Raw genomic sequence first — 112,889 nt, 5'->3', positions numbered from 1 at the left:
GGGCTTCCGCCTCGCGACGGTCGGCGCGATCGTGGTCGTGGCCGTTGTGGTCGTGCCCGTTGCGACGCTCGTGCTGGTCGTGGTCCTGGTCCGGGCGCTGGTCGTCGTCGGCGCCGTCGGTCAGCAGGTCCTCGAAGACGGTGCGGTAGCGCACCATCGCGTCGCGAAGGTCCTCAGTGGACGCTCCGTCGCGCTTCTGCTGCGTGTCGTGCGCGGCGCGGTAGTTCTCCAAGGTCTTGGCGTGGCGCACGGAAAGGTCCGCCAGCTGCTGCTCGTACCCCTCGGTCGGGTACCCGCGTTCGCCCATCAGCGCCACGAGGAGCCGGTCCGCTTCGGAGACCGCGGTGGCGGGCTCGTCGACGAACTTTTCCTGTACCCGTGCCCATTCTCCGGTGTAGCGCTCACGCGCCGACGCCGACAGCGGGCGGATGTCGAGCTCCTTGTGCCGGCGCTCCCGCTCGGCGAGCTCACGCTGCGCGGCGCGCGGGTTGTCGCTCTCCTCGACCGTCCGGTCGTACTCCGGGCCGAACCGCTGCTGGAGCCGCTTTCGCTGCATTTCTTGTGTCACAAGCCAAATCACGGCGCCGAGCACCGCGACGGCCACGACGACGATCACGACGATCAGCCATGTGGGCATTGCACAAACTCCTTAACGGATGTCGCCCCCGACGGGTCCGGAGTTCCCGCGCACCGGGCCCGGAAACCGGGTTTGCCCGCGATTCGGCCGACCGGCGGCGCGGATGCGTCCGGATGCCGAGCCACCCGAACGGGTGTAACGATGGTAACAACCATGCACTAGCGTTGTTACCATCGAAGTGCTATCGTCGATAACAGAAAGACGGAAGCGGTGATACAGCCACCGCCCTGACCGGAAGAAGGACCCGATGAGCACTACCGGAACCCGCGTCGCGATCGTCACCGGCGGCTCCCGCGGCATCGGCCGCCAGGTCGCCGAACGCCTGGCCGCCGACGGCATGGCGGTCGTCGTCAACTACGCCGGCAACGAGAAGGAGGCCCAGGCCGCCGCCGACGCCATCACCGAGCGGGGCGGGCAGGCGATCGCCGTCCGCGCCGACGTGGGCGACCCCGCGGCCGTCGCGGAGCTGTTCGACACCGCGGAGGCCACGTTCGGCGGCGTCGACGTCGTCGCCCACCTGGCCGGCGTCATGAACGCGCCGACCCCGATCGCGGACACCGACTTCGACGTCCTCGACCGGGTGCACCGCACCAACATCCGCGGCACGTTCGCGGTGGCCCAGCAGGCCGCGAAGCGGGTGCGCGACGGCGGCGCCGTGATCACCACCTCGACGTCGGTGCTCGGGCTGAACCTGCCCGGCTACGGCATCTACAACGCCACCAAGGGCGCGGTCGAGGCGATCACCATGATCCTGGCGCGCGAGCTGCGCGGCCGCGACATCACGGTCAACACCGTCGCGCCGGGCCCGACGGCGACCGCGCTGTTCCTCGACGGCAAGGACGAGGAGACCATCGGCCGGATGGCCAAGCAGCCGCCGCTCGAGCGCCTCGGCAAGCCCGAGGACATCGCCGAGGTCGTCGCGTTCCTCGCCGGGCCGGCCCGCTGGGTCAACGGCCAGGTGCTGCGCGCCAACGGCGGAATCGTCTGAGCCGGTCAGGAGGACCTCCCATGTCGAAGATCATCGTCGTCACCGGCGCCTCCAGCGGGATCGGCGCCCTCTCCGCCCGGGCGCTCGCCCGCGCCGGCCACACGGTCTACGCGGGCATGCGCGACCCCGGCGGCCGCAACGCACCACAGGTCGAAGCGGCCGCGGCGTTCGCCCGTGAACACGGCGCCGACCTGCGCACGGTCGAGCTGGACGTCGCCAGCCAGAACTCGGCGGACGCGGCGGTCGGCTCGATCGTCGCCGCGCACGGCCGGCTGGACGTCGTCGTGCACAACGCCGGGCACATGGCACTCGGCCCGGCCGAGGCGTTCACGCCGGACCAGCTCGCGCAGCTGTACGACACGAACGCGATCGGCACCCAGCGCGTCAACCGCGCCGCCCTGCCGCACCTGCGCGCCCGGCGCGACGGGCTGCTGGTGTGGGTGTCGAGCAGCAGCGTCCGCGGCGGCACCCCGCCCTACCTCGCGCCGTACTTCGCGGCGAAGGCGGCGATGGACAGCCTCGCGGTCAGCTACGCCGCCGAAGTGGCCCGCTTCGGTATCGACACGGCGATCATCGTCCCGGGCGCGTTCACGTCGGGCACCAACCACTTTCCGCACTCCGGGCACCCGGCCGACGAGGCCGTCGCGGCCGCCTACGAGGAGCGGTACGCGGGCCTGACCGAGCACGTCGCGGGGAAGCTGGCCGAGATCACGCCGCCCGGCGCGGACGTCGCGAAGGTGGCCGAAGAGCTGGCGCGCGTGGTCGACCTGCCGAAGGGCGAGCGGCCGTTCCGGGTGCACATCGACCCGGCCGACGACGGCGGGTGGCTGGTCGCGGAGGTCGGCGACCGGATCCGGAGCGAGTTCCTGCGCCGGATCGACCTGGCCGACCTGCTCAGCCCGTCCGCGTGAACCGGGTGACGATCACGTGGTCCTTCGCCGGGCCGCGGACCGCCCACTCCTGCCGCCAGCGCCGCGCGTCGAGCACCCGGTGGCTCCCGCGGTAGAGGTCGTCGCGGCAGGGGTGGTCGGTCTGCCAGTGCCCGGCCCGCAGGTCGAGGTCGTGGAAGAACCCGCCGTGGTCGAAGTGCACGGCGGCGCGGCCGGGCGCGGTGGGCCGGTAGTGCAGCGTGCGCGTCACCGGGCCGCGGTACGTGCCGAGCCGCATCTCACCGGTTTCGCGGTAGACGAGGACGCCGTCCTCTTCGGTGAAGGTGGCGACGCCGGTCACCTCCCCCGCCGGATCGCCGTCGGTGGTGAGGATTTCGCGGTCGAGCCGCCATTCGCCGGCGAAATGCGCGGCCAGGTCGGGAACCGGGAAGTACTCGTCCATCCCGGCCAGTGTGACACCGGCGGCCCGGCGGCACGCCGGAGAGGGCGTCCGGAAGTTGTCGGACCCCGGCTCTAGACTCGGCCGGGTGGCAGACACCGAGTTCGCGACCGTGTCCGAGGCGCTGGAGACCCTTCAGCGCGTGTTCGGCTACGACAGCTTCCGCGGCGACCAGGCGGAGATCGTCGAGCACGTGATCGCCGGGGGCGACGCGCTCGTGCTGATGCCCACCGGTGGCGGGAAGTCGTTGTGCTACCAGATCCCCGCGCTGGTGCGGCCGGGTGTCGGTGTGGTCGTCTCGCCGCTCATCGCGCTGATGCAGGACCAGGTCGACGCCCTGCGCAACGCCGGGGTCCGCGCCGGTTTCCTCAATTCCACGCAGGACTACGCGGCTCGCCAGGAGGTCGAATCGGCGTTCCTGTCCGGCGAGCTCGATCTGCTCTACCTGGCCCCGGAACGGCTTTCGGTGGAATCCACCGTGCGGCTGCTCGACCGCGGCAAGATCTCGCTGTTCGCGATCGACGAGGCGCACTGCGTCGCCCAGTGGGGCCACGACTTCCGGCCCGACTACCTCCAGCTCTCCGCGCTGCACGAGCGCTGGCCGGACGTGCCGCGGATCGCGCTCACCGCGACCGCGACCGAGGCCACGCACAAGGAGATCGCGACCCGGCTGAACCTCGACGAAGCCCGCCACTTCGTCGCGAGCTTCGACCGGCCCAACATCCAGTACCGGATCGTCGGCAAGAACTCGCCGCAGCGGCAGCTGCTGGAGCTGCTGCGCACCGAGCACCAGGGCGACGCGGGGATCGTCTATTGCCTGTCCCGGAACTCGGTCGAGAAGACCGCGGAGTTCCTGGTGCAGAACGGGATCCCGGCGGTGCCCTACCACGCGGGGCTGGACGCGCGCGTCCGCGCGAGGCACCAGTCGCGGTTCCTGCGGGAAGACGGGCTGATCGTGGTCGCCACGATCGCGTTCGGCATGGGCATCGACAAGCCGGACGTGCGGTTCGTCGCGCACCTCGACCTGCCGAAGTCCGTCGAGGGCTACTACCAGGAGACCGGGCGTGCGGGCCGTGACGGCCTGCCGTCGACGGCCTGGCTCGCGTACGGGCTGCAGGACGTCGTGCAGCAGCGCAAGATGATCGACACGTCCGAGGGCGACGACGCGCACCGGCGCCGGCTGGGCGCGCACCTGAACGCGATGCTCGCGCTGTGCGAGACGGTGGAGTGCCGGCGCGTGCAGATCCTCAACTACTTCGGGCAGAAGGCCGAGCCGTGCGGCAACTGCGACACGTGCCTGAGCCCGCCGGAGAGGTTCGACGGCACGATCCCGGCGCAGAAGCTGCTCTCGACGATTGTGCGGCTGCGCAACGAACGGCGGCAGAAGTTCGGCGCCGGGCAGGCGATCGACATCCTGCTCGGCAAGTCCACGCCGAAGGTCACGCAGTTCCAGCACGACACGCTCAAGACGTTCGGCATCGGCACCGAGCTGCGCGAGCCGGAGTGGCGCGCGGTGGTGCGGCAGCTGCTGGCTCAGGGCCTGCTCGCGGTCGAAGGCGACTACGGCTCGCTGGTGCTCACCGAGGCCAGCGCCGAAGTGCTGGGCGGTGATCGCGAGGTGCTGCTGCGCCGCGAGCCCGAGCGTGCGGCGGCCGCGAAGGTCCGCGGCACGCGGAAGGCCGCCCCCGCGGTGGACATGCCCGCGGAGGCGGCCCCGCTGTTCGAACGCCTGCGTGCCTGGCGGGCCGGCGTCGCGAAGGAGCAGGGCGTGCCCGCGTACGTCATCTTCCACGACGCGACCCTGCGCCAGATCGCCACGCAACGGCCGGCTTCGCTGGCCGACCTCGGCACGGTCAGCGGTGTCGGCGAGAACAAGCTCGCCAAGTACGGCGAGGGTGTCCTCGAGGTGCTGACCGCCGAGTGAGCTAGCGGGCGGCCGGCCCGGGTCCCGGTCGCCCGTCCGGCCCGGTCACGGAGTTGACCTTGCGGACCGCGCCGGCGATCTGCTCGTGGTACTTGCCCTTGGTCTTGTCGTCGGCGAACTTCGCGGCCTTGCCGACGTACTGGTTCACCTTTTCCGGGTTCTTCTTGGCGTAGGCGCGGGCGGCGCCGGCGGCCCCGGCCAGCACGGTGAGCTTGCGCAGGAATGCCACGGTGGTCCTCCCTCATCGGGTTTCGGTCATCCTGACAACGCGGACGAACCACCCAGAGGTTCCCCGTGTGACCCAGGCCAAACCTGGCGGCCGCGGCCGCCAGCGAAAATCGCGCGCGCACCTGGGCGGGCGCACCTACGCTCACGATCATGCGCGACCTGGCCACCCTGCCGAAGGCCCACCTGCACGTCCACCTGGAGAGCACGATCCGGCCGGACACGCTCCGTGAGCTCGGCGAGACCAACGGCGTCGACGTCCCAGTCGAGCCCCCGGTGTTCGACGGCTTCCGCGCCTTCGCCGACTACAACGCGCTCGTCCGCGCGTGCCTGCAGCGTCCGGAGGACTTCGAGCGGATCGCCCGCGAGTACGGCGAAGACGAAACCGCTCAGGGGACGCGCTACGCCGAAGTCACGTTCACCGCGGCCTCGCACGGCGAACGGTTGGGCGACCTGGAGATGCCGCTCGAATCCGTCCTCAAAGGACTGAACGCGAGCACCTCCGGGCTCGGGTGGCGGCTGCTGCTGGACCACTCGCGCCGCCGCTCGGTCGAGCGGGCCGAGCGCACCCTCGACCTCGCGCTGAAGTACGACGAAGTCTTCGCGATCGGCATGGCCGGCGAGGAAAACCACTCGCTCCGTCCGTTCGCGACGGTCTTCGAGAAGGCCCGCGCGGCCGGCCTCCACCTGCTGCACCACACCGGGGAGGACGCCGGCCCGGACAGCATCCGCGAGGCCCTGGAAGTCGGCCGCACCGAACGGCTGGGCCACGGCATCCGCGTCCTCGACGACCCCGAGCTGGCCGCCGAGGTCCGCGACCGGGGTCTCGCGCTGGAGGTGTGCCCGTCATCGAATGTGACGCTCGGACTGGTGCCGTCACTGCCCGGGCACCCGCTCCCCCGGCTCCTCGACGCCGGGCTGACGGTCACGCTCAACACCGACGTCCCGTCGGTCACCGGCGCGAACCTGGCCGGGGAGTACGCCCGCGTCCGGGACGCCTTCGGCTACGACGACGCCGCGATGGCGGGCTTCGCACGGGCGAGCGTCACCGCGTCCTTCGCCCCCGAAGCGACCAAGACGCGAATGCTGCAGGACATCGACGCGTGGCTCACACCGGCAGCAGGCGGGTGACCAGCGTGCCGAGCTGGTGCACCGTGCGGCACTCGTGCATCTCCACGACGTCGGCGTACTCCAGCGCCGCCGAGTCGCCGGTCGACCACAGCGACCGCCGCTCCGGGTTCAGCCAGTAGACGTGCCGGGCGCGCGCCTTGATCTCGCGGACCGCGTCGAGGTTCGGGTCGCCGCCGTTGGTGCGGGCGTCGCCGAGGATCAGCACCGACGTGCGCGGGCCGACCGCGTCGAGCCAGTTCGCCGTGAACTGGCGCAGTGAGCCGCCGTAGTCGCTGTGGCCGTCCCAGCGCACCAGCGCCGCTTCGGACAGCATGCGCGCACCCAGGTGCTCGGGGTCGGCCGCGCCGCCGGTGACCAGGTGCGTGACCTCGTCGGCGCTGTCGACGAACGCGAAGACGCGGATCTTGCTGAACTGGTCGCGCAGGGCCTGGACCAGCAGCATGGTGAAGTTCGCGAAGCCCGCCACCGACCCGGAGAGGTCGCACAGCAGCACGATCTCGGGCCGGCCGGGCCGCCGGTGGCGGTAGGCCGGGCGCAGCGGCACCCCGCCGGTCGACAGGGACCGCCGCAGCGTGCGGCGCAGGTCGATCTGCCCGCGCGTCGTGCGCTTGCGGCGCGCGGCGAGGCGGGTCGCCAGCTTGCGGGACAGCGGCTGGATCGTGCGCCGCAGCTCGGCGAGCTGGTTCCGGCTGGCGATGAGGAAGTCGACGCGGTCGGGCGCGGGCGCGATGGCGTGCTTGGCGACGCGCTCCCGACCGCGGACCTCGGCCGCACGACGGCGCGCCTCGGTGCGGACCTGGCCGCGGAAGCCTTCGACGCGGCGGCGGATCTCGTCGCGGTCGAGCCGGTCGGTGAACTCGCCGGGCGCGCCGCCGCCGCGCACGGCGGCCAGCACCCGCGCGATGAGCGTCTGCGGCTGGAGCCGCTCCAGGGTCTGATGGGCCGAGAACCCGCCACCGGGGCCGGACGACGAGCCGTACTGGCCGAGCATCTCCACCGCGAGCCCGGCGAGCTGCCCGAGTGCCTGCTGGTCACCGTCGGCGAGCGCGGCGGCGAGCTCCTCGCGCAGCTCCTCCAGCGTCGACGGCTGATCTTCGCGGGCTCGTTCCGGCGCGCCGATCCCGGCCGGGAAGTACAGGTCGAACGCGGCGTCGAACACCGCGCGCTGCCCGCCGCGGCGGACCAGCGCCGCGGCCAGTCCTTCGCGGACCAGCGAGCGGTCGTCGAGGCCGAGCACCTCCAGCGCGGCCGCGGCGTCGACCGTCTCGGCGGGGCCGGCCGGGATGCCCTGGGCCCGCAGTGCCTTGACGAACGACGCGAGCCGCTCCGGCACGCCGCCGGTCACGACGCGTCCAGGACCTGTTCGAGTTTCAGGCCGGCGCCGGCCTTGGCGATGTCGTCCTGGTGCTTGAGGACGACGCCGAGGCTCTCCCGCACGACCCGCTCGTCCAACGTCGACGCGCCGAGCGCGAGGAGCGTGCGCGCCCAGTCGATGGTCTCGGCGACCGACGGCAGCTTGCGCAGGTCCATCGCGCGCAGGGCGGCGATCACCCGGACGATCGAATCCGCGAGCGCGTCGTCGATGCCGGGGACCTTGAGCCGGACGATGTCGCGTTCCAGCTCCTCGTCCGGGAAGTCGATGTGCAGGAACAGGCAGCGGCGGCGCAGTGCCTCGGACAGCTCGCGCGTCGCGTTCGACGTCAAGACGGCGAACGGCGCGCGCGTCGCGGTGATCGTGCCCAGCTCCGGCACGGTCACCTGGAAGTCGCCGAGCACCTCCAGCAGCAAGCCCTCGACCTCCATGTCGGCCTTGTCGGTCTCGTCGATGAGCAGCACGGTCGGCTCGTCGGAGGAGATCGCGGTGAGCAGCGGGCGGCGCAGCAGGAACTCTTCGCCGAAGATGTCGGTGCGGGCGTCCTCCCACGTCTCGTCGCGGCCGGCGGTGATCCGCAGCAGCTGCTTCGCGTGGTTCCACTCGTACAGCGCGCGAGCCTCGTCGATGCCCTCGTAGCACTGCAGGCGCACCAGCCGCGAGCCGCTGACCTGCGCGACGGCCTTGGCGAGCTCGGTCTTGCCGACGCCGGCGGGGCCCTCGACCAGCAGCGGCTTGCCGAGCCGGTCGGCGAGGAACACCGTGGTCGCCACCGCCGTCGAGGCCAGGTAGCCGGCCTCGGCCAGCTTCGCCGACACGTCGTCGACGGAAGTGAAGAATCCGGTGCCCACCACTGGCCTCCTAAGCGCTCGCTCACCCCGGACTGTACCGGACCGCCGGGTGCGTCCGAGCGGGTTAGCATCGGCCGCGTGACCTACGTTGCGGCTTCCGGCCGATACGAATCGATCCCTTACCGGCGCACCGGGCGGTCCGGGCTCAAGCTGCCCGCGATCTCGCTCGGGCTGTGGCACAACTTCGGCCACGACAAGCCCCTGCAGAGCCAGCGCGACATCACCCGCCGCGCGTTCGACCTCGGCATCACGCACTTCGACCTGGCCAACAACTACGGCCCGCCGTACGGCTCGGCGGAGGAGAACTTCGGCAGGCTCCTGGCTGCCGACTTCAAGCCGTACCGCGACGAGCTGGTGATCTCCACCAAGGCGGGCTACGACATGTGGCCCGGCCCGTACGGCGAGTGGGGCTCCCGCAAGTACCTGCTGTCCTCACTGGACCAGTCGCTCGGCCGCCTGGGCCTGGACTACGTCGACATCTTCTACTCCCACCGGTTCGACCCCGAGACGCCGCTGGAGGAGACCGTCGGCGCGCTCGACTCCGCGGTCCGGGCCGGGAAAGCGCTTTACGTCGGGATTTCCTCGTACAACTCGGAGCGGACCGCGGAGGCCGCGCGGCTGCTGCGCGAGCTCGGCACGCCGCTGCTGATCCACCAGCCGTCGTACTCGATGCTGAACCGCTGGATCGAGGAGGACGGGCTCCTCGACACCCTGGAGGAGGCGGGCGCGGGCTGCATCGCGTTCTCGCCGCTCGCCCAGGGGCTGCTGACGGACAAGTACCTGAAGGGCGTCCCCTCGGACTCGCGGGCGGCGCAGGGCAAGTCGCTCGACCCGGACACCCTCGACGAGAACCGGCTGGGCCGGGTCCGCGCGCTCAACGAAATCGCCGGCCGCCGCGGGCAGTCGCTGGCGCAGCTGGCGCTCGCGTGGGCGTTGCGCGACAGCCGGGTGACGTCGGTGCTGATCGGCGCGAGCAGCGTCAAGCAGCTCGAGGACAACGTCGGCGCACTCGGCAACCTCGACTTCAGCTCCGAGGAGCTGACCGAGATCGACGGCCACGCCACCGACGCGGACATCAACCTCTGGAAGCGGTCCTCAGACGGCTGACGACGGACTTGCGGCGGGGCGCCCAGCGTCCCGCCGCTTTTTCGGCCTGACGTTTGACCAGATTTCGTATTTGGTCATACGATGGCCCCATGCCTCCTGCCGAAGACCGCGCCGAACGGGCCGAGCGGATCCTCGACGCGGCCGCCGAGCTGCTGCTGCGAGCGGGGTACCGGCGCACGACGATCGAGGACGTCGCCGAGCGCGCGGACGTCGGCAAGGGGACCGTCTACCTGCACTGGAAGAACCGTGAGGAGCTGTTCCTCGCGGTCCTGCTCCGGGAGTCCGTGCGCAGCCTCGAAGACCTCGTCGCGGCCCTCGAAGCCGACCCCCTCGCCGCGCGGCTGTCACGGCTGACCGAGATCCAGTACACCAACGTGCTCGGGCGCCCGCTGCTGCGCGCGGGGTACGCCGACGACGCGGGCACGCTCGGCAAGCTCCTGCCGAAACTGCACGCCAAGCTCGACCCGCGCCACGACGAGGCGTTCGTCGAATACCTCGAACTGCTGGCGGCGAACGACCTGCTGCGCGCCGACCGGCCGGCCCGGGAACTCGCCGTCGCCTACCAGGCCGTGCTGCACGGCTTCCTCGTCGGCGCTCCCCCGCCGGAGCCTGCGCTGATCGCCGACACCGTCGCGCACGCCTTCGAGCCGGCCGCCGTCTCGACGATGCGGCTGCGCGCGATCGCGCCGCGGGTCGGCCGGTTGTTCACCGAATCCGTCGCGCTCGACCGGAAGCAGCTCGAGCGGGCTTACTGAACTGGGAGAACTCATGCGCACCGGAATCCTGATCGACGAGCTCGACGTCGGCTTCGACGGCATGACCGCACAAGCACGCGAAGCGGCGAAGCTCGGCTACGGCACGCTGTGGCTGGCGCAGCGCGGCGGCTGGGACGCGCTCACGGCGTTGCCCGTGCTCGGCGCCGCGGCACCCGGCATCGAGCTGGGCACGTGCGTCGTGCCGACCTACCCGCGCCACCCGATCACCATGGCCGCGCAGGCGCTGACCGTCCAGGCGGCGACCGGCGTGCCGGTCCACCTCGGCGTCGGACTGAGCCACCGGTACATCGTCGAGCAGGAGTTCGGGTACTCCTACGATCGGCCGCTGCGGCACCTGCGCGAGTACCTCCAGGCGCTGAACCCGTTGCTGCGCGGGGAAAAGGCGGACGTCCACGGCGAGTCGCTCACCGCGGCGGGCGGCCTGCGCACGCCCGGCGCCACCCGGCCGGCGATCCTGGTGGGCTCGGTCAGCCCGGGTTCGACGCAGCTGGCGGGCGAACTGGCCGACGGCGTGATCACGACGTGGGCCGGCCCGCGGGCGATCGGCGAGTTCGTGGTGCCGACGCTGGGAGACGCGTCGCGCGTCGTTTCGGGCCAGCTGATCTGCGTGACGTCCGAAGTGGACGAACGCCGCGCATGGGTGGAAGAGACCTACGGCGCGGCGGCGAGCGTCCCCGCGTACCGGTCCATTTTGGACCGCGACGGCTACGCGCGCGCCTCGGACAGCGCGATCATCGGAGACGAGGAAACCGTGCGCCACCAAGTGAAGTCCCTCGAAGACGCGGGCGCGACCGAGCTCCTGGTGATGCCGTTCGGGTCGGCGGCGGACCAGGCCCGCACCCGTGAGTTGCTGGCCGCATGACCAGGCTCTGGGTGGCCGATGGCGAGTTCGCCGCGATCGACCACGACCACGACCTCGGCGACGACACGACCCGCCCGGTCGTGCGCTGGCTGTGCGAGAACGACCGATGGCCCGCGGAAGTGCGGGTCCACACGGCGAACCCGGTGGGCCGGGAGTGGCTCACCGGCATGGCGCGGCGGTACGGACCCGGCGTCCGCTAGCCGGCGCCGCGCGCCCGCCGGGCCTGGATCAGGTCCTCGCGGGCGCGGGCGACGCGGGAGCGGACGGTGCCGACCGGGCAGCCGCAGACGTCGGCGGCCTCGGCGTAGGACAGGCCGAGGACCTGGGTCAGCACGAGGACCTCGCGCCGCTCCGGGTCGAGGCCGTCGAGCAGCAGGCCCAGCTCGACGAGCTCCTCGAAGCCCGCCGCGGGGTCGCGGGTGCGCTCGGCGGCGGCTTCCCAGTCGGTGTCGGCGATCTTGGGACGGGCGCCGGCGGCGCGGATCTGGTCGACGACGACCCGCCGCGCGATCGACAGCAGCCACGTCCGCGACGACGAACGTCCGGCGAAGCGGCGAAGGCTGCCGAAGGCGCGAAGGTAGGTCTCCTGCGTCAGGTCGTCGGCCGAGGCGGCATCGGTGAGGTGCGCGAGGAAGCGCCAGACGTCGGCCTGCGTCGCGCGGACCCACTCCTCCAGTGCCCGCCGATCGCCGCGGCCCGCCGCCATCGCCAACGTCGTGACGCGCTCGTCGTCCTCACCGCGGGTCATGATCCGGAACTTATCAGTGAGAGGCGCCCTCCCGGATCCGCCGTCCGACTGCTGGGGAGGCGCTCGGTATAGGGCGTTATACGCGGGTCACTCGACCTGCTTGACCGCCCACTCCGCCCACTCCCGCTGCATCTCCGAGAACCGCTTGCCCCACTCCAGGACCAGCCGGCCGTACACCGAGGCGTCGTCGTCGCCCCAGTCGATCGAGTCCTCCAGGTCCGCCAGCCGTCCGGAGCGGCGCCGGCCCGTCTCGCCCAGGTGCTCGAGGTACTCCCGCGCTCGTTCAGGGCCGACCGCGCCGAGGAAGTAGACGCGCAGGAGCGACTCGTTGCGCGTCACGCGGTTCGGCTCGACCTCGACCAGCCAGTGGCGCAGCTCCGCCTGGCCGGCCTCGGTGATCGCGTACTCCTTGCGTCCGCGCGGGCCCTCCGCGTGGACGCGGATCTGCCCGGCCGCCTCGAGCTTGCCGAGCTCGCCGTAGAGCTGACTCTGCGTGGCCGCCCAGACGTTGGACATCGCCTGCTCGAAGCGTTTCAGCAGGTCGTAGCCGCTCATGGGGTGCTCTTCCAGCAGGCCGAGGACAGCGTGACGCAAGCTCATGCCCCCAGTCTGACATTCCACTCTTGACATGTCTACTCAGGAGGTTCTAGTTTCGACATGTCACAGTTGGAACGTCCGGGGGAGACCGGCATGAACTACCTGAAGAGCTTCCTTCCGTGGATCGCGTTCGCCGTGGTCGCGACGCAGTTCGACTGGCGCTGGTCCGGCCTGACCGGGCTCGTCCTCTCGGCCGCGCTCCTGCTGAACGCCCGCCGCGAAGGCCGCAAGTCGGACGCTCTCATCATCGAGTGGAGCGCGCTCGCCTTCTTCGCCCTGCTCACGGCCGTCGCGTTCACCTTCCCGGCGTCGCCGCTGAAGACCTACACCGGCGCCCTCACCGACGCCTGGCTGGCGCTGACCGCCTGGGGCTCGCTCGCCATCGGAAAGCCGTTCACCCTCGGCATCGCGCGGACGATGACGCCGCCGGAATTCTGGGACAACCCGGTCTTCAAGCGGGTCAACGTGCTCATCACGCTCGTGTGGGCCGCGAGCTTCACCGTCACCGGCCTCGCCGGCGTCGCGCTCCTGCACTTCGCGCCGCACGCGACCGCCGCCTTGATCACCCTCAAGGTCCTCGGGTTCGCCGTGCCCGTCGCGTTCACCATCCGCTACCCGCGCATCGTGCGCGCCCGAGCCGAAAAGGCCGCCTGACATGACCACCAGCGACTTCCACCTGAGCGGCGGCTACGCCCCCGTCCACGACGAGCTGACCGCGTTCGACCTCCCCGTCACCGGCGCGCTCCCGCCCGAGCTGACCGGCTGGTACCTGCGCAACGGCCCGAACCCGCGCGAGGACAGCCAGCACTGGTTCACCGGCGACGGCATGGTCCACGGCGTCCGGCTCGAACACGGCCGCGCCGCCTGGTACCGCAACCGGTGGGTGCGCACCGACAGCTTCGGCGACCCGGATCTCAAGCTGTACAACGAAGACGGCTCACGCAACCTGCATGCCAGCGTCGCCAACACGCACGTGGTGAACCACGCCGGGCGCACGCTCGCGCTCGTCGAATCCTCGCTGCCGTACGAGATCACGACCGACCTCGAAACCGTCGGCGCCTACGACTTCGGCGGCGAGCTGGCCGACTCGATGACCGCGCACCCGAAGATCTGCCCCACGACCGGTGAACTGCACTTCTTCGGCTACGGCAGCATCACCGCGCCGCACGTGAGCTACTACCGCGCCGACGCCGCCGGGAAGCTCGTCGTCAAGCAGCCCATCGACGTGCCGGGGCTGACGATGATGCACGACTTCGCGCTCACGGCGGAGCACGCCGTCTTCTACGACCTGCCGGTGGTGTTCGACCAGGCGTCGGTCGGCAAGGGCATGCCCTACCACTGGGACGCGGGCTACGGCGCCCGGCTCGGCGTGCTGCGCCGCGACCGGCCCGAAGCCGGCGTGCGCTGGCTGGAGATCGAGCCCTGCTACGTCTTCCACACGCTCAACGCGTTCGACACGCCGGACGGCCGGATCGTCGTGCACGTCCTGCGGTACGACCACCAGTGGCAGGCCGGCCACGACGACCCGCCGGCGTTCCTTTACCGGTGGACCATCGATCCCGTCGCGGGGACGGTGACCGAGGACCGGCTCGACGACCGCCCGGGCGAGTTCCCCCGCATCGACGACCGGCTCGCCGGCTCCGACGCGCGCTTCGGGCACGTCACCGGCCACGACGTCCTGCGCCGCCACGACCTGCACGCGGGGACCAGCACCGAGCACGTCTTCGCGCCCGGGCGCGTCCCCGGCGAAGCGGTGTTCGTCTCGGCGGAGCACGGCGAAGGCTGGCTGCTCACCTACGTCTACGACGCGGCGGAAGACCGCAGCGACCTCGTCGTGCTCGACGCCGGGAACGTCGCCGCGGCCCCGGTCGCCACGGTCCACCTCCCGCAGCGGGTTCCCGCGGGCTTCCACGGGAACTGGCTGCCGGACGCGTGAAGCGTCAGGCGAACTTGGTCTTCGGCCGCTCCTGCCGGACGTCGTCGACGTAGACGTCGACCTTCTCGTCGAGGAACGCCACCAGACCCGCGGCGCGTTCGCTCTCCGGCAGCGGCGTCGGGTAGCTCCAGGCGAGGTCCTCGTGCCCGGCCACGTCGAAGTGGTCGGCGGCGCCCTTGTACGGGCAGTGCGTCACGGTGTCGATCTGCTCGAGCAGATCCATCCGGACGTCGACGCGGGGCAGGTAGTAGCGGGTCGGCAGGCCGGTCTCGAACAGCAGGTGCGGCCGCACGGTGTCGGCGACGGTGACGCCGCCGACCTCGATCCGCACGTGCCGGGAGCTCGGCAGGATGTCGACCCGGACGCCGGGGTCGCGCGGGTGCGTGAAGATCTGCTCGTCCTCTTCGAACCAGTCGAAGGCGCCGAACTCGAAGCGGACGTGGTCCCGGAGCTCCTCGATCGGCGAATCCGGGTATTCCAGCGCGGCGTCCACCGCCTCGGCTCCGCCACCCTTTATCGTCGACAGAACGCCTTCTCCGCGGCTGGGCGAGTGCGACGTCCGGCCGGAGGGAGCGAGAACGCCGTCCACGACGTCCGCGCGCGGGAAGTAATACGTGGGGTAGTAGGGAACTTCCCACACCAGAAGGGGGTGCACCGTGTCCGCGACGACCTGCCCGCCGAGGAACACGCGTACCCGCTTCGTGCCTTGTGCCACGCGGACCCGGCCGCGTACCGGAGTGCTCATGCCCCGGTCAACGGGTCCCGAAGCGGGCGTATTCCGGCGAAACCGGGGTTCGGGCGGCTAGCGTGGCAGGAAGCACGAGGACGACAGGAAGCAGGCACGGGTGGCCGGCGTAGAAGCTCCAACGGTCGGGACCCCCGCCGGGATGCGCAAGATCAACCAGCGGGCGGTGCTCGACCTGCTGCGCCGCAGCGGACCGGCGACCCGGCCGCAGGTGGCGAAGGACACCGGGCTGTCGAAGCCGACGGTCAGCCAGGCGCTGCTGGCGCTGGAAGCCGCCGGGCTGGCGCGCCCGACCGGGCACACCTCCACCGGCACCGGGCGCTCGGCCGTGCTGTACGAGGCCGACCCGACCGCCGGGTACGTGCTGGGCGTCGACATCGGGCGCGAGCACCTCCGCGTCGCGGTGTCGGACCTCGGCCGCACGATCGTGGCGCGCCGCGACGAGCGAAACACGGCGCGTTCCGGGGCCGCGCTGGTCACGGCGGTCGGGAAGATCGCGGCTTCGGCCGTCGCGGAGGCCCGGTTGTCGCCGGCCGACATCGTTGTCCGCGTGGTCGGCTCCCCCGGCGTCGCCGATCCGGAGAAGCGCTGCTTCCGGCACGCGCCAAACCTGCCGGGCTGGGGCCGGGCCGGGCTGATCGACGACCTCGAGGCGGCGCTGGGCCCGGACCTGATGGTGGAGAACGACGCGAACCTGACAGCCGTCGGCGAGGGCGAAAGCGGCGCCGCGCGCGGGGCGTCGGTGTTCGGCTGCATCACGATCGGCACGGGCGTCGGCATGGGCATGATGGTCGACGGCCGGGTGTTCCGCGGCGCGACGGGCGCGGCGGGCGAGATCGGCTACCTCCCGTACGGCCGCACGCGCGCGGCCGATTCTCCCGGTTCCCCGCCCGCGCGCGGCCACCTCGAAGAGGCGACGGCGGCCCAGTCGGTGGTCCGCGGCGCCCGCGAACTCGGCCTGGGCACAGCGAAGTCGGCCCGCGAAGTGTTCCGCCTGGCCCGCGAAGGCGACGAGCTCGCCCGGCGGGCCCTGGAGGCGGAAGCGGACCGGCTGGCGTACACGGTGGCCTCGGTGGCGGCGGTGATCGACCCGGAGCTGATCGTCCTGGGCGGCGGCATGGGCGCGGCGGCGGACCTGCTGCTGGAGCCGTTGGACCGCGCGCTGCGGGCGTTCACGCCGCTGGTGACGAAGGTGGTCCAGGGCGAACTGGGCGAGGACGCGGTGCTGGCGGGGGCGATCAGTGTGGGGTTGCGGGCGGCCCAGGGCCTGGTCTTCGACCGCCGCGTCGGCGCTTAGGCCGCGCCGGCGCCGAGATCAGGCCGCGCGCCAGGCTTCGCCGCCCGTCGAGACTCGCCACGGGGTCAGCTTCAGCACCGTGATCTTCGGGTCCCGGTGGTCCTCGCCGCCCAGGATCTTCGGGTCGTAGCCCAGCGGCTCCGGCGTCGACGCGAACAGGTCCCACAGGTACCGGCGCGTCTCCTCGTCGTCCGTGAACTCCGCCCGGCACTCCGCCACCGCCACCTCGTGCTGCGGGTCCCAGTACGAGCACGACACGTACGGCGAGGCCTCCAGGTGGGCCACCTTCAGCGGTGTCGGGCGGGTGAACAGCCAGCCGGTGAGGCCGTCCGGGCCTTCTTCCCAGATCGGGTGGACCACCCGCGACCGCGGCCGGCCCCGGCGGTCGACGGTCACCAGCGTGCACCACACGATCCGGTGCGCCACGCGGACGAACGCTCCGGCCAGCTGGACCGGAAGTCTGCTAGATTCCACAACCATGGTTGTGCACCCTAGCACCCTCGACCTGTCTCTCACCGCCCTCTTCGCCGGCTGGGCGATGACCGACGAGGTCCAGCGGCGGCTCACCGGACAGGGCTTCGGCGACCTCCGGTTCAACGACGGCGTCGTGATCCAGCACGTCCTGGCCGCGCCGCTGTCCATCACCGCGCTGGCCGACCGGATGGGCGTGACGCAGCAGGCCGCGTCGAAGGCCGTCGCCGACCTCGAGCGCCGGGGGCTGCTGCAGCGCGCGCCCGATCCGGACGACGCGCGCACCAAGCTCCTGCACCTCACCGAGCACGCGCACGACGCCGTCGAAGCCACCCGGACCCTGAGAACAGGACTTCAGGACGAACTGGAGGCGGAGTTCGGCGCCGCCCGCGTCGAGGACGCCCGTGCCTTGCTGGCGGCGGTCATCGGCCGCTTCGGCGGCGACGACGCGATCCGCGCGAGAAGGGTTCGCCCGCCCCGATGATTACCTGACACGTAATCGACGGCGAAGCCCGCGCAGCCGACGATGAACGCATGAGCCGAACGAACCGCATGATCGTCGTCGACTGCCTGGAAAACCTGTTCGTGCACAAGGACTTCGACGCCGCAAAGGCCGCGCTGCACCCCGATTTCGTCACCCACAGCCCCGGTTTGCCGAACGGCCGCGACGCGTTCGCCGACGCCGTCAAGAACTCGCCGCTGGCCGGGGCGACCGCGGAGATCGAGCACATCGTCGCCGAGAACGACCTCGTCATGGTGCACCTGCACGTGGCCGGCACGGCCATCGTCGACATCCTGCGCGTCGAGGACGGCCTCCTCGTCGAGCACTGGGACGTCAAGCAGCCCGGGTGATCACGCAGGTCCCCGACGCCGTCGCCAGCAGCTTGCCTTCGGCGTCGCGGATCTCCCCTTCGGCGAACGCGATCCGCGAGCCCTCCTTCACCACCCGGCCGGTCGCGCGGATCTCGCCGCGGCCCGCGTGGATGGCGCGCAGGTAGCTCACCTTCAGCTCCACCGACGAGTAGCCGACGCCGGCCGGCAGCGTCGTGTGCACCGCGCAGCCGAGCACCGAGTCCAGCATCGTGGCCGCGACGCCGCCGTGGACCATCCCGATCGGGTTGTACAGCGACTCGTCGGGTTCGGCGACGGCGACCACCTCGCCGTGGCCGATGTGCTCCCAGCGCAGCCCGAAGTGCGCGGCGATCGGCGGCCCGGGCACGCGCCCCTCGGCGATGGCCGTCATGAACTCGAACCCGGTCATCGTGATACCGAGGCGGGCGGTCGGCAGCGGGTCCTGCCAGGTGATGGTCTTCGAACGGGTCTGCGCCCCGGCGGCCACGTCGGTCATCTCGGCTCCTCGGCTATGACGACTGTCTTAATCGCAGCCTCGCCCGCGCGCCCGCCGGCGTCAAGCGGGGCGTGACCCAGGCCACCGGCGGTCCCGGCCCGGGTGGAATCATCCGGGGGTGGACAACGACGCCGGCCGCAAGCTCATCGACCCCGAACGGGTGGCCGCCGCGGTCGACGGGCTGGGCGACCGGGCCGTCATCGACGAGTGGGCCCAGCGCTTCTCCGTGGTCGCCGACCCGTCCCGGCTGGCTCTGCTGGTCTCGATCCACTACGCCCGCGAAATCAGCGTCACCGATCTCGCCGCGGTCACCGGCATGACGGACACCGCGGTTTCCCAGGCCCTGCGGCTGCTGCGCGCGCACGGGCTGGTCACCACGCAGCGCACCGGGCGCGTCGTGCGCTACCGACTCGCGGACGCCACCGTGCACGAGCTCATCCATCGGGTACGGCCGCACCCGGCACAGCCCGTGACCGACGAGGACCGGTAGCGTGCGGGCATGACGGGACTGCCCGAGACCATCACCGCCTGCCTGTTCGACCTCGACGGAGTGTTGACCGGCACCGCGGTTCTCCACAGCCAAGCCTGGAAACGGACTTTCGACGAGTTTCTGCACGCCCGCGACGGTGCTGACTTCCGGGAGTTCACCGACCAGGACTACGCGACCTATGTGGACGGCCGCCCGCGCGCCGACGGAGTTCGCGAATTCCTGCGCTCGCGCGGGATCGAGCTGCCGGAAGGCACTCCCGACGACGCCCCGGACGCCCCGACCGTGAACGGCGTCGGCAACCGCAAGAACGAGCTGGTCCTGAAAATCATCGACGAACGTGGGGTCAACCCCTACCCCGGCTCGATCCGGTACCTCGAGGCGGCCAAGGCGGCCGGCCTGCGGATCGCCGTCGTGACGTCGTCGGCGAACGGCGCCAAGGTGCTCGACGCCGGTGACCTGACCAAGTACATCGAAGCCCGCGTCGATGGCCTCACCATCCGTGAGCGGAACCTCAAGGGCAAGCCCGCGCCGGACTCGTTCCTGGCCGGCGCCGAAGCACTCGGCGTCGAGCCCGCGCACGCGGCCGTGTTCGAGGACGCCCAGTCCGGCGTGCAGGCCGGGAAGGCCGGCAACTTCGGTTACGTCGTGGGCGTGAACCGCGCGAACCAGGCCGAGCAGCTCCGGGCCCACGGGGCCGACATCGTCGTCGACGACCTCGCCGACCTCCTGGAGGATTGATGACCGAAGAAGAACCCCGCGGCTACGAATGTTCGCCGTGGGAGCTGCGCTGGCGCGGCATGGACGTCGACGCCCTGCAGCGCACCGAGTCGGCGTTCGCCGTGTCGAACGGGCACATCGGGATGCGCGGCACGCTCGAGGAGGCCGAGCCGCGCGGGCTGCCCGGCACCTACCTCAACGGGTTCTACGAGCAGCACGAGCTCCCCTACGCCGAAGCGGGCTACGGCTACCCCGAAGAGGGCCAGACCGTCGTCAACGTGACCGACGGCAAGATCATCCGGCTGCTCGTCGAGGACGAGCCGCTCGACATGCGCTACGGCGCCGCCACCAAGCACGACCGGGTGCTCGACTTCCGCAAGGGCACGCTGTGCCGCAGCACCGAATGGTCGTCGCCGACCGGGCGGCGGGTCCGCGTGCGCACCGAGCGGCTGGTGTCGTTCACCCAGCGCGCGGTCGCCGCGATCCGGTACGAGGTCGAGCCGCTCGACGAGGACCTGCAGCTGGTCGTCCAGTCCGACCTGCTGGCCAACGAGCCGATCGAGTCCGACACCAGCGACCCGCGGGTGGCCGCCGCGCTGAACTCGCCGCTGGTCGGCGAGTTCCACCGCGCGTCCGACTACAACGCCGTGCTGGTGCACCAGACCCGCCGGTCCGGGCTGCGGATGGCCGCGGCGATGGACCACAAGATCGAGGTGGACGACGGGATCCGCGCCCGCATCCACTCCGAGGAGGACCTCGCGCGGCTCACCGTCGCGGTCGACGTGCCGAAGGGCGGGCGGCTGCGCATCACGAAGTTCCTCGCCTACGGCTGGTCGGCGCAGCGGTCGGTGCCCGCACTGCGGTCGCAGGTCGAGGCCGCGCTCGCGGGCGCGCGCCAGACCGGCTGGAAGGGCCTGGTCACCGAGCAGCGCCAGTTCCTCGACGACTTCTGGGCCACCTCGGACATCGAGATAGAGGGCGATCCCGAGCTGCAGCAAGCGGTTCGCTTCGCGCTGTTCCACCTCCTGCAGGCCGGGGCCCGCGGCGAAAGCCGCGCGATCGCCGGCAAGGGGCTGACCGGGCCGGGCTACGACGGGCACGCCTTCTGGGACACCGAGTCGTTCGTCCTGCCGGTGCTCACCTACACGATGCCGGACGCGGCGCGCGACGCCCTGCGCTGGCGGCACTCCACAATGGACAAGGCGCGGGAACGCGCGCACCAGCTGGGGTTGCGCGGCGCGGCGTTCCCGTGGCGGTCGATCAACGGCGCCGAGTGCTCGGCCTACTGGCCGGCGGGCACGGCGGCGTTCCACGTCAGCGCGGACATCGCCGACGCCGTGGTGCGCTACCTCAACGCGACCGGCGACGACGAGTTCGAGCGCGACTACGGCACCGAGCTGATGCTCGAAACCGCGCGGCTGTGGGCGTCGCTGGGCCACCACGACCGGCACGGCGCCTTCCGCATCGACGGCGTCACCGGGCCGGACGAGTATTCCGCGGTGGCGGACAACAACGTCTACACGAACCTGATGGCGAAGCGGAACCTGCTGGCGGCGGCGGAGTCGTGCGAACGCCAGCCGGACGTGGCGGCGCGGTTCGGCGTCGACACGGTCGAGCTGGACTCGTGGCGCGCGGCGGCCGCGGCGATGTTCCTGCCCTACGACGAAGAACTCGGTGTGCACCCGCAGTCGGAGGGCTTCCTCGACCACGACGAGTGGGACTACGAGCACACGGACATCGCGCACTACCCGCTGCTGCTGCACTTCCCGTACTTCGACCTGTACCGCAAGCAGGTCGTGAAGCAGGCGGACCTGGTGCTGGCGCTGTACCTGTGCGGCGACTCGTTCAGCCCGGAGGAGAAAGCCCGCAACTTCGCCTACTACGAAGCGAGGACCGTGCGCGACTCCTCGCTTTCGGCGGGCACGCAGGCGGTGGTCGCGGCCGAGGTCGGGCACCTCGAGCTGGCGTACGACTACCTCGCCGAAGCCGCGCTGACCGACCTGCACGACGTGCACAACAACGTGCGCAACGGCCTGCACATGGCGTCGCTGGCCGGGGCGTGGCAGGGTGCCGTGGCCGGGTTCGGCGGCCTGCGCGACCACGGCTCGACGCTGGCGTTCTCGCCGCGGCTGCCGCCGCAGCTGGACCGGATCACCTTTCGCCTGATGTTCCGCGGCACCCGGTTCCAGGTCGAGATCGACCGCGACCAGGCGACCTACCACGTGCTGGACGGCGAGCCGCTGGAAGTGCGGCACCACGGCGAGCGCGTCACGGTCACCGCCGAGCCGCAGCGGTTCGCGATCCCGAAGATCGACGCGGGCGACCCGCCGGGGCAGCCCCCGGGCCGGGCGCCGATGCGGCGTGACTCGGAAAAGGTGCGTCAGTACGCGGATCCGACCAACCCGGTCACCCTGGAAGGTCGCTGACGGCATCCCGCCCGGGTGGGACCGGCACATCTTCGGTCCCGCCCGGGTTCACGTCCGGGTCCGGCGCGGTCGGCACGTCGTGCGTCAGCGCGCCGGGAGTGGGGAGCTTCGGGAGCTCGTCGTCTTCGTCGTCACGGGCGTGGCTGTGCTGCTGTTGGCTCATTCTTCCGGAATACCCGGTTTTCCCGGCCACGACCAGGGGTCAGGCCGCCGCGACCTTGTTCCCGGCCTTTTCCCGGGCTTTGTCCTGCAGGGTCAGCAGCAGGCCGTCACGGGTCGACCAGGGGCAGATCGCGACCTTGCCGCCCGCGACCGTCAGCAGCGCTTCCGCCACGATCGCGCCCGCCAGAGCCTGGTGCGCGCGGCTGCGGGAGATGCCCGGCAGCTTCGCGCGCTTGGACGGCGGCAGCGCGGCGAGCCGCGGGATCCAGGCGCGCAGGTCGTCGAGCCGCAGCTCCCGGCACCGGCTCGGGCGGGCGCCCGCCAGCCGGGCGAGCTGCTGCAGCACCTTCGAACAGCCGACGACGCGCGGGTCGTCGACGTCCGCGGCCAGCAACGTGGTGGTCACGACGTCCAGCGCGTGCGCGCGAAGCGCCTTGACCTGCTTGGTCGACACGCGCTCGCCCGGCATCCAGTCGCGGGTCATCGACCGCGCGCCCAGCGGCAGCGACCGCGCGAACGTGGCCTGGTCGCCGCGGCCCGCGGCGAGCTCGACCGTGCCACCGCCGATGTCGAGCACCAGCAGCGGCCCGGCCTCGGCGCCGTACCAGCGGCGGGCGGCCAGATAGGTCAGTTCGGCTTCGCGGCGGCCCGAGAGGAACCGCAGCTCGACGCCGGTTTCGCCGGCGACGTGCCGGACGACGTCGGCCGCGTTGGCGGCGTCGCGGATGGAGGACGTCGCGAGCGGGTAGATGTGGCTCACGCCGTGGCGGTACGCGCTGGTCATGCCGGCGGCGACGGCGGCCGTGACGGCGGCGATGCCGCGGGCGGAAAGCCGGCCGCGGGTGTCGAGCTCGCGATCGAGGCGCAGCCGCGTCTGGTGGTTCAGCAGCGGCTCGCGAGGCGAACCGTCCACCGAGACCACCACCAAGCGGGCGCTGAACGATCCGACGTCCAGTACGCCCACCGCGGGCTCTTCGATTTTTCGCACGACTCGGCGCACCTCACTTCCGCCACGGGTGGATATCCCCAGTTCGACAGGTCGAAACACGCAATACTGCCCGAAATCGCCGAGATCTGCCGGTGATTGACGGTTTTACCCCCTCCGGTCGTGCCTTGTTGACGCGAAGGTCACAGTGGGATAACCCGATCGAGTGAACCGCACCACTGCTGGACACGATTCGGTAACGCCCGCTCCCCGCGTCCCGACTTACCGGCGTGCGGCAGGGGAACGTGGGTGAGCGGCACGCGACGCTCGTACGGCCGGCCGCCGCCGTGCTCGCGGTGGTGGCCGGGCTCGGTTGCGTCCTGCTCGGCGTCACGGCGGTGCTCACCCCGGGCGCCCCGGCCGGCCACGGTGCGGCCGTGGACCGGCCCGTGACCGTCGGCGCCGGCGTCCTGCCGGTCGCGCTGGTGATCCCCGACCTGGGCCTCGCGCTGAACCACCTGGTGCACCTCGGCCACGTCGGCGGCCGCCGGGAGCAGCCCGGCACGGCGCTGGGCGTCGGCTGGTTCGCCGACGGCCCGGCCCCCGGCGCCCCGGGCGTCGCGGTGCTGTCCGGGCACTCCGGCTTCGGGTACTCGAGCGGAGCGTTCGCCAGCCTCGGTGCGCTGATGCCGGGCGCCGCGGTGGTCGTGCGCGACGACGAAGGCCGCGAGGCCCGCTTCCAGGTCCGCAAGACCGCGTCGTTCCCGCCGGGCGAGCCGGACAGCACGCTCGTCGCCCCGGACGGCCCGGGCCCCGAGCTGCGGCTGATCACCAGCGACGGGACCCACGACCTCGCCGGGACCGACTCCCCGCGGATCGCCGTCTACGCGGTCCCGGTCTGACGCCGGTCGCGAATGACTCATTCGCGGCGTCCGGGCTCAGCCGAGCAGGTCCCGCAGCTGGGCCACCGCCGCGACGCGCGCCTCGCGGCCGGGCAGCATCGGGTTGACGACCAGCGTGCTCGCCCCCGCTTCCTTGAACGCCGCCAGCCGCTCCTTGACGTACCCGGCCGGGCCGACCAGAGAGATCGAGCGCAGCAGCTCGAGCGGCACGGCCGCCGCGGCCTCTTCCTTCTTGCCGTCGAGGTAGAGGTCCTGGATCAGCTTCGCCTCGGCCTCGTAGCCGTAGCGGCGGGCGAGGTCGTTGTAGAAGTTCTTGCCGCGCGCGCCCATCCCGCCGACGTAGAGGGCCACGAGCGGGCGCAGGTGGTCGAGCAGCGGCTCGACGTCGTCGCCGATCGCCAGCGCGAGGCTGACGAAGGTGTCCAGCTCGCCCAGCGCCGGGTCGCGCTTGGCCTTGCCCGCGGCCAGGGACTCGCCCCAGACGTCGGCGGCCTTCTCCGGGTGGAAGAAGATCGGCTGCCAGCCCTCGGCGATCTCGGCGGTCAGCGCGACGTTCTTCGGCCCGAGCGAGGCCAGCAGCACCGGGATCCGCTCGCGCACCGGGTGGTTGATCAGCTTGAGCGGCTTGCCGAGGCCGGTGCCCTGCTCCGGCGGCAGCGGGATCGTGTAGTGCTTGCCGTCGTGGACGACCCGCTCGCGGCGCCACACCTGGCGGCAGATCTCGACGATCTCGCGGGTGCGGGCCAGCGGCGCGTCGTACTTCACGCCGTGGAAACCTTCGATGACCTGCGGCCCGGAGGCGCCGAGCCCGAGGATGAACCGCCCGTCGGAGACGAAGTCGAGCCCGGCCGCGGTCATCGCGGTGAGGGTCGGCGTGCGGGTGTAGATCTGGAAGATGCCCGACGCGAGCTGGACGCGCTCGGTCTTCGCGGCCAGGTAGCCGAGCTGGCTGACGGCGTCGAAGGAGTAGGCCTCCGGCACGAAGACGACGTCGAGGCCGGCCTTCTCCAGTTCGACGACGTCGGCGACGCTCTCGGCGAAGCCTCCGGCGTAGCTGATCGCGGTCCCGATCCTCATGGACGTCCTCCCGTGCTGAGCAAGCGCTTAGTAGGGGTCATTATGCGGCAAGCCGGCGGCCCGGCGGTGTGCGCAGCACCACTCACCGGTCCCAGGAGCCGGCCACCAGGTCGAGCACGACGAGAATCGTCAGGACGACCAAGATCGGAAGCGCGTGCACCCGCCAGCGGTAGGTCCTCAGTATTCGCCCGACAGTGATCTCGGGCTCCGGCCGAACCGTGACGACTTCGACGTCGCTGAGCTTGCACCGTGGCGAGAACGCCGGTGTGCCGTCGACGAGCAAGGTGTAGCTCAGACGCTGGCCGGCCTTGATCAGGCTGGGCTGGACTTCGAGGCGCTCCTCGACCAGTTCGACCGGGGGCGGCGGAGTCACTCCCGCCCCCTCGGAGTCGAAGGCGAGCTGCCCGATGATCCGGGTTCCCACATCCAGGACGATCGGACCGTCGAAGCTGCCCCTGGTTATGTCTCGTCGACCCCGGCTGACGACGTTGACCGTCACCAGCTGCGGATCCGCCGGCTCTTGATCGGTCAGCATGATCCGCAGGCCGAGCTGCTTGCCGTTGTGGTGCAGGAGTGGTGTCCGCGCCGACGTGTAGAGGTGCAGCCGGTGCCGGGGACCGGCCGAACGGTAGGTTGCCACGATCGCGCCGAGTCCCAAGACGATCGCGACGACCACAGCGACAATCGTCCAGAAAGTTCCGGAGGCGTACCAGGGGTCGTCCGTCATGACGACCGTGGCCGAGTGTGGAACAGACGTCGCCGACACGCCGGGTATCGAACCACACCGGCAGCTCAGCGTCCGGCGAGCGTCCGGACCACCAGCTCCGCCGACGCGCCGGCGCCGAGCGTCGTCCCGGCGTAGCGGACGTCGGCGGCGAGCGTGCCGGCCGGGCGCTCGTCCCGGACCGTGAGCCACACAGTGACCATCAGCAGCCAGCGGACGATCAGGTAGACGAACAGCAGCACGCCGACGAGGGTGCCGAACGCGGCGACGGCCGGCGACCGGCCCAGCAGGCCCAGGTAGAGCCCGCCGGCCTGCTGGATCGCGCCGAGCCCGACGGCGGCGGCCACGGCCGGGCGCAGCGTCGAACGCAGCGGCAGCGGCCGGCGCGGCAGCCGGGCCAGGCACCAGGCGATGACCAGCCAGTTCGCCGCGAGGCCGAGCAGGAGCGAGCCCGCGACGAGCACGAAGCGCGCGAAGCCGCCGCCCAGCCCGGTCAGGTGCAGGAGCCAGGTGCCGGCCGCGCCGGTGAGCGCGGCCAGCCCGAACGACACGGCCATCGCGAGCCCGACGCCGGCGAGCGCGAAGACGTCGGCGACGATGCCGCGCAGCAGCGGCCGTGCGGTGCGTTCCTGGCCGAGCATCGCGGTGACCGCGTCGCGGACGTTGCTGATCCAGCTCCAGCCCGAGTAGGCGGCGACGGCGAGCGCGAGCAGCCCGATCCGGCCGCGTTCGCCCACGACCGTGTGCACGACACCGGTGACCTGCCCGCCGATCTCGGGCGGCAGCGAGCCGTCGATGACCCGGTCGAGCTCGGTCGCGAGCAGCCGGTCACCGGCCAGCACGAACCCGGCCACCGAGACGGCGACCATCACCAGCGGGACCAGCGCGAGCAGGCTGAAGAAGGTGACCGCGGCCGCGTAATGGTCACCGTCGCGTTCGCGGTACCGGGCCAGGGTCGCCCCGGCCCGCCGGACGCCCCTGCCCAAGGCGGCTTTCCCCGCTCCACGTCCCACCGGCCGACCCTCTCATCCGCGCGCGTCCCCCGCAGTCCGACCCGGCAGCAGCGAAAACGTCACGGCCGGATCTCGCACGATCCGGCGTGATCACAGCCGGATCTCGCGTGATCCGGCCCGTGATTCACGTGATCGGGGCCGTAACTCGCGAGTTCCGGTTCCGAGCACGCGAGTCACGCGTTCAATCACGCGAGTTCCGGTTCGGATCACGCGGATTCCGGAATTCGCCGCGGGTCAGCCGGGGACCACCGTGCCGCGCACGTCGCCGAAACCGACTCGGGTTCCGGCCGGGCCGGGGGCCGTCGCGCTGATCACCACCTCGTCGCCGTCCTCCAGGAACGTTCGCCGCTTGCCGTCCGGGAGGTCCAGCGGCTCGCGGCCGCCCCAGGACAGCTCCAGGAACGAGCCGCGCTGGTCGCGGTCCGGGCCCGTCACCGTGCCCGAGGCGAACAGGTCGCCGGTGCGCAGGCTCGCGCCGTTGACCGTCAGGTGCGCCAGCTGCTGCGGCGCCGTCCAGTACTGGGTCGCGAACGGCGGGCTCGACACCAGGTGGCCGTTGAGCCGGACCTCGATCGCCAGGTCCAGCCCCCACTTTTCGCCGGTGCGCAGGTACTCGAACGGTTCCGGGTCCTGCGGCGGGCCCTCGACCCGCGCGTGCTCCAGCGCCGCGAGGGGGACGATCCACGGCGACACCGACGTCGCGAACGACTTGCCGAGGAACGGGCCCAGCGGCTGGGACTCCCAGGCCTGGATGTCGCGGGCCGACCAGTCGTTGACCAGGCAGACGCCGAAGACGTGGCTCGCGAAGTCCTCTGTGGACACCGGCGTGCCCGGGGTGGACGGGACGCCGACGACGAACCCGACCTCCGCCTCGATGTCCAGCCGCTGCGACGGGCCGAACGAAGGAGCGTCGGCGTTGCGCGGCTTGCGCTGCCCGTGCGGGCGGACGACCGGCGTGCCCGACGTGACGACCGTGCCCGCCCGGCCGTGGTAGCCGATCGGCACGTGCTTCCAGTTCGGCGGCAGCCCGGCCGCGTCCGGCCGGAAGATCCGGCCGGCGTTGAGGGCGTGCTGCTCGCTCGAGTAGAAGTCGACGTAGTCGGCGACCTCGAACGCCAGGTGCGTGCTCACCTCGGCCAGCGGCACGAGGTGCGGGCGCAGCGAGTCGGCGTACCGGGGTTCGGTCAGCCAGGTCCGGACACTCTCGCGGACCTCCCGCCAGGTCTCCGGCCCGGCGGCCAGCAGCGGGTTGAGCACCCCGCCGGTGAGCAGCGGAGCGAACGCCGACGCGGTCTCGGCGGCCGCGGCGGTCAGGTCGAGGACCTGCTCCCCGACGAGCACGCCGACCCGCCGCTCGGGCGCGCCCCCGACCGAGAACACGCCGTAAGGCAGGTTGTCCAGACCGAACGGCGTGTCGTCGGCAAGGTCGAGCCAGGTCACGTCTGCTGCTCCTCGTCGTCCGGGCCGAGCCGGGTCATCTCACCCGTGCTCACAGAGCCGACACGCGTGATCGGGGAGTCGACACGCGTGATTGGCGGGTCGACACGGCGTTTCACTCCTTGTCCCCGGTGGAGCGGGCCGCGACCCAGGTGGCCACCACGTCCGCCAGGACCGGGAGCGGCAGGGTTCCGCTGCCCAGCACCGTGTCGTGGAACTCGCGGATGTCGAACCGCTCGCCCAGCGCCCGCTCGGCGTCGGCGCGCAGGCGCTCGATCTCCAGGCGCCCCACCATGTAGCCGAGCGCTTGGCCGGGGTGGCCGGCGTAGCGGTCGATCTCCGCCTCGATCTCGATCTGCGCCATCGGCGTGTTCTCGACGAGGAAGTCCACCGCCCGTTGCCGGCTCCAGCCCAGCGCGTGCAACCCGGTGTCGACGACCAGCCGGGCCGCTCGCATCGAGTCCTGCGTCAGCAGGCCGAGGCGCGAGACGTCGTCGGAGTACAGCCCCATCTCGTCGGCGAGCCGTTCCGCGTACAACCCCCAGCCTTCGGCGTAGGCGTTGAACATGGCGATCCGCCGCAGCAGCGGGACTCCGGTGAGCTGCTGCGCGAGCGTCAGCTGGAAGTGGTGCCCCGGCACGGCTTCGTGGAACGCGACCGACTCGCCGAGCGTCCGCTGCCGCTGGTCCGCCTCGTGCGTGTTGGCGTAGTACGTGCCCGGGCGCGAACCGTCGAGCGACGGGTCGATGTAGTACGCGATCGAGCCGCTCTCGGCCTCGGCGGCGGGCACCGCCGCGACCTCGCACTTCTGCTCGGGAATGCGCGAGAACCACTGCGGCGCCACGGCTTCCGCCCGCGCGATCGTCCGCCGGGCGGCGTCCAGGAGCTCGTCACCGTCCCGCCAGCGCAGCGCCGGGTCCGTGCGGATCCGCTCGAAGATCTGCGCGAGGTCGGTCGTGTCGAACACCTTCTGCCCCAGCTCGCGGTACTCCCCCGCCAGCCGCTCGATGATCGCCAGCCCGGTGTCGTGCAGGTCCTGGGCCGTGCGCTCGGTCGTCGTCTCCGCGCGGATCAACGCCGCATAACGCTCCGGGCCGCCCGGCAGGTCACCGATGCCCGGCGACGTCTCCGGCCGCGCGACCGGGACCACTTCGCCGGCCAGGAAGTCCCGGTAGCGCGCGTACGCCGGGTACACGACTTCGGCCAGCAACCGGTCACGCTCGGCCTCGAGCCCGTGGACCGGCACCTTCAGCGGATCGGCTTCCGGAGCCGCGAGGTAACGCTCGACGTACCCGACGCCGATGCGCGCCAGGAACTCCGGCGGTGTGAGGCCCTCGGCGAGCGCCGCCCGCTGCCGCTCGATCAGCTGGTCCAGGTACGTGCCGACCGCCGCGAGCCGGCTCAGGTAGCCGCGGGCCTTCGCCTCGTCGTCGAGCACCGTCTGCGGCAGCTCCATCAGCAGTTCCAGCGCCGGCGCCGCGAGCCCGTCGCTCACCGCGATGTCAGCGCGGCCCGAGTCGAGCACGTCGATCAGCGTGCGCGCCTGCCAGATCACGACGTCGCGGGTGACGCGCGCGTCCGGTGCCAACGCCGCCGCGTCGAGGGCTTCGGCCCGCCTGATGAGCCCGGCGAACGCGGCGCGCTGCCGGGCGCCCGCCTCGGCGGACTGGTCGGCGAGCCGGTCGTGCGCGCCGGGGAGACCGTAGAGCGACGGCAGCAGCGGCTGCGCCTCGAACATCAGCTCCAGGCACTCGTCCGCGAGCGAGTCCGGGGTGTCGGTCCGGCTCGCGACCCAGTCGGTGACGACCTTGGCCAGCGCCGAAAGCGGCAGCATGCCGTGGCCCAGCACGACTTCGTGGAACTCCCGGATGTCGAAGCCCTCGCCGAGCGCTTCCTCGGCCCCGGCGCGCAGCCGCTGGATCTCCAGCCGCCCCACCATGTACCCGAGGGCCTGGGCCGGCCAGCCGACGTACCGGTCGATCTCCGCCTCGATCTCCATCCGCGCCATCGGCGTGTTCTCGACGAGGAAGTCGATCGCCCGCTGCCGGCTCCAGCCCAGCGCGTGCATCCCGGTGTCGACGACCAGCCGGCCCGCCCGCATCGAGTCCTGCGTCAGCATGCCCAGCCGGGCGACGTCGTCGGCATACAGGCCCATCTCGTCGGCCAGCCGCTCGGCGTAGAGCCCCCAGCCCTCCGCGTAGGCGTTGAACATGCCGATCCGCCGCAGCAGCGGCAGGTCCCGCAGCTCCTGGGCCAGGCTGAGCTGGAAGTGGTGGCCCGGCACGGCTTCGTGGAACGCGATCGCCTCGCTGGTGAACCGCGGGCGCTTGTCGGCCTCGTGCGTGTTGGCGTAGTAGGTGCCCGGCCGCGAACCGTCGAGCGACGGCTGGAGGTAGTACGCGATCGTGCCGCTCGCCGCGTCGGCCTCGGGCACCGGCGCGACCTCGCACTTCTCGGCCGGGATGCGCGAGAACCACTGCGGCGCCACGGCTTCGGCGCGGGCGATGGCGTCCCGGGCCGCGGACAGCAGCTCCTCGCCGTCGCGCCAGCGCAACGCCGGATCGGTGCGCAGGCGCTCGAAGATCTCGGCGAGATCGGTGGTGCCGAACACCTTCTGCCCCAGCTCGCGGTACTCCTCCGCCAGCGATTCGATGATCGCCAGCCCGGTGTCGTGCAGGTCCTGCGCCGTGCGCTCGGTCGTCGTCTCCGCGCGGATCAAAGCCGCGTAGCGCTCCGGGCCGCCCGGCACGTGACCGATCCCGGGCGCGGTGTCGGGCCGGCCGACCGGCTCGACCTCGGTGCGCAGGAAGTCGCGGTAGCGGGCGTAGGCCGGGTGGACGACTTCGGCGAGCAGCCGGTCGCGTTCGGCTTCGAAGCCCTCGACGGCCGCCGTCGTGCCCACCTTCAGCGGGTCGCTGTCCGGCGCGGCGAGGTAGCGCTCGATGTACTCGACGCCGACGCGGGCGAGGTACGCCGCCGGCACGAGCCCCTCGGCCAGGCTCTCCCGCTGCCGCTCGGTCAGCGTCTCGAGGAACGTGCCGATCGCGCCGAGCCGGGCGAGGTAGCCGCGGGCCTTCTTCTCGTCGTCGAGCTGGTAGTACGGCAGGTACAGCAGCAGCCCCAGCGCGGGCGCGGTCAGCCCGTCGCTGACCGCGATGTCGGCGCTGCGGGCCCCGAGCCGGTCGGCCTCCACCTCGGCGGAGGCGACGACGACTTCGCGCGTCACCGCCTCTTCCGCGGACAGGCTGCCGGCGGGCAACGCCCGGGCGCGGGCGGCCAGGTCCCGGAACGCGGCGAGGTACCGCTCCTGCGCGGCCCGGCTCTGGTCGGCGAGCCGGTCGTGGTCGGCGGGCAGGCCGAAGACCGACGGGTACAGCGGCTCCTGCTCGAAGGTCAGCTCGACGAGCTCGGCGGCCAGGCCGTTGGCCGTGTCGCCGTGCCCGGCCACCCAGTCGTCGACGGCGGAGGCGAGCGCCGAGAGCGGCAGCGCGCCCCCGGCGAGCACGAGGTCGTGGAACGCGCGGATGTCGAACCGGGAGCCGAGCCGCTCCTCGGCGCCGGTGCGGATCCGCTGGATCTCCAGCCGCCCCACCATGTACGCCAGCGCCTGGCCCGGCCACGCGATGTAGCGGTCGATCTCGGCCTCGATCTCGACGCGGGCCATCGGCGTGTGCTCGGCCAGGTAGTCGACGGCCTCCTGGCGGCTCCACCCCAGCGCGTGCAGGCCGGTGTCGACGACCAGGCGGCCCGCCCGCATCGAGTCGGCGGTCAGCATGCCGAACCGGGCGACGTCGTCGGAGTACAGCCCCATCTCCTCGGCGAGGCGCTCGCTGTAGAGGCCCCAGCCCTCGGTGTAGGCGGTGAAGGAGCCGATGCGGCGCAGCAGCGGCAGGTCGGTCAGGCCGGTCGCGACGCTCAGCTGGAAGTGGTGCCCCGGCACCGCTTCGTGGAACGCGACCGACTCGGCCGAGTGCCGGAACCGCTCGGTGGCCTCGTGGGTGTTCGCGAAGTAGATGCCGGGCCGGGAGCCGTCGGCGGCCGGGCGCAGGTAGTACGCCGGGGGCGCGCCGGGCGCGGCCTCCTCGGGCACCGCTTCGACCAGGCACGGCTGCGACGGCACGGTCCCGAACCACTTCGGCGCCTCGGCGGTGGCCCGGGCCACCGCCGTGCGGGCGGTGTCCAGGAGCTCCTCGCCGCTGGTCCAGCGCAGGGCCGGGTCGGTGCGCAGGCGCTCGAAGATCTCCGCCAGGTCGTCGGTGCCGAACACCCGCTGCCCCAGCTCGCGGTACTCGGCGGCCAGCGCGTCGATGATGTCGAGCCCCGTCCGGTGCAGCTCCTCGGGGGTGCGGTCGGTGGTCGTGTGCACCTTCGCCAGCCGCGCGTACGTCTCTTCGCCGCCGGGCAACCACTTCAGGCCCGGCCGGTCGGCGGGGCGCCCGTGCGGCTGCACCTCGGCGATGAGGAACTCGCGATACTCGGCGAAGGCCGGGCGGACGACTTCGGCCAGCAGCTCGTCGCGACGGCGGCCGAACTCCTCGTCCGGCGCCGGCTGGCGGCGGAGCGGGTCCGCGTCCGGGTCGGCGAGGTAGCGGTCGAGGTGCGCGATCGCGGCGTCGACCAGGTGCGCCACCGGGACGCGCCCGGCGTCGACGCCCTCGGCGTGGCGCCGCGCGGCCTGGCGCAGGTACTCCGGGATCGCCGCCAGGCGGCCGAGCTGGGCCTCCGCGGCCTCGCCCGCCGTCACCGTCGTCATCGGCAGCACCATGAGCAGCGAGGCCGCGGGCGCGACCATGATGTCGGTGACGGTGTACTCGGCCATCCGGCTGTCGATCGACGCGACCCGGTCTTCCGCCGTGGCGATCAGGACCTCGCGGGTGACGCGGTCTTCGGCCGAGAGCCCGTCGACGGCCAGCGCGCGGGCCCGCTCGGCGAACTCCGCGAGCCGGGCCCGGTGCGCCTGCTCGGCCTCGGCGGACAGGTCCGGCAGCCCGGGCTCGGCCGGGCGGACGCCCAGCACGGCAGGCGTCAGCGGATCGGCGGCGAACAGCGCTTCGACGAACTCGTCGGCGAGCTCGGTGACCGCGGTCATGGCAGGACCCCCAGCGTCGATGGTGTGCTCCCGGCCGACCCTACTGTGCCGTTCGTTACCAATCCGACCACAGTCACGGCCGGATGGCTTTCGTGGCAATGGCACGTACCGCTCGAGGGCCGGCCTACCTTTGGCCGGCTTGGTAACGGAGATCACCGACAGGAACGGTGAGCCGTTCGCCGGGGGCGGACCACCTCGGCGCAGCCGCTCCGGGGAGGCGGTAGCGTCTTGCGGGTGGCCGTGACCGATCCCGTGGATACCCGCCTGCTCGCCGCGCTCGCCGACCTCGGCAAGGCCGCGGTGCACGAGCTGGCGGCCAAGGTCGGCATGGATCCGCGCGAGGTCGCCTACCGGCTGGTGGCGTTGTCCGGCAGCGGGCTGCCGCTGCTCGTCGGCGTCGAAAGCGACCCCCAGGGGCTCCGGGCGGCGATCGCGGGCTCGCCGCCGTCGTGGGCGAACCGGCCACCTCAGCAGTTCCAGCCCCCGCCGTCGCAGCCGGTGCCGCAGCAGCCCGCGCCGCCGATGCCGCCGCCGGGCCCGCACGGCGTGCCCTCCGGGCCGTACAACGTGCAAGGCGTGCCTTCGGGGCCGTACAACGTCCAAGGGGCACCCTCGGGGCCGTACAACGTCCAAGGGACGCCGTCCGGGCGGTACCCGGGCCCGCCGCCCCGGCAGCAGCAGCGTCCGCCCCAGCAGTTCGCCCCGCCGCCGGTGGCCCCGGACCCGGTGGTGAGCACGTGGGGCCTGCCGCAGACGGCGTCGTGGGCCCGCGGCGACGAACCCGCCCGCCCCGCGGCGCCGGCCGGCGGCAAGCAGGGCCGGCTCCGCGAGGTCCTGGAAACCCAGGGCCTGGAGGGCGAGCAGCTGTCGGTGCAGCTGCTGGAGGTCCAGGACCCGGCGGACTACCTGTTCAGCGCGGCGGGCTACCGCCTGGAAGAGGGCGAACGCGCGGTGGTCGTGCACACCGAGATCACCAACCGCGGGGCGATCCCGTTCGCCTCGCTGCCGGACAACTACCTCGAGCTGCTCGCCGCCGACGGCACCGCGATCGGCAAGGCCCCGGTCTCGCTGACGTCGCGGCCACCGCACAAGATCGGCGTCCCGCCCGGCGAAACCCTGGGCGGCCACACGGTGTACGTCCTCCCGGACGCGACGCGGGTCGTGTCGGTCCGGTGGAGCCCGCGGCCGGAGCCGGACGAACGCACGCTGACCTGGTCGATCGAGGACTAGTAGCTTTCGTCCTGCAGGATCTTCAGCGCGTTCGCGAGGTCGTCCGGGTACTCCGACTCGAACTCGACCCACCGGCCGTCCGCCGGGTGGGCGAACGCGAGCGTCTTCGCGTGCAGCCACTGGCGGTTCAGGCCCAGGTGGCGAGCCAAAACCGGGTCCGCGCCGTACGTCAGGTCGCCGACGCAGGGGTGCTTCAAAGCCGAGAAGTGGACGCGGATCTGGTGCGTCCGCCCGGTTTCGAGCTTGATGTGGGTCAGCGACGCCGCGCGGAACGCCTCGACGACCTCGTAGTGCGTCACGCTCGGGCGGCCGCCCTGGACAACCGCGAACTTGTAGTCGTGACGCGGGTGGCGGTCGATCGGGGCGTCGATCGTGCCGCGCGTCGGGTCGGGGTGGCCCTGGACGATCGCGTGGTAGCCCTTGTCGACCGTGCGCTCTTTGAACGCGCGCTTCAGCACGGTGTACGCGTGCTCGCTCTTGGCCACCACCATCACGCCGGTCGTGCCCGCGTCGAGCCGGTGCACGACACCCTGGCGCTCGGCCGCGCCCGACGTCGCGATGCGCAGGCCGGCCGCGGCCAGGCCGCCGACGACCGTCGGGCCGGTCCAGCCCGGGCTCGGGTGCACGGCGACGCCGACCGGCTTCGAGATCACGACGATGTCGTCGTCGTCGTGCAGGATCCGCATGCCCTCGACCGGCTCGGCGATGATTTCGACCGGGTTCGCCGGCTCCGGCAGGGTCACTTCCAGGAGGCCGTCCGCGGTGAGCCGGTCCGACTTGCCGGCCGGCTGGCCGTTCAGCAGCACCGCACCGGATTCGGCGAGCTCGGCGACGACCGTGCGGGACAGCCCGAGCATCTTGGCGAGGCCGGCGTCGACCCGCATCCCGTCGAGCCCGTCGGGCACCGGGAGCATCCGCGACGTCACGCCTGTTCCTCCTGCTTCTCGGTCTTCTTCTTGTCCTTGGTCGACGTGCCGTCGTAGTCCTTGCCCAGCAGCGACAGCAGCACGATGAGCGCGCCGCCGACGCAGATCGCCGAGTCGGCGATGTTGAAGATCGCGAAGCCCTTGCCGTTCGGGGCGAACGCCGAGATGAAGTCGACGACGTGGCCCTGCAGCCCGCCGGGCGCGCGGAAGATGCGGTCGGTCAGGTTGCCGGTGGCGCCGGCGAGCACCAGGCCGAGGCCGATGGCCCAGCCGATCGAGCGCAGCCGCCGGGACAGCCAGATGATCGCGATGACGACGGCCAGCGCGACCAGCGCGAGCACCCACGTCATGCCGGTGGCCATCGAGAAGGCCGCACCCGGGTTGCGGATCACCTGCAGGTAGATGAGCCCGCCGAGGATCCGGACCGGCTCCTTGCCTTCGAGGTTGGCGGCGACCAGGTTCTTCGTCACCAGGTCGATCGCCCAGAACACGACCGCGATGGCGAACACCCAGCCCACGCGGCGCTTCGGCAGCAGCGGCTTCGCCGGGACCCCGGGGTTCTCCGGCGCGTCGGCAGCGGGGTCGGGCACCGCCTCGGCGGCGGTGTCGGCGTCGGGTTCGGAGTGGCTGGGCTCGGTGCTCACCCGTCCATTGTCCACGGCTGGTCAGGGTGTGTCGGCGGCAGTGTCGTGGGGGCGCCGCAGGAGGACCGCGAAGGCGGCGGTGAACAGGACGCCCGCCGCGCTCAGCGTGCCGGTCACCGGTGTCGGGAACAGCACGCTGACCAGCATGAACACCACGGTCACGGCCAGCACGAACCAGCTGCGCTCGTAGGCCGCCAGCACCAGCAGCCCCAGTGCCGCGACGAGCTCGCCCCGGACGTCACCGGAGAGCCGCAGCTCCACGGCGCCGACCAGGTCGAGCAGCGGGAGGGCCACCAGGGCGCCCAGGGTGCCGAGCACGAACCGGACGGGCCGCGGCGGCGTGCCGGCCCGGCGCAGGCTCAGCCAGTACCAGCCCGCGACGGCGAGCACCACGCAAGCGAGACCGGCGAGCCAGCCGAGCGCCGCCGGCGGCACGACGTCCACCGCGACGGCGCCGGTCGAGTACCAGCCGCCGGTGCCGCCGACCCCGCCGACCGCCAGGCCGTGGAGCTCCTGGGACATCTGGTAGCCGCGCATGTTCACGAACTCGCCGGCCGCCGGGGCGTCCGGGACCAGCGCGACCACGGCCATCACGAGCTGGGCGAACCCCAGCGCGGCCAACGGGAACCAGAATCGTCGTCCATCCCCCATCGGGGCAGGATAGCGCCGCCGCCAGGACTACGAGGCCCGCGCTCAGCAGAACGGCGGCAGCTCCCGCGGGTCGCCCACCGGAGCCCAGCGGCCGTCGACCTTCGCGTACTCCCAGCGGGCCCCGCGCGCGACGATCTGGCGCAGCGCCAGCACCACGCGGTCGACGTGCTCCTCGGTGCTGCCCAGGCCGAGGCTGACGCGGACCGCCTGCCGGCCGTCGCCGCCGGTGATGCCGATGAGGCGCTGGGCCGCGATATGGGCGCAGAAGGCGCCGTCGCGCACGCCGATGCCGTACTCGGCGGACAGCACTGCCGCCAGCCAGCCCGGGTCGAAGCCGTCGACGACGAAGCTGACCGTGCCGACGCGGTCGACCGGCGCGTCGAACAGCCGCAGCTCGGCGCAGCCCGGAATGCCGGCCAAACCCTTGCGCAGCCGGGTGAGCAGCGCCTGCTCGTGCGCCACGACGGCGTCCCAGTTCTCGCTCAGCTTCTCGCACGCGACGCCGAGCGCGTACACGCCGACAGTGTTGGGCGAGCCGGCTTCGTGGCGCTCGGGCCCGGTGTTCCAGACCACCGCGTCCTCGGTGACGAGCTTGGTCGCGCCACCACCGGCGAGGTACGGCCGGGCGGCGCGCAGCCAGTCGGCGCGGCCGATCAGCGCGCCCGCACCGAAGGGCGCGTACAGCTTGTGGCCGGACACGGCGACGTAGTCGACGTCCAGCTCCTTGATCGAGATCCGGCGGTGCGGGGCCAGCTGGGCGGCGTCGAGCGCGATGCGGGCGCCGTGCCTGCGCGCCACGGCGGCGATCTCCGCCACCGGCAGCAGCTCACCGGTCACATTGGACGCTCCGGTGACCACGACCAACCGGGGCCCCTGCGGGGAATCCGCGAGCGCTTCGTCCACAGCGGACACTGCCGCGAGCCGGGTGCGCGGGGTCGGGATCCGCCGGACGTTCGGCCCCTGCCACGGCAGCAGCGCGGCGTGGTGCTCGGTGTCGAAGACGATCACCGTCGTGTGCCGGGGCAGGCTGCGGGCGAGCAGGTTGAAGGAGTCGGTGGTGTTGCGGGTGAACACGACGGTGTCGGTCCGGCGGGCGTCGACGAAGCGGCGCAGGACGTCGCGGGTGCGCTCGTAGAGACGGGTCGAGACCTGCGACGCGAACCCGGCGCCGCGGTGGACGCTGGCGTACCAGGGCAGGAACTCGTCCACCGCACTGCGGACCGCCTCGAGACAGGGGGCGCTCGCGGCGTGGTCGAGGTTGGCGTAGCCGATGGTTTCGCCGGTGACGAGCGGGACCCGCAGCGAGGCTCCGGCGACGGCCGGGCCGCTTTGTGCGGCAAGGGTTCCGGCGGATTCGGCCGGAGCGGCGAAGACAGCCGGCGCGGTTTCCGGGGCGGTGGTCGTGCTGGTGCGGTCGATGGCGAGAGTCATCGGTGCCTCCTCGGCGGTCCGGGGGACCCCGACGAGGGGCCCGCGCTTGCCCGTCGCACGGCGCGACCGGCCCGGTCTTCACCCGGGGCACCCCACCGCGGTAGGAGGGTTGCCGGCCAGCAAGCCGGGGCTTCGCGCTGGCACTCATGACCTGAGTCAGAAGGTAACCGAGAATCGCGCCGGCGGCCAACCCCCGCCTCACATTCTGAGACGCCGCTCACACACAGTGAAGGCTCAAAGCTTCGCGCGGAAGTGGCCCGGCAGCTGCGTCACGGCGTGGTCGGCGAGGTGCGTCGCCGTGCCGGTGTACTGCTCGGTTCCCGCGGTGAAGAGCCAGCCGCCGATGGTCTTCCCGTCGACCGCCTCACCGTTGACGGCGGCAACGGTCGTGGACAACCGGTCGAACGCCACGCCGTCCCAGTTCGCCGCCGGGGCGTCGGGCAGGGTCCAGAGCGTGAAGTGCACGTGGGCGCCGGTGCTGCTGCCGCCGCACGGGAGCGCGTTGCCGGTCGAGCCGAGCTCGGCCCCGGCCTCGACGTGCTCACCGTCGGTGACCGCGATGCCCTCCATGTGGTAGTACCCGGTCCGCCAGCCGCCGGCGTGGTCGATGGTCACCCAGTCCCCGCCCGCGCAGTGCTGCAGGTGCACGGTGCCGGCCAGCGGCGCGCGCACGGTGCGGTCGGCCGGGCTGACGTCGATGGCGTTCTTGACGCCGGTGTCGCCGTCGTCGGAGTGGATGCCGGCCGAGTAGACCTGCTGACCGGCCTTGAACGGCAGGGCGAGCACCGGGAACGGAGCCACCTCGGCGGTCGCGGCCGGCGCGGCGGCCAGTCCGAGAGCGGCGGTCATCGCGGCGGCCAGAACCGCCCCACGAACGTGCAGTTTCGTCACCGTGCGTACTCCTTTGGCCTAACGCTCACCCATTCGAACTAACCGGATCGAGCGCACAGTAGGCCAAAGGTTGGATCATCGGGAAGATCTTGACGGGCAGAGTTCACCCTCGTGGAAGAAGATCACCAGGTCAGCACGAGAACCGGACAGCGACCGGACAACGAGCAGGTCCGCGACGACCGAGTCGTCCGATCGGTCACGGCACGGCCACGACCACGAACGGGTTAACGACCCGACTCGCCCTTCCAGCGGGCCAGGCGGCCGGCCCGGTCCACCGCGCGGAGCCGGCGTTCGACGGTGTCGCGGACCTCGCTGGTCGTGACCACCAGCAGCTGGTCGTGCTCTTGGAGCCGGCTGGTCTTCTGCGGCGTGAAGCCGGCGCCTTGGCGCACGACCAGGCTGACCGTCGCGCCGACCGGCAGCCGCAGCTCCGACAGGTACACGCCGTGCAGCTTCGACCCGGGCTGGATGCGGACCTGCAGCAGTTCGGCGCCCAGCTCGTCCAGCGGCGCGGAGTCGACTTCGATCTCGTGCGCCTCGGACTTCTTCGCCAGCCCGAGCCACCGCCCGAGCGGCCCGAGCGTCGCGCCCTGGAGCAGCGTCAGCACGATGACCAGCACGAACACCGCGTTGACCAGCCGTTGCGCGCCGGGCACCCCCTGCGACAGCGGGATCATGGCGAGCACGATCGGCACCGCGCCGCGCAGCCCGGCCCACGACAGGAACGCCTGTTCCCGCCACGGCAACCGGAACGGCAGCATGGCCAGCACGACCGAGATCGGCCGGGCCAGCAGCAGCACGACGGCCCCGGCGACCAGGCCCGGCACCACCGCCTCGAGCACCCGGCCCGGGGAGGCGAACAGGCCGAGCAGCACGAACAGCCCGATCTGCGCCAGCCAGCCGAGCCCTTCGGCGAACGACAGCGTGTCCGAGCGGTGCGGCAGCCGCGAGTTCCCGAGCACCAGCGCGGCGACGTAGGTGGCGAGCAGCCCGGACGCGTGCAGCAGCTGCCCGGACGAGTACGCCACCACGCAGACCGCGACCGTGGCCAGCGGGTAGAGGCCGGTCGCCGGCAGCGCGGCCCGGCGCAGCGCGATCCCGCCGAGCCAGCCGAAGGCGAGCCCGATGGCCAGGCCCGCGCCCAGCTCGTAGACCACCAGCAGCGGGAGCGTCCAGTCCACAGTGGTGCCTTCGGCCAGCACCACGACGGCGATGTACGCCGGCGCGTCGTTGATGCCCGACTCGAGTTCCAGCGCTCCGGTGAGCCGTTTTCCGATCCCGGCCGAGCGCAGCACCGAGAACACCGCGGCCGCGTCGGTCGACGCGAGCACCGCGCCCCACAGCAGCGCGAACCGCCAGTCGAGGCCCAGCAGCCAGTGCAGGGCGGCGCCGGTCACCGCGACACTCACCACAACGGCCACAGTGGACAGTGCGATCCCGATGCCCAGTGCGGGTTTCACCGCCGACCAGCGCGTCGTCAGCCCGCCTTCGGCGAGGATCATGACGAGTGCGGCGAGCCCGAGCGACTGGGTCAGCTCCGGGTTGTCGAAGCGGATGCCGAAGCCGGCCTCGCCCAGCAGCACCCCGATCGCGAGGTAGAGCAGCAGCGAAGGCAGGCCCAGCCGGATCGACACGCGCACGGCGAGCACGGAGGCGAGCAGCACGGCGCCGCCGACGCCGAGCAGCACGGGAAGCTGGTCCATGCCGCCTCCCTCCGAGTGCCGTGGGCCCTCAGAATAGTGAAGCGGGCGAGTTAACTCCTTCGTGTACCGCTGGGGCGCGCCGAGGGCGTGGTGTGTTAAGGCCCACCGAGCGCGGCGAGATCGACACCGAGTGCGGCGAAGGGTTTCTCCGCCGCCGGAAACATCTTCACCGCGCGGTGCCCGTCGCGGCCGACCCAGCCGGCTTCGACCGCCCGGTCGAGCAGCGCCGCGGGCAGCGCGCCGGCGAGGTGGTCGCGGCGCTCCGTCCAATCCAGACAGTCGCGCAGCAGCGGCCGCCGCCCGGCGGCGAGGGGCACGCCGAGACCGGCCAGCACCTCGCGGCCACGCCCGGTCAGCGTCAGCCCGTCGGCGGTGTCGAGGAGGCCGGTGGCGAGCATGCCGTCGCGGACGGCGACGCCGAGCACGCCGGCGAGGTGGTCGTAGCAGGTCCGTGCGAACCCGAGCCGCTTCACCCGCAGCGACGACTTCAGCCCGGTCACCGGCCGGTGCTCGGCGTGCTGGGCCAGGTGCTCGATCAGCTCGGCGACGCGCGGGTCGGCGATCCGGACGTAGCTGGCCCGGCCCTGCTTGACCCGGACGACGAACCCGGCGTCGACCAGCCGGGTGACGTGCTCACTGGCCGTGGAGAGCGCGATCCCGGCGGCCTTGCCCAGCTCGCCGACGGTCCAGGCCCGCCCGTCCAGCAGGGCGAGGCACATGGTGGCGCGGCTCGGGTCGGCCAGCACCGCGGCGACCTCGGCGAGAGCGATCGTCTCCATGCGACCACGGTACGGCGGCCACCCTTCGCCCGCGGCCGAAGCGAGGTACCCGGACGGTCGGCTCACGTACCTGGACGGTCGGCTCGCGTACCTGAAGGGTCGGCTCGCGTACCTGGACGGTCGGCTCGTGAGCCGACCCTCTGGGTACGTGAGCCGACTCCCTGGGTACGCGAACCGACCCTCCGGGTACGGGGGGGCTAGAGGGCCTTCAGGAACTTCGCGGCCAGGGTGACCGCCGGGCCCGAGTCGTTCGAGTCCTCCAGGACCACCGCGAACGCGACGTTCCCGCGGTACCCGACGAACCAGCCGGTGGCGTCCGAGCCGTCGCCGAACTGGGCCGTGCCCGTCTTGCCGAACACCTCGCCCGCGCCCGCGGCACCACGACCGGTTCCGCTGGTCACCACCGCGCGCATCATCTTCCGCACCTGGCCGAGCACCGACGCCGGCGGCGGCGAATAACCCTTGACGACCGTCGTCTCGAGGTCGTGCCACAGCCGCGGCGTGATCGCTTTGCCGGACGCGACCGTGGCCGCCATCAGCGCGCCGCCGAGGCAGCTCGCCTGGATCCGGCCCTGGCCGAACCCGTCCTCGACCTGCTCGTCCTTGCTCGCCGCGGGCTCCACCTTGCCCAGCTCGGTGTCGATCCCCGGGATCTCGTAGTCGGCGTTGAGGCCCAGCTCGTCGGCCGCCTTCTGCAGCCCGTTGGCGGGCAGGGCCAGCGCGAGCTGCCCGAACGTCGTGTTGCAGGACCGCGCGAACGCCGTCTGCAGGTTCGTCGCGCCCAGCTCGAAGCCCTCGTTCTTGACCGTCCGCGTCCCGATGGTCGCGACGCCGGGGCAGTCGACCGGCGAGGCAGCGTTCAGGCCGCTCTGCTGGACCGCGGCGACCGACGTCGCGATCTTGAACGACGAACCCGGCTCGTACAGGCCGTGCAGCGCCTTCGGTGCGTTCCCGGCGGCCGCGTTCTGCGCGACGGCCAGGATGTCGCCCGAACCGGTGTCGAGCGCGACCAGCATCGCCGAGCCCTGGTAGCTGTTCACCGCGGCCTGCGCGGAGCTCTGCGCGGCCAGGCTCAGGCTCGACGTCAGCGTCTTGGCCTCGCCGTCGGCCTTCCCGAACAGCGTCTCCACGTTCTTGCCACCGGTGTCGACGCGCTCGACGGCGAAGCCGCCGCCGGCCGCCGCCGTGACCTGTCCCCCGAGCGCCGAACGCAGCAGCGGCGCCGGGTCGCCTTCGACCGCGCGCAGGCCGGCGGACCCGCTGATGAGCAGCGGCTTGCCGTCGCGGTCGGCCACGGCCGTCGTGTCCTGCACGGCCGTGCTGACCACGAGCCGCTGGCCCGCCTCCAGCTTCGGGTGCAGCAGCGACGGCGCCCAGTGCACGAGCCACTTCCCGCCGGTCTGGACCAGCTGGAACGGCACGTCGTAGGTCCAGACCTTCCCCGGCTTCAGCGCCCACGCCAGGCTGAACGTCCCGCCCGTCTGCGTCCCCCCGGCCGGGGTCGGCTGCAGGACCGTCAGCTTGGCCGTCATCGACGACGGGTTCAGCGTGTTCCGCGCGTCCCGCAGGGCGACCGCGGCCGCCGGGGCGGCGTCGGTCAGCCGGCTCGCCGCGTCGGTGTTGTTCTCGGCAAGATCCTGCAGGTACTCGGTGATCGCCGAGTGCGGGTCGAGGGCGCCCGGGCTTTCGACGCTCGTGGCCCCGGCCTCCGCTTCCGGCGTCGCTCCCCCGCCGTTCAGCACGAAGAACGCCGCCACCACGACCACGACCACGAGCAGCGCGCCGCCGATCAGGACGCCGCGTCTCTTGGCAGGACTCATTTCCGCGTACCCCTCCCCCAAGGAACGCCACCGCCGCGGGTGGCCGGCCGATCTTACCGGCCACCCGCGGCGGGCGTCAGGCCTTTGCGACCGAGACCGTCACCTTCGTGCCGTCGCCGACCGTGCCGGCGGAGCCGTCGGCCACCGGGGCGTGGGTCACCGACGTCGCCAGCGTCTCCGACGCCAGGAACTCCTGGTGCGTCCGAGCCGCTTCGACGACGTCGGCAGGCGCATCGACGGTCAGCGAGATCCGGTCGGCGACGTCCAGCCCGGCGTCGCGGCGCGCCTGCTGCACGACCCGGACCAGGTCGCGGACCAGGCCCTCGGCCGCCAGCTCCGGCGTCACCTCGGTGTCGATCAGGACCAGCCCGGACCCACCGGGCAGCTCCGCCGCCGCGCCGCCGCCCTTGGCGACCAGCCGCCGCTCGAACTCGCCTTCCCGCAGCGAGATCCCGGCCGCGACGACGGTGTCGCCCTGCAGCGACCAGTCACCCGCCTTGACGGCCTTGATCACGGTCTGGACGTCCTTGCCCAGGCGCGGGCCGGCGGCGCGAGCGTTGACCGCGACCTCGAACCCGCCGTGCGCGGCGACGTCGGTGGTCAGCTCGACCGCCTTGACGTTCACCTCGTCGCGCAGGATGTCGGCGAACGGCGCCATCGACTCGGCGTCGCCGGCCGCCACGACCAGCGAAGACAGCGGCAGCCGCACGCGCAGCTTGTTGCTCTTGCGCAGCGACAGCGCCGACGACGCCACCTGCCGCACCCGGTCCATCGCGGTGACGAGCGCCGCGTCGGCGGGCAGGTCGAGCGCGTTCGGCCAGTCGGTGAGGTGCACCGAGCGGCCGCCGGTGAGCCCGCGCCAGACGACCTCGGTGGTCAGCGGCAGCAGCGGCGCCGCGACCCGCGACGTCACCTCGAGCACGGTGTGCAGCGTGTCGATCGCGTCCTTGTCGCCCGCCCAGAAGCGGTCGCGGGAGCGCCGGACGTACCAGTTCGTCAGCGTCTCCAGGAAGTCCCGCACGGTCTGGCACGCGCCCGCGACGTCGTAGCTGTCCATCGCGTACTCGACGTCGGTGACCAGCTCGTGCGTCTTCGCCAGGACGTACCGGTCGAGCACGTTCGGCGAATCCGTGCGCCACTTGCCTTCCACACCCTCGGCGTTCGCGTACAGCGCGAGGAAGTAGTACGAGTTCCACAGCGGCAGCACGGCCTGGCGGACGGCGTCGCGGATGCCCTTGTCGGTGACGACCAGGTTGCCGCCGCGCAGGATCGGGCTCGCCATCAGGTACCAGCGCATGGCGTCGGAGCCGTCGCGCTCGAACACGTCGTTGACGTCCGGGTAGTTGCGCAGCGACTTCGACATCTTCGCGCCGTCCGAGCCCAGCACGATGCCGTGCGCGACGCAGGCGCGGAACGCCGGCCGGTCGAACAGCGCCGTCGCGAGCACGTGCAGCAGGTAGAACCAGCCGCGGGTCTGCCCGATGTACTCGACGATGAAGTCGCTCGGGTAGTGGTGCTCGAACCACTCGGCGTTCTCGAACGGGTAGTGCACCTGGGCGTAGGGCATCGAGCCCGAGTCGAACCAGACGTCGAGGACGTCCGGGACCCGGCGCATGGTGGACGCGCCCGTGGGGTCGTCCGGGTTCGGCCGGGTCAGCTCGTCGATGTAGGGCCGGTGCAGGTTGTCCAGCCGCACGCCGAAGTCGGCCTCCAGCTCGTCGAGCGAGCCGTAGACGTCGGTGCGCGGGTACGCCGGGTCGTCGGACTGCCACACCGGGATCGGCGTGCCGAAGTAGCGGTTGCGGGAGATCGACCAGTCGATCGCGTTCTCCAGCCACTTCCCGAACTGGCCGTCCTTGACGTTCTCCGGGTACCAGGTGATCTGCTGGTTCAGCTCGACCATCCGGTCCTTGAACTGCGTCACCGCGACGAACCACGACGAAACCGCGCGGTAGATCAGCGGGTTCCGGCAGCGCCAGCAGTGCGGGTAGGAGTGGTCGTAGGTCTCGTGCCGCAGCAGCACGGAACCCTGCTGCCCGGCCGAACCCGTGCCGTTCTTGAGGTCCCGGACGATGTTCGGGTTGGCGTCGAAGACCTGCTGGCCCTCGTAGTCGGGCACGGTGGCGTCGAACTTGCCGTGCGCGTCGACCGGCGTGACCGGCGGGATGCCGGCGGCGTCGGTGACCACCTTGTCGTCGGCGCCGTAGGCGGGGGCGATGTGGACGATCCCGGTGCCGTCATCGGTGGTGACGTAGTCGGCGGCGAGGACCCGGTGCGCGTTCTCGGTGTCGGTGAAGTACGGGAACGGTGGCGCGTAACGGGTTCCGAGCAGCTGCTCACCCGTGTAGCGCGCGACGACCGCCGGCTCCTCGCCGAGCTCACGCTCGTACGCGGCCACCCGCGCCTCGGCGAGCAGGAACCGCTTGCCGGGGAGGTTCTCGCTCTCGACGACGACGTACGGCACCTCGGGGTGCACGGCCGTCGCGAGGTTCGACGGGAGCGTCCACGGCGTGGTCGTCCAGATCAGCAGGTAGGTGCCGTCGAGCTCGTTGCCGTTGCCCTCCAGCCGGAAGCCGACCGTGACGGCCGGGTCCTGCCGGTTGCGGTAGACGTCGGCGTCCATGCCCAGCTCGTGGTTGGACAGCGGCGTCGCGTCGCGCCAGCAGTAGGGCAGGACGCGGTAGCCCTCGTAGACGAGTCCCTTGTCCCACAGGCGTTTGAACGCCCAGAGCACCGACTCCATGTAGGTGACGTCGAGGGTCTTGTAGTCGTTGTCGAAGTCGACCCAGCGGGCCTGGCGGGTGACGTAGTCGCGCCACTCGTCGGTGTAGCGGAGGACGGACTCCTGCGAAGCGGCGTTGAACTTCGCGATGCCCATCTCTTCGATCTCGGACGTCTCGGTGATGCCGAGCTGGCGCATCGCTTCGAGCTCGGCGGGCAGGCCGTGGGTGTCCCAGCCGAAGCGGCGCTCGACCTTGCGGCCCTTCATCGTCTGGTAGCGCGGCACCAGGTCCTTGACGTACCCGGTGAGCAGGTGGCCGTAGTGCGGCAGGCCGTTGGCGAACGGCGGGCCGTCGTAGAAGACGTACTCGTTGTCGCCGTTTTCGCCGGCGGAGCGCGCGTCGATGGATGCCTGGAACGTCCGGTCCGTCTCCCAGTAGGCGAGGACCTGCTTCTCCAGCTCGGGGAAGGACGGCTGCGACGGCACACCCGCGCTGTCGTCGAGCTTGGCCTGGGGGTACATCCCGGTGCTCCTCGGTTCGTCGCTCTCGTACGGACAACCGGGTTTCCGGTCACCCACACGGGGACGAAACGCCTTGGCGGCGCACCGCGGTACCACCCCGCTTGCCCGGCAGAGTGCACCGGGCCGCTCGTTCGACGGCTGTCACGGGCCGCACCCGTCCGGTTCTACTGAGAGCCGAAGCTCGGTTCTTCCGGAGGCTCCCCGGTGATGGCCGGATCGACGCCTTGCTGGTTACCAGGTTAACCGGCCCGCGCAACCCGGTTGTCACGAGGGGCACGTACCCCGGCCACCGTCACGCCGATCGCCACCAGCCACAAGGCGCCCGCGATCAGGCCGGCCGCGTGCAGGCCACCGAGGAACCCCGCGCCCGGCTCGCCCACGACCGCGCCGAGCACCGCGACACCGAGCGCGCCGCCGGCCTGCCGGGCGGTGTTGTTGATGCCACTGGCGACGCCGGCGCACCCGGGCGGGATGCCGCCGACCGCGGCCGTCACCACCGCCGCTGTCAGCAGGCCCATCCCGACGCCGAGCCCGAGCAGCGTCGGCAGGAGGTCCGGGTAGCCGCTGTTCCCGTTGAGCCGCACCAGGTTCAGCATGCCGAGCGCGCCCAGCGCCAGCCCGGCGACCATCAGCGGGCGCGGCCCGAAGCGGCCGGTCAGCCGGCCCGCGACCGGCGCCAGCACCGACAGCGGCCCGAACAGCGGCAGCACCTCGAGCCCTGCGGTCAGCGGCGACGCGTGGCGCATGCCTTGCAGGTACAGCGTCAGCACGAGGATCGCGCCGATGCCGGCGAAGTTCATCGAGGCTGCGACGAAGTTCGCGCCCAGCGTCCGCCGGGCGACGTCGAGGGGCAGCATGGGGTCCGGAGAGCGGCGTTCCACGGCCAGGAACGCCGCCAACGCGACGACCGCCACCACCGCGGCCACCACGCTGCCGCCGATGACCGCGTAGACGCCGGCGCCGAGGGCGGGCGCGGCGGTGACGACGCCGGCGACGTCGACCCGCCGGCCGGGCGCGCGGTCGCCGCGCGGCACGAGCCGCCGGGTCGCGAGGGCGGCCACCAGCACGATCGGGACGTTGAGCCAGAACACCGGCCGCCAGCCCGCCGCCGACACGACCGCGCCGCCGAGCACCGGGCCCGCCGCCAGCGCCAGGGCCGACACCCCGGCCCAGACGCCGAGGGCCCGCGCGCGCTCGGCGTGTCCCGGGTAGGCGTTCGTGATCACGGCGAGCGTGCCGGGCAGCAGCAACGCGGCGCCCAGCCCCTGCGCGGCCCGGGCGGCCACGAGCCACGACGCCGCCCCGGCGAGCCCGCACGCCGCCGACGCCGCGGCGAAGACCGCGAAGCCCGCGAGGACGACCCGGCGGTGACCGAAGACGTCACCGAGCGCGCCGCCGGTGAGCAGCAGCGCGGCCAGGACGACGGAGTAGCCGTCCACCACCCACTGCTGCGCCGCGAGGCCGCCGTGCAGGTCCGCGCCGATGGCGGGCAGGGCGACGTTGACGACCGTGACGTCCAGCTGCACGAGGAACATGCCGGCGCACATGGTGACGATGAGGGCGGAACGCATGTCCCCAGTGGACCGCGCGGACGCTTCCGTCGCGGTGGAAGTGTGCCGGGGGCATCCTGGAGGCATGGAAGGTGACGCCGACATCGCCCGCACCGCGGCGCTGTTCGCGGACCCGGCGCGGGTCCGCGTGCTGATCGCGCTCGCCGACGGCCGGGCGCTGGCGGCGTCCGTGCTGGCGGCCGAGGCCCGGCTGTCCGCGCCGGGTGTCAGCGCGCACCTGGCGAAGATGCGGGCGGCGGGCCTGGTCGTCGCCGAGAAGTCGGGGCGGCACCGGTTCTACCGGCTGGCCGGCCCGGACCCGGCCGAGCTGATGGAGACGCTGGCGCGGTTCTCGCCGTCCCAGCCGGTGTCGTCCTTGCGCGAAGGCACGCGCGCCGAGGCCTTGCGCACGGCCAGGACGTGCTACGACCACCTCGCGGGCCGGCTCGGGGTGGCCGTGACGTCGGCGCTGCTCGCGCGCGGCGCGCTGGCCGGGGCGGCGGACACGCGGCGGCGTCCGGACGACCGGATTTCGGCTCCCCTGCGCGAACACCCGTACACGCTGGGTCCTCATGCGACCGAAGTGTTCGGCTCGCTCGGCGTGGATCTCGACGCGGCCGCGGCCGGGCGCCGTCCGCTGCTGAAGTTCTGTTTGGACTGGAGTGAGCAGCGCCACCACCTGGCGGGCGCGCTGGGCGCGGCCGTCGCGACGAGGTTCGTGGACGCGGGCTGGGTGCGGCGGCGCGGCCAGGCGCAGCGCGCCCTGCGGCTGACGCCGGACGGAGCGCGGGCCCTGGACACGCATCTGGGTCTGGCGGACCTCGCCGCCTGACGGCGTGTCGTCGCGTCTGGCTCGCGTGTCGTCGTCTAGCGGTGGGCGGCCACCAGGTTCGCGTCGGGGCAGCAGCGGTCACAGGGAGTGAAGCCGAGCTGACGGGCCTCGCCGATACCGATCGGGATCCGGTCGCGGGCGCCCAGCCAGACGCAGGTCGTCAGGTGGTAGCGCGGGTGCTCGTCGACGACCACGACCTCGTCCTCGAGGTCGGCCAGGATGGCGATGTCGGCATCCGAGGTCTCTTCCTCGCCCGGGTCGGTCTCGGCTTCGGGCTCCGGCTCGGGCTGGGTTTCCGCCACCACCGGCTCGTCGGGCTCGGGCGTGTCGGCCGGATCCCCCAGGTCACCGGCGGCCGGGATGAGGACGGTCTGTTCTTCCTCGACCGGGCGCTCTTCCGCCGGGTGCTCTTCGGCCGGCGGTTCCTCGGAGACGGGCTCTTCGGCGGCCGGTTCTTCGGGCGCGGGCTCGGGGCGTGCCGACGAGCGACGCCGGCGGCGCAGCCAGTCGGCGACCAGGATCAGCCCGGCCAGCACCGAGAGGCCGATGGAAACCCACGCCCACAGCGAAGAAGCGGTGATGAGCGCGGAGACGAGCAACCCCAGAGCCGCCAGTACCAGGACCAGCACGATGTAAAGCACGCTGAATTACAGCACGAACGGGGCAAGATCGTCGGTCGACCCGCCCACGTGCGGTACCGGATCGACTCCGAACCGTGGCCCACCCCGCCGGCTCGTGCCGGCGGGGTGGGCCCGGAAGGAAATTACTCAGCCGGCCTCGGCCCGCGGGCCGAACGAGTAGCCCTGGCCGCCGCCCGACGAACCGGACGACTGCCCGGAGTTCGAGGAGGCCGAGGCCGGTGCCGCGGAGCCGCGGTCGTCGAGCTCGCGCAGCTGGGACTCGAGGAACCCGCGCAACCGGGTGCGGTACTCCCGCTCGATCGTGCGCAGCTCTTCGATCTTCTTGCCCAGCCCGCCCTTCTCGGAGTTCAGGCTGTTCATCGTCTCGGTGTACTTCCGCTGGGACTCGCGCTCCAGCGTGGTCGCCTTGTCGCGCGCCTGGCGCTCCAAGGTCTCCGCCCGGGTCCGCGCGTCGTTCAGCATCGTGTCGACGCGGGTCCGGGCCTCGTTCACCATCGAGTCGGACTTCGCCCGCGCGTCCGAGAGCAGCTGCTCGGACTTGGTGCGGGCCTCGGCCAGCATCCCGTCGGACTCGGTCTTCGCCTCGGCGGTCAGCCGGTCGGCCATCTCCTGGGCGAGCCCGAGGACCTTGGCCGCCTGCACGTTCGGCTCCGTGCTGTCGCCGACCATCGAGTGCGCCTGCGTCTGCTCCATGGCGGACTGCGGCGGCGGCACCGGCGCGAGGCGCCGGGACGGCTCTTCGCGCATCGGGGGTGGCGCGGATTTGGCGCTGTCGAGCTCGCCACGAGTCGACTCGAGCTCGGCGTCGAGCTGCTCCATCTGCTGGCGCAGCTCGTTGTTGTCCTCGATCAAGCGGGCCAGCTCGGTCTCCACCAGGTCGAGGAACGCGTCCACCTCGTCCTCGTTGTAGCCCCTCTTGCCGATGGGCGGCTTGCTGAACGCGACGTTATGCACGTCAGCGGGGGTCAACGACATCAGATCACCTCACGCACTCCATGGCCTGCAGGGTCCACCCAAGTTTCCCCGATCAACTTGGAGTCGCCAGTTGCATCGCGAAGAACACAACCAACAGCAGCACCATAATCGACAAGTCCAGTCCGACGCCGCCGATTCGAACCATCGGAATGATTCGTCTGAACAGACGAACCGGCGGGTCCGTCACTGTGTAGATGGTCTCGAGCGTCACCGCAACCCCCCCGGCCGGATGCCACTCACGCGCAAAAGTCCGGACGAGTTCGATCACGATCCGCGCCGTCAGCAGCAGCCAAAAGGCGAACAGCACGTACCAGACGACCAGCCACACAGCTTCCACGTACCTACTCTAACCGGGCGTCCTCGCAGAAGACGCAGTTGAGGGGGTCGACGCGGCATCGGGTCGACAAAATCACGTCTGCTTGCGCTCAGCGGTCAGCGCGACTTCACCCGCGCAGGAACAATCCGCCCTCGGCAATCCGCCGGCGGTCTTCCGCCGTGACGTCCACATCGGGCGGTGAGAGAAGGAACACCTTGTTGGTCACCTTGTCCATCGACCCGCGCAGCGCGAACGCCAGCCCGGCGGCGAAGTCGACGAGCCGCTTGGCGTCCGCGTTCTCCATCTCGGTGAGGTTGATGATCACCGGGATGCCCTCGCGGTAGTGCTCGCCGATGGCGCGCGCCTCCACGTAGCTCGTCGGGTGCAGGGTCGTGATCCGGCTCAGCGGGTCACGCAGCGGCGGGCGCGCCGGCTCGGTGACCGGGCGCAGGCGGGCCACCGGCTCCGGCTGCCGGTCCATCGCCAGCGCACCGTGGACGGCGGGCTCGGCTGACGCCACGGAGCGTGACCGGCTGCGGCTGACGGGCTCGTCGTAAGTGTCGTCGACGTCGCGGTACCGTGAGCGGGACGACCGCGGCGCCGGCTCCTCGTAGGAGTCGTAGTCGTCGTCGTAACCGCGCCGGTAGTCGTCCTCGGCCTCATAGCCGTCGTCGTCCGCGGGCACCATCCCGAAGTAGGCCTTCAGCTTCTGCAGCGCGCTCATGCCTCTCCCTAGCCCTAGCCGCTCCCGCACCAACGCTTCTCCACGCCGTCAGTGCCCCGCACGGGCGGCCACTAAACGTGACGACCGCGCGAGCTCCCTACGGCGAGGCTAAACCGCGTCCGCCGAGCAACGCGGTTCCGACACGCACACAGGTCGAGCCGTGCGTGATCGCCTGCTCGAGATCATGGCTCATCCCGGCAGAGACTTCTGCGGCATTCGGGTGATCTTTGCGGAGCCGCTCACCGGCCAGTGAGAGCCGTTCGAAGGCCGCCGCCGGGTCCGCGCCGAGGGGTGCGACGGCCATCAGGCCGCGAAGCCGCAGTTCACCCATGTGAGTGACAAGCTCGGCGAGCGCGCCGAGCTCGTCGAGCGGGCAGCCACCGCGCCCGGGGTCTTCGTCGAGGCTCGCCTGGATCAGCACGTCGAGGGGTTCGTCACGTATCTGGGCGTCGCGAGCCGCACGCACGGCCTTCGCGAGCGCGTCGGCGAGCCGGGCCGAGTCGAGGGACTGCACTTCCTGTGCCCACCCGACCACGGACCGCGCCTTGTTCCGCTGCAGCCGGCCGACCATGTGCCAGCGCAGCGTCGCGTCCGGCCGGAGCTCGGCGACTTCGGCCGCCTTCGGCCCGGCGTCCTGGTCGCGGTTCTCGCCGACGTCGGTGACACCGAGGTCGGCCAGCAGCGCGGCGTCCGAGGCGGGGAACGTCTTGGTGACCGCGACCAGCCGGACCTCCTCGCGCGCCCGGCCGGCGGCGCGGCACGCGGCGGCGATCCGCTCTTCGACCTCGGCGAGGTTCGCGGCCAGCTCGGCCTTGCGATCGGCGGTCATCCTTCGATCCAGGTGATCCCGGCGATCCGCCCGGTGGTCCCGTCGCGGCGGTAGCTGAAGAGCGTCTTGTCCTCGTTCGTGCACCGCGGGTCGACGCCGATCTTGCCGACACCCAGGTCCGCGAGCTGCCGCCAGAGCCCGGCGCGCAGGTCGAGCCCGGGCGTCCCCTTACGGGTTTTGCAGGCGCTGCCGGGAACGTGTTTCTCGACGTCGGCGGCCATTTCGGCCGGCACTTCGTAGCAGTCGCCGCAGATGGCCGGGCCGAGCAGCGCTTCGATCCGGTGCGGCTCGGCGCCCGCTTCGCGCATCGCGGCGACCGCCGCCGGGACGACGCCGACCCGCGTGCCGACGCGCCCCGCGTGCACCGCCGAGACCACTCCGGCTTCGGCGTCGGCCAGCAGGATGGGGACGCAGTCGGCGACGAGCACGACGAGCGCGACGCCGGGCGTCGCGGTCACGAGCGCGTCGGTCGCCTCGGCGGCCTGGGTCTCGGAGCCGTCCACAGTGGCCGCCGTGCGGCCGTGGACCTGTTCCATCCAGGCCAGCTTGTCTTCGGCCAGGCCCAGCTCGGCGGCGAGGCGCTTGCGGTTCGCGTAGACGTTGCCCTCGTCGTCACCGACGTGGTCGCCCAGGTTGAACGTGTCGTACGGCGGCCGGGACGCGCCGCCCGCCCTGGTCGTGACCACTCGCCGAACCCGCATGCCGTCATCCTCCCAAACGCCGTGAAGGCCACCTTGAGGGACTCAGAGTCCCTCAAGGTGGCCTTCACGGACCACAGTGTGTCGTCAGCGCCGCATGAACGGCGGGACGTCGACCTCGTCGTCCGACGGGTCGTCGTGCACCGGCATCGCGCGCCCGGGCAGGCTGCCCTGGGTCGCGTTGGAGCCCATCGGCGAGTAGCCGCGCGAACCGCCGCCCGGCTGCGGGAGCCCGCCCGAAGACTGGTTCCCCGTGGCCGAGGGCAGCGGCGAGTGCGACCGCGGCGGCGCGACCGGGTAGCCGGAGCTGCCGGCCGACGGCACCGGGGTGGCGCCCGACTGCGGGCTCGGCGGGTGCGAGACCTGGCCGGCCGAGGCCGACGCGGTGGTCCCGCCCGAGCGCGAGCCGGAGCCGAACGTCGACGGGTCGAGCTTCTTGTGCGTCGGCGCGCCGGCGTCGAACCCGGCGGCGATCACCGTGACGCGGACCTCGTCGCCGAGGGAGTCGTCGATGATCGTGCCGAAGATGATGTTGGCGTCCGGGTGCGCGGACTCCTGCACCAGCGATGCAGCCTCGTTGATTTCGAACAGGCCCAGATCCGAACCACCCGCGATCGAAAGCAGTGCGCCGTGCGCACCATCCATGGAGGCTTCGAGGAGCGGCGAGTTGATCGCCTTCTCCGCGGCCTGGATGGCCCTGCCTTCACCGCGTGCGCTCCCTATACCCATCAGGGCGGAGCCCGCACCGGACATGACGCTCTTGACGTCGGCGAAGTCCAGGTTGATCAGGCCCGGGGTGGTGATCAGGTCGGTGATGCCCTGGACACCGGACAGCAGCACCTCGTCCGCGGAGCGGAACGCGTCCATCAGCGACACGCCGATGTCGCCGAGCTGCAGCAGCCGGTCGTTCGGGATCACGATGAGGGTGTCGCACTCGTTGCGCAGCGACTGGATGCCGTCCTCGGCCTGCTTGCCGCGGCGCTTGCCCTCGAAGGTGAACGGCCGGGTCACGACGCCGATGGTCAGCGCGCCCAGCTTGCGGGCGATCTGCGCCACGACCGGCGCGCCGCCGGTACCCGTGCCGCCGCCTTCACCGGCCGTCACGAACACCATGTCGGCGCCCTTGATGACCTCTTCGATCTCTTCACGGTGGTCTTCGGCGGCCTTCTGGCCGACCTCGGGGGCGGCGCCCGCGCCGAGGCCACGGGTCAGCTCGCGGCCGATGTCCAGCTTGACATCGGCGTCGGACATGAGCAGTGCTTGGGCGTCGGTGTTCACCGCGATGAACTCGACGCCTTTGAGGCCGACCTCGATCATGCGGTTCACGGCGTTCACGCCGCCACCGCCGATGCCGACCACCTTGATCACCGCAAGGTAGTTGTGCGGGGGCGTCATCGAAGTCCGCCTTCCTGATCGTTGTGCCCGTACAGCCCGCCGGCCGGTGATCAACTCTCAACCTAAACCCCAGATTGAGAGTTATGTCAACTGCCGACGTTAGGCAGGACGGTAGGCACCAGGCAGGCTCTAATCCAGTAGGCACGCCGTGTGTCGCAAAGGTGTTTTGCCACAACACGTTCGAGCGCGCAAGACCTGGGAGCCGCGAGCACCCCTCCGGCCCCGTCTGCTATGGCGTGGGATCAGGCGGGCACGGGCATGCTCATGAGCACGTCCGTGGGCGCCCCGCTGGGCGATCCGCCGGCCTGTTCCAGGCTCACCGCGAGGTGGTCGGTGGACCCGATGCCGTCCGCCACGACCAGGCCACCGTCGCCGGAAGCGGCGATCACGCCCGCCGACCGCGGCGCGGCCGAGCCGGTGATCAGCCAGGCTTCGTACACCTTCCCGCCCGGCTGCGCCGGCAGCCCGGCGTCCATCACCATCACGCGGTTCAGGGACTTCGACAGGATGACCGTCACGCCGCCGCCGGTGGGCGCCTCGCCGTGCGCGGTTTTCGCGTCCGGCGCGGCGAGCAGCGCCGCCACCGGCTCGTAGCGCTGCTTCGCCTGGTCGAGCCGGGTCTGTGCGGTCTGCAGCTCCTGCTGCTGGGTCAGCGCGATCCCGCCGAACACCCCGCCCGCGGCGAGGCCGGCGACGGCGGCCGCGGCCGTCACGACGACCGCCCAGCGCGGGGCCCGCCCCGAGCGGCGGTGCCGTTCGGCGACCGGCCGGGTCCGCGGCGGCAGCTGACGCGTGGCGTGCATGGCGGCCAGGACGCGGTCCTTGAACTCCGGCGGCGGCTCCTCGGCCATCGCCGCGCCCAGCCGGGCCGCGGTCGCGCGCAGCTCGGCGACCTCCTGCGCGCACGACTCGCACTGCTCGAGGTGGCGGCTGAACTCCGCCCGCTCGAGGTCGGACACCGCGTCGAGCGCGAACGCGCCCGCCAGGGTGTGCATCTCGGGAGTGCTCACGCGGTCACCCCCAAGCAGTCCCGCAGGCGGATCAAGCCGTCCCGCAGCCGCGTCTTGATGGTTCCTTGCGGCGTCGACAGCACTTCGGCCACCTCGCGATACGTATAGCCCTGGTAGTAGGCGAGCAGCACGGACTCGCGCTGCAGATCGGTCAGGAAGGACAGGCACTTGCGCACCTGGGAGCGTTCGAGCCGCGCGGTGACGGACTCGGCGACCTCGTCGAACGGCCGGCCGCGGGCGGCTTCGAAGGTCGCCTTCTGCTCCCGCTCGGTGCTGGCGCGCGCCGAGCGGACGCGGTCGACGGCCCGGCGGTGCGCCAGGGTCATCGCCCAGTTCAGCGCCGAGCCCTTCTCGGGCGCGTACCGCGTCGCGGTGCGCCAGAGCTCGACGAGCACCTCCTGGGCGACCTCTTCGGACTGGGCGGCGTCACGCACGATCCGCCGCACGAGCCCGAAGATCGGCCCGGCGAACTGGTCGTAGAGCAGCTCGAAGGCCCGCTCGTCGCCCTTCGCGACACGCACCATCAGCTCCTCGGCGGTCGGCGCCGCGGGGGCGCCGGAGGGCTCGGAAGGTACTGACGCCACGGGGCGCGGGCGGGCCGGCTCATCCATGCAGCTGTCCTCCGGCGTTCTGCGGCGTGCGCGGCACGACCGCGGCCTTCCGCAGCCACAACGCGACGCCGTGGCGGCGGATCAGCGCGGACACCCGCTGCGGGAGCAGCGGCCGGGCCAGCACGAGCCGGACCAGCCACCGCGGGTTCACCGGGCGGCGAACACCCCGAAGCGTAGCGACCAGTGGCGTCGAGGTCCCGCGGCGCAACGCCACGGTGAGGTCGAGCAACGCTTCCGGGTGGGGCAGGCGCATCCGGTACTCGCCGTCCATCTCCTGGAACGGCGAGACGTAGAACTGCTTGTCCGCGCGGGCGCGGCCGGCCTCGTCGGGGTGCAGCAGGTAGGCGTGCCGGCCGCCGTAGGTGTTGTGCACCTCGGCGACGACGCAGGCGAGCCGGCCGCCGTCGTCGTGGCACCAGTAGACGCTGATCGGGTTGAACACGTATCCGAGCACGCGCGCGGCGGCCAGCATCACGACCTTGCCGCCGCGCAGGTCGACCCCGCGTTCGGCGAGCCACGAGTCGAGCTTCTCCCGGATCCCCCGCGGGTCGCCGGCGACGAAGTGGTCGCGGTCGTCGAACCGGGCGAACGGGCGCGCCCACCACGGCAGCCGCGGCGGCGCGTCGAGGTCGACGAGCCACAGGTACACGCGGTGCGCGAAGGAGTGCGGCGGGTCGATCCGCCGCATGTGCGCGACCGTGGCGTCGTAGAGCGCGTTCGTCACCAGGCGACCCCCAGGCTTTCGGCGGCGCGGGCCCCCGAAGAGCAGCCGTCCTCGTGGAAGCCCCAGCCGTGGTAGGCGCCGGCGTAGGCGAGCACGCCGTCGTTGAGCTCGGGCAGCCGTCGTTGCGCCGCAACGGCTTCCGGGGTGTAGACCGGGTGCTCGTAGCGCATCTTCGCGACCAGCGCGTCCTTGCCGGGACCGTCACCGGGGTTGAGCGTGACGACGTAGCCGGTCGGCTCGTCCAGCCGCATCAGGCGGTTCATGTCGTAGCTGACCTGGACCGCGCCGGTCGGGGCGCCGCACACGGGGGCCCGGTAGTTCCAGCCCGCGCGGGCGTCGGCCAGCGACGGCAGCACGCTGGTGTCGGTGTGCAGCCAGGCTTCGTTCTCGGAGTAGCGGAACGCGCCGAGCACGTCGCGCTCGGCGGCGGTCGGGTTGGCCAGCAGGGACAGCGCCTGGTCGGCGTGCGTCGCGACGACGACCCGGTCCACCCGGTGCGGGGTGTCGGCGTCGTCACGGATTTCGACGCCGCGGGCGGTCCGCAGCACTGACCGCACGGGCGTCGAGAGGTGGACGGCGGTGAGCTGCTTGGCCGCGCGTTCGACGTATTCGCGGGACCCGCCGACGACGGTCCGCCAGGACGGCGAGTTCTTGACGCTCAGCATCCCGTGGTTGCGGAGGAACTCGAACAGGTAGCGCGCCGGGTAGCGCAGCGTGTCGCTGCGGTCCGCCGACCAGACCGTCGAGACCAGCGGCAGCATGAAGTGGTCGACGAAGTAGCGGGTGTAGCCGCCGATGGCGAGGAACGCGCCGAGCGTGACGTCGCCGGCTTCCTTCGCCTCCAGCAGCCGCTTCGCGTGCCGGTGGAACCGTTTCACCTCGCTGAGCATGCGCAGGTAGCGGGGCCGCGCGAGGTTGCCGCGCTGGGCGAACAGCCCGGGCAGCCCCTTCGCGCCGGCGTACTGCAGGCCGCAGCCGTCGCACCGGATGCTCATCGACATCTCGGTGTCGCGGGTGCGCACGCCGAGCTCCCCGAACAGCTTCAGCAGCGTCGGGTAGGTGCGCTCGTTGTGGACGATGAAGCCCGAGTCCACGCCGATGGTGCCGCCGTGGGCGCTGGGCACGTCGTGGGTGTGCGCGTGCCCGCCGAGCCGGTCGTCGGACTCGAACAGCAGGACCTCGTGCTTGCGTTGCAGCAAGTAGGCAGCAGTCAGTCCGGCCACCCCGCTGCCGATGACGGCGATGCGTTCTCCCGTGATCTCCACACCGGTACTTCGCCGCCGCGCCGGATGTGGATTGGATGGACGCGGCACCAATCCACCACGCCGGACGGAGCGAATCCCGGACATGCCGAACAGCACCGCGCACCGCCTCGCCTCGTTCGCCGAAAAGCTCCTCGGCGGGCAGCTCCCCGTGGGCTTGCGGACCTGGGACGGAACCCGCGCCGGCCCAGTGGACGCGCCCACTGTCGTCCTCCGCAACCGCCGCGCCCTGCGCCGCCTGCTCTACGCACCCGGCGAGCTGGGGCTCGCCCGCGCCTACGTGACCGGTGACCTCGACGTCGAGGGAGACCTGACGGACGGCTTCCGCCGGATCTGGGCCCTCACCCGCACGGGTGAGCTCAATCGAGTGAAGATCGGCCCGCGCGACTGGGCCGAAGCCGTCTCCCTCGCCGCTCGACTGGGGGTCGTCGGCCTGCCGCCGAAGCCGCCCGTCGAAGAAGCCCGGCTGACGGGCAAGCTGCACAGCCTGCTGCGCGACAAGTCCGCCATCGCCCACCACTACGACCTGGGCAACGCCTTCTACCAGCTGCTGCTGGACGACTCGATGGCCTACTCCAGCGCGTACTTCACCTCCGACGAGCCCGGCTACGGCCTGGCGGAGGCACAGTCCGACAAGCTCGAGATGATCTGCCGCAAGCTGGGCCTGCGACCGGGCATGCGGCTGCTCGACGTCGGCTGCGGCTGGGGCTCGCTGCTGGTCCACGCGGCCAAGCACCACGGCGTGCACGCCGTCGGCATCACGCTCTCGGCCGAGCAGCTGCAGCACATCCGCGGCCGGCTCGCCCAGCACGACCTCGAAGACCGCGTCGAGGTGCGCCGCCAGGACTACCGCGAGCTGCCGGACGCGCCGTTCGACGCGGTCGCGTCGATCGAGATGGGCGAGCACGTCGGCGAGGTCAACTACCCGGCCTACACCGCGACGCTGCACCGCATGGTGAAGCCCGGCGGGCGGGTGCTCATCCAGCAGATGTCCCGCGGCAACGTCGCGCCCGGCGGCGGCGCGTTCATCGAGCGCTACATCGCCCCCGACATGACGATGCGGCCGGTGGGCCGGACGGTCGGCCACCTCGAGTCGGCCGGCCTCGAGGTCCGGGACGTGCACGCGATGCGCGAGCACTACGTCTGGACGGTCCGGGCCTGGGCCGACACCCTGGAGGAGAACTGGGCCGACGTCGTCGCGCTGATCGGCGAGACGGGTGCGCGGGTCTGGCGGCTCTACCTGGTCGGTGGGGCACTGGCGTTCGAGGAGAACCGGATGGGCGTGGACCAGATCCTGAGCGTGCGGCCCGACGAGCACGGCGGCAGCGGCATGCCGGCGACGCGGGAGTGGAACTGATGCCCCTCGGCGGCACGCTGCTGGTCACCGCCGGCGTCACGCTCGTCGCGGTGGTGGTGACTTTCGGGATCGCGCGGGCACGCAAGCGGTACGACACGGTGGACACGTTCTGGGGGCTCGGCTTCGCGATCGTCGCGGCCGCCGCGTTCCCGTTCGGTGACGGGCCGCTGTCCCTGCGGCTGGTCGTCACGGTGCTGACCGTGGTCTGGGGTGTGCGGCTCTCCGTGCACCTGCACCTGCGCAACCACAAGCTGCCCGAAGACCCGCGGTACGCGCGGATGCGGCAGGATCCGCTCCGGATCTTCGTGCGTGTCTACCTGTTCCAGGGTCTGGTGCTGTACTTCGTCTCGCTCCCGGTGCAGTTCGCCGGGTACGGCACCGGGATCGGCGCACTGGGCTGGCTCGGCGTACTCGTGTGGCTGGTCGGCTTCGCGTTCGAGACCGTCGGCGACGACCAGCTGCGCCGGTTCAAGGCCGACCCGTCGAACAAGGGCAAGGTGCTCGACACGGGGTTGTGGCGCTACACGCGGCACCCGAACTACTTCGGCGACGCGTGCGTGTGGTGGGGCCTCTATCTGCTGGCCTGCTCGACGTGGCCGGGCGCGGCGACCATCCTCTCCCCCATCGCGATGACGTTCACCCTGGCTCGCGGCACGGGGAAACCCATGCTGGAGAAGGGAATGGCGAAGACCCGCCCGGCGTACGCACACTACGTCGAGCGGACCAGCGGCTTCTTCCCCCTGCCGCCCAAGAAGGTCACTCCCCGGTGAGCCCGTCGGTCAGCTCGCGCAGCACGTCGAGGTGGCCGACGTGCCGGGCGGTCTCCTCGATCATGTGCGTGAGGACCCAGCGGACGTTGAAGGTCTCGTCCTTGTGCGTCACTTCGTCGTCCAGCTCGTGCTTCGCGACGATCTCGCGGCTGCGGGCGCACTGGGTTTCGTAGCCGGCGAGCAGCTGGGCCAGTGTCGTCTCGGGCGGGATCCGGAACTCCGCGTCCGGGTCCTGCTCGAGCTTCGCCTCCCAGGTGTCCTCTTCGCCGTCGACGACCACGGCGAACCAGAACCACTCGTTCAGCGTGAGGTGGGCGAGCAGGCCGGCGATGGTCGTCAACTCGCTCGGCAGGTGCACCTGCCGGACCTGGTCTCCGGTGAGCCCTTGGCTCTTCCAGGCGACGGTGGCGCGGTGGTAGTCGAGCATCGCGGTGAGGATCTCGGACTCCCCGCCGGTGAGCGGGACGTTCGGGCGCTGCGGTCGTTCGGTCATGTCCGGGAGTCTGCCAGGCACCACCGACAGGTTTTCCGGATTACCTTGCGCACGATGTAATCGTGGGCTAGGTTTACGGGCGTGCCGGATGAGTTCCTGTTGGACGAGCAAACCTGCTTCGCGCTCTACGCGGCGTCGCGCGCGGTGACGGACACGTACCGTCCCCTGCTCGGCGAACTGGGGCTCACCTACCCGCAGTACCTGGTGCTGCTGGTGCTGTGGGAGTCCGACGCCCGGCCGGTCAAGGAGATCGGCGAGGCGCTGCACCTGGACTACGGCACGCTTTCCCCGCTGCTCAAACGACTCGAGGCCAACGGGCTGCTGACGCGGGCGCGCCTGCCCGCGGACGAGCGCACCGTGGTGATCAGCCTGACCGAGGAGGGCCGTTCCCTGCGCACCCGCGCGGCGGGCGTCCCGTCGGCCATCGGCTGCGCGCTCGGCCTCGACGACACCGAGCGGCGACAGCTCATCGACACCCTGCGGCGGCTGACAGCGTCGGCCGCTTCGTACTCATCTGGAGGCTTTGATGCCCAGCCGTGACGCGACCACCCACTGGACCGGCGGACTGCAGAAGGGGACGGGCGAGGTCACCCTGGACTCGTCCAACGCCGGCACGTTCTCCGTCTCGTTCCCGACCCGCGCGGGCAGCCCGGACGGCCAGACGAGCCCCGAGGAGCTCATCGCGGCGGCGCACTCGTCGTGCCTGGCGATGAACCTGTCGGGCGTGCTGGAGGCCCAGCAGCTGACGGCGGACTCGATCGACGTGAGCGCGGAGGTGACCCTCGGCCCGGCAGCCGGCGGCGGCTTCGAGATCAGCGGCATCGCGATCACGCTGCGCGCGTCCCTGCCCGGCGTGAGCGCCGAGCAGTTCGCGGAGTACGCGGAGACGGCCGAGAAGACGTGCCCGGTGTCGAAGGCCCTGGCCGGCACGACGATCACGATGGACGCGGCCCTCAGCTGAGTCCCCAGCGCCCCAAGGCGGCCTTGGTTGCGTCTCACGCACCGAAGGCCGCCTTGGGTGCGTCTGACGCAACCAACGCCACATTGGGGCGCTATCAGCGAGTCTCGGCCTTGGCTCGATAAGTCGACTTCTTCGCCTGGTTCCCGCAGATCTCCATCGAGCACCACCGTCGCGTTCCCGGGCGTGACGTGTCGAGGAACAGCGCGCCGCACGCCGGACCGGCGCAACGGCGGACCCTCGCGAACTCCGGTGACGTCACCAGCTCCAGTGCGTCCCGGACCAGCAGGGCCAGCATCGCCGACGCCGGATCGTCCGCCTGCCAACGCAGTTCGCCCGACGGCGTCAGGGCGGGCGCAGGGACCGGCAAGGCCGCGAAGCTGTTCAGGCGCTGTCGCAGCGAGGGACGCAAGGCGTCCGTGAGCAACGCGTGGATCGACTCGCGCGCCGCCCACGCATCGTCCACCGACGCAGGGCGCACCGGTGTCCCGAACGGGCCGAACGCGTCGATCCACGCTCCCCACGCCGATGCGTCCGGGAGTTCCTCCACCGGAGCGGGTGTTCCGCGGTAGCGCAGCGTCCGGATGAAGTCGAGGCACAGTCTGCCCGCTCCCGCGCGGAATCGGTCCGTCATTCTGGTCACAGTACGCCGGAACCGGTTTGACTGGTACCGTCGGGAACCGATCAAACCGGTTCCACGAGGGGGCGCGCATGACCGAGACCGAGCAGAAAGCCCCGCCCGGCTGGCTCGTGCTGCTGCTGGCCGTCTCCTGTGGACTGACCGTCGCCAACCTCTACTACGCCCAGCCGCTGCTCGCCGAGCTGCGGCAGACCTTCGGCGTCGGCGAGGCCGCCGCCGGCGGGGTCGTCACCGCCACCCAGATCGGCTACGCCGCCGGGATGCTGCTGCTCGTCCCGCTCGGTGACCGCCTCGAGAACCGCGGGCTCGTCGCGACGCTGCTCGCGGTCGCGTGCGCCGGCCTCGTCGTCACCGGCGTCGCCCCGGGGTTCGTCGTGCTGCTCATCGCCTCCCTCGTCGTCGGGGCGACGTCGGTCGTCGTGCAGATCCTCATCCCGTTCGCCGCCGACATCTCCCCCGACGCCATCCGCGGCCGGATCGTCGGGCGCGTCGTGAGCGGGCTGCTGTTCGGCATCCTGCTCTCGCGCGTGGTCGCCAGCTTCCTGGCCGAGGTGACGAGCTGGCGCGTGGTGTTCCTGATCTCGGCGGCCGCGATGGCCGCGCTCGCCGTCGTGCTCCGGTTCATCCTGCCGCGCCGCGCACCCAAGACCGACGTCCACTATGGACAGCTGCTGCGCTCGACCCTGGCGATGTGGAAGAAGCACCCCGACCTCCGCCACCGCGCGCTGTACCAGTCGGCGATGTTCGGGTCGTTCAGCGCGTTCTGGACGACGATCGCCTTTGTGCTGACCGCACCACCGTTCAACTACAGCCAGCTGGGCGTCGGCCTGTTCGCCCTGGCCGGGGCGGCCGGCGCCGCGGTGGCGCCGCTGGCCGGGCGGTGGTCCGACCACGGCCACGGCCGGCAGCTCACCGCGGGCGCGTTCGTGCTGTGCGCCGCGGCTTTTGCGCTCGCCGGCTTCGGCGCGCACAGCGTGATCCTGCTGGCGATCGCGGCGATCGCGGTCGACATGGCCGTCCAGGCGACACTGGTGACCGGCCAGCACGTGATCTACCAGCTCGACCCGTCGGCCCGCGCCCGGGTCAACAGCATCTACCTGGGCACGTTCTTCATCGGCGGCGCGATCGGCTCCCAGGCGGGCTCGATCGCCTACCACCTCGGCGGCTGGACGGCGGTCGTCGTCTTCGCCGGCGTCCTCCCGCTGCTCGGCCTGGCCGGAATGACACGCACCCGGGTGTGAAATCGATGAATTCGACAAAACCCGTCCACCGTCCACAGTGCAGCCGAAAAGCCCAGACGCTTGCCGCAATGGATTCAGTCCATAAGCGGCTTTACGGCCGCAAATGTCCGGAAGTGACGAAAACCGGACAAAAACGGTAACTCTCCAGCTGATCGACACGACGACTCCGGTGCCACCCAACTGGAGGTCTCGGGATCATGGCCTGGAACCCTCGTCGTCGCCTGTCGGTCACCCTTCGAAAGAACCGCAAGCACGTGGCCCGGGGAGTGGTTCTCCTCCTCGTCCTGGCCCTGCTGCCCCCGGCCCAGAACGCCGGCCTCGCGCCGCTGCTGACCACCGCCGCGCCCGGGGCCGGGGTGGCCGACGTGCCCGCCCACCCGGACGGCGTGTCCTTCAACCCCAACCAGCTCAAGGGAATCCAGGCGGCCGACCCCGGCACCGGGGTCAACCTGATCGAGCCGCCGACGGCGAACAACAGCGGCGAAGCGCGGCTGGGCTACCCGATCGAACTGCCGCCGGGCCGGGGTGACGCGCAGCCGCAGCTGTCGCTCGCGTACAACTCGTCGGGCACCGGCGGCTGGGCCGGCGCCGGGTGGGACCTGCCGGTGTCGTCGATCACCATCGACACCCGCTGGGGCGTGCCGCGCTACGACGCCGGCCTCGAAACCGAGACCTATCTGCTCGACGGCGAACAGCTCACCCCGGTGGCCAATCGGACGCCACTGCAAGCGCGGACCGCGGAAAAGGTGTTCCACACCCGTGTCGAAGGACAATTCCGCAAAATCGTCCGGCACGGTGCCACCCCGCGCGAATATTGGTGGGAGGTCACCGACAAGAAAGGCACGCGGTCGATCTTCGGTGGTCCCGCCACCGCCACCGCCGACAGCACCACCCTCACCGACGACGCGGGCGACATCGCCGTCTGGGCCCTGAGCGAAACCCGGGACACCCACGACAACTTCGTGCGCTACCACCACGTCCGGGTGAGCGACCCGGGCGTCATCGGGGGCACCGTGCCCGGCGTCGCGCTGTACGCGAAGAAGATCACCTACACCGGCCAGGGCAAGATCGAAGGCCGCTACAGCATCACCTTCACCCGGGACCGCGAGCGCGGCGAGCCCCGGCGGCCGGACGTCGTGATCGACGGGCGGAACGGGTTCAAGCAGGTCACCGCCGATCTGCTGCGCCGGGTCGACATCCTCATCGACGACAAGCCGATCCGAAGCTACGAGCTGAACTACCGCACCGGCGCCTTCGCCAAGACCCTGCTGCGGTCGGTGACGCAGTTCGGCGAAGACGGCTCCCCCTTCACCACGCACACCTTCGACTACTACGACGACATCCGCACCGCCGACGGCGGGTACCAGGCGTTCGGCGACCCGCTCGGGTGGGGCGTCCCGGGCGACTCTCTCGGGGAAAGCGTTCCCGGCGGCCACGCGAGCGCGCTGTCGGCAACCACCTCGCGCAGCGCCGGCGGGCACCTCTACGTCGGGTTCAACCCGGCCGTGCCCCGCAAGTCCGGCTCCGCGGGCGCCAAGGCCGGCTTCAGCGCCGGCACGTCCGAGGGCCTGCTCTCCCTGACCGACGTCAACGGCGACTCGTTGCCGGACAAGGTGTTCCGGACCGGCGCCGGCGTCTTCTACCGGCCGAACCTGGCCGGGCCCGGCGGCGCGCCGAAGTTCGGCGACACCCCGATCAAGCTCTCGAACCTGCCGGGCATCTCGGAAGAGTCGACCCGGTCGACGACCTCGGGGGTCGAGGCGTACTTCGGGGTGGCCGCGCAGCTGGACCAGGTCTCGACCACGACGCGCACCGACCGGTACCTCACCGACGTCAACGCCGACGGCATCGCCGACCTGGTGAACGACGGCGGTGTGCTGTTCGGCCACCTCGACGCCCAGGGCAACCCGGTCTACACCGCCGACAGCAACGACACCCCGGTGCCGATCGGCAGCGGCACCGCCGGCGGGACGATCGTCGGCGACCAGACCGCCGAGATCGAGCGGCAGGTCGACGCCTTCCCGCTGCTCGACAGCGTGCGCCGGTGGATCGCGCCCTACGACGGCACCGTGCGGATCGCCGGCGCGGCGAAGCTGACCGCCGACCCCGGTGCCGACCGCGCCGCCGACGGCGTCCGGGTGGCCGTGCAGCACGAGGACACCGAGCTGTGGGCGCAGCGCATCACCGCGCGCGACCACGCCGGGTACGCACCGTCCGGTGTGGACAGTGTCGCGGTGCACCGCGGCGACCGGCTCTACTTCCGCGTCCAGTCGGTCGCCGACGGCCGCTTCGACCAGGTCGACTGGGATCCCGACGTCACCTACACCGGGGTCACGCCGGCGACCGACGTCAACGGCCTCGACGCCTACCGCTACCTCGCTTCGCGCGACTTCACCCTGGGCGGCCGGCCCTCGACGGTCACCGCTCCCCTGACCGGCACCCTGCACCTCTCTGGTGACGTGGCCAAGGTCGGCCCGACGACCGACGACGTCGCGGTGGTGATCACGCGCAACGGCGCCGACGTCTTCAGCCGCACCCTGCCCGCGGCGAGCGGGACGACCGTGCCGATCGACCTCGACATCCCGGTGTCGGCGAACGACACGCTGTCCTGGCGGCTGAAGGTGGATTCCCCGATCGACGCGGGGACGCTGAACTGGGTGCCGCGAGCGCACTACGTCGCGGCCGCGGGCGGCGTACCGGTCGTCGACCAGCAGGGCAACCCCACCCTGGTCATCGACCCGCCGTTCGACCTGGACCTGTACCCGGTCGACAGCTCCACCGCACCGCAGGGCACCTACACCGCGGACCGCGCCGGCGACCTGGTCGTCCAGCCCGAGCTGGCGCTCGACGGGGACGCGCACGTCGTGTTCACCGTCAAGCGGCGCGGCGCGCTGCTGGCCAAGCGCGTGATCGACGTCGTCGCCGGCGAGGTGCCGGCCCCGGAGTCCCTGCGGGTGACCGTGCCGGTGGCCGAAGGTGACGAGCTGTTCTTCGACTACTCGGCGCTCGACACCGGGCTGCCGGCGAAGGTGATCACCCAGTCGGCGTCGGTCAGCACCGACGGCATGGCCTTCACACCGGTCCCGAGCGCGGTGCACGCCGCGGCCGAGCAGGGTGCCTTCGCGCAGCCCTACCGCGGCTGGGCGGCCATCGGCTACCAGGGCAACCGCGACCGCGCGACGGCGCCGATCAAGCAGTCCGACCTCGTGCTCGACGCGAGCTACCGCGACAAGATCCCGGGCGCTCCCCAGGAATCGGACGTGCCCGGCTTCGACGGGCGCGTCAGCCGGCCGAACGCGGTCGTGCTCGCGCCGCGGCCCGCGCTGGACCGCTGGGGCAGCGACGACGGCAACACGTGGGTCGCCGCCGGCGGCGCGGCCTCGTCCCGGTTCGGCACCGACCGCATCGACGTCGCCCAGGACGCGGACCTCGCCGGCGCGACCGGCGTGTCCCGGGTGGCGCGCACGCAGCAGGTCTCGACCACGTTCGGCGCGAGCCTGCCCGGGATCCCGATCGGGGCCGGGGCGAGCGTGGCCCGCGGCCGCAGCTCCGGGCAGGTGGACTTCGTCGACCTCAACGGCGACCGCTTCCCCGACGTCGTCGGCCCGGCCGGGATCCAGTACTCCGACGTGACCGGCGGGCTCGGCGCGACGCGGGGCAGCCTCGGCACCGGCAGCGTGCGCGAATCCGACTCCACGGCGTTCACGGCGTCGGCGAACGCCGGCAGCCCCGCGCGGACCGAAGCCAACGGACGCGGTCAGTCCGCGCCCTCGGCGGACCGGTCGGCCACCACGGCGGAGTCCGGCAGCGAGCTGCCGAACCTCGGGATCGGCGGCAGCGTCGGCGGCGGTGAGTCCGACGCCGCGTTCGACCTGCTGGACATCAACGGTGACACCCTGCCGGACCGCGTCTACGCCGACGGGACCGCGGCGCTCAACCTCGGGTACCGGTTCGCGGCGCCCGAACCGTGGCCGGGTGGCCCGCTCGCCGACTCCACCACCCGCAGCAGCGCCGCCAACCTCGGGTTCAACACCGACTTCTACGGTCTGGCGGGCGGCGTCTCCGCCACCACCAGCCAGGCGAAGACCGAAGCCGGGCTCCAGGACGTCACCGGCGACGGCCTCGCGGACCGCGTGTTCTCCCGCAACGGCCAGCCCCTGTCCGTCGCGATCAACACCGGCAGCGGCTTCACGGCCCCGACGCCGTTCGGCGGCAGCCAGGCCGGGATCACCACCGACTCCGCCGCGAACCTCGGCGCGGGTGCCTACTTCACCTTCGGGTTCTGCCTGGGCATCCTGGCCGGCGGCTGCGTCGTGTTCAACCCCGGCGCCGACACCTCCCGGGGCATCGGGCGGGCCGAGGTCGCGCTGCGGGACGTGAACGGCGACGGGTACGCCGACCAGGTCCGCTCCACCCGCGACGACGAGCTGGTCGTCGCGGAGAACCGGACCGGGCGCACGAACCTGCTGCGCACGGTGAACCGCCCGCTGGGCGCCCGGTTCGAGCTCGACTACACCCGCGACGGCAACACGGAGAACCTGCCGCAGTCGCGCTGGGTGCTGTCGCGCACGACGCTGTTCGACGGCCACCCGGGTGACGGCCAGGACCTCCAGACGTCCACCTTCCGCTACACCGACGGCCGGTTCGACCGGCTGGAAAGGCAGTTCACCGGCTACGGGCGCGTGCTCAGCGAACAGCGCGACCCCGGCGCGGGCGACGCGGTCTACCGCAGCACCACCAGCGAATACCGCACCGACACGATTTACGCGCGCGGCTTGCTCACCCGGACCTTCACCGCCGACGGCGGCGGGCGCCTGTTCACCGAAACGCTCAACAGCTACGTCCTGCGGGACGTGGCCACCGGCAAGGTCGCGGACCCGGCGAGCACCGGTGCCACGGTGTTCCCGCTCCTCGCGCGCACCGAAGAGCGGTTCTACGAAGGTGGCGCGGCAGCGGGCAAGACGACCGCGACCGAGAACGAGTACGACCAGTTCGGCAACCTGACCCGCGTCCTCGACACCGCGGACACCGGGGCCGCTGACGACGTCGAGACCAAGATGCGGTACACGGCGACCGACCCGGCCTGCCGCGACCGCAACATCGTGGGCCTGCCCGACGTCCTGGACGTGGTGGCCGTCGCGGCCAAGGCCACGACCCGGCACCGGGAGTCCACAGTGGACTGTGCGACCGGTGACGTCCGGCAGGTGCGGGCGATGCTGGCCGACGGTTCGAAGGCCGTCACGGACCTGGAGTACCTCGGCAACGGCAACCTCAAGGCCGTCGTCGGGCCGGCGAACAAGGCCGGCCAGCGGTACCGGCTGGACTACGGCTACGACCCCGTGGTCGGCGTCCACATCGAGACCATCGTGGACAGCTACGGCTACCGCACGGTCACCACGCACAACTACAAGTACGGCTTGCCGGAGTCCACGCTGGACAAGAACTTCCAGCGCGTGCACACGAACTACGACCGGTTCGGCCGGGTGTCCTTCGTGGCCGGACCGTACGAGATCCCGGAGAACCGGGTGACCGTGAGCTTCGAGTACCACCCCGAAGCCGTGGTTCCGTACGCGGTCAGCCGGCACATCGACACCACGGCCGGCAGCGTCCGGGACGACACCATCGACGTCGTCCAGTTCACCGACGGGCTCGACCGGGTGCTGCAGACCAAGAAGGACGCGAGCGTCCCACCCGAGCCCGGGGCGGACCCGGTGGCCGTGATGACCGTGTCCGGGCACGCGGTGTACGACTTCGCCGGGCGCGCCGTCGAGCAGTTCTACCCGGTCACCGAACCGAAGGGAGACCACAACTTCACGTTCAGTGGCGCGGTCGACCCCGTCACCCCGACGCGGCTGGGCTACGACGTCCTCGACCGCACGACCCGCACCGTGATCCCGGACGGCAGCGAGTCCGCCACGGCGTTCGGGTTCGGGCCCGACCGGTCCGGCACGACCCGGTTCGAAACGGTCTCCACCGACGCCAACGGCAAGCAGCGCCGCAGCTACTCCGACACGCGGGAGCTGACCACCGCGGTCAAGGAAGCCAACCCCGCCGGCGGCCAGCCGGTGATCTGGACGAGCTACGGCTACGACGCGATGGGCCAGATCACGTCCGTCGCCGACGACCGCGGCAACGCGACGAAGGCGGCGTACGACAACTTCGGCCGGCGCACGGTCGTGGAGAGCCCGGACTCGGGAAAGGTCGAGACCGCCTATGACCTGGCCGGCAACGTCACCGGCAAGGTGACGCCGCAACTGCGCGCCCAGCGCAAGGCGATCCAGTACGACTACGAGTTCACGCGCCTGACCGGGATCCGGTACCCGGTCTTCACCGGCAACGACGTCACCTACACCTACGGCGCGCTGGGCGCTCCGGAGAACGGCGCCGGCCGGATCACGTCGACCCACGACGCCGCCGGCACGGTGACCCGCGGCTACGGACCGCTCGGCGAGCTGACGCGGGAAACCCGGACGCTCGGCAGCGACGTGGGCACCAAGGACGACCGGGCGAAGTCGTTCACCACGACGACCCGGTACGACACCTGGAACCGGGTGCTGGAGACCACCTACCCCGACGGGGAGGAGCTCACCTACGGCTACGACACCGGCGGCCAGGTCACCACGGCCATCGGGGTCAAGGGCAGCAATCAGTACACCTACCTGGCCCGGCTGGACTACGACAAGTTCGAGCAGAAAGTCCTGCAGGAGACGGGTTCCGGCGTCCGGACGACGTACGGCTACAACGAGACCGACCGGCGCCTGGCCACGCTGAAGTCGGCCCAGCCCGACGGAAACACGTTCCAGAACCTCTCCTACGGCTACGACGAGGTCGGCAACGTCACGACGCTGACCAACGACGTCGCGGTGCCGGGCGCCAAGGAGCTCGGCGGGCCCAGCAGCCAGACCTACGGCTACGACGACCTCTACCGGCTCACCTCGGCGACCGGCTCGTACCGCAACGACAACGCGAAGCTCGACCACTACCGGCTGGACCTCGCCTACGACACGATCAACAACACCACGACCAAGCAGCAGAAGCACGAGCTCACGGCCCCGTCGGGGGCCACCCAGCCGCAGGGCAAGACCAGCTACACGCAGAAGTACACCTACGCCGACCGGCCGCACGCGCCGAGCAAGGTCGGCACCGACGTCCAGAAGTACGACGCCGGCGGCAACCTGATCGACATCACCGGCGGCAGGAGCGCCGACGCCGCGGGTGCGGACTCCGTGGTGCTGGCCGCCGACACCGGCGGCGGCCAGCGGACCCAGTTCGTCTGGAACGAGGAGAACCGGCTCGAGTGCGCCTACGACGACGAAGACGACACGGTCAAGCAGGAACCCGCGTCCTGTGACGACAAGGGCGACCAGCCCACCGTCCGGTTCGTCTACGACGACGCCGGCAACCGGGTCGCCAAGGAGGGCAAGCAGACCCACGTCGCGATCGGCACCACCTACAGCCGGGTCGACGGCAAGGCCGTCAAGCACTACTTCCTCGGTGACACCCGGTTGCTGTCCAAGAAGGCCGGCGACTCGGGCTACGAGCACGACCAGTTCTACTTCCACGCCGACCAGCTGGGCTCGGCCACGTACGTCACCGACGAACGCGGCAAGCTCGCCTCGCACCAGGAGTACTTCGCCTACGGGGAAAGCTGGGTCGAGGAGAACAAGACCCAGGAACCGGTGCCGTACCAGTACAACGGCAAGGAGTTCGACAAGGAGACCGGGCTCTACTTCTACGGCGCCCGCTACTACAACCCGCGGACGAACCTCTGGCAGAGCGCCGACCCCGCCGCCGGCTCCTATTTGGACGGTGCACCGAACGGCGGCGTCGCCCAGCCGTTCAACCTGGCGTCCTACAGCTACGCGTCGGACAACCCGGTGCGGCTGGCCGATCCGGACGGGCTCAGCACGTGGAACCGGGTCATCGGCGGGCTGAAGCTGGTCGGCGGGTTCTCCGAAGCCGCCACGGGAGCCGCGTTCGGCGTGGCGGCGTCGTGGACCGGCGTCGGCGCGGTCGCCGGAGCCGTGGTGTTCGTCCACGGCGCCGACACCGCGGCCACCGGCCTGCGGCAGCTCGTCTCCGGCGAGGACGAGAGCTCGCTGACCAGCCAGGCCATCCAGGCGACGACCGGGCTGAGCAAGCAGTCCGTCGACCTGGGCGAAGCCTCCGCTTCCTTCGGCGCCTCGATGGTCATGTCGGCGGCCACCCGGTCACCCCAGCTCCTCGGGATGACGGCCGGCGGCGGTGGCGGTGGCGGCGCCCGGACGGTGGGTGCCACCGGCCTGATCGCCGGCGGGCTGTCGCAGCCGGGCGCGCTGCGCACCGCCGCGGTCGAGGTGCACAACCTGGCTCTGGCCGAGAAGGGCGGGCACATCAGGCACGCGATGTCCACCGTGGCGTTGCACGAAACGAGGCTGGCCGACGGCACGACGGCGATCTTCGCCGCGCGTTCCGGTGGCTCGCTGTCGACCGCGCAGAAAGCCCGCCTGGTGGAGCTCGGCGTGCCGGAAGCCAATCTCGTCAGCGGGCCGCTGCACGCGGAGATGAACATCCTCAGGGCGGTACCGGAGGGCGCGACGCAGGTCCGGTGGGGCATCGCCCAGGCGAAGTACAACAAGCCGCTACCGTGCCCGGACATGTGCGCGAAGATCGTCACGGGCATCATCGAGGGAGCCGAATGACGTCGGTCGACATCGGCTCGCTGGTCGGCGAGACGACCAGCGGGCTGGCCACTCGCCCCCCGGCGGACGGCTGGGCGGCCTGCGCCTCGATCTGGGCGCGGGTCTACGTCCGAGCCGGCCCCGGGTGGGTCAAGTGGCCGCACCTGCGGACCGCGGCCGACGCGGCGTTCGGCACGGCGCTGGCCCGGGCCACGGGTTCGGCCGATCCGGCGGACGAGGACCTGGCGCGGCTCGGCGCGTTCGACGTCGAAGACGACGGGTCGCCCGAGTGGCAGCACGTCCTCGACGTCACGACGATGCTGTTGGCCGCCCTGGCGGACGACGACCTCGAGTCCACCTTGCGGGCGACCGTGACGACGTACCTGGAGGGCGCGTTCACGATGCTGGCCAACGACCACGCCCGAGCCGCCGGGCGCCCGCTCCGCCAGCCGGAGGCGGAGCGGGCCCTGGCCGGCGACGAACGCTGGCAGCGCGCGGTCGGGTTCGTCCGCGCGTTGTGAGCTAGGAGAACACCGCCCGGTTCGCCTCGGCCCATTCGGCGTACGTCGTCCCGGGGCGGCCGAGCAGCTTCTCGACGACGCCGGTCGGGACCTGCGGGTGCCGGAGGGATTCCTCGAAGCCGTCCAGGAGCCAGTCGACGGCCTGTTCGGGGACGCCGTACCCGACCCACTGCGCGCGCTGCTCGGCGCGGGTCAGCTCGTGGAAGCGGATTTCTTTGCCCAGCACGGATTCCAGGGTCTCGACCTGGCCACGCAGGCTGATCGCCTCGGGTCCGCTGAGGACGTAGGTGGCGGTTTCGTGGCCTTCGGTGGTGAGCACGTGGGCGGCCACGGCGGCGATGTCTTTCAGGTCGATCGGGGTCTGGGTCGCGTCGCCGTAGGCCATCGCGGCTTCGCCCGCGTGGACCATGGGCGCCCAGTCGAGGGTGTTGTTCATGAAGACGCCGGGCCGCAGGAACGTCCACGCGAAGCCGGCTTCGCGGACCGCCTTCTCGACAGCGCCGTATTCGTTGCCGCTGGAGCCTTCGTGGTCGTCGCCGACGCTGCTGCCCGACAGCGCGACGACCCGCTTGATGCCCGCTTCGGTGGCCAGTTCGCAGAACTTTCGGACGGTCCGCGCCATCGGAGCGAGGTACACGGCGTCGACACCCTCCAGCGGCAGTGTCGACGGTTTCGCGAGCGACCCGACGACCACCTCGGCTTCCGGCGGCAGCTTCGCGCGGCCGGGGTCGATGGTCAGCGCCCGCACGGGTACGCCGGCTTCGAGCAGCTCGTCCACCACCAGGCGGCCCACGCTGCCGGTCGCGCCCGTCACCAGGATCGTCATGACACCCTCCTCATTCTCGTATGCCATACGAGATCGTACGGCATACGAGAACCAGGATGCCCATAAAACGGATTTCAGGAGGTGATGGTCGGCAGCTCGGGCGCCGCGACGTCGTAGACCTTGCCGTCCTGGGTGAGCAGCGCGGCGAGGACCTTGGCCTTGCGGTCCGTCTGCTCCGCCGTCCCCCAGCGGACGATCTTGCCGCTCGACAGCGTGAACTCCACGCTCGCCGGGGTCTTCGCCGTCGCCGTCGTGACCTGCTTCAGCAGCTGCTCCGGGATCACCCCCAGCACCGCCGTCACCGCGCGCGTCACCGGGTCGTCCGCCGACACCTTGGGCAGCTTGAGCTCCGGCAACCCCGCCGGGCGGGCGGGCACGGTCTTGAACACCACGCCGCCGCCGTCGACGAGGTGGACTCCGTCGCCGCCCGGGCCGCTGTCGAAGAACGCGATCGCCGTCCGCTCGGTCACCGTGATCTCGACCGTGTTCGGCCACGAGCGCGACACCTCGACCGTCGCGATGCCCGGCATCGCCGCCACCCGGTCGCGGATCTCGTCCGTGCTCAGCCGCAGCATCGGCTTGTCCACCGGCACCGCCGCCACCGCGCGGATCTGGTCGGCCGTCACCGTGCGCGAGCCGCTGACCGAGACGTCCTTCGCCCCGAGCATCGAGCTGAAGAACAGCAGGTAGACCAGCGCGACGAGGGTCAGCACGGTGAGCAGCGCGACCCACCGGCGGCGGATCTCCACCTGCCGGGTGGGCCGGGTGCGCGCACTGGGCTTCGGGCGCGCACCGGGCTTCGGGCGCGCGGCGCGGGTGCGGCGGCGTTCCTCTTCGGAGCGCCGCCCCCGGCGTTCCCGCGCCAGGGCAGCGCGATCCCGTTCGTCCTCTTCGGACGGACGGCGGCGTTCCCTGGTCGGACTCATGAGCTCAGCGCTTGTCCAGCTCGGCGAGGATCTCCGGGCCCAGCTGGGTCACGTCCCCGGCGCCCATGGTGACGACGAGGTCGCCCCCGTGAGCGAGGCTCGCCGCCAGGCCGGCGGCGACGTCGAACGCGGGCTCGTAGTGCACCGGCACGGTCACCGCGTCGGCGATCAGCGCCCCGGTCACGCCCGGCTCCGGCTCCTCGCGGGCGCCGTAGACGTCCAGCACGACGACCTCGTCGGCCAAGGACAACGCCGAAGCGAACTCCGCCGAAAACAGCTTCGTCCGCGAGTACAGGTGCGGCTGGAACACGACGACGACCCGGCCGGCCCCGGCCGCGGTCCGCACCGCGCGCAGCTGCGCGGCGACCTCGGTCGGGTGGTGGGCATAGTCGTCGTAGACGCGGACGTCGCCGGAGCGGCCCTTGAACTCGAACCGCCGCCGCACGCCCCCGAAAGCCGCCAGCCCCTCGGCCAGTCCCTCGGCCGGGGCGCCCAGCTCGAGCCCGGCCAGCAGGGCCGCGACCGCGTTGAGCGCCATGTGCTCACCCGGCACCGCGACCCGCACTGACAGCTCGGAGCCGTCCAGCAACAGGCGCACGACTCCGCCATCCGGAGCCGGGGTGTAGTCGAGGATGCGGGCGTCACCTTCGTCGGTGACCGTGCGGCCGTAACGACGAACCCGGACGCCCAGCTCGGCAGCCTGCTTGCCCAGCTCGTCCGCCGCGGCGTCGTCGCCGCAGACGATCAGCAGCCCGCCCGGCACGATCCGGCCGACGAACTCGGTGAACACCTTCGTGTAGGCCTCGGCCGTGCCGTGGTGGTCCAGGTGGTCCGGCTCGACGTTCGTCACCACCGCGACCGACGGCGAGTAGGTCAGGAACGAGCCGTCGCTCTCGTCGGCCTCGGCGACGAAGACGCCGCCCTCGCCGTGGTGGGCGTTGGCACCGGACTCGTTGAGGTCGCCGCCGATGGCGAACGACGGGTCGAGCCGGCAGTGCTGCAGCGCCACGGTGAGCATCGACGTCGTCGACGTCTTGCCGTGCGTGCCCGCGATGCAGGCGACGCGGTGGCCTTCCATCAGCCCGGCCAGCGCCTGCGCCCGGTGCAGTACCGGGATGCCCGCGGCCCGCGCCGCGACGAGCTCCGGGTTGGTCTCCTTGATGGCCGTCGAAACGACCACCGCGGACGGCGGCTCGGCCAAGGCGGAAATGTTCCCGGCGCTCTGGCCGACGAACAGCTCCGCGCCCTGGGCGCGCAGCGACAGCAGCGCGCGCGACTCCTTGGCGTCCGAACCCGACACGAAAGCGCCCCGGGCCAGCAGGATCCGCGCGATGCCGGACATGCCGGCCCCGCCGATCCCGATCAGGTGCGCCCGGCGCAGCTCCTCAGGCAACTCAAGCACCAGCGGCCTCCAAGACGATGCGAGCGAGCAGTTCGTCGGCTTCGCGGTGGCCCATGCCGACCGCGGCCGCGCCCATCTTCGCGACGCGGTCGGCGTCGGTGACCAGCGGGACGACCAGGTCGGCGACCTTGGCCGCGGTGAGGTCGCCGTCGAAGACCATCAGCGCCGCGCCGGCGTCGACCGCGGGCCGCGCGTTGGTGGCCTGCTCGCCGTTGCCGTGCGGCAGCGGGACGAACACCGCGGGCAGCCCGACCGCCGTCACCTCGGCGACGGTCATCGCGCCCGAGCGGCACACCGCGACGTCGGCCGCGGCGTAGGCCAGGTCCATCCGCTCCAGGTACGGCACCGGCACGTACGCCGGCTTGCCCGGGAACTCCTGCACGACCAGGGTGTTCTTCGGGCCGTGCGCGTGCAGCACGCCGACCCCGGCATCCGCCAGGTCCTTCGCCGCGCCGGACAGCGCGGAGTTGATCGACTGCGCGCCCTGCGAGCCGCCGAACACCAGCAGCGTCGGCGCGTCCGGGTCCAGCCCGAAGTGCTCGCGGGCCTCGGCGCGCAGCGCGGCCCGGTCGAGCGACGTGATCGACCGCCGCAGCGGGATCCCGACGACCTCGGCCTTCGGCAGCGGCGTGCCCGCGACCGCGACGGCGACCCGCTTGGCGAACCGCGCGCCCACCTTGTTCGCCAGGCCCGGCGACTGGTTGGCCTCGTGCACGACGATCGGGACGCGGCCGCGGGCGGCCAGGTAGGCGGGCAGGGCGACGTAGCCGCCGAAGCCGACGACGACGTCCGCGCCGACCCGGTCCAGGACCTCGCGGGTGCGCCGCACCGAGTCGCGGACCTTCAGGGGCAGCCGCAGCAGCTCCGGCGTCGGCTTGCGCGGCAGCGGGACCGGCGGGATCAGCTCCAGCTCGTAGCCGCGGGCCGGGACGAGCTTGCTCTCCAGGCCGCGCTCGGTCCCGAGGGCGATCACCGTCGCGTCCGGGCGCAGCCGCATGACGGCGTCGGCCAGGGCGAGTGCGGGTTCGATGTGTCCTGCGGTGCCACCACCGGCGACCACGACCACAGGCGCCCGGCCCGCGGCTGATCGCTCGGTTCCCTTGACGGGCTTACTCACCAATGACCTCTCCGGTTCGCGGTACTCCGGGTACCACGGCTCGCTGTTGACCGCGCGGCCCCGCCGCGAGACGTGGCCGTGCTCGTCCGTGCCGCGCTGCGGCGCACCGGCTCGCGGACCGACCTGCGTCGTTCCTGCGCCGGGGCGGGCCGCGCCGCACGGGGCGCGGGCCTGGCCGCCTTCGCCCCGGTGCGCGCCGCACCCTTGCGGGTGGCGGGCGGGCGGTACGGATCGGGCGCGGGCAGCCGCAGCAGGCGTCCGAATTTACCCGGCCCCTGTGTGCGCAGTGCGGCCACCGCCTCCGGTTCGTGCCGGGCGGCGTTCGCGAGCACGCCCATGATGAGCATGGTGATCACCAGCGAGGTGCCGCCGTAGGAGATCAGCGGCAGCGTGACGCCGGTGACCGGCAGCAAGCCGACGACGTAGCCGATGTTGATACCGGCCTGCGCGACGAGGAACACGGTCAGCGTGCCGGAGACGATCCGGATCCACGGGTCGATGTTGCGGGTGGCGATCCGCAGGCCCACGACGGCGACCCCGGCGAACAGGGCGAGCACGACGACGCAGCCGATCAGCCCGAGCTCCTCGCCGATCAGGGCGAAGATGAAGTCGTTCTGCACGTTCGGCAGGTAGTTCCAGCTGGCCGCGCCCTGGCCGAGGCCCTTGCCGAACAGCCCGCCGTCGGCCAGCGCCAGCTTGGCCTGGTTGGCCTGGAAGCCCTCGGCGCTGACGTCGGCGTCCGGCGAGAGGAACGACATGACCCGGGCGAGCCGGTAGGGCGCGATCACGGCGAGCACGAGCACGCCGGCCAGGCCGCCCGCGAGGATGACGCCGAACAGCCGTTTCGGCGCGCCGGCGAACCACAGCAGCGCCAGCAGCACCACGGCCAGGGTGACCGTGCCGCCGAGGTCCGGCTGCAGCATGACCAGGGCGAACATCAGCAGCGCGATCGGCACCACCGGCACCAGCAGGTGCCGCCACTGGTGGATCACGTTGTACTTGATCACCAGGATGTGGGCGCCCCAGAAGGCCAGCGCGACCTTCGCGGCCTCGACCGGCTGGAAGGTGAACTCGCCGATCCGGAACCAGCCCTGCGAGCCGTTGACCGTCGAGCCGAGCGGGGTGAGCACGAGCACCAGCAGGCCGAGGGAGATCACGGTCGCCGTGGCCGACATCCGCCGGATCCGCTCCAGCTTGACCCGCAGGCCCAGCCAGAACACCACGCCGCCGATCGCGACGAACACGAGGTGCTTGGTGAACAGCGAGTACACGCCGCTGCCGGTCTTCGGGTTGTAGGACGCCACCGACGACGCCGACAGCACCATGACGATGCCGATGACGGTGAGCACACCGGTGAGGGCGAGCACGAGGTGGAAGGACGCGAGCGGGCGCGAGAGCCACGCGGTGAGCGCGGTCCGGAAGGCGACGAACCCGCTTTCCTTACGCTCGCGGCGCGGCCGCTTCGGCGCGGTCCGGGTCTTGGGGTCAGTGACCGTCACTCGGCGCCCCCGCTGCGTCGTCGCGGAGGACGTGCACCGCCGCGGCGAACGCGTCGCCGCGCTCGCCGTAGTTGCGGAACATGTCCAACGACGCCGCGGCGGGTGCGAGCAGCACCACGTCACCTGGCCGGGCCATCGCGCTGGCCGCACTCACCGCCGCAGTCATGGGTTCATGGTCACCCGGACGGAGGCTGTTCACCGGGACATCCGGCGCGTGTCGCGCGACCGCGGCGGCGATCACGGGTGAATCGACACCGAGTAGCACAACTCCTCTGAGGCGGCCGGCGATGCTGCTCACAAGTTCGTCGACGGAGGCGCCCTTGAGCTGGCCCCCGGCGATCCAGACGATGCTCTGGTGCGCCCGCAGCGACCCGCCGGCGGCGTGCGGGTTGGTCGCCTTCGAGTCGTTGACGTACCGCACGCCGGCGACCTCGGCCACCTCGACGGCCCGGTGCGGGGCCGGCTGGTACTCGCGCAGGCCCTTCAGCACGGCCTCCGGCGGGACGCCGTGGGCCCGGGCCAGCGCGGCCGCGGCGAGGGCGTTCGAGACGTTGTGGGGGCCGGCCGGGCGGACGTCGGCCAGCGTGGCCAGCTCCTCGGCGCTGTTCGCCGGGTCGGCCACGAAAGCACGGTCGACCAGCAGGTCCTCGACGAGGCCCAGCTCTTCGGCGGAGGGGGTGCCCAGCCGGAACCCGACGCGGCGGGCGTCGGCGGCCGCGTGTTCCTCTGCGATCCGCGTGGACCACTCGTCGTCGGCGTTGTGCACGGCGACCTTGGCCCGGGTGTACACGCGTCCCTTGGCGGCAGCGTATTCGTCCATCGAGCCGTGCCAGTCGATGTGGTCTTCGGCCAGGTTGAGCACCACGGCCGCGTCCGGCGCCAGGGTCGAGGACCAGTGCAGCTGGAAGCTCGACAGCTCCACGGCCAGCACGTCGTAGCCCGCGCGCACCGCGTCGAGGGCCGCGTAGCCGATGTTCCCGCAGGCCACGGCGTGGGCGCCGGCCGCCTTGAGGATCGACTCGAGCATGCCCACCGTGGTCGTCTTGCCGTTGGTGCCGGTGACCACCAGCCACGACGGCGGGTGGTCGCGCAGCTGCCCGGCCCGCCAGGCCAGCTCGACATCGCCGATCACCTCGACACCCGCTTCGGCGGCGGCCACCAGCAACGGCGACGTAGGCCGCCAGCCGGGGCTGGTGACGACGAGAGCTGTACCTTCGGGTGGCTCGGTCAGCCCCGGCACCAGCTCGGCGCCGAGGCCCGCCAGCTCGGCCAGGCGCTCGGCGTTGCCATCGGTGACGGTGACCTTCGCGCCCAGCTCGGTGAGCACGGGCACGATCGACTTCCCGGTGACCCCCGCACCGGCGACCAGGACGTGACGACCGGCGATGTCCAAGGTCAGCCCCCGAAGCCGAGCTGCTCGCTGTAGAACAGGCCCAGGCCGAACATGCAGCAGATCGCCGAAAGCAGCCAGAACCGGATGATCACCGTGGTTTCGGCCCACCCGGCGAGCTCGAAGTGGTGGTGGAACGGTGCCATCCGGAACAGCCTTCGCCGGGTCGTCCGGAACACCGCGATCTGCGCGACCACCGAGATCATCTCGACCATGAACAGGCCGCCGATCACGATGGCGAGCAGCTCGGTGCGGGTGGTCATCGACAGCCCCGCGACCAGGCCGCCGAGGGCCAGCGAGCCGGTGTCGCCCATGAAGATCTTCGCCGGGGCCGCGTTCCACCAGAGGAACCCGACGCAGGCACCGGCGGCCGCGGCGGCGACCACCGCCAGGTCGAGCGGGTCGCGGACGTCGTAGCAGGCCGGCGCCGGGCCGTTGGCGCAGTTCAGCCGCTCCTGCCAGAACGCGATCACGACGTAGGTCGCCAGCACCATCGCCGCCGAGCCGCCCGCCAGGCCGTCGAGGCCGTCGGTGAAGTTCACCGCGTTCGACCAGCCGGAGATCACGATGTAGCAGAAGATCACGAAGATCACCGACGGGAAGGTGATCAGCGCGAGGTCACGGACGTAGGAGAGGCTCTCCGACGCCGGGGTGATGCCCCGCGAGTCCGCGAAGTTCAGCGCCAGGACCGCGAAGGCGATGGTGACCACCAGCTGGCCGACCAGCTTCGCGGTCTTGTTCAGCCCCAGGTTGCGCTGCTTGCGGATCTTGATGAAGTCGTCGAGGAACCCGACGATCCCGAGGCCCACCGCGAGCATCAGCACGAGCAGCCCGGAGGCCGTCGGCGCGCCGCTGCGGGAGTTGAACATCCAGTTGATCAAGTGCGCGGCGAAGTACCCGACGACCATCGCGATGATGATCGCGACGCCACCCATCGTCGGCGTGCCGCGCTTGGACTTGTGTCCCTGCGGGCCTTCCTCGCGGATCTCCTGGCCGAAACCCTGCCGGGAGAACACCCGGATGAGGTACGGCGTGAGCAGGATGGAGATCAGCAGGCCCGCCCCGGCCGCGATCAGGATGCTGATCACGCGTCACCACCGTTCGAGCGATTCTCGGAGTTGTCGGATTCCCGGGGTTCGAGCAGGGCCTCGGCGACCCGCCAGAGACCGGCGGCCTTGGAGGCCTTGACCAGCACGACGTCCCCGGGACGGAGCTGATCATGCAGCAGGGCGGTCGCGGCCTCGACGTCGGGTACCAGAGCCGATTCCTCGCCCCAGGAGCCCTCCTGGTGCGCCCCCTGGTGCATGGCCGCCGCCTCGGGGCCGATCACGACGAGCTTGGCGATGTTGAGCCGGACGACCAGCCTGCCGATCTCGTCGTGGGCGGTGACCGTGTCCGCGCCGAGCTCGCCCATCACGCCGAGCACGGCCCAGGACCGGCGGCCGCTCTCCCGCGTCATCGCCGCGAGGGCCTTCAGGCCGGCCCGCATCGACTCGGGGTTGGCGTTGAAGGAGTCGTTGAGGATCGTGACGCCGTCGGGCCGCGTGACGACCTCCATGCGCCGCGCCGAGCGCCGCTCGAGCCCGGAGAGCCCGGCCCCGATCTGCGCCGGCGTCGCGCCCAGCTCCAGGGCGACCGCCGCGGCGGACAGCGCGTTGCCGACGTGGTGCTCGCCGTGCAGCGGCAGCCGCACGTCGGCCTCGCCCGCCGGGGTGATCAGCCGGAAGGAGGCGCGGGCCTCGTCGTCGAGGGTGATGTTCTCCGCGCGGACCTGCGCCGAGGGGCTTTCGCCGACGAACACGACGCGGGCCTTCGTGCGGCTCACCATGGCCGCGACCAGCGGGTCGTCGAGGTTGAGGATCGCGACGCCGTCTTCGGGCAGCGCCTCGACCAGCTCGCCCTTGGTCTTCGCGATGCCTTCGCGCGAGCCGAACTCGCCGACGTGCGCGGTCCCGACGTTGAGCACGACGCCGATCTTCGGCGGCGCGATCTCGGCGAGGTGGGCGATGTGCCCCGGCCCGCGCGCGGACAGCTCCAGCACCAGGTGCCGGGTCTCCGCGTCGGCCCGCAGCGCCGTCCAGGGGTGGCCCAGCTCGTTGTTGAACGACCCGGGCGGCGCGACCGTCGGGCCGAGCGGCTCGAGCAGCTGCGCGATGACATCCTTGGTCGACGTCTTGCCGGAGGAGCCGGTGACGCCGACGACGGTCAGGTTCCCTTCGGCCAGGCGCTGCACGACGTACCGGGCGAGCTTCGCCAGCGCGGCCAGCACCGCAGCGCCGGAGCCGTCCTTGTCGCCGGTCAGCGCGACCGACCGCTCGTGGGCCTCGCCCGGGGCCAGCGGCGGGACGACGATCGCGGGCGCGTCGACCTCGCGGGCGGCCAGCACGGCGACAGCGCCGGCCTCGACGGCCTGCGCGGCGAAGTCGTGGCCGTCGACCTTCTCCCCCGGCAGGGCGACGAACAGGCTGCCGGGCGTGAGCTTCCGGGTGTCGAACTCCACGCTGCCGGTCACCTCGGCGCCCGGCTCGGCGTGGTGCAGCCGGCCGCCGACGACGTCGGCGAGCTCGGCCAGGCTGAGCACGATCACACACTCACCTCGAGTTTGTTGCGGATGGCCGCGGCCAGCTCGTCGCGGTCGGAGAACGGGTGCACGACACCGCCGGCCTCCTGGCCGGACTCGTGCCCCTTGCCGGCGAGGAAGACGATGTCGCCGGGCCCGGCGAGCGCGACGGCGTGCTCGATGGCTTCGCGGCGGTCGCCGATTTCGACGACCTCGCCGCCTTCGGCGGGCCCGACGGCGCGAGCGCCGGCGAGCATCGCGGCGCGGATCGCCGCGGGGTCTTCGGAGCGCGGGTTGTCGTCGGTGACGATCAGGACGTCGCTGCGGCGGGCCGCCGCTTCGCCCATCATCGGGCGCTTCGCGGTGTCGCGGTCGCCGCCGCAGCCGAGCACGGTGATGATCCGGCCCTCGGCGCGGGCCCGCAGCGCGTCCAGGCCCTGGGAGACGGCGGCCGGCTTGTGGGCGTAGTCGACGACGGCGGTGAACTCCTGGCCGACGTAGACGCGCTCCATCCGGCCCGGCACCTGCACCTGGGCGAGCCCGGCGACGATGTGCTCCAGGCTCACCCCGGCGGTGCTCAGGATCGCGGCGGCGAGCACGGCGTTGGCGACGTTGAACTCGCCGGGCAGCGGGATCCGGGCGGGGGCGCTGACGCCGTCCGGGCCGTGCAGGGTGAACGTCTGCTCGCCGTGCGGGGTGGCCAGCAGGTCGGTGGCCTTCCAGACGGCCTCGGTGCCCGGGTCCGTCGTCACCGTGACCGTCCACGGCGTGAGCAGGGCCTGGCCCCACGCGCTGTCGACCACGACGACCTCGGTGGTCGAGCGGCCGTCGAACAGCAGCGACTTCGCGGCGAAGTACTCCTGCATGTCCTTGTGGAAGTCCAGGTGGTCCTGGGAGAGGTTGGTGAACGCGCCGACCGCGAACCGGGTGCCGTTGGCGCGGCCCAGCGCGAGCGCGTGGCTGGAGACCTCCATCGGCACGTGCGTGACACCGCGCTCCAGCATGACCGCGAGCAGCGCCTGCAGGTCCGGCGCCTCCGGCGTGGTGAACCCGCTGACCAGCCGTTCGCCGGCGATCCGGGTCTCGACGGTGCCGATCAGGCCGGTGGTCAGGCCGGCCGCCTGCAGGCCGGCGTCGACCAGGTAGGAAGTCGTCGTCTTGCCCGAGGTCCCGGTGACGCCGAGGACGGCCAGCCGCAGCGACGGCTCGCCGTAGATCCAGGCGGCGATCTCGCCGAGGGCGGCGCGCGGGTCGGCGTGCACGAGGATCGGGACGCCGGCGTCGCGCAGCGCGGGGCGCCCGGCCCCGTCGGCGTCGGTGAGGACCGCGACGGCGCCCGCGGCGATCGCCTGGTCGCTGAAGTCGGCGCCGTGCGCGCGGGCGCCCGGGAGGGCGGCGAAGAGGTCACCGGGGAGCACGTGCTGCGCCCGCAGCGTCGTACCGGTGACGGTGACCTCGGCCGCGTCGGGCGAGTCGGCGATCAGGCGGGCGTCCGCCCTGGCGAGGAGGGTCGCCAGCGGGACCGGGTCGATGCGCGCCGGGCGCGGCGGCGCGGGGACCGCTTTCACCGGGCTTTCCGGCACCTGGGAACTGGACGAGGACACGGACACGGCCAAGAGGCTACCGGCGGCCGTTCCGGGGGCCCGCACGCGGTACGGCGATTGCGGGCGGCTGAGGCAGATGTGCTAGACGGCGACCCGCACCCCGTTGCGCCGCAACACTTTCCCGGGCGCTTCGGACCGATGTGGACGTTGGACGAAGAAAAGCCCCCTCACGCAGGTGAGGGGGCCTTCACGGACTGTGCCTACGGCACGATGAGCGGGACCTCCGGCGACGGCCCGTCCGACAGCGGGATCTGGTACCGCTGCGTCAGGTACGACGCGATGCTGTGGAACAGCGGTGCGGCGGAGTGCCCCACCGGCAGCGTGGTGTCGGGTGCGTCCAGCCGGATCCCGACGACGAACCGGGGGTGGTCGGCGGGCAGGATCCCGGCGAAGGTGATGTTGTAGAGGTGGTCGCTGTAGCCCTTGTTCCGCGGGTCGATCTGCTGGCCGGTGCCGGTCTTGCCGGAGATCTGGTAGCCCTCGACCGCCGCCGTCGGCGCGGTGCCCTTCTGCAGGCCCTTGCCGTTCTGCGCGACCGCGCGCATCATGTCGCGCACCGTCTTCGCCGTCTGCGGGCTGACCACCTGGACCGACTTCGGCGCCGGCTCGGGCACCGTCGTGCCGTCCGGGTTCACCTTCGCCTTGACGATCCGGGGTTCGACGCGCAGGCCGTCGTTCGCGATCGTCTGGTAGAGGTCGGCCATCTGCAGCACGGTCATCGACAGGCCCTGCCCGATCGGCAGGTTGCCGAAGGTGGTCGCCGACCACTGGCTGCGCGCCGGCACGACCCCCGCGCTCTCGCCGGGCAGGCCGACGCCGGTGCGCTGGCCCAGGCCGAACTTCTTGAGCAGGTCGGCGTAGCGCTCCTCACCGATCTTCTGCGCCAGCAGCAGCGTGCCGATGTTCGACGACTTGGCGAAGATCCCGGCGGTGGTGAACGTCTGCGTCCCGTGCGTCCAGGCGTCGTGCACGGTCTTGTCGGCGACCTGCAGCTGGCCGGGCACCTGGATCGTCGACTCCGGGGTCGCGATGCCGTAGTCGATCGCCCCGGTGGCCGTGACGACCTTGTTGACCGACCCGGGCTCGAACGGCGTGGTGACCGCCGGATTGCCCAGGTCGTCGGCCGACCAGTCGCTCGGCGGGTCGTTGGGGTCGAACGTCTTGTCGTTGGCCAGCGCGTAGACCTCGCTGGTCTTGGCGTCCAGGACGACCGCCTGCCCGCCCTTGGCGTGCGACTGCTGGACGTAGTCCGTCAGCTGCCGCTGCACCTCGTACTGCAGGTCGGAGTCGATGGTCAGCTCGAGGTCCGACCCCGGCACGGCAGCCTGCAGGTCGCGCTCGGTGCCCGGGATGACGACGTTGTCGCTGCCGTTCTTCGTGTTGACCATCATCCGGCCCGGCGTGCCCGCCAGGTCGTTGTCGCGCAGCTGCTCCAGCCCGACGAGGCCGTGCAGGTTGTGCTTGGAGGCGACCGGGTCGTCGGAGCGCCAGTTCGCGGCGCCGACGATGTTCGCCGCCAGGCTGCCGCCCGGGTATTCGCGCAGGGCGCGCTTCTCGACGCTGATCCACGCGAAGTTCTTCACGATGTCGGCGGCGACCGACGGCTCGACGTTGTGCTCGAGGTAGGTGAAGGTCGGCTTGTGCAGCAGCTCCAGCAGCTGCTGCTCGGAAAGCTGGTTCGGCACCTTGGCCGCGATGTACTTCGCGGCCGCCGCGGTCTCGCTGTCGAACGTCTTCTTGGTGCCGGGGTTCTTCGTGGCGAAGTCGTCCATGTTCTTGCGGAACGCCTTGAGGTTCACCGACAGCGAGCGCACCTCGACGCTGAACGCCAGTTTGGCGCCGTTGCGGTCCACAATGGACCCGCGCTGGGCGGGGATGTCGATGGTCTGGGCGCGCTGCTTCTCCGCGGCCAGCGACAGCTCACCGGCCTCGAACCACTGCACCTGCACGAGCTTCACGCCCGCGACGAGCAGCAGGGCGACCAGGATGAGGCGCACCGCGGAGAACCGGCCGCGGTTCCCGCCGTTCCCCCGGCGCGCCGTCGCGCTGCGCGTCCCCGCGGCGTACGTCCGGCGGGCGCTCCCCGCGGAGCGCGCGCGGGCCTGTCCGCGGCTCGACGAAGCCATCACTGGCCGGCCGGCGGCTGGTCTTCGGCGGGCACCGCGGGCTGGTCACCTTCGATCGGCACACCCTGCTGCGACTGCGTGCCCGCGGCGGGCGCGGCCGGCGGCGCGGCCGGCACCGCCGGAGCGTCCGCCTTGGCCTTCTTGGGTTCGCCGACGAGCGACGTCTTCCCGTCCGGGCCGACGACGATGCGCGCCGGGTCGCCGCCCGGCACCATGCCCAGCTGCTCGGCCGCCGGGGCCAGCGACGCGGGCGACTCGGCCTTCGCGACCTCGCGCTGCAGCTGTTCCTTCGTCTCGGCCAGGTTCGAGTTGGTCGTGCGCAGCTGCTCGAGCCGGTAGGAGTCGGCGATCGCCTGCGTGGTCAGCCACAGCGTGGTCGCCACGCCGGCGGCCAGCAGCGCCATCATCAGCAGCACGAACGACGCGCGCGACTTCGGCAGCCGCAGCTTGAGCCGGACCTTGGGCACGCCCGGCTCGGCGGTCTTCGGCGCGGGCCGCGGCTCGCGCTCCTTGAGCAGGTCGGCTCGCTGGGCGCGGCGCGCGTAGGCACGCTCGGCCGCGGACGTGCGGCCCCGCGACGCGCGGCGCGGCGCGGCCTTGCCCGGCTGCTCGAGGGTCTGCGGGTCCGGCTCGGCGGTCGTCGAGGTGCGGGCGGCCTCGCTGCGGCCCCGCGTAGCCGGCGCGTTCCGGCGGCGGGACTTCGTGGGAGCGGTCATCGCGGCTCTCCGATCCTCTCTGCGGCCCGCAACCGCACCGAAGCGGCGCGCGGGTTGTGTTCCATCTCCTCTTCGCCGGCCTTCTCGGCGCCTCGCGTCAGGAGCTTCAGCTCCGGTCCGTGCCCCGGCAGTTCCACCGGAAGTCCTTCCGGGGTGCGGGACTTCGCGAGCTCGGCCAGCGCCTGCTTGACCAGCCGGTCTTCCAGGGACTGGTAAGCCTCGACGACGATCCGCCCGCCCACGGCGAGCGCGCCCAGCGCGGCGGGCATGGCCCGGCGGAGCACCTCCAGCTCGCCGTTGACCTCGATCCGCAGCGCCTGGAACGTGCGCTTGGCCGGGTGCCCGCCGGTCCGCCTGCTGGCCGCCGGCACGGCGTCGTAGAGCAGCTCGACCAGGCGGCCGCTCATCGTGAACGGCTCCTTCTCGCGGGCGTTCACGACGGACCGGACGATCCGCTGCGCGAACCGTTCCTCGCCGTAGTCCCGCAGGATCCGGATCAGCTCGCCGGGCGTGTAGGTGTTGAGGACGTCGGCGGCGGTGAACCCGGTCGTCGGGTCCATCCGCATGTCGAGCGGCGCGTCCTTCGAGTAGGCGAAGCCCCGCTCCGCGCGGTCCAGCTGCATCGACGAGACGCCGAGGTCGAACAGGATGCCGTCGGCCTTGGCGATCTTCAGCCCGGCCAGGGCTTCGGGAAGTCCGTCGTAGACGGTGTGCACGAGATCGACGCGGTCACCGTGCCGGGCGAGGCGTTCGGCCGACTTCTCCAGCGCGGCGGGATCCCGGTCCAGCGCGACGAGGCGCAGCCGCGGGAACGCTTCGAGAAGGGCGTCGGAGTGCCCGCCGAGGCCGACAGTCGCGTCCACGAGGACGGCGTCGCGCTCGGCGAACACGGGGGTGAACAGCTCGACGATGCGGTCGAGCAGCACCGGGACGTGCTCGGGTGCCGTCATGTTCCCCTCCCCCTCTCTCGCCTGGGCGGCCCGGGGGAAATATGGCGGATGCCGTCAGGTCCCTGTCCGCCCGCTGCCGACCTGGTACCGGGGAAGGTGCACCAGGGCTGTTGAGCGGACAGAGGCCTCACGGCATCCGAGTGGGCGTTCCCCTCACCGCGCGGGCGGCGAACCTCTCGTCCCCCGACGACGAAGGTGCACCGCGACCACGCGCCTAGAAGACGCCCGGCAGTACTTCCTCTCGAGCCTTCGCGTAGCTGTCTTCGTGCTCTTCCAGGTAGCCCTGCCACGCTTGGGCGTCCCAGATCTCCAGCCTGGTGATCGCCCCGATCACCACGCACTCCTTGCTGAGCCCCGCGTAGCGGCGGAGCTCGGGCGCGATGCTGATGCGCCCCTGGCCGTCCGGCCGTTGCTCGTCCGTCCCGGCGAACAGGTAACGCTGGTAGGCCCGGACCGCCTCGTTCGTGAACGGGGCGTCGGCGACCTTGCGCGCCATCTGCTCGAACTCGGCGCGGGGGAAGACGAAAAGACAGTGATCCTGCCCCTTCGTGAGCATCAGCCCGCCGGCCAAGGCGTCGCGGAACTTCGCGGGCAGCGCGAGCCGCCCTTTGTCGTCCAGCTTCGGGGTGTGGGTGCCGAGGAACACGGCCTCCACCTCCCTACCGCCCTCGGCAGCGAACTACCTTGAACGGCTACGGGGCTTCCCTTCCGCCCCACTGGCCACCACCGTACCCCACTTTTCACCACAGTCAACGCGACAAATGGCCGGACCACTCCGTCGTGTGCTTTGTTTGCGCAGGTCAGCAGGGTGGGGGCCGATGGGGGGTGTGGTGGGGCACCGTGGCCAAGATCCCCCGCCGTGGTGGACCGGAGCAACCTCAGCTGCACCCCATGCGTCCGCATAACGGCCGCGAAAGAACCCACGGGCCTCCCCGTGGGGCCGGGTGGGGAGCCGGGGTGGGGCCCAGTGGGGGCATGGGTGGAGCCGCCCCGAACGTCATGAAAGGGTCGTTCACCGCGTCCGACGCCATGAAAGAGTCGTTCATGGCATCTGCCGGCCGCCAAAGTTGTCCACAGGGCCCCTCAAGTCACCCCGAGTAGTCCACAGATCACGGAAAGGTCTGGTTCCGAGCCGCCCGGCCGGTCACGATCGACTCGTGACCAGAGGATCTTGGACGCGCGACGCGGAGGCACTCTTCGCCGCCAGCCGGCGAGGCGTGATCACGGTGGCGCACCTGGAGTCCCTGGGTGTACCGCCGGGAACCAGCTACCGACGTTGCCTTCCCGGCGGCCCGTGGCAGCGGCTCCTGCCGGGCGTGGTGCTGCTGCGCACCGGTGAGCCCACCCGGCGGCAGCTGGTCGACGGCGCCCTTCTCCACTGCGGCGACCAGGCGGTCGTCACGGGGCTGGAATCGCTCCGCCGGCAGGGGTTGAAGCGCGATGCCCGCCCGGGCGAACCGATCCACGTCCTCCTCCCGCTGCACCTGAATCCGCAGCCGCGCGCCCACGCCCACCGGTGGTCCTGTCCGGACGTCATGAACGACTCGTTCATGGCCTCTGACGACATGAAAGAGTCGTTCATGCCAAGCGGGCGGGTCAGTCCTCCGGGGTGACCAGGGCCGCGATGCGGGAAGCGAGCCGGGAGCTGTCGACCGGAGCCACGTTCACCCACTCCTCCCCATCCCGCCCCGAAGTCTTGGTCGCGCAGTAAGCCCCCACGTCGGTGTCGAACCAAGTCAGCCCGCCCACCCGCGAAACCCGACCCGAAGCCGAGCGCCGGCTCACGCTGAACTGCCCAGCGGCATACACCGGCCGGGCCTGGATAGCCAGAACCTCCCGCTGCTGGGCCGAAGAAGAAGCAGAAAGCACCGAAGCCGCAAGGTTGACGCCGTAACCAGGCCCGGCGGTCAGCTCCGGCAACACGTCGACGAGCGCCGTGCACAGCTCACTAGAGCGGATCGAGTCCAGGGCGATCGTCTGCTCCGGCTGGGTCGCCAGTACGCCGCGGCGGCCACGGACCGCCGTCACCGCACGGAACGGGGCCGGCGCCGTCATGTCCGCCAGCGCTTCGCACGCCACGAACACGTCGCCGCCCGCGAGCAGGTCCAAGCGCGAGGCCAGCGCCGGTTCCAAAGTGCCGTCGTAGAGGCCGCGCTCGGCGAGGTTCTCGTACACCGCCTTGCGCACCTCGGCACGCTCCGAGTCGGTCCCGCCGACGCTGCGCACCGTCAGCGGCTCCGGCGGTCGGTCGTACCCGAGGTCGGTCCAGAGGATGTCGAACGCCGACGCCGAGACGCGGATCAAGCCGGCCCCAGGGTGGGCGGGGCCGCGAACGACTCGGCGGGCACGTGCCCGCGCAGGGCCGTGTCGCGGGTCCGCAGCACGTCGATCGCCTTCTGCCGCGCGGCTTCCGCCTCGGCGCGGCGGGCCGCCATCTCGTCGGCCAGCCCGGCCAGGGCGAACACGTTCCCGGACGACGCGGCGTCGCGGATCATCGCCGCCGGGTCGTAGGCCACCGGCGGGGGCATGTCGGCGCGGGCCCGCGCGGCCGCCTCCGCCTGCGCGCCGACCGCGCTACCCACCGACGCCGACACCGCGGCGGAGTGGGACAGCCACTGCGCGGCCCGGCTCACCGCCGAGCGCGCCGCGTCGCCCGCCTGGCCACGCCAGTTCTCTTCCGAAGAGGCGACCAGCGCGGCGAGGTCGGCGGTCGACTCGTGCAGCCGCTTCGCCAGCCCGTCCCAGCGCGCGCCCGCTTCGCCCGCGGCGACCGGGTCGTTGTCCCGCTCGACCTCCGCGGCCATCGCCTCGTGGCTGTAGGCCTCGTACCTCGCGGCGGGGACGGGTGGTTCCACGGCACACCTCTCGGAGTCAGGGCAGCTTGGGCTCGACCAGCCCGGCCACCGTGCCCGCGCGGCGGCACGCGAGCGGGGTGTCCGAGAAGCCGGTGTTGCTGACGTCGATCTGGACACTGGCCGCGTCGCCCACCCCGAGCAGCACGGCGCAGGTGCCGTCGGCGGCCTTCTTGTCCGCCACCTGCAGCGCCGGGTGCGCGCCGACCTTCGTCTTGGTGGCCGTCTTCTTCGCGACCTCGAGGTCGGCCAGGCCGTCGGTCTCGCTGAGGGTCACGGTGACGCCGAAGGTGCCGGGCACGGTCCAGTCGCACGCGCGGGCGCCGGCGATCTCCTTGGGTTTGCCCAGCACGCTCACCCCGGCGGCCGAACGGTCCCGCGGGTCGAGCAACGTGCACGGGTCGATCGCCGCGAGACCGGTCCACGCGACGACGGGCGGCTGCCCGGCTGTGGCGGTGGCCTGGGCCGAGGTGTGACCGACCCGCGGCGAAGCGGCCTGGTGCTGCCCGCACCCGGCGAGCAGCAGGACGGCCGGCGCCCACAGATACTTCTTGCGCACCCGATCAGCCACCCGAGCAGTCCACCCCGTCCGCGGCGGTCTCGTCGGCGTGCTGGTACTTCGCCAGCGCCTGGCCGATCCGGTGCTTGAGCGTCTCGAGCTCCTTGCCGAACGCCGTCAGCTGCTGCACGGCCGAGCCCCGCCCGCCGATGCCGTACTCGGCCATGAACTTGCCGATCTCCCCGGCGTACCCGCCGCCGAGCGGCACGGTCCGGCCGAGCACCTTGGCCTCGCGGACCATCTCGCCGACGACGTCCTGCAGGGCACCGAGCTTCGCGTAGGCGTCCGTGGCCAGCTCGGGCGCGACCGCAAAGCCGCGGACGTCGTACGTTCGCACGTCGCTCATGAGCGGTTACGCCTCTCCGTAGCCGACCGACCTCGAATCGCAGCATACGACAGTGCGGGGTGTCAGCGGGAGCACCCAGAATCGGGTGACAACACACCCATTCGGGGTATCGTCCCTGCTTGCGCAGTGTCATCAACCGACGTGCCAGCCGTGATGCCCCGGGCTTCACGGGGTTCCGCCCCCGGGTTCGCCCGGGTTTGACACACTGGATGGAAGGCTGGTCGCTGCGCGCGGACAGCAGCGAGGGGGCCGATCGGGCCCGGCGGTGCGCACAGTGCGCGCGGCCATGCGCCACCAGGAGGTCGAGTGACGTCGAGAATCCAGTCTGCGACGCCCGGATCGGGCGAGCAGGCATCCGGGCGACCGCCTTATCCGGCGGAGCCCTCGGGCAACGGCCGGGCCGCCGGCCGGCCCGCCAGAGTGTCGCTGGACGAACTGCACGAGGCCGCGCGGCGGATCGCCGCGAACGTGGAGCGGGTGCTGGTCGGCAAGCCCGAGGTCATCCGGATCGCGCTGGTCACGCTGCTCGCCGAAGGCCACCTCCTGGTCGAGGACGTGCCCGGCGTCGGGAAGACGTCGCTGGCCAAGGCGCTGGCCCGGTCGATCGACTGCACGGTCAGCCGCATCCAGTTCACCCCGGACCTGCTGCCCAGCGACGTCACCGGCGTCTCCATCTACAACCGCCAGTCCGGCGAGTTCGACTTCCGCCCCGGCCCGGTGTTCGCGAACATCGTGGTGGGCGACGAGATCAACCGCGCTTCGCCGAAGACGCAGTCGGCGCTGCTCGAGTGCATGGAAGAGCACCAGGTCACCGTCGACACCTCGACCTACAAGCTCGAAGAGCCCTTCATGGTGATCGCGACGCAGAACCCGATCGAGATGGAAGGCACCTACGCGCTGCCCGAAGCCCAGCGCGACCGCTTCACCGCGCGGGTCTCCATCGGCTATCCCGACCAGCAGGCCGAGCTGGCCATGGTCGACGAGCACGCCGGGCACAACCCGATCGAAGACCTGCAGCCGGTGTCCGACGGCGAGACCGTGCACCGGCTGATCGAGACGGTCCGCGGCGTGCACATGGCCCCCGAGGTCCGCCGGTACGCGGTCGACCTGGTGGCGGCCACCCGGCAGCTGCCGGAGATCCGGCTCGGCGCGTCCCCCCGGGCGACGCTGCACCTGGTCCGCGCGGCGCGCGCGCAGGCGGCGCTGTCGGGCCGCGACTACGTCGTCCCCGACGACCTGCACACCGTCGCGGTCCCGGTCCTGGCGCACCGCCTGATGCTCACCACCGAGGCCCACGCGGCCCGGCGCTCGGCGACCGACGTCGTCCGTGCGGTGCTGCACCGGGTGCCGGTGCCGCAGGGCTCCCGGCCCCAGTAACGCACCGCGAAGGGGAGAGAACGACGTGCTGCGTGCCCTGTCCGGCCTGACCACCCGCGGCCGCTGCCTGCTGGCCGCGGGGCTGGCGGCCGCGGTGTGCTCGTTCGTGCTCAACGAACGCGACCTGCTGCGGGTCGCCGTCTTCGTGGTGGCACTGCCGCTGCTGGTCGCCGCGTTCATCTCGGCGACCCGGCTGCGGATCGGCGCCACCCGCGCGCTGCACCCCCAGCGGGTCGCCGTCGGCGGCGCCGGCGAGGTCCAGCTCGAGCTCTGGCGCAGCGGGCGGCTGCCGGCCGGCGAGATCCTGCTCGAGGACGGCGTGCCGTACGCGCTGGGCTCGCGGCCGCGGTTCGTCGTCGAACGCCTCCCCCACGACCGGCGGGTCGCGCTGCGCTACCCGCTGCAGCCGGTGCTGCGCGGGATCCAGCAGGTGGGGCCGCTGCGCGCAACCATCACCGACCCGTTCGGGCTGTGCGAGTTCGAGCGCGAGCTGATCGCGCACTCGCGGCTGGTCGTCGTGCCCCGGGTGGTCCCGCTGTGGGGCCTGCCGAGCGGCGCGGGCATCGGCGTCGGCGACGACGGCACGGTCCGGCTGCACGCCGGGCAGGGCGAGGCCGACGTCATCGTCCGTCAGTACCGCCAGGGCGACGACCTGCGGAAGGTGCACTGGCGCTCGACCGCCCGCCGCGACGAGATCATGGTGCGCGTCGAGGAACGGCCGTGGCGCGGCGGCACCACGGTGCTGCTCGACCACCGGGCCGCCGCCCACCACGGCAGCGGCCCGGCCGCCAGCCTCGAGTGGGCGGTGTCCTTCGCCGCTTCGGCCGCGCTGCACCTGCGCCGGTCCGGGCACCGCGTCCGGCTGGTCAGCGAACACGGCGTCACGCTCGCCGACACCCCCGGCGACGGCGGCGACCACTACGACCACGTCGTGCTCGACGCACTGGCCGCGCTGCAGCCCGCGCACCAGCGCGACATCACTTTGGCCGGCGACCCGGCCGACGGCCAGGAGCTGATCGCCGTGCTCGGCACCGTCAGCACCGAGGCCGTCCACGAGCTGGCCCAGTTCCGCCCGCGCGGCATCCGCAGCCTCGCCGTCCTGCTCGACACGCCCACGTGGGCGGCCGGGGTGAGCGCGCCCGAACAGCGGGCCGCCGCCACCGAAGACTCGGCCGCGCTGCTGCGCGCGTCCGGCTGGGGCGTGGTGATCGCCGGTCCGGGCTCACCGATGCCGCAGGTCTGGGCCGAGCTCTGCCAGGCGGGCGCCCGCCGCGGCACGCTGATCGGCGGTAACCGATGAGCACCGCCGCCCCGCCACGCCCGTCCGCGACCCCGCCGCGGCGCCCCGCTTCCCAGCACCCCCTGTCGGCCTGGCGCGGCAGCCTGCTCGCGCCGTCCGCCGCCGGGATCGCGACGCTCTGCGCCGCGACGTCGGTGACGAGCGTCGTGTCGGGCCTGGCGTGGTTCGGCTACCTGTTCGTCGCCGTGCTGCTGATCGCCGCGACCGGCTTGGCGCTGCGCTCGCTGCAGGTGCCGACCGTGCTGGTCGGCCTCGGCCAGCTGCTGGTGCTGCTCTTCCTGATCACCGGCGCGTTCACCACGCACGGGATCCTGCAGGTCATCCCCGGTCCGGAGGCGTTCGGCGAGATCGGGAACACGCTCTCGGCCGCCGCCGACCAGATCCGCACCGGGCTGCCGCCGGTCGAGGGCAGCCAGCCGATCCTGTGCCTGGTGACGATCCTGGTCGGGCTCGTCGCCGTCCTCGTCGACACGCTGACGGTCGCCGCCGCGGCCCCCGCCGCGACCGGGCTCGTGCTGCTCTGCGTCTACGCGGTGCCGGCCGCGTTGTCCGAGGAAATGCTGCCGTGGTGGACGTTCCTGCTCGGCGGGGCCGCGTTCGCCGGCCTGCTGGCGGTCGACGGCAACCACCGGCACCAGCGCTGGCGGACCCGGGAAGCCCCCGGACGCAGCGGCAAGCCGGGCGTGCTGTCCGCGCCGGTCGCGGTCGTGGCCGCGGCGATCGTGCTCGGCCTGTTCGGCGGCGCGATCACCTGGGTCGGCACGGTCGGGCGGATCCCGTTCGGCACCGGCGGCGACGGCCCCGGCGCGGGGTCCGGCGGGTTCGGCATCCAGCCGTTCACCGAGCTGCGCGGCATGCTCGACCAGGGGTCCAACCGCGAGCTGTTCAAGGTCCGCGGCCTCGGCACCGACCGGCGGCTGCTGCGCGCGATGACGCTGGACACCTACTACCCCAACAAGGGCTGGGGCCTGCACGACGAAGGCCGTTCGCAGCAGGGCGTCCCGGTCGGGCCGGAGCTGCCGCCCGCACCGGGGGACGACGGCAGCGGCTCCGCGCGCCGGATCGACGTCGAGCCGACGAGCTGGCGTGACAACTGGCTGCCGGTGTACGGCGCGCCGCGGGTGATCGACGGCGCCGCCAACGGTTACCTCTACGACCAGGTCAGCGGCACGGTGTTCACCACGCGCAGCGAGGTGCCGCCGTCCTACACCGAATACGCGTCGCTGAAGGAACCGACGGCCCCGGAGCTGCGCGTGACCCCGCGGGTCGACGACCTGCCACCGCGCTACACCCAGATCGACCGCGTCGACGACCGTGTCCGCGCGAAGACGCAGCAGCTGATCGCGAACGAGTCCAACGACTTCGACCGGGCGTCGGCGATCTGGCGGTACTTCACGGCGCAGAACGGGTTCGTCTACGACACGAAGACCGCGCCGGCGAACGACGCCGACGCGCTGGCCGACTTCATCCTCAACGGCAAGCGCGGCTTCTGCGAGCAGTTCGCGTCGGCGATGGCCGTGATGCTGCGCGTGGCGGGCATCCCGTCGCGCGTGGCCATCGGGTTCACGCCCGGGGTGCCGGTCAACGACTACCTCTCGATCAGCACCCAGGACGCGCACGCGTGGGTCGAGGCGTACTTCGGCGACAAGGGCTGGGTGACGTTCGACCCGACGCCGCTGTCCGACGGCCGCGGCATCACCCCGTCGTACCTGCAGGCCGGCACGCAGGACGGCAACGAGCCCGATGACACCCAGGTGGCGCCGAGCACGGTCCAGTCGAGCGCCGCGCCGACCGGCGCGCCCCGCGACACCGACCAGAACCCGCAGGCGCAGGGTCCGGAGTCCGCCGACGAGGGCACGCCGACCTGGGTGTGGGTGCTCGTCGGGGCGCTGGTCGCGCTCGCGCTGGCGGCCACGATCCTGGTGGTCGCCGGCGGGCGCCGGAGACGGCCGGACCGCGAACCCGCGGCGGCCGGGCTCGGGGCGGTGCTCAAGAACTGGCTACCACTGATCGCCGCCGGGCTGTGGGTGGCGGTGCTGGGTGTGCTGACGTGGCTGGTGGCCTGGTGGTTCAGCCTGATCGTGGTGCTGCTGCTGGCCGGGCTGCTGGGCCCGTCGGCGGCGCGCGACGTCGGCCGGCGCCGGCGGCTGCAGGAGATCGCCGGGCAGCGCCCGGGTGCGGCGGACGCGGCGTGGTCCGAGCTGCGGGCCGAGTGCGCCGACCGCGGGCTGCCGATCCCGCCGAGCGACACGGTCCGCGTGGCCGGCCAGAAGCTGGCGGCGAAGCACCACTTGGACGACGCGGGCCGCGACGGCCTGCGCACGGTGATCGGCGTGGTGGAGAAGTCCTGGTACGGCGAGGACGGCCAAGCCGACCCGACGCTCCCCCCGGCGTTCGACCACCTGCGGCGAAGCCTGCACAAGAACGCCCCGCTGTCCTGGAAGGGCCGCTTGTTCCCGAAGTCCCTTTTCCGCAACCGCGACTGAGGTGTGCGGGAAAGGTCGACACACGTGATTGAAGGGTCGACACGGGTTTCACCGCCGTGTCGACCCCTCAATCACGGGTGATGACCCTCTGATCACGCGAGTCACGTCTCTGATCACGCGGGTTCCGGGTCCGATCACGTGAGTCGCGGGGCTGGTCACGCGGATCACACGTCCGGGCGTCACCCATTGTCACGGCGGTCGGTGCGTGGCCGCCGGGAGTGGCTGAGCACACAAGAAGATCCGCGTCCCACCACGGGCGGGCAGGACCCGGATCTCATGGTCTTGCGGCGCTACTGCTCCTCGAAGCGCTGGCGGAAGCGCTCTTCCATGCGCTGGGTGAAGGAGCTGCGACGGCCCGACTGCTTGGCCCCGCGAGATCCCGATCCACCGCCCTTGCCGTCGGATTCGGCGCCGTGCCGAATCGATGTGACGGCCAACATGACCCCGAAGAACATCACGAGGAACCCGAGCACGCTGATCAGCGGGATGTCGGCCACCCGGAACTGCGGCACCACCACGCCCAGCACCAGCAGGGCCACGCCCACTACGAACAGGGCGATGCCCTGGATACGCCGTCGGCGAGCGGGGCGACGCAACCGGGTGCCACGCACCGTGGATGCGAACTTGGGGTCCTCGGCATAGAGCTCGCGCTCGATCTGATCGAGCAGCCGCTGCTCATGCTCGGAGAGTGGCATCTTTCCTCCTCCGGCACAGCTGTCGCGGGCGCCGGGCCGCGCAACGTTCTGGACCCAACAGCCAACCCCAGGCGGGGTGGCACTGTCCAGGATACGAGGCCCGCGCCCGGACGACTACCCGATCCCGCATCCAGAAGGGATCGAATTGGGCTAAATCCCGCCCGAGCAGGGTTGCGGACCGTCACCGTCGCCGATCGTGACCGTTTTACGGCTTCCGCGGCCATGTGGGGAACACCGGCCGGGCCGAAGATCACCGCCCGTGCACGGCGCCCTGGGGGCCGCTGCTCGCGACCGCACGGCCGCGATCCGGATGCTCGGGCAGCCGCACATCCGGGACGCGCCCGGCTCAACCACCCGCGACCCGGCCGAAGCCCGATCCACCCGACCCGAAGCCCGGCTCACCTATCCCACGACCCGACCCGAGACCCGGCTCATTCCTCCCGCGGCCCCAGCAGCGACGCCGGCCGCACCGCCGCCGACCCGAACTTCGACCGCGCCACGTCCGCCGCCACCTCGGCATCCCGCCAGCGCGGTTCCCGCGAGTCGAACACCAGCTGCTCCCCCGCCTCCCCCGTGTCGAGCCCCTCGACCCGCACTCCGATCAACCGGACGGCCCCCGTCGGCGCGTGCTCCGTGAGCAGCGAGACCGCCACCGCGTGGATCTCCCGCGCCACGTCGGTCGCCGAGACCAGCGTGCGGGCCCGGGTGATCGTCCGGAAGTCCGCGAAGCGCACCTTGATCGAGACCGTCCGGCCGCGCACGCCCCGCTCCCGCAACGTCGCCCCGACGCGCGAGGCCAGCCGCAACAGCTCCAGACCCAGCTCGGCCCGGGAATGCCGGTCGACGTCGAACGTGTGCTCGGCGCCGATCGACTTCTCCGGCGAGTCGACCACCACCGACCGCTCGTCGACGCCGTGCGCGAGCCGGTACAGGTGCTCGCCCGCCGCGACCCCCAGCGACTTCTTCAGCCGCGCCGGCGGGAACGCCGCGACGTCGGCGATCGTGCCCAGCCCCAGCCGCCGCAGGTGTTCCTCCGTCCGCGCGCCGACGCCCCACAGCGCCGAAACCGGTAACGGGTGCAGGAACGCCAGGGTCTCCGCCGCGGGCACGACGACCATGCCGTCCGGCTTCGCCATCCCCGACGCCAGCTTCGCGACGAACTTGACCTTCGCCACCCCGACCGAGCAGGTGATGCCGTGCTCGGCCTCGACCCGCGCGCGGATCTGCGCGCCCAGCGCCGCCGGGGTCGCCCCCAGCCGCCGCAACGCCCCGCTGACGTCCAGGAACGCCTCGTCCAGGCTCAGGGGTTCGACCAGCGGCGTCAGCTCGCGGAAGATCCCCATCACCCCGCGGGAGACCTCGCTGTAGAGCCCGCCGGTCGGCGGGATGTTGATCAGGTGCGGGCACAGCCGCTTCGCCGTCGAGAACGGCATCGCCGAGCGCACGCCGAACTTCCGCGCCGGGTAGTTCGCCGCCGCGACGACGGCCCGCGGCCCACCGCCGGACACGACGACCGGCTTGTCGGCCAGCTCGGGCCGGGTGCGCAGCTCGACCGACACGAAGAACGCGTCCATGTCGACGTGCAGCATCCCGCACCCGGTGTCGTCCGGCGCCGGTTCCCCCGGCCGGACGCGGAACCGGCCCATCCCGCCCGGCAGCTCAGCGTTTCGCCCCACGTCCGGGACGCTACCGGCCGCCACCGACAGTTTCCGGCACCACCGACGACCGAGGCCGAAACCCGCCGGAAAGAGTCAGGCGAGCCGCGCGACCGCGTGCAGCCGGCCCGCGATGTCCCGCAGTGCCGGCGACCCCGCCGCCACCCGTTCGAACTCCGCCAGCTCGTCCTCACGGACGTCGCCGCCGACCAGGTCCGAGATCACCCGGTCGCCCTGCAGCGACGCCACTTCGAGGCCGGCGGCCTCCAGGTCGGCACGCAGACCGGCAGCGGAGAACCGCCGCAGCACCGTGTCACCCGGGACGACCCCGTCCGCGCTTTCGAGCAGCCGCTGGGCCTCGCCCACCCGGCCCGAAAGGGCGCGGTGCAGCACCGCCGCGTGCCGGTTCGCGACCAGCACCGACACCGCCCCGCCCGGCGCGACCGCCGTGGCCAGCGCGGTGAGCACCGCGGCCGGGTCGTCGACGATCTCCAGCAGCCCGTGTGCCAGCACCAGGTCGGCCGAGCCGGCCTCGACGTACCGGCCCAGCGCGTCCGAGTCGTCCGCGATGACCGTGATCAGCTCGGAGACGCCTTCTTCCTCGGCCCGGCGCTGCAGCGTGGCCAGGGCGTTCGGGCTCGGCTCGACGACGGTCACCCGGCAGCCCGCCGCCGCGAACGGCACCGCCCAGCCGCCGCTGCCGCCACCCACGTCGACGACGCGGGGGTGCTCGGCGCCCCGGGCGCGGGCGGCCTTCAGCTCGGCCTCGAGCACCCGGCGGACGGCGCCCGAACCTCGGGCGGCCACGGTCTCCGTCTTCATGCCGCCAGGGTAGTGCCCGCCCCCGCCCGCCTCCCCGGCTCCTCCCTTCGAGTGAACGCCCCTTGCCCGGCGGCGGGCCTGGCCCGCACCCGTAGGCTGGTGAACGTGCACACGGTCGCCGTACTCAGCCTCAAGGGAGGCGTCGGCAAGACGACGGTAGCTCTCGGTATCGCGTCCGCCGCCCTGCGTAGGGGCACCCGGACGCTGGTGGTGGACCTCGACCCGCAGGGCAACGCCACGACCTCGCTCGACCCGCCGTACACCGACGCGACCCTCGCCGACGTGCTCGAGACCCCGACGCGGGAGATGCTCGAACGCGCCATCGCACCCAGCGTCTGGAGCGAAGACGTCGACGTCCTCGTCGGCACCGAAGAACTGGAGCTGCTCAACGATCCGGACGCCGACAGCGACCGGCTCGCCAACTTCTCCCGCGCGCTGGACGAGCTGCACCGCACGCCGCTGCGCGAGACGCCGTACGAGCTGGTGATCCTGGACTGCCCGCCGTCGCTGGGCCGGCTGACGAAGTCGGCGCTGGTCGGCGCGGACAGCGCGCTGATCGTGACCGAGCCGACGATCTACGCCGTCGCCGGCGCGAACCGGGCGCTGGAAGCGATCGAGAAGATCCGCAAAGAGCTCAACCCGGACCTGCGCGCGATCGGCGTCCTGGTCAACAAGCTGCGCGTGCGTTCCTACGAGCACCAGTTCCGGATCGCCGAACTGCGCGACAACTTCGGCTCGCTGGTGATGCCGACGGCGATCCCCGACCGGCTGGCGGTCCAGCAGGCCCAGGGCGCGTGCAGCCCGATCCACGAGTGGCATTCGCCCGGCGCGCAGGAGATCGCGCTGACGTTCAACATGGTGCTGGCGAAGATCCTGCGCTCCAACCGGGCGGGCCGCCACCGCATCGCCGGCGAAGAGCCCGAAGGCCCGGACTGGCCCGAGGGCCCGGCGCCGGAGACGCCCGAGGCTCCGGCCGAGGTGTCCGAATCCACGGGGTGAGCCGTGCCCGAAGGTGACACCGTGTACCTCGTCGGAAAGCGCTTCGACCAGGCACTGGCGGGAAAGACGTTGCTGCGCGGGGAGTTCCGCGTGCCCCAGCTGGCCACTGTGGACCTCGCGGGCCGGGACGTGCTCGGCGTCGGGACGGTCGGCAAGCACCTGTTCACCCGCTTCTCCGGCGACCTGACCCTGCATTCGCACCTGATGATGGACGGCATGTGGGACGTCAACGCGCGCGGCGCGCGGTGGCGCAGCCCCGCCCACCATGCCCGCGTGATCCTGACCGCGGCCGACGTCCAGGTGGTCGGCTTCCGCGTCCACGACCTCAAGCTCGTGGCCACGCCGAAGGAGCGCGACCTCGTCGCCCACCTCGGCCCGGACCTGCTGGATCCACAGTGGACCGATGAGCACGCGGCGCGCGCGACGGCGGCGCTGGCCGCCGATCCCGCGCGCGAGCTGGGGCTCGCGCTGCTCGACCAGCGCGTCATGGCGGGCGTCGGGAACCTCTACAAGTGCGAGATCGCCTTCCTGCTCGGCGTGACCCCGTGGACCCCGGTGTCCGAAGTGGACGCCGGGCGCACGGTCGCGCTCGCCCGCAAGCTGTTGCTGGCCAACGCCGCCGCCGGGCGCTTCATCCAGAGCACCACCGGTCACGTCGACCGCAAGCGGAAGAACTGGGTCTACGAACGCACCCGCCAGGGCTGCTTCCGCTGCGGCGGCCGCACCTTGGTGCGCACCCAAGGCCACGACGTCCAGCGGCGGCCGACCTGGTTCTGCCCGAAATGTCAGCACGGCCCGGCGCCCGCGAGCTAGGCTGAGGCCGTGACGTCGTTCAAGCTCCCGCTCTACGGGACCGACACCGAACGCGGCGACCTCGCTCCCTGAGCCGGCCGCGCTCGCAGTCCGTCACCCCCGCTTTCCCAGGGAGCTCAGTCATGCCCGGAATCCTGACCGGGCAGGCCTTGCGCGCCTTCGCGCACGCCCTGCCCAAGGTCGAACTGCACGTCCACCTGGTCGGCTCGGCGAGCCTGCCGACCGTCCTCGAGCTGGCCCGGCGGCGACCGGCCGCCGGCGTCCCCACCGGCGAACGCGAGCTCGCGGAGTTCTTCACCTTCCGCGACTTCGCCCACTTCCTCACCGTCTACCTCGCGGTCACGTCGCTGGTGCGCGACCGCCACGACGTCCACACGCTCGTGACGGGGCTGGCCGCGGACCTCGCCGCGCAGAACTGCCGCTACGCCGAAGTCACCGTGACGCCGTACAACCACCTGCTCGACGGCGTTCCCGGCGACGACCTGCTGGCCGGGCTCGCGTCCGGCCGGGCCCGCGCCGCCGAACTGGGCGTGGAACTGGCCTGGTGTTTCGACATTCCCGGCGAAAAGGGCACGAAGGCCGGACAGGAGACGCTCGTGTTCGCGCTGCGCGAACGCCCTGAGGGCTTGGTGTCCTTCGGCCTCGGCGGCCCGGAGCTGGGCGTCGGTCGGGCACAGTTCGAGCCGTTCTTCACCCGCGCCAGGGAAGCCGGCCTGCACAGCGTCCCGCACGCCGGCGAAACCACCGGCCCGGCCACGATCTGGTCCGCGCTGCACGACCTCGGCGCCGAGCGGATCGGTCACGGCACCAGCTGCGCCGCCGACCCGGCGCTGCTGGAACACCTTGCGGCGCACCGGATCCCGCTCGAAGTGTGCCCGACGTCGAACGTGCGGACCGGCCAGGTCCCGAGCGTCGCCGCGCACCCGGTGCGGCGGATGCTCGACCACGGCGTCGTCGTCACGCTCAACACCGACGACCCGCCGATGTTCGGCGCCACGCTCACCGGCGAGTACGTCGCCGTAGCCGAAACCCTCGGGCTGACCGCGGCCGAGCTGGCCCGACTGGCGGAGAACGCCGTCGACGCGTCGTTCCTCGGCGAAGCCCGGAAAGCCGCGCTACGACGTGAGATAAGTGAAATGACGTTGCCGGACACCGGGATCTTCGCCTAGCGTGGCAGTACACAAGAGAGGAGGTGGTCCTAAGTTGTATTCCAACAGGACTTGTGAGGTGGCTGTCCGCTAGCGGATGGCACGTGGAGGACTTTGAGCAGCGTTACAGCTGAGCCACCTTCGGCTCATCGCCTGCTCCACGTGATGCCTGATAGCGAATACCAGGCAGTCACCGTGCCCCCGGGGTTTCCGAGCACCAGTCCGGCTCGGGCTCAAGCGTTTGACGGCGTTTGAGAGACACCCCGGGGGTTCCTTCATGCGCTCATTTGTGCAGGTCACGCCATCTGCCGGGGCGAGATGACCGCCCGGCGATCCGAGCGCTGTGTTCGACGAACGCGTAACTACGTTCCGTCCCCCGAACGGCTGAAGGTCGCTAGCCTGGAAGCATGCTCAGGCCCGACTACCCGATCACCACGGCTCGGCTGCTCCTGCGCCCGTTCACGCCCGACGACCTCGACGCGCTGAACTCCTTCCAGTCCCGTGCCGACGTCGCCCGCTACCTCTACTGGGGCCCGCGCAGCCGCGCCGAATCGGCCGCGGCACTGGCGAAACGGGTGCACAGCTCGACGTTGACCAAGGAAGGGCAGCTCCTGGCCGTGGCGGTCGAGCTGGCCGCGACCGGGCAACTGATCGGCGACCTGAACCTGGAGTGGCTCAGCAGCGAGCACCGGCAGGGCGAGATCGGGTTCGTCTTCCACCCGGACCAGCACGGCAAGGGTCTGGCCGCGGAGGCGGCGACGGAGCTGCTGCGGCTGGGCTTCGAAGACCTGGGGCTGCACCGCGTCATCGGCCGGTGCGACGGCCGGAACACCGCGTCCGCCGCGCTGATGGAACGCCTCGGCATGCGCCAGGAGGCGCACCTGAGGGAGAACGAGATCGTCAAGGGCGAGTGGACCGACGAGCTGGTCTACGCGATGCTCGAAGACGAGTGGAAGGACCTGCGGGCCACCGGCGCGTAGTGGCCCCCTTCACGCGGACGCGACGCTCCGGTCGCGCGTTCCGGGCGGTTTGGCAGCATGGGGGCGTGTTCTTCGACAAGATCGTCCGCCCGGCGCTGTACCGCCTGTCCTACCACGACCCCGAGTTGGTGCACGAGCGCACGATCGCCGTCCTGGCCCGGCTCGGCAAGGTCGCGCCCGCGGTCGGCGGCGCGCTGCGGGTCAACGACCCGGTGACCGTGCTGGGCCTGCGGTTCCCCAACCGCGTCGGCCTGGCCGCCGGGATGGACAAGAACGGCCGCGCCCTGCCCGCGTGGGCCGCGCTGGGCTTCGGCTTCATCGAGGTCGGCACGGTGACGCGGCTGGCCCAGCCGGGCAACCCGAAGCCGCGGCTGTTCAGCCTCCCCGCCAGCGACGCCGTGATCAACCGCATGGGCTTCAACAACGACGGCGCGGAAGCGCTTGCGGCCAAGCTCGCGCGCGGCGGGAAACCCGGCGTGCCGCTCGGCATCAGCATCGGCAAGTCGAAGGTCACCCCCCTCGAAGACGCCGTCGAGGACTACCGCTTCTCCCTGCGTGCGCTGCACCCGGACGCCGACTACTTCGCCGTCAACGTCAGCTCGCCGAACACGCCCGGGCTGCGGCAGCTGCAGGACCGCACCGCGCTCGCCGAGCTGCTCGGCGAGCTGCGCACGACGTCGGCGGAGCTCGCCGGCTCGGGCACGCCGACGCCGGTGCTGGTGAAGGTCGCGCCGGACCTGACCGACGACGCACTGGCCGAGCTCCTGGAGGTCGCGCTCGAGCACGGCGTCGCCGGGATCATCGCCACGAACACCACGCTTTCGCGCGACGGCATCGTGCCCGCGGAGAGCGGCCTGGCCGGACAGGGGGGAGGACTGTCCGGCCGGCCGCTGACCACCCGCGCGGCGGAGGTCGTGCGGTTCGTGCACGACCACACCGGCGGGAACCTGCCGATCATCGGCGTCGGCGGCGTACTGGGCCCGGACGACGCCGTCCGCCTGGTGGACGCGGGGGCGTCGCTCGTGCAGCTCTACACCGGGTTCGCGCTGCACGGGCCGGGCCTGGTGCGCCGGGTCAGCCGGGGCCTCGCAGCCCGGCCGTCGAGGTGAACCGGACGTAGCCGCGCCAGGATTCGTAGCGGTCCAGACCGGCGCCGCCCGTCGTCGCGGCGCAGCGGACGGCAAGGGGCCGGGAGCCGTCGTCGAGCTCGACGCGGTCCAGCACGAAGGGTTCCTTCAGCGTGGTGACGAACCGTTCGAACGCGGCCGGGGACAGCCGCCAGCTTTCGCCGTCGAGGCTGCTGCCCTCGGCGTGGTCCAGCACGCCCGGCTGCGGCGGTTCGGTGTCCAGCAGCACCATCCGGTAGCTCTCGGTGGTCCGGACCGGCCGGGTGAACCGGGCGCCGAGCTCGGTGAGCCGGGCGTTGAGCGGCTGGCCGCGCAGGTGCGCGCCGAACACGACGACGTCCTCGCCCGGTTCCGGGTAGGGCGTCATGGGCTCGTCCGTGCAGACGGTCGCGAGGTCGAGGCCGATCTGGTCCTCGAACGGCCGCGTCAGGAAGGTGACGCCGAACGGGCGCTTGTCGCCCGGCAGCACCGGGACGGTGACCGCAGCGAGGTCGAGCACGTTCGCGAAGGCGGTGCAGCGGGCCAGGCGGTGGTTCACGGCGGCCGGGTCGGCCAGGGCCTCGGCGAGCTCCGGGTGGTCCGGCACGGTGGGCAGCAGGAGCGCGTCGAAGCCCTCCGGCACCTGAGCCGAGGCGGCGACCGGTTCGAGGACGACCCCCGCCGCCGTCAGCCGCTTCACGGTGTTCTCGAACGCGATCGTCGCGGCGGCACCCAGGGTCGGGTCTTGCGCGTACGCGACGCGCGGGTGCTCGCCGGCGCCGAGACGGACGTCGGCGGGCCAGGTGCGGGTCGCGGAGACGCCGTCGGGTCCGGTCATCAGCGCGAGCGCGCGACGGCCGGCGACCAGGCCGTTCGTGTACACGGAGACGGCTTCGGAGCTGCGGACGCCGGTCATGGGCAGCAGACCGCGGGTCGGTTTCAGCGCGACGACAGCGTTCAGGGCCGCCGGGACCGCGCCCGCGGTGCTCAGCGCCAGGTCGACGATGCCGAGGGCGACGACGACCGCCGCGCCGCGGCCGCCGGCCTTCGTCCGGTCCCAGGCCGAGGCCACGGTGGCGCACCCGGTCTTGCCGAGCACGACGGCGCCCGCCGCGGTGAGCCGGGAGACGACCGTGGCGCTGGTTTCCGGGACCGAGCGGCCCGAGGGCTGCCCGGCGACGTCGATCAGCTCCGGCACGGCGAAGACGGTGCCCGCCAGCGGCAGGTCCTCCCCCGCCTGCACGCGTTCTTCCACGGCCTTGGCGTCGACGAGGACGTCTTCGACCGCGCGGAGGGTGGACCAGAGCTCGGGACGGTTGGCTTCGGTGATGCGCTCGAAGGCCGCGATGACGCGCTGCGAGGCGCTGGGCGGGGTCGGCGGGGTGGGATCCGGGTCCGGCGGGAGCGTGTTCACGGGGCGTCCTTCCCTCGGCGATCGAGAAAGTCCACTGTGTACGGTCGGCGCCGGCGATCCTCAAAGCACGACGGGCCTCCCGGCTAGTGACACCTCTGCATGCATGACAGAAACGTTAGGTGGTGGACGTTTCCGTAGCCCACTGTTTCCGATTACGCGCGGGTTTCGGCACCAAGAGGTGAACAGGGCGCGACGCCGGGGTGAAACGCACGATCACGCACGCGGGGTGACGAAGAGCCGAAACCGCAGGACGCGGCACCCGAACGGCCGAGTTTCAAATCCCAACGGCCCAGCAACGCCCGAATCCGCGTGATCAGGGACGAAACCGGCGTGATCGAAGCCGGAACTCGCGTGATCGGGCCCGTTCCGGCTCGGATCACGCGAGTTACGTGTCTGATCACGCGAGTTCCGACGTGGGTCACGCCGGTTCGGGGTCAGGAGAGTTCGCGCAGGGCCATGGCCAGGCCGGCCAGGCGGTCGGTGGCGTCGGTGAGGGCCTGTTTGGACGTGACCAGGCCGTCGCTCGAGGCCGCGACCGTGTGGCCGGCCGCGGCGACCAGGCCGCGGTAGCCCTCGAGGCCGTCGTCGAGCTGTTCGCGGAGCTTGCCGACCGCCGCGTCCAGGGCCGCCTGCTCGCGGGCCGGGGCGGAGTTGCGGCCGCGTTCGATCGCCTGGATGCGGCCCGCCAGGCCGCGCAGGGCACCCGCGGCTTCGACGGCCGTCTGGCCCGCGTCGGCAACGGACACTTCGGACACCGGCGTCGTGCCGACCGAGGACGGTACGGAGAGCTGGCGAAGCAGCTCGCCCAAGGAGGCCTCGCACTCCGCCAGCCGTTCCATCGGCTCGCGCGCGGCGGACCCCGCGGGCGGCAGCGGCGGCGGACCGGCCGGTGCGGAGGGGAGCGGGGTGCGCTTCAGTTCACGCAGCTTGAGTCCGCTCCGGACGCCGAACGTGCCGAAGACGACCGCTCCGGCGAACGCCATGATCGCCTGCGGCATCATCGGCGCGCCGGCGGCGCTCATCCAGCCCAGCCCGGCCGCCACGGCGAGGACGCCGCACAGGATCGTCAGCAGGATCCACAACGTCATCGCGCGCGACGTGCGGCGCTTGCGGCGTTCGTGCTTCGCGGCCGGGTGGTTCCAGCGGTCCCACTTGGCCCGGGCCTCGGCGAACGCCGGGACCTGGTTCGCCATCGTCGAGAACGTCCCCGACATGTCGGGCCGCCGCACGGGCGGCCGCTGCAGCGGGTTCGGACGAGGGCGCTGAGGTGCGGGCTTCCCGCCGGCCTGGTCGGCCGGCGGGAAGTACTTCTGCACCTTTTGGAGCTTCTCCTGGGCGCGCACGGCGTAGTCGGGCAGCTTCTCGATGTGCTTCTCCAGCTTCGCACTGAACTCGCTGAAGTCGCGTCGTCTGCCCTGCTGCCCCATGCTCGCCCCCTTCGAACTCCGTACCCGCGTCAGGCCGGGTTCTTGCCCTGCTCGGCCTGCACGCGCGACTGGATCTCGCGCTGGATGTCGGCCGAGCTGCTGCTCGCCGGCTGCTGGGCCGTCTTGCCGCCGTCGGTCACCTGGGCGACCGAATCGCCGCGCATGGACGAGCGGATCTGCTCGAGCCGCGAGTGCCCGGCCAGCTGCGTGGTGGAGGCCTGGACCTCCATCATGCGCCCCTGGACCGAGTTCTGCGCCAGCTCCGCCGAGCCCAGCGCCGTGGTGTAGCGCTTCTCGATCTTGTCGCGGACCTCTTCCAGCGACGGGGTGTTCCCCGGCGCCGCCAGCTGGCTCATCTGGTTCAGCGAAGCGGAGACCTGCTCCTGCATCTTCGCCTGCTCGAGCTGCGAGAGCAGCTTCGTGCGCTCGGCCAGCTTCTGCTGCAGCATCTGCGAGTTGCGCTCCACGGCCTTCTTGGCCTGGGCCGCGGCCTGCAGCGACTGGTCGTGCAGCGTCTTCAGGTCCTCGATGTTCTGCTCGGCCGTGACGAGCTGCGTCGCGAAGCTCTCCGCGGCGTTCTCGAACTCGACGGCCTTCTGCTCGTCACCCTTGGACCGCGCCTCGTCCGCGAGGACGAGGGCCTGCCGGGTCGAGGCCTGCAGCTTCTCGACGTCACCGAGCTGCCGGTTGAGCTTCATCTCCAGCTGCCGCTGGTTGCCGATCACGGAGGCGGCCTGCTGCGTCAGCGCCTGGTGGTTGCGCTGCGCCTCCTCGATGGCCTGCTGGATCTGTACCTTCGGGTCGGCATGCTCGTCGATCTTCGACGAGAACGCCGCCATCATGTACTTCCAGAACTTCACGAACGGGTTGGCCATCTCCTCCGCCTGCCTTCTTGCGTCCCACGGGCCTGAGTACCTCGGGGTGGGGCGTCGCTCCCCTGCTCATGCAACGCACCGACCCCGGCGTTGGGTTCCATCGTGTCAGGTCGGCCACGTCCGTTCCAGGCGACCCCGGGGGATTTCAGGGTTCGTCCCTGATCACCCCTGGAGATAACGCCGACGGCCCCGGGCGGGTTGCCCGGGGCCGTCATCGCATCCGATCCGAACTACGCGGCGATCGTCGAGGCCAGTTTCGGCTGCCCGATCGTCGTGCGCAACGTCGTGTTCATCCGCGGCGCGGGGGAAATCCGCAGGTCGGCGAGGTCGTTGCCGATCAAGTCCGACATCAGGCGGCCGCCTTCGATGCCGGCCGCGGAGGCCTTGGCGCCGCGCTCGGGCACCTTCTCCCGGGGCGCGCCGTCCCCGATCCGCTCGTCGACCGGTGCGACCTCGACGTTGTCGAGGGCCGAAACGTCCGCCGCCACTTTGTGCAGCAGTTCGCCGAGCGGAAGGTCCAGAGCCTGGCAGATGGACGCGAGCAGCTCGCTCGACGCCTCCTTCTGGCCCCGTTCCACCTCCGAGAGGTAGCCGAGGCTGACCCTGGCGGCGCGGGAGATGTCGCGCAGCGTACGACGCTGGTTGGTGCGGGCATGACGGAGCCGATCACCGATCGCCTCACGCAACAGCACGGTCATCACGCGCCTCCCTTCCGAACAAGTACCCCCTACGTTACCCAGAGCGGCGCCCCGAGCGCAGGAGTTGGTGTGTCCGTACGCCAAGGGCGAACGCCCGTTTCACGTCAGATGTTCCCCGAGCAGGGCAAACGCGGCCCGGACCGATTCGGTCCTGATCAAGTCGCGGTCGCCGCTGAGGGCCAGGGTACGGACTGTGACTGTTCCCGGCCCGGCGAGTCCGACGTGCACGGTGCCCGGCGCAACGCCGTCCTGGGCGGCCGGCCCGGCCACGCCGGTGAGCCCGAGGCCCCAGGTGGCGCCGCACCGCTCGCGGGCGCCCGCGGCCAGCTGGGCGGCGACCTCCGGGTGGACGGCGCCGTGTTCGGCGAGCAGCTCGGGGTCGACGCCGGCCAGCGCCGTCTTCAGCTCGGTGGCGTAGACGACCAGGCCGCCGCGCAGCGCGGCGCTCGCCCCGGGCACCTGAGCCAGGGTCGCGCAGACGAGCCCGGCGGTCAGCGACTCGGCGGCCGCGACGGTCTCGCCGCGGGCCGTGAGGGCGGCGATCAGGTCCGCGGCCGGCCCCACCGCGGGTCGCGAATGAGTCATTCGCGGCGCCGGAGGTCCCGAATGAGTCATTCGCGGCACGTCGGCCGGGGTTTCGGCCACGCCTCAGCTCCCGGTGACGCGGCGCCCGGCGGCGCGCAGCCGGACCGCGCGGACCAGGTAGTCGACGCCGGTGACCACGGTCAGCACCAGCGCCAGGCCCATCAGCGCCCAGCGCACCGGGTCGGCGCCGGCGGGCAGCGGCAGCAGGTAGGCGGTGATCGCGGCGATCTGGGCCAGCGTCTTCGCCTTGCCGCCGCGGCTGGCCGGGATCACGCCGTGGCGGATCACCCAGAACCGCAGCAGCGTGACCCCGACCTCGCGGATGGCGATCACGATCGTGACCCACCAGCCCAGCATGCCGAGGATGCTCAGCCCGACCAGCGCGGCGCCGGTCAGCGCCTTGTCCGCGATCGGGTCGGCGATCTTGCCGAAGTCGGTGATCAGGCCGTACTTGCGGGCGACCCAGCCGTCCAGCTGGTCGGTGGCGGAGGCGACGGCGAACAGGCCGGTTGCGATCCCGCGCCAGGTCGTGTCGACGCCGTCGCCGGTGAACAGCGCGACGATGAACAGCGGCACCAGCACCAGGCGCGACAGCGTCAGCAGGTTGGCGACGTTGAGCGTCGGCACCGGAGTGGGCTCCGGGACCTGCGCGGGGGCGACGCTCTCGTGACCCGTGCCTTCGTCGGCGTCGCTGGGGAGCGCACTCACCGGTCGGCGTCCGGTGACGCGCGGACGATCAGGTCGACCCCCGCCGAGTCGACGACCTCGCACCGCAGGAAGTCACCGACCTCCGTCTTCTCCGGCGCGTCGAGGATGACGCACTCGCCGTCCACCTCGGGGGCCTGGTGCGCGGCGCGCCCGGTCAGCTCACCGTCGTCGTCCAGCTCGACGAGCACGTCGACGAAGGTGCCGACCCGGTCCTCGGCGCGCTGCGCGGTCAGCTCCTCGACCAGCGAGGAGATCCGCGTGACGCGCTTCGTCACCTCGTCGGCGTCGAGCTTGCCGTCGAAGGTCTCGGCCTCGGTGCCGTCCTCGTCCGAGTAGCCGAAGACGCCGACCGCGTCGAGGCGCGCGCCGGTGAGGAAGCGCTCCAGCTCGGCCAGGTCGTGCTCGGTCTCGCCGGGGAACCCGACGATCACGTTCGTGCGGATGCCGGCCTCGGGCGCGTACTCGCGGATCTGCTCGGTCAGCGCGAGGAAGGAGTCCGTCGAGCCGAACCGGCGCATCCGGCGCAGCACCTGCTCGCTGGAGTGCTGGAACGACAGGTCGAAGTACTCGGCGACACCCGGCGTGGTCGCGATGGCCTTGACCAGCTGCGGGCGCGTCTCGGCCGGCTGCAGGTAGGAGACGCGGACGCGCTCGATGCCGTCGATCTCGGCCAGCCGCGGCAGCAGCCGCTCCAGCGCGGTGGCGCCGTCGCGGCCGAAGTCCTTGCCGTAGGAGGTCGAGTTCTCGCTGACCAGGAACAGCTCCTTGACGCCGTGCTCGGCCAGCCACATCGCCTCGGCGACGATCTCGTCCGGCTGCCGGGACACGAAGGAGCCGCGGAACGACGGGATCGCGCAGAACGAGCAGCGCCGGTCGCAGCCGGAGGCGATCTTCAGCGCGGCCACGGGCGAGTCGTCGAGGCGCGTGCGCAGCACCCGCGGACCCCAGCCGTGCTGCGCGTGGCCCGGGACCTCGACGCTCTCGGCCGCGGCGGGCCGCTGAACCGGGCTGATCGGCAGCAGCTTGCGGCGGTCGCCCGGCGTGTGCGAGGCGAGCTTGCGGCCCGCGACGACGTCGTCGAGCCGGTCCGAGAGGTCGGCGTAGTGGTCGAAGCCCAGCACCGCGTCGGCCTCGGGGAGGCTGTCGGCGAGCTCGTGGCCGTAGCGCTCGGCCATGCAGCCGACCGCGACGACCTTCTTGCCCGTATCCGACGCCGCCAGCAGCGTGTCGACGGAGTCCTTCTTGGCCGACTCGACGAAGCCGCAGGTGTTGACCACCACGACGTCGGAGTCCTCCGGATCGGCCGCCAGCTCCCAGCCGCCGGCCGCCAGCCGGCCCGCCAGCTCCTCCGAGTCGACCTCGTTGCGGGCGCAGCCCAGGGTCAGCAGGGAGACGCGTCGGGTGGCGGCAGGTTCCGTGGTGGGAGAAGGCACGACGTTGAGGGTAGCCGCCGGGCCCGGGCGAGCCGACGACGGCGTAGCCCGGTCGTGACGACCGGGGCTTCGCCCCGGGCCGGGGGCTTCGCCACCCGGACCCCCGAAAGCAGCTGTGTCGGGGCCGGCGCCGGGCGATGTGGCAGTGTTGACGATCGTGCCGTCCGCCTCGCCCACCGTCCGCCGCGCGCGGATCGCCGACGTCCGCAAGATCAAGGACCTGGTCGACTCGGACGCCGGCCGTGTCCTGCTGGAGAAGGACCTGGTCACGCTGTACGAAGCGGTCCAGGAGTTCTGGGTCGCCGAGGTGGCCGGCGAGGTCGCCGGGGCGGCCGCGCTGCACGTGCTCTGGGAGGACATCGCCGAGCTGCGCACCGTCGTGGTCGACAAGGCCGCCCGCGGCCAGGGGGTCGGGCGGGTCCTGGTGAGCCGGCTGATCGACGAAGCGCGTGAGCTGGGTCTCAAGCGGCTGTTCGTGCTGACGTTCGAGACCGGCTTCTTCACCGGGCACGGCTTCGTGGAGATCCAGGGGACGCCGGTTTCGCACGAGGTATACGAGGAGATGCGGCGCTCGCACGACACCGGTGTCGCCGAATTCCTCGACCTCCCCTACGTCAAGCCGAACACCCTCGGCAACTCCCGGATGCTGCTCGAACTCTGAGC

The 112,889-nt window shown here is 71.9% G+C and carries 103 protein-coding genes and 1 riboswitch (1 of these 104 cut by a window edge); of the genes, 36 read left to right on the top strand and 67 right to left on the bottom strand.

Features of this window, described 5'->3' with window-relative positions; all coding sequences use genetic code 11:
• A protein-coding gene (locus tag AB0C38_RS09695) for a hypothetical protein (protein WP_360669298.1) crosses the window boundary here: on the bottom strand, positions 1-637 show its 5' portion. Its footprint begins 110 nt before the window's first position; only the first 637 of its 747 coding nucleotides appear in the window; it begins with the start codon at positions 635-637; its stop codon lies off the left edge, out of view.
• Positions 638-884: 247 nt separating this feature from the next.
• Between AB0C38_RS09695 and AB0C38_RS09690 the strand changes: the two genes are divergently transcribed.
• Positions 885-1,625 (top strand): SDR family oxidoreductase, encoded by a 741-nt coding sequence (locus AB0C38_RS09690; protein ID WP_360669295.1) that lies wholly within the window; start codon positions 885-887, stop codon positions 1,623-1,625.
• Positions 1,626-1,645: 20 nt separating this feature from the next.
• Positions 1,646-2,536, top strand: a complete 891-nt coding sequence (locus tag AB0C38_RS09685) for an SDR family oxidoreductase (protein ID WP_360669292.1) — start codon at positions 1,646-1,648, stop codon at positions 2,534-2,536.
• Here the strand turns inward: AB0C38_RS09685 and AB0C38_RS09680 are convergent.
• Entirely contained in the window at positions 2,520-2,957 is a 438-nt protein-coding gene (locus AB0C38_RS09680) for a DUF6314 family protein (RefSeq protein ID WP_360669289.1), read from the bottom strand. The genes AB0C38_RS09685 and AB0C38_RS09680 overlap by 17 nt on opposite strands.
• An 85-nt stretch (positions 2,958-3,042) precedes the next feature.
• Here AB0C38_RS09680 and recQ point away from each other — a divergent pair, with 85 nt between their 5' ends.
• On the top strand, positions 3,043-4,878 hold the full coding sequence (gene recQ / locus AB0C38_RS09675; protein ID WP_360669286.1) for a DNA helicase RecQ: 1,836 nt from the start codon (positions 3,043-3,045) through the stop codon (positions 4,876-4,878).
• A 1-nt stretch (position 4,879) separates the two neighbouring features.
• Here the strand turns inward: recQ and AB0C38_RS09670 are convergent, their stop codons facing one another.
• Positions 4,880-5,107, bottom strand: coding sequence for an antitoxin (locus AB0C38_RS09670; RefSeq protein ID WP_360669283.1), 228 nt, complete (start codon positions 5,105-5,107; stop codon positions 4,880-4,882).
• A 149-nt stretch (positions 5,108-5,256) separates the two neighbouring features.
• Between AB0C38_RS09670 and add (AB0C38_RS09665) the strand changes: the two genes are divergently transcribed.
• Positions 5,257-6,234: an adenosine deaminase gene (add, locus tag AB0C38_RS09665; RefSeq protein WP_360669280.1), complete on the top strand. Its 978-nt coding sequence runs from the start codon at positions 5,257-5,259 to the stop codon at positions 6,232-6,234.
• On the opposite strand, the gene AB0C38_RS09660 is transcribed toward add (AB0C38_RS09665), so the two are convergent.
• Together AB0C38_RS09660 and AB0C38_RS09655 are read right to left on the bottom strand one after the other, a co-directional pair.
• Positions 6,212-7,579: a VWA domain-containing protein gene (locus tag AB0C38_RS09660; protein ID WP_360669277.1), complete on the bottom strand. Its 1,368-nt coding sequence runs from the start codon at positions 7,577-7,579 to the stop codon at positions 6,212-6,214. The two genes, add (AB0C38_RS09665) and AB0C38_RS09660, sit on opposite strands and share 23 nt — an antisense overlap.
• Complete coding sequence (locus AB0C38_RS09655; RefSeq protein WP_360669274.1) at positions 7,576-8,457, bottom strand: MoxR family ATPase; 882 nt, start codon at positions 8,455-8,457, stop codon at positions 7,576-7,578. Before AB0C38_RS09655 ends, AB0C38_RS09660 begins: the two co-directional genes overlap by 4 nt.
• A 78-nt stretch (positions 8,458-8,535) precedes the next feature.
• Here AB0C38_RS09655 and mgrA point away from each other — a divergent pair, with 78 nt between their 5' ends.
• The 4 genes from mgrA to AB0C38_RS09635 all read left to right on the top strand — a co-directional run bounded on the left by mgrA (position 8,536) and on the right by AB0C38_RS09635 (position 11,402).
• A complete protein-coding gene (gene mgrA / locus AB0C38_RS09650) occupies positions 8,536-9,564 on the top strand; it encodes an L-glyceraldehyde 3-phosphate reductase (protein WP_360669271.1) in 1,029 nt (342 codons plus the stop codon).
• A gap of 89 nt (positions 9,565-9,653) precedes the next feature.
• On the top strand, positions 9,654-10,319 hold the full coding sequence (locus AB0C38_RS09645) for a helix-turn-helix domain-containing protein (protein ID WP_360669268.1): 666 nt from the start codon (positions 9,654-9,656) through the stop codon (positions 10,317-10,319).
• Between the two features lie 13 nt (positions 10,320-10,332).
• Positions 10,333-11,202, top strand: coding sequence for a TIGR03564 family F420-dependent LLM class oxidoreductase (locus AB0C38_RS09640; RefSeq protein WP_360669265.1), 870 nt, complete (start codon positions 10,333-10,335; stop codon positions 11,200-11,202).
• Positions 11,199-11,402: a cyclic-phosphate processing receiver domain-containing protein gene (locus tag AB0C38_RS09635; RefSeq protein ID WP_360669262.1), complete on the top strand. Its 204-nt coding sequence runs from the start codon at positions 11,199-11,201 to the stop codon at positions 11,400-11,402. The genes AB0C38_RS09640 and AB0C38_RS09635 overlap by 4 nt, the downstream gene beginning before the upstream one ends.
• Here AB0C38_RS09635 and sigC read toward each other — a convergent pair.
• Entirely contained in the window at positions 11,399-11,950 is a 552-nt protein-coding gene (gene sigC, locus AB0C38_RS09630) for an RNA polymerase sigma factor SigC (RefSeq protein ID WP_360669259.1), read from the bottom strand. The two genes, AB0C38_RS09635 and sigC, sit on opposite strands and share 4 nt — an antisense overlap.
• Positions 11,951-12,037: 87 nt before the next feature.
• On the bottom strand, positions 12,038-12,550 hold the full coding sequence (locus AB0C38_RS09625; RefSeq protein ID WP_360669256.1) for a PadR family transcriptional regulator: 513 nt from the start codon (positions 12,548-12,550) through the stop codon (positions 12,038-12,040).
• A gap of 57 nt (positions 12,551-12,607) precedes the next feature.
• Between AB0C38_RS09625 and AB0C38_RS09620 the strand changes: the two genes are divergently transcribed.
• Positions 12,608-13,201 carry a hypothetical protein gene (locus tag AB0C38_RS09620; RefSeq protein ID WP_360669253.1) on the top strand — a complete coding sequence of 198 codons (594 nt, stop codon included), beginning with the start codon at positions 12,608-12,610 and terminating at the stop codon, positions 13,199-13,201.
• Position 13,202: 1 nt separating this feature from the next.
• Positions 13,203-14,483 carry a carotenoid oxygenase family protein gene (locus tag AB0C38_RS09615; protein ID WP_360669250.1) on the top strand — a complete coding sequence of 427 codons (1,281 nt, stop codon included), beginning with the start codon at positions 13,203-13,205 and terminating at the stop codon, positions 14,481-14,483.
• 4 nt (positions 14,484-14,487) lie between these two features.
• Here AB0C38_RS09615 and AB0C38_RS09610 read toward each other — a convergent pair whose 3' ends face one another.
• Entirely contained in the window at positions 14,488-15,228 is a 741-nt protein-coding gene (locus AB0C38_RS09610; RefSeq protein ID WP_360669248.1) for a DUF427 domain-containing protein, read from the bottom strand.
• Between the two features lie 100 nt (positions 15,229-15,328).
• Between AB0C38_RS09610 and AB0C38_RS09605 the strand changes: the two genes are divergently transcribed.
• On the top strand, positions 15,329-16,525 hold the full coding sequence (locus AB0C38_RS09605) for an ROK family protein (protein WP_360669245.1): 1,197 nt from the start codon (positions 15,329-15,331) through the stop codon (positions 16,523-16,525).
• Between the two features lie 18 nt (positions 16,526-16,543).
• Here the strand turns inward: AB0C38_RS09605 and AB0C38_RS09600 are convergent, their stop codons facing one another.
• A complete protein-coding gene (locus AB0C38_RS09600; RefSeq protein ID WP_360669242.1) occupies positions 16,544-17,005 on the bottom strand; it encodes a pyridoxamine 5'-phosphate oxidase family protein in 462 nt (153 codons plus the stop codon).
• Here AB0C38_RS09600 and AB0C38_RS09595 point away from each other — a divergent pair.
• Entirely contained in the window at positions 17,004-17,480 is a 477-nt protein-coding gene (locus AB0C38_RS09595) for a MarR family transcriptional regulator (RefSeq protein ID WP_360669239.1), read from the top strand. The two genes, AB0C38_RS09600 and AB0C38_RS09595, sit on opposite strands and share 2 nt — an antisense overlap.
• Positions 17,481-17,530: 50 nt before the next feature.
• Positions 17,531-17,848 (top strand): nuclear transport factor 2 family protein, encoded by a 318-nt coding sequence (locus AB0C38_RS09590; protein ID WP_360669236.1) that lies wholly within the window; start codon positions 17,531-17,533, stop codon positions 17,846-17,848.
• Here the strand turns inward: AB0C38_RS09590 and AB0C38_RS09585 are convergent.
• Entirely contained in the window at positions 17,832-18,344 is a 513-nt protein-coding gene (locus AB0C38_RS09585; RefSeq protein WP_360669233.1) for a PaaI family thioesterase, read from the bottom strand. The two genes, AB0C38_RS09590 and AB0C38_RS09585, sit on opposite strands and share 17 nt — an antisense overlap.
• A gap of 118 nt (positions 18,345-18,462) precedes the next feature.
• On the opposite strand from AB0C38_RS09585, the gene AB0C38_RS09580 reads away from it, so the two are divergent.
• From AB0C38_RS09580 to AB0C38_RS09570, 3 genes are read left to right on the top strand one after another with little or no spacing between them, the layout of a single operon-like run.
• Positions 18,463-18,834 carry a metalloregulator ArsR/SmtB family transcription factor gene (locus AB0C38_RS09580; RefSeq protein ID WP_285480339.1) on the top strand — a complete coding sequence of 124 codons (372 nt, stop codon included), beginning with the start codon at positions 18,463-18,465 and terminating at the stop codon, positions 18,832-18,834.
• Positions 18,835-18,843: 9 nt separating this feature from the next.
• Entirely contained in the window at positions 18,844-19,572 is a 729-nt protein-coding gene (locus AB0C38_RS09575; protein ID WP_360669229.1) for a beta-phosphoglucomutase family hydrolase, read from the top strand.
• Positions 19,572-21,977, top strand: coding sequence for a glycosyl hydrolase family 65 protein (locus AB0C38_RS09570; RefSeq protein ID WP_360669226.1), 2,406 nt, complete (start codon positions 19,572-19,574; stop codon positions 21,975-21,977). Before AB0C38_RS09575 ends, AB0C38_RS09570 begins: the two co-directional genes overlap by 1 nt.
• On the opposite strand, the gene AB0C38_RS09565 is transcribed toward AB0C38_RS09570, so the two are convergent.
• Both AB0C38_RS09565 and AB0C38_RS09560 read right to left on the bottom strand, forming a co-directional pair.
• A complete protein-coding gene (locus tag AB0C38_RS09565; protein ID WP_360669223.1) occupies positions 21,958-22,140 on the bottom strand; it encodes a hypothetical protein in 183 nt (60 codons plus the stop codon). The genes AB0C38_RS09570 and AB0C38_RS09565 overlap by 20 nt on opposite strands.
• Positions 22,141-22,179: 39 nt before the next feature.
• The gene (locus AB0C38_RS09560) at positions 22,180-23,127 is read right to left on the bottom strand and encodes an exopolyphosphatase (RefSeq protein ID WP_360669220.1); all 948 of its coding nucleotides are present in this window, start codon (positions 23,125-23,127) and stop codon (positions 22,180-22,182) included.
• Positions 23,128-23,369: 242 nt separating this feature from the next.
• On the opposite strand from AB0C38_RS09560, the gene AB0C38_RS09555 reads away from it, so the two are divergent.
• Complete coding sequence (locus AB0C38_RS09555; protein WP_360669217.1) at positions 23,370-23,966, top strand: class F sortase; 597 nt, start codon at positions 23,370-23,372, stop codon at positions 23,964-23,966.
• 36 nt (positions 23,967-24,002) lie between these two features.
• Here AB0C38_RS09555 and AB0C38_RS09550 read toward each other — a convergent pair whose 3' ends face one another.
• From AB0C38_RS09550 to AB0C38_RS09530, 5 genes are all read right to left on the bottom strand, one after another.
• On the bottom strand, positions 24,003-25,043 hold the full coding sequence (locus AB0C38_RS09550) for an LLM class F420-dependent oxidoreductase (protein ID WP_360669214.1): 1,041 nt from the start codon (positions 25,041-25,043) through the stop codon (positions 24,003-24,005).
• Positions 25,044-25,125: 82 nt separating this feature from the next.
• On the bottom strand, positions 25,126-25,719 hold the full coding sequence (locus AB0C38_RS09545) for a hypothetical protein (protein ID WP_360669211.1): 594 nt from the start codon (positions 25,717-25,719) through the stop codon (positions 25,126-25,128).
• Positions 25,720-25,835: 116 nt separating this feature from the next.
• Complete coding sequence (locus AB0C38_RS09540; protein ID WP_360669209.1) at positions 25,836-26,753, bottom strand: YhjD/YihY/BrkB family envelope integrity protein; 918 nt, start codon at positions 26,751-26,753, stop codon at positions 25,836-25,838.
• 261 nt (positions 26,754-27,014) lie between these two features.
• Positions 27,015-28,220: a fumarylacetoacetase gene (gene fahA / locus AB0C38_RS09535; RefSeq protein WP_360669206.1), complete on the bottom strand. Its 1,206-nt coding sequence runs from the start codon at positions 28,218-28,220 to the stop codon at positions 27,015-27,017.
• Positions 28,221-28,332: 112 nt separating this feature from the next.
• A complete protein-coding gene (locus AB0C38_RS09530; RefSeq protein ID WP_360669204.1) occupies positions 28,333-33,306 on the bottom strand; it encodes a DUF885 domain-containing protein in 4,974 nt (1,657 codons plus the stop codon).
• Between the two features lie 234 nt (positions 33,307-33,540).
• Here AB0C38_RS09530 and AB0C38_RS09525 point away from each other — a divergent pair, with 234 nt between their 5' ends.
• Positions 33,541-34,536 (top strand): AsnC family protein, encoded by a 996-nt coding sequence (locus AB0C38_RS09525; protein ID WP_360669201.1) that lies wholly within the window; start codon positions 33,541-33,543, stop codon positions 34,534-34,536.
• Here the strand turns inward: AB0C38_RS09525 and AB0C38_RS09520 are convergent.
• The 10 genes from AB0C38_RS09520 to AB0C38_RS09475 all read right to left on the bottom strand — a co-directional run bounded on the left by AB0C38_RS09520 (position 34,533) and on the right by AB0C38_RS09475 (position 48,196).
• Positions 34,533-35,462 carry an RluA family pseudouridine synthase gene (locus tag AB0C38_RS09520; protein WP_360669198.1) on the bottom strand — a complete coding sequence of 310 codons (930 nt, stop codon included), beginning with the start codon at positions 35,460-35,462 and terminating at the stop codon, positions 34,533-34,535. The genes AB0C38_RS09525 and AB0C38_RS09520 overlap by 4 nt on opposite strands.
• Positions 35,459-36,052: a signal peptidase II gene (lspA, locus tag AB0C38_RS09515; RefSeq protein ID WP_360669958.1), complete on the bottom strand. Its 594-nt coding sequence runs from the start codon at positions 36,050-36,052 to the stop codon at positions 35,459-35,461. Before lspA ends, AB0C38_RS09520 begins: the two co-directional genes overlap by 4 nt.
• 75 nt (positions 36,053-36,127) lie before the next feature.
• On the bottom strand, positions 36,128-36,757 hold the full coding sequence (locus AB0C38_RS09510; RefSeq protein WP_360669195.1) for a hypothetical protein: 630 nt from the start codon (positions 36,755-36,757) through the stop codon (positions 36,128-36,130).
• 42 nt (positions 36,758-36,799) lie between these two features.
• Entirely contained in the window at positions 36,800-38,188 is a 1,389-nt protein-coding gene (locus tag AB0C38_RS09505; protein WP_360669192.1) for an aminotransferase class V-fold PLP-dependent enzyme, read from the bottom strand.
• Between the two features lie 37 nt (positions 38,189-38,225).
• Positions 38,226-38,340, bottom strand: a riboswitch (SAM riboswitch).
• Between the two features lie 82 nt (positions 38,341-38,422).
• Entirely contained in the window at positions 38,423-39,079 is a 657-nt protein-coding gene (locus tag AB0C38_RS09500) for a M23 family metallopeptidase (protein ID WP_360669189.1), read from the bottom strand.
• Positions 39,080-39,303: 224 nt separating this feature from the next.
• A complete protein-coding gene (locus tag AB0C38_RS09495; RefSeq protein WP_360669186.1) occupies positions 39,304-40,782 on the bottom strand; it encodes a potassium/proton antiporter in 1,479 nt (492 codons plus the stop codon).
• A gap of 95 nt (positions 40,783-40,877) precedes the next feature.
• Complete coding sequence (locus AB0C38_RS09490) at positions 40,878-41,561, bottom strand: helix-turn-helix domain-containing protein (RefSeq protein ID WP_360669183.1); 684 nt, start codon at positions 41,559-41,561, stop codon at positions 40,878-40,880.
• Between the two features lie 197 nt (positions 41,562-41,758).
• On the bottom strand, positions 41,759-43,381 hold the full coding sequence (locus AB0C38_RS09485) for a penicillin-binding transpeptidase domain-containing protein (RefSeq protein WP_360669180.1): 1,623 nt from the start codon (positions 43,379-43,381) through the stop codon (positions 41,759-41,761).
• A gap of 76 nt (positions 43,382-43,457) precedes the next feature.
• Positions 43,458-46,625: an isoleucine--tRNA ligase gene (ileS, locus tag AB0C38_RS09480; RefSeq protein WP_360669177.1), complete on the bottom strand. Its 3,168-nt coding sequence runs from the start codon at positions 46,623-46,625 to the stop codon at positions 43,458-43,460.
• A 239-nt stretch (positions 46,626-46,864) separates the two neighbouring features.
• Positions 46,865-48,196 (bottom strand): MFS transporter, encoded by a 1,332-nt coding sequence (locus AB0C38_RS09475; protein WP_360669174.1) that lies wholly within the window; start codon positions 48,194-48,196, stop codon positions 46,865-46,867.
• Positions 48,197-48,260: 64 nt separating this feature from the next.
• Between AB0C38_RS09475 and AB0C38_RS09470 the strand changes: the two genes are divergently transcribed.
• A complete protein-coding gene (locus AB0C38_RS09470; protein WP_360669171.1) occupies positions 48,261-49,007 on the top strand; it encodes a metalloregulator ArsR/SmtB family transcription factor in 747 nt (248 codons plus the stop codon).
• Positions 49,008-49,042: 35 nt separating this feature from the next.
• Here AB0C38_RS09470 and AB0C38_RS09465 read toward each other — a convergent pair whose 3' ends face one another.
• The 11 genes from AB0C38_RS09465 to AB0C38_RS09415 all read right to left on the bottom strand — a co-directional run bounded on the left by AB0C38_RS09465 (position 49,043) and on the right by AB0C38_RS09415 (position 58,195).
• Positions 49,043-49,648: a hypothetical protein gene (locus tag AB0C38_RS09465; RefSeq protein ID WP_360669168.1), complete on the bottom strand. Its 606-nt coding sequence runs from the start codon at positions 49,646-49,648 to the stop codon at positions 49,043-49,045.
• 126 nt (positions 49,649-49,774) lie between these two features.
• Positions 49,775-50,623: a DivIVA domain-containing protein gene (locus AB0C38_RS09460; RefSeq protein ID WP_360669166.1), complete on the bottom strand. Its 849-nt coding sequence runs from the start codon at positions 50,621-50,623 to the stop codon at positions 49,775-49,777.
• Positions 50,624-50,675: 52 nt separating this feature from the next.
• A complete protein-coding gene (locus AB0C38_RS09455) occupies positions 50,676-50,951 on the bottom strand; it encodes a YggT family protein (RefSeq protein WP_072477845.1) in 276 nt (91 codons plus the stop codon).
• A 115-nt stretch (positions 50,952-51,066) separates the two neighbouring features.
• Positions 51,067-51,663 carry a cell division protein SepF gene (gene sepF, locus AB0C38_RS09450; protein WP_360669163.1) on the bottom strand — a complete coding sequence of 199 codons (597 nt, stop codon included), beginning with the start codon at positions 51,661-51,663 and terminating at the stop codon, positions 51,067-51,069.
• 97 nt (positions 51,664-51,760) lie between these two features.
• Positions 51,761-52,492: a YggS family pyridoxal phosphate-dependent enzyme gene (locus AB0C38_RS09445; RefSeq protein ID WP_360669160.1), complete on the bottom strand. Its 732-nt coding sequence runs from the start codon at positions 52,490-52,492 to the stop codon at positions 51,761-51,763.
• Positions 52,489-53,193, bottom strand: a complete 705-nt coding sequence (gene pgeF, locus AB0C38_RS09440) for a peptidoglycan editing factor PgeF (protein ID WP_360669157.1) — start codon at positions 53,191-53,193, stop codon at positions 52,489-52,491. Before pgeF ends, AB0C38_RS09445 begins: the two co-directional genes overlap by 4 nt.
• A gap of 84 nt (positions 53,194-53,277) precedes the next feature.
• Positions 53,278-54,585, bottom strand: coding sequence for a cell division protein FtsZ (gene ftsZ, locus AB0C38_RS09435; protein ID WP_360669154.1), 1,308 nt, complete (start codon positions 54,583-54,585; stop codon positions 53,278-53,280).
• A 242-nt stretch (positions 54,586-54,827) separates the two neighbouring features.
• Positions 54,828-55,580 (bottom strand): anti-sigma factor, encoded by a 753-nt coding sequence (locus AB0C38_RS09430; RefSeq protein ID WP_360669956.1) that lies wholly within the window; start codon positions 55,578-55,580, stop codon positions 54,828-54,830.
• An 11-nt stretch (positions 55,581-55,591) separates the two neighbouring features.
• Positions 55,592-56,206 carry an ECF RNA polymerase sigma factor SigK gene (gene sigK, locus AB0C38_RS09425; protein ID WP_360669151.1) on the bottom strand — a complete coding sequence of 205 codons (615 nt, stop codon included), beginning with the start codon at positions 56,204-56,206 and terminating at the stop codon, positions 55,592-55,594.
• The gene (locus AB0C38_RS09420) at positions 56,199-56,933 is read right to left on the bottom strand and encodes a DUF1365 domain-containing protein (RefSeq protein ID WP_360669954.1); all 735 of its coding nucleotides are present in this window, start codon (positions 56,931-56,933) and stop codon (positions 56,199-56,201) included. The genes sigK and AB0C38_RS09420 overlap by 8 nt, the downstream gene beginning before the upstream one ends.
• Positions 56,927-58,195, bottom strand: coding sequence for an FAD-dependent oxidoreductase (locus tag AB0C38_RS09415; protein WP_360669148.1), 1,269 nt, complete (start codon positions 58,193-58,195; stop codon positions 56,927-56,929). The genes AB0C38_RS09420 and AB0C38_RS09415 overlap by 7 nt, the downstream gene beginning before the upstream one ends.
• An 82-nt stretch (positions 58,196-58,277) precedes the next feature.
• Here AB0C38_RS09415 and AB0C38_RS09410 point away from each other — a divergent pair, with 82 nt between their 5' ends.
• Together AB0C38_RS09410 and AB0C38_RS09405 are read left to right on the top strand one after the other, a co-directional pair.
• Complete coding sequence (locus tag AB0C38_RS09410; RefSeq protein WP_360669145.1) at positions 58,278-59,549, top strand: cyclopropane-fatty-acyl-phospholipid synthase family protein; 1,272 nt, start codon at positions 58,278-58,280, stop codon at positions 59,547-59,549.
• Positions 59,549-60,319, top strand: coding sequence for a DUF1295 domain-containing protein (locus tag AB0C38_RS09405; RefSeq protein WP_360669951.1), 771 nt, complete (start codon positions 59,549-59,551; stop codon positions 60,317-60,319). The genes AB0C38_RS09410 and AB0C38_RS09405 overlap by 1 nt, the downstream gene beginning before the upstream one ends.
• Here AB0C38_RS09405 and AB0C38_RS09400 read toward each other — a convergent pair.
• The gene (locus AB0C38_RS09400) at positions 60,306-60,812 is read right to left on the bottom strand and encodes a DinB family protein (protein WP_360669142.1); all 507 of its coding nucleotides are present in this window, start codon (positions 60,810-60,812) and stop codon (positions 60,306-60,308) included. The two genes, AB0C38_RS09405 and AB0C38_RS09400, sit on opposite strands and share 14 nt — an antisense overlap.
• A gap of 81 nt (positions 60,813-60,893) precedes the next feature.
• Between AB0C38_RS09400 and AB0C38_RS09395 the strand changes: the two genes are divergently transcribed.
• On the top strand, positions 60,894-61,352 hold the full coding sequence (locus tag AB0C38_RS09395; protein WP_360669139.1) for a MarR family transcriptional regulator: 459 nt from the start codon (positions 60,894-60,896) through the stop codon (positions 61,350-61,352).
• Positions 61,339-61,773 (top strand): OsmC family peroxiredoxin, encoded by a 435-nt coding sequence (locus AB0C38_RS09390; RefSeq protein WP_360669136.1) that lies wholly within the window; start codon positions 61,339-61,341, stop codon positions 61,771-61,773. Before AB0C38_RS09395 ends, AB0C38_RS09390 begins: the two co-directional genes overlap by 14 nt.
• A gap of 94 nt (positions 61,774-61,867) precedes the next feature.
• Here AB0C38_RS09390 and AB0C38_RS09385 read toward each other — a convergent pair whose 3' ends face one another.
• Positions 61,868-62,404 (bottom strand): CGNR zinc finger domain-containing protein, encoded by a 537-nt coding sequence (locus AB0C38_RS09385; RefSeq protein ID WP_360669133.1) that lies wholly within the window; start codon positions 62,402-62,404, stop codon positions 61,868-61,870.
• Positions 62,405-62,481: 77 nt separating this feature from the next.
• Between AB0C38_RS09385 and AB0C38_RS09380 the strand changes: the two genes are divergently transcribed.
• The 3 genes from AB0C38_RS09380 to AB0C38_RS09370 all read left to right on the top strand — a co-directional run bounded on the left by AB0C38_RS09380 (position 62,482) and on the right by AB0C38_RS09370 (position 72,832).
• Complete coding sequence (locus tag AB0C38_RS09380; RefSeq protein ID WP_360669130.1) at positions 62,482-63,651, top strand: MFS transporter; 1,170 nt, start codon at positions 62,482-62,484, stop codon at positions 63,649-63,651.
• A 254-nt stretch (positions 63,652-63,905) separates the two neighbouring features.
• Positions 63,906-72,332 (top strand): SpvB/TcaC N-terminal domain-containing protein, encoded by an 8,427-nt coding sequence (locus AB0C38_RS09375; RefSeq protein ID WP_360669127.1) that lies wholly within the window; start codon positions 63,906-63,908, stop codon positions 72,330-72,332.
• Positions 72,329-72,832: a hypothetical protein gene (locus tag AB0C38_RS09370; RefSeq protein WP_360669124.1), complete on the top strand. Its 504-nt coding sequence runs from the start codon at positions 72,329-72,331 to the stop codon at positions 72,830-72,832. Before AB0C38_RS09375 ends, AB0C38_RS09370 begins: the two co-directional genes overlap by 4 nt.
• Position 72,833: 1 nt before the next feature.
• Here the strand turns inward: AB0C38_RS09370 and AB0C38_RS09365 are convergent, their stop codons facing one another.
• The 13 genes from AB0C38_RS09365 to mraZ form a co-directional block, all read right to left on the bottom strand.
• Positions 72,834-73,658 (bottom strand): NAD(P)H-binding protein, encoded by an 825-nt coding sequence (locus AB0C38_RS09365; protein ID WP_360669121.1) that lies wholly within the window; start codon positions 73,656-73,658, stop codon positions 72,834-72,836.
• A gap of 74 nt (positions 73,659-73,732) precedes the next feature.
• Complete coding sequence (locus AB0C38_RS09360) at positions 73,733-74,584, bottom strand: FtsQ-type POTRA domain-containing protein (protein WP_360669118.1); 852 nt, start codon at positions 74,582-74,584, stop codon at positions 73,733-73,735.
• Positions 74,585-74,588: 4 nt separating this feature from the next.
• The gene (gene murC / locus AB0C38_RS09355; RefSeq protein WP_360669115.1) at positions 74,589-75,986 is read right to left on the bottom strand and encodes a UDP-N-acetylmuramate--L-alanine ligase; all 1,398 of its coding nucleotides are present in this window, start codon (positions 75,984-75,986) and stop codon (positions 74,589-74,591) included.
• On the bottom strand, positions 75,979-77,103 hold the full coding sequence (gene murG / locus AB0C38_RS09350; RefSeq protein WP_360669112.1) for an undecaprenyldiphospho-muramoylpentapeptide beta-N-acetylglucosaminyltransferase: 1,125 nt from the start codon (positions 77,101-77,103) through the stop codon (positions 75,979-75,981). Before murG ends, murC begins: the two co-directional genes overlap by 8 nt.
• Positions 77,100-78,602: a putative lipid II flippase FtsW gene (gene ftsW, locus AB0C38_RS09345; RefSeq protein WP_360669109.1), complete on the bottom strand. Its 1,503-nt coding sequence runs from the start codon at positions 78,600-78,602 to the stop codon at positions 77,100-77,102. The genes murG and ftsW overlap by 4 nt, the downstream gene beginning before the upstream one ends.
• A complete protein-coding gene (gene murD / locus AB0C38_RS09340) occupies positions 78,589-79,995 on the bottom strand; it encodes a UDP-N-acetylmuramoyl-L-alanine--D-glutamate ligase (RefSeq protein WP_360669107.1) in 1,407 nt (468 codons plus the stop codon). Before murD ends, ftsW begins: the two co-directional genes overlap by 14 nt.
• Positions 79,996-79,997: 2 nt before the next feature.
• Positions 79,998-81,080, bottom strand: coding sequence for a phospho-N-acetylmuramoyl-pentapeptide-transferase (gene mraY, locus AB0C38_RS09335; RefSeq protein ID WP_155546014.1), 1,083 nt, complete (start codon positions 81,078-81,080; stop codon positions 79,998-80,000).
• Positions 81,077-82,579 carry a UDP-N-acetylmuramoyl-tripeptide--D-alanyl-D-alanine ligase gene (murF, locus tag AB0C38_RS09330; RefSeq protein ID WP_360669104.1) on the bottom strand — a complete coding sequence of 501 codons (1,503 nt, stop codon included), beginning with the start codon at positions 82,577-82,579 and terminating at the stop codon, positions 81,077-81,079. The genes mraY and murF overlap by 4 nt, the downstream gene beginning before the upstream one ends.
• The gene (locus AB0C38_RS09325) at positions 82,576-84,120 is read right to left on the bottom strand and encodes a UDP-N-acetylmuramoyl-L-alanyl-D-glutamate--2,6-diaminopimelate ligase (RefSeq protein ID WP_360669949.1); all 1,545 of its coding nucleotides are present in this window, start codon (positions 84,118-84,120) and stop codon (positions 82,576-82,578) included. The genes murF and AB0C38_RS09325 overlap by 4 nt, the downstream gene beginning before the upstream one ends.
• 236 nt (positions 84,121-84,356) lie before the next feature.
• Positions 84,357-86,282 (bottom strand): penicillin-binding protein 2, encoded by a 1,926-nt coding sequence (locus AB0C38_RS09320; RefSeq protein WP_360669101.1) that lies wholly within the window; start codon positions 86,280-86,282, stop codon positions 84,357-84,359.
• Positions 86,282-86,998, bottom strand: a complete 717-nt coding sequence (locus AB0C38_RS09315) for a hypothetical protein (RefSeq protein WP_360669097.1) — start codon at positions 86,996-86,998, stop codon at positions 86,282-86,284. Before AB0C38_RS09315 ends, AB0C38_RS09320 begins: the two co-directional genes overlap by 1 nt.
• Entirely contained in the window at positions 86,995-87,948 is a 954-nt protein-coding gene (rsmH, locus tag AB0C38_RS09310; protein WP_360669094.1) for a 16S rRNA (cytosine(1402)-N(4))-methyltransferase RsmH, read from the bottom strand. The genes AB0C38_RS09315 and rsmH overlap by 4 nt, the downstream gene beginning before the upstream one ends.
• Positions 87,949-88,162: 214 nt before the next feature.
• The gene (gene mraZ, locus AB0C38_RS09305; RefSeq protein WP_329044731.1) at positions 88,163-88,594 is read right to left on the bottom strand and encodes a division/cell wall cluster transcriptional repressor MraZ; all 432 of its coding nucleotides are present in this window, start codon (positions 88,592-88,594) and stop codon (positions 88,163-88,165) included.
• A gap of 511 nt (positions 88,595-89,105) precedes the next feature.
• Here mraZ and AB0C38_RS09300 point away from each other — a divergent pair.
• Positions 89,106-89,561 carry a hypothetical protein gene (locus AB0C38_RS09300; RefSeq protein ID WP_360669091.1) on the top strand — a complete coding sequence of 152 codons (456 nt, stop codon included), beginning with the start codon at positions 89,106-89,108 and terminating at the stop codon, positions 89,559-89,561.
• On the opposite strand, the gene AB0C38_RS09295 is transcribed toward AB0C38_RS09300, so the two are convergent.
• The 4 genes from AB0C38_RS09295 to AB0C38_RS09280 form a co-directional block, all read right to left on the bottom strand.
• Positions 89,545-90,252: an ESX secretion-associated protein EspG gene (locus AB0C38_RS09295; protein ID WP_360669088.1), complete on the bottom strand. Its 708-nt coding sequence runs from the start codon at positions 90,250-90,252 to the stop codon at positions 89,545-89,547. The two genes, AB0C38_RS09300 and AB0C38_RS09295, sit on opposite strands and share 17 nt — an antisense overlap.
• A complete protein-coding gene (locus AB0C38_RS09290) occupies positions 90,249-90,752 on the bottom strand; it encodes a PPE domain-containing protein (RefSeq protein WP_360669946.1) in 504 nt (167 codons plus the stop codon). Before AB0C38_RS09290 ends, AB0C38_RS09295 begins: the two co-directional genes overlap by 4 nt.
• Before the next feature lie 67 nt (positions 90,753-90,819).
• Positions 90,820-91,371, bottom strand: coding sequence for a DUF3558 domain-containing protein (locus AB0C38_RS09285; RefSeq protein WP_360669085.1), 552 nt, complete (start codon positions 91,369-91,371; stop codon positions 90,820-90,822).
• On the bottom strand, positions 91,364-91,705 hold the full coding sequence (locus AB0C38_RS09280) for a hypothetical protein (RefSeq protein ID WP_360669082.1): 342 nt from the start codon (positions 91,703-91,705) through the stop codon (positions 91,364-91,366). Before AB0C38_RS09280 ends, AB0C38_RS09285 begins: the two co-directional genes overlap by 8 nt.
• Before the next feature lie 306 nt (positions 91,706-92,011).
• Between AB0C38_RS09280 and AB0C38_RS09275 the strand changes: the two genes are divergently transcribed.
• The 3 genes from AB0C38_RS09275 to AB0C38_RS09265 are packed head-to-tail and all read left to right on the top strand — an operon-like array spanning position 92,012 to position 96,868.
• Entirely contained in the window at positions 92,012-93,082 is a 1,071-nt protein-coding gene (locus tag AB0C38_RS09275) for a MoxR family ATPase (protein WP_360669079.1), read from the top strand.
• Between the two features lie 25 nt (positions 93,083-93,107).
• Positions 93,108-94,382 (top strand): DUF58 domain-containing protein, encoded by a 1,275-nt coding sequence (locus AB0C38_RS09270; RefSeq protein WP_360669076.1) that lies wholly within the window; start codon positions 93,108-93,110, stop codon positions 94,380-94,382.
• Positions 94,379-96,868, top strand: a complete 2,490-nt coding sequence (locus tag AB0C38_RS09265; protein ID WP_360669073.1) for a DUF3488 and transglutaminase-like domain-containing protein — start codon at positions 94,379-94,381, stop codon at positions 96,866-96,868. Before AB0C38_RS09270 ends, AB0C38_RS09265 begins: the two co-directional genes overlap by 4 nt.
• Before the next feature lie 290 nt (positions 96,869-97,158).
• Here AB0C38_RS09265 and AB0C38_RS09260 read toward each other — a convergent pair whose 3' ends face one another.
• The 3 genes from AB0C38_RS09260 to AB0C38_RS09250 all read right to left on the bottom strand — a co-directional run bounded on the left by AB0C38_RS09260 (position 97,159) and on the right by AB0C38_RS09250 (position 100,040).
• On the bottom strand, positions 97,159-97,563 hold the full coding sequence (locus AB0C38_RS09260) for a DUF3040 domain-containing protein (protein WP_284744000.1): 405 nt from the start codon (positions 97,561-97,563) through the stop codon (positions 97,159-97,161).
• Positions 97,564-97,994: 431 nt separating this feature from the next.
• Positions 97,995-99,209, bottom strand: a complete 1,215-nt coding sequence (gene dinB / locus AB0C38_RS09255) for a DNA polymerase IV (protein ID WP_360669943.1) — start codon at positions 99,207-99,209, stop codon at positions 97,995-97,997.
• A 105-nt stretch (positions 99,210-99,314) separates the two neighbouring features.
• Positions 99,315-100,040: a methyltransferase domain-containing protein gene (locus tag AB0C38_RS09250; RefSeq protein ID WP_360669069.1), complete on the bottom strand. Its 726-nt coding sequence runs from the start codon at positions 100,038-100,040 to the stop codon at positions 99,315-99,317.
• A 105-nt stretch (positions 100,041-100,145) separates the two neighbouring features.
• Here AB0C38_RS09250 and AB0C38_RS09245 point away from each other — a divergent pair, with 105 nt between their 5' ends.
• The 5 genes from AB0C38_RS09245 to AB0C38_RS09225 all read left to right on the top strand — a co-directional run bounded on the left by AB0C38_RS09245 (position 100,146) and on the right by AB0C38_RS09225 (position 105,089).
• Entirely contained in the window at positions 100,146-101,039 is an 894-nt protein-coding gene (locus AB0C38_RS09245) for a ParA family protein (protein ID WP_360669066.1), read from the top strand.
• A 3-nt stretch (positions 101,040-101,042) separates the two neighbouring features.
• A complete protein-coding gene (locus AB0C38_RS09240; protein WP_360669063.1) occupies positions 101,043-101,852 on the top strand; it encodes a DNA-formamidopyrimidine glycosylase family protein in 810 nt (269 codons plus the stop codon).
• 122 nt (positions 101,853-101,974) lie between these two features.
• On the top strand, positions 101,975-103,021 hold the full coding sequence (gene add / locus AB0C38_RS09235; protein WP_360669060.1) for an adenosine deaminase: 1,047 nt from the start codon (positions 101,975-101,977) through the stop codon (positions 103,019-103,021).
• A gap of 386 nt (positions 103,022-103,407) precedes the next feature.
• Positions 103,408-103,980, top strand: a complete 573-nt coding sequence (locus AB0C38_RS09230) for a GNAT family protein (RefSeq protein ID WP_360669057.1) — start codon at positions 103,408-103,410, stop codon at positions 103,978-103,980.
• Positions 103,981-104,045: 65 nt separating this feature from the next.
• A complete protein-coding gene (locus tag AB0C38_RS09225) occupies positions 104,046-105,089 on the top strand; it encodes a quinone-dependent dihydroorotate dehydrogenase (protein WP_360669054.1) in 1,044 nt (347 codons plus the stop codon).
• On the opposite strand, the gene AB0C38_RS09220 is transcribed toward AB0C38_RS09225, so the two are convergent.
• The 7 genes from AB0C38_RS09220 to rimO all read right to left on the bottom strand — a co-directional run bounded on the left by AB0C38_RS09220 (position 105,055) and on the right by rimO (position 112,226).
• On the bottom strand, positions 105,055-106,500 hold the full coding sequence (locus AB0C38_RS09220; RefSeq protein ID WP_360669052.1) for an amidase family protein: 1,446 nt from the start codon (positions 106,498-106,500) through the stop codon (positions 105,055-105,057). The genes AB0C38_RS09225 and AB0C38_RS09220 overlap by 35 nt on opposite strands.
• A gap of 434 nt (positions 106,501-106,934) precedes the next feature.
• Positions 106,935-107,927: a hypothetical protein gene (locus AB0C38_RS09215; RefSeq protein ID WP_360669049.1), complete on the bottom strand. Its 993-nt coding sequence runs from the start codon at positions 107,925-107,927 to the stop codon at positions 106,935-106,937.
• Positions 107,928-107,956: 29 nt separating this feature from the next.
• A complete protein-coding gene (locus AB0C38_RS09210; protein ID WP_360669046.1) occupies positions 107,957-108,802 on the bottom strand; it encodes a PspA/IM30 family protein in 846 nt (281 codons plus the stop codon).
• Between the two features lie 230 nt (positions 108,803-109,032).
• A complete protein-coding gene (locus tag AB0C38_RS09205; protein WP_360669043.1) occupies positions 109,033-109,500 on the bottom strand; it encodes a helix-turn-helix transcriptional regulator in 468 nt (155 codons plus the stop codon).
• A 99-nt stretch (positions 109,501-109,599) separates the two neighbouring features.
• Positions 109,600-110,085: a CinA family protein gene (locus tag AB0C38_RS09200; RefSeq protein ID WP_360669041.1), complete on the bottom strand. Its 486-nt coding sequence runs from the start codon at positions 110,083-110,085 to the stop codon at positions 109,600-109,602.
• 63 nt (positions 110,086-110,148) lie between these two features.
• Positions 110,149-110,793 (bottom strand): CDP-diacylglycerol--glycerol-3-phosphate 3-phosphatidyltransferase, encoded by a 645-nt coding sequence (gene pgsA, locus AB0C38_RS09195; RefSeq protein WP_360669037.1) that lies wholly within the window; start codon positions 110,791-110,793, stop codon positions 110,149-110,151.
• On the bottom strand, positions 110,790-112,226 hold the full coding sequence (gene rimO / locus AB0C38_RS09190) for a 30S ribosomal protein S12 methylthiotransferase RimO (RefSeq protein ID WP_360669034.1): 1,437 nt from the start codon (positions 112,224-112,226) through the stop codon (positions 110,790-110,792). The genes pgsA and rimO overlap by 4 nt, the downstream gene beginning before the upstream one ends.
• Positions 112,227-112,383: 157 nt before the next feature.
• On the opposite strand from rimO, the gene AB0C38_RS09185 reads away from it, so the two are divergent.
• Positions 112,384-112,887, top strand: coding sequence for an amino-acid N-acetyltransferase (locus AB0C38_RS09185; protein ID WP_360669941.1), 504 nt, complete (start codon positions 112,384-112,386; stop codon positions 112,885-112,887).
• Positions 112,888-112,889: the final 2 nt, after the last annotated feature.

Origin of the sequence: Amycolatopsis sp. NPDC048633 (genome assembly GCF_040650695.1) — a bacterium.
Lineage (GTDB): Bacteria > Actinomycetota > Actinomycetes > Mycobacteriales > Pseudonocardiaceae > Amycolatopsis.
Note: the sequence above shows the minus strand (reverse complement) of the source record. Positions and strands in the feature narration are given on the sequence as shown.

What these genes read in the sequence shown, in the direction of transcription:
- AB0C38_RS09690 (WP_360669295.1), top strand. Translation starts at nt 885, where the DNA reads ATGAGCACTACCGGAACCCGCGTCGCGATCGTCACCGGCGGCTCCCGC.
- AB0C38_RS09685 (WP_360669292.1), top strand. Translation starts at nt 1,646, where the DNA reads ATGTCGAAGATCATCGTCGTCACCGGCGCCTCCAGCGGGATCGGCGCC.
- AB0C38_RS09680 (WP_360669289.1), bottom strand. Translation starts at nt 2,957, where the DNA reads ATGGACGAGTACTTCCCGGTTCCCGACCTGGCCGCGCATTTCGCCGGC.
- add (WP_360669280.1), top strand. Translation starts at nt 5,257, where the DNA reads ATGCGCGACCTGGCCACCCTGCCGAAGGCCCACCTGCACGTCCACCTG.
- AB0C38_RS09645 (WP_360669268.1), top strand. Translation starts at nt 9,654, where the DNA reads ATGCCTCCTGCCGAAGACCGCGCCGAACGGGCCGAGCGGATCCTCGAC.
- AB0C38_RS09640 (WP_360669265.1), top strand. Translation starts at nt 10,333, where the DNA reads ATGCGCACCGGAATCCTGATCGACGAGCTCGACGTCGGCTTCGACGGC.
- AB0C38_RS09635 (WP_360669262.1), top strand. Translation starts at nt 11,199, where the DNA reads ATGACCAGGCTCTGGGTGGCCGATGGCGAGTTCGCCGCGATCGACCAC.
- sigC (WP_360669259.1), bottom strand. Translation starts at nt 11,950, where the DNA reads ATGACCCGCGGTGAGGACGACGAGCGCGTCACGACGTTGGCGATGGCG.
- AB0C38_RS09625 (WP_360669256.1), bottom strand. Translation starts at nt 12,550, where the DNA reads ATGAGCTTGCGTCACGCTGTCCTCGGCCTGCTGGAAGAGCACCCCATG.
- AB0C38_RS09620 (WP_360669253.1), top strand. Translation starts at nt 12,608, where the DNA reads ATGTCACAGTTGGAACGTCCGGGGGAGACCGGCATGAACTACCTGAAG.
- AB0C38_RS09615 (WP_360669250.1), top strand. Translation starts at nt 13,203, where the DNA reads ATGACCACCAGCGACTTCCACCTGAGCGGCGGCTACGCCCCCGTCCAC.
- AB0C38_RS09610 (WP_360669248.1), bottom strand. Translation starts at nt 15,228, where the DNA reads ATGAGCACTCCGGTACGCGGCCGGGTCCGCGTGGCACAAGGCACGAAG.
- AB0C38_RS09595 (WP_360669239.1), top strand. Translation starts at nt 17,004, where the DNA reads ATGGTTGTGCACCCTAGCACCCTCGACCTGTCTCTCACCGCCCTCTTC.
- AB0C38_RS09600 (WP_360669242.1), bottom strand. Translation starts at nt 17,005, where the DNA reads ATGGTTGTGGAATCTAGCAGACTTCCGGTCCAGCTGGCCGGAGCGTTC.
- AB0C38_RS09590 (WP_360669236.1), top strand. Translation starts at nt 17,531, where the DNA reads ATGAGCCGAACGAACCGCATGATCGTCGTCGACTGCCTGGAAAACCTG.
- AB0C38_RS09585 (WP_360669233.1), bottom strand. Translation starts at nt 18,344, where the DNA reads ATGACCGACGTGGCCGCCGGGGCGCAGACCCGTTCGAAGACCATCACC.
- AB0C38_RS09575 (WP_360669229.1), top strand. Translation starts at nt 18,844, where the DNA reads ATGACGGGACTGCCCGAGACCATCACCGCCTGCCTGTTCGACCTCGAC.
- AB0C38_RS09570 (WP_360669226.1), top strand. Translation starts at nt 19,572, where the DNA reads ATGACCGAAGAAGAACCCCGCGGCTACGAATGTTCGCCGTGGGAGCTG.
- AB0C38_RS09565 (WP_360669223.1), bottom strand. Translation starts at nt 22,140, where the DNA reads ATGAGCCAACAGCAGCACAGCCACGCCCGTGACGACGAAGACGACGAG.
- AB0C38_RS09550 (WP_360669214.1), bottom strand. Translation starts at nt 25,043, where the DNA reads ATGAGGATCGGGACCGCGATCAGCTACGCCGGAGGCTTCGCCGAGAGC.
- AB0C38_RS09530 (WP_360669204.1), bottom strand. Translation starts at nt 33,306, where the DNA reads ATGACCGCGGTCACCGAGCTCGCCGACGAGTTCGTCGAAGCGCTGTTC.
- AB0C38_RS09510 (WP_360669195.1), bottom strand. Translation starts at nt 36,757, where the DNA reads ATGGGGGATGGACGACGATTCTGGTTCCCGTTGGCCGCGCTGGGGTTC.
- AB0C38_RS09505 (WP_360669192.1), bottom strand. Translation starts at nt 38,188, where the DNA reads ATGACTCTCGCCATCGACCGCACCAGCACGACCACCGCCCCGGAAACC.
- AB0C38_RS09495 (WP_360669186.1), bottom strand. Translation starts at nt 40,782, where the DNA reads ATGGACCAGCTTCCCGTGCTGCTCGGCGTCGGCGGCGCCGTGCTGCTC.
- AB0C38_RS09490 (WP_360669183.1), bottom strand. Translation starts at nt 41,561, where the DNA reads ATGGAGACGATCGCTCTCGCCGAGGTCGCCGCGGTGCTGGCCGACCCG.
- AB0C38_RS09485 (WP_360669180.1), bottom strand. Translation starts at nt 43,381, where the DNA reads ATGAGTCCTGCCAAGAGACGCGGCGTCCTGATCGGCGGCGCGCTGCTC.
- ileS (WP_360669177.1), bottom strand. Translation starts at nt 46,625, where the DNA reads ATGTACCCCCAGGCCAAGCTCGACGACAGCGCGGGTGTGCCGTCGCAG.
- AB0C38_RS09475 (WP_360669174.1), bottom strand. Translation starts at nt 48,196, where the DNA reads ATGCGTTCCGCCCTCATCGTCACCATGTGCGCCGGCATGTTCCTCGTG.
- AB0C38_RS09470 (WP_360669171.1), top strand. Translation starts at nt 48,261, where the DNA reads ATGGAAGGTGACGCCGACATCGCCCGCACCGCGGCGCTGTTCGCGGAC.
- AB0C38_RS09460 (WP_360669166.1), bottom strand. Translation starts at nt 50,623, where the DNA reads ATGTCGTTGACCCCCGCTGACGTGCATAACGTCGCGTTCAGCAAGCCG.
- sepF (WP_360669163.1), bottom strand. Translation starts at nt 51,663, where the DNA reads ATGAGCGCGCTGCAGAAGCTGAAGGCCTACTTCGGGATGGTGCCCGCG.
- AB0C38_RS09445 (WP_360669160.1), bottom strand. Translation starts at nt 52,492, where the DNA reads ATGACCGCCGATCGCAAGGCCGAGCTGGCCGCGAACCTCGCCGAGGTC.
- pgeF (WP_360669157.1), bottom strand. Translation starts at nt 53,193, where the DNA reads ATGCGGGTTCGGCGAGTGGTCACGACCAGGGCGGGCGGCGCGTCCCGG.
- ftsZ (WP_360669154.1), bottom strand. Translation starts at nt 54,585, where the DNA reads ATGACGCCCCCGCACAACTACCTTGCGGTGATCAAGGTGGTCGGCATC.
- AB0C38_RS09430 (WP_360669956.1), bottom strand. Translation starts at nt 55,580, where the DNA reads ATGCACACCCTGGCGGGCGCGTTCGCGCTCGACGCGGTGTCCGACCTC.
- sigK (WP_360669151.1), bottom strand. Translation starts at nt 56,206, where the DNA reads ATGGATGAGCCGGCCCGCCCGCGCCCCGTGGCGTCAGTACCTTCCGAG.
- AB0C38_RS09410 (WP_360669145.1), top strand. Translation starts at nt 58,278, where the DNA reads ATGCCGAACAGCACCGCGCACCGCCTCGCCTCGTTCGCCGAAAAGCTC.
- AB0C38_RS09405 (WP_360669951.1), top strand. Translation starts at nt 59,549, where the DNA reads ATGCCCCTCGGCGGCACGCTGCTGGTCACCGCCGGCGTCACGCTCGTC.
- AB0C38_RS09400 (WP_360669142.1), bottom strand. Translation starts at nt 60,812, where the DNA reads ATGACCGAACGACCGCAGCGCCCGAACGTCCCGCTCACCGGCGGGGAG.
- AB0C38_RS09390 (WP_360669136.1), top strand. Translation starts at nt 61,339, where the DNA reads ATGCCCAGCCGTGACGCGACCACCCACTGGACCGGCGGACTGCAGAAG.
- AB0C38_RS09385 (WP_360669133.1), bottom strand. Translation starts at nt 62,404, where the DNA reads ATGACGGACCGATTCCGCGCGGGAGCGGGCAGACTGTGCCTCGACTTC.
- AB0C38_RS09380 (WP_360669130.1), top strand. Translation starts at nt 62,482, where the DNA reads ATGACCGAGACCGAGCAGAAAGCCCCGCCCGGCTGGCTCGTGCTGCTG.
- AB0C38_RS09370 (WP_360669124.1), top strand. Translation starts at nt 72,329, where the DNA reads ATGACGTCGGTCGACATCGGCTCGCTGGTCGGCGAGACGACCAGCGGG.
- AB0C38_RS09365 (WP_360669121.1), bottom strand. Translation starts at nt 73,658, where the DNA reads ATGACGATCCTGGTGACGGGCGCGACCGGCAGCGTGGGCCGCCTGGTG.
- AB0C38_RS09360 (WP_360669118.1), bottom strand. Translation starts at nt 74,584, where the DNA reads ATGAGTCCGACCAGGGAACGCCGCCGTCCGTCCGAAGAGGACGAACGG.
- AB0C38_RS09320 (WP_360669101.1), bottom strand. Translation starts at nt 86,282, where the DNA reads ATGGCTTCGTCGAGCCGCGGACAGGCCCGCGCGCGCTCCGCGGGGAGC.
- AB0C38_RS09315 (WP_360669097.1), bottom strand. Translation starts at nt 86,998, where the DNA reads ATGACCGCTCCCACGAAGTCCCGCCGCCGGAACGCGCCGGCTACGCGG.
- rsmH (WP_360669094.1), bottom strand. Translation starts at nt 87,948, where the DNA reads ATGACGGCACCCGAGCACGTCCCGGTGCTGCTCGACCGCATCGTCGAG.
- AB0C38_RS09290 (WP_360669946.1), bottom strand. Translation starts at nt 90,752, where the DNA reads ATGGCCGCGGAGGTCGAGCGGGACAACGACCCGGTCGCCGCGGGCGAA.
- AB0C38_RS09280 (WP_360669082.1), bottom strand. Translation starts at nt 91,705, where the DNA reads ATGAGCGACGTGCGAACGTACGACGTCCGCGGCTTTGCGGTCGCGCCC.
- AB0C38_RS09265 (WP_360669073.1), top strand. Translation starts at nt 94,379, where the DNA reads ATGAGCACCGCCGCCCCGCCACGCCCGTCCGCGACCCCGCCGCGGCGC.
- AB0C38_RS09260 (WP_284744000.1), bottom strand. Translation starts at nt 97,563, where the DNA reads ATGCCACTCTCCGAGCATGAGCAGCGGCTGCTCGATCAGATCGAGCGC.
- dinB (WP_360669943.1), bottom strand. Translation starts at nt 99,209, where the DNA reads ATGGGCCGGTTCCGCGTCCGGCCGGGGGAACCGGCGCCGGACGACACC.
- AB0C38_RS09250 (WP_360669069.1), bottom strand. Translation starts at nt 100,040, where the DNA reads ATGAAGACGGAGACCGTGGCCGCCCGAGGTTCGGGCGCCGTCCGCCGG.
- add (WP_360669060.1), top strand. Translation starts at nt 101,975, where the DNA reads ATGCCCGGAATCCTGACCGGGCAGGCCTTGCGCGCCTTCGCGCACGCC.
- AB0C38_RS09230 (WP_360669057.1), top strand. Translation starts at nt 103,408, where the DNA reads ATGCTCAGGCCCGACTACCCGATCACCACGGCTCGGCTGCTCCTGCGC.
- AB0C38_RS09215 (WP_360669049.1), bottom strand. Translation starts at nt 107,927, where the DNA reads ATGGGGCAGCAGGGCAGACGACGCGACTTCAGCGAGTTCAGTGCGAAG.
- AB0C38_RS09210 (WP_360669046.1), bottom strand. Translation starts at nt 108,802, where the DNA reads ATGGCCAACCCGTTCGTGAAGTTCTGGAAGTACATGATGGCGGCGTTC.
- AB0C38_RS09205 (WP_360669043.1), bottom strand. Translation starts at nt 109,500, where the DNA reads ATGACCGTGCTGTTGCGTGAGGCGATCGGTGATCGGCTCCGTCATGCC.
- AB0C38_RS09200 (WP_360669041.1), bottom strand. Translation starts at nt 110,085, where the DNA reads ATGACTCATTCGCGACCCGCGGTGGGGCCGGCCGCGGACCTGATCGCC.